The organism is Nocardioides sp. JQ2195 (genome assembly GCF_012272695.1).
GTDB lineage: Bacteria > Actinomycetota > Actinomycetes > Propionibacteriales > Nocardioidaceae > Nocardioides.
Genome location: NZ_CP050902.1, coordinates 742,658 through 854,985, shown reverse-complemented (window position 1 = coordinate 854,985; position 112,328 = coordinate 742,658). Strand labels below are relative to the sequence as shown.

The following is a 112,328-nucleotide window of genomic DNA, read 5'->3' as shown; positions in this document are numbered from 1 at the left end:
GGCACCGGTCAGGAGCGGCACGGCGAGAATCGCCTCACGGGTGCCGATTCCCAGCGCGACGCCACTGGCACCGGCACCGAGGGTGTAGCCCACGTTGCGCGCCGAGCGCTGGAACGCCATCGCCCGGACCCGGGTGGCGCGGGGGAACACCTCGATGCGATAGGCGTTGCGGGCGGAGCGTCCCGCCGTCTCGATCGATGCCAGCACCGACAGCATCACCACGAAGAGCGCAAAACCGCCCACGAAGGGCCACGAGAAGTAGAGCAGCGCCTCCAGCAGTGCGGCGATCACCCAGAGTCGCTTGGCGCCGACCGTGTCACTGAGTCGACCCAACGGGACGGACAGGGCGAGCGTGACCAGGGCGGCGACGCTCATCCCGAGGCCGACCTGGGCACCGGTCAGTCCGACGATCTGGGTGAAGAAGACCGCGGTTCCGGTCAGGAACGCTCCGGTGGCGAATGCTGACAGCACGCACTGGAGGGCGAGGTCGCGCTCCAGCTTCGTCGGCGGGATGATCCGTTGCCACCAGTGCTGCGCCATGCCCGAGCTCCCGTCGTACGCTTTGTCTTGACGTCAAGATAGTGACCTGCAGGCGACCCCCGCCACTCCTTTTCCGCAGGGCCTGGGTGGCAGGGGTCGTGCATCAAGAATTGACGGCTCGGACGTCAAGAACTGCGGGTTCGCGCAGCAACGATTGCTTGTTGGCGCAGCAAGAACTGCCCGTTCGCGTCAGTGGGCGAAGTGACGGGTGCCGGTGAAGTACATCGTCACGCCGGCCTTCTGCGCGGCCGCGATGACCTCCTCGTCCCGGATGGAGCCACCGGGGGCGACCACGGCGCGCACGCCGGCCTCGAGCAGCACCTCCAGGCCGTCGGCGAAGGGGAAGAACGCGTCGGAGGCGGCCACGGAGCCTGCCGCCCGCTCCCCTGCCCGGGTCACCGCGAGGTTGCAGGAGTCCACCCGGTTGACCTGACCCATGCCGACACCCACCGAGGCACCGCCGTCGGCCAGCAGGATCGCGTTGGACTTCACCGCACGGATCGAGCGCCAGGCGAACTGCAGGTCGGCGAGCGTCTCCTCCGAGGCCGCGTCGCCGGCCACCAGGCGCCATCGGGACGCGTCGTCACCGATCTGCCACGTGGTGCCGTCCTCCTTGACGATCTCATCAGCCGCGTCGATCGCGTCGCGCTGCTGCACCAGCAGCCCGCCCGAGATCGGGCGGTACTCGATGCCACCGCCGAGCGGCGGGTTGGCCACCAGCAGGCGCAGGTTCTTCTTCGCGGTGAGGATGTCGAGCGCAGGACCGTCGAACCCGGGCGCCACGACGACCTCGGTGAAGATGTCCTTGACCGTCTCGGCCATCTCGGCCGTCACGTTGCGGTTGGTGGCGATGATGCCGCCGTACGCCGAAACCGGGTCGCAGGCGTGTGCCTTGCGGTGCGCGTCGGCGATGTCCGCTCCCACCGCGATGCCGCACGGGTTGGCGTGCTTGATGATCGCGACAGTGGGCTGGTCACCGTGGTCGTAGGCGGCCCGGTAGGCAGCGTCGGCGTCGACGAAGTTGTTGTAGGACATCTCCTTGCCGTGCAGCTGCACGCCTTGGGCGACCCCACCCTCCGGCTGGCGCCCACTCGTGTAGAGCGCGGCCCTCTGGTGCGGGTTCTCCCCGTAGCGCAGGACGTCGGACTGGGTCCAGGTCGCGCCCATCCAGGCCGGGAAGCCCGAACCGTCGGAGGTGTCGGTCAGCACCGAGCCCATCCAGGAGGCCACGTGCACGTCGTAGGTCGCGGTGTGGACGAAGGCCTCGGCGGCCAGGCGCTTGCGCTGGGCGAGCGTGAAGCCACCCAACTGCGCGGCGGCCAGCACGGCGTCATAGGAGTCGGGCGAGGTCACGATCGCCACCGACGGGTGGTTCTTGGCGGCCGCTCGCACCATCGAGGGCCCCCCGATGTCGATCTGCTCGACACACTCGTCAGGGGTGGCACCCGAGGCCACCGTCTGGGTGAACGGGTAGAGGTTGGAGACCACGAGGTCGAAGGCCTCGATCCCGAGGTCGGCCAGCTGCTGCACGTGCGTGTCGAGGCGACGGTCGGCCAGGATGCCGGCGTGCACGCGCGGGTGCAGGGTCTTGACCCGACCGTCGAGGCACTCCGGGAACCCGGTGAGGTCCTCGACCTTGGTGACCGGGACCCCGAGGTCGGCGATCAGGGCCGCCGATCCCCCGGTGGAGACGAGGGCGACCCCGGCAGCGTGGAGGCCACGGACCAGCTCCTCGAGGCCTGACTTGTCATAGACCGAGACCAGTGCCCGCTTGATGGCGATCTTGCCGTCTGTCATGCGCCGAACCGCACTTTCCTGTCGGTGATGGTGATTCCTTCTCGGGCCAGGCGGCCCACGTTCTCGACGAGCATGTCGCGCTCGGCGACCTTGATCCGCTCGTGCAAGGTCTCGACGTCGTCGTCGTCCTCGACGGGCACGACGGCCTGCGCGACGATCGGGCCGGTGTCGACCCCACCGTCCACCACGAAGAGCGTGGCTCCGGTGACCTTCACGCCGTAGGCGAGGGCGTCCGCGGGCCCGTTGGTGCCCGGGAACGACGGGCACAGGGCGGGGTGCGTGTTGACCGTTCGCCCCGCGAACCGGTCGAGGAAGTCCTCGCCCACCAGCTTCATGAACCCGGCCAGCACGACGAGGTCGGGCTCGAAGGCGGCCACCGTGTCGGCCAGTGCACGGTCCCAGTGCTCGCGCGAGGTGAACTGCTTCACCGTGCGCACGAACGTCGGGATGCCGGCACGCTCGGCACGGGCCAGGCCCTCGATGTCGTCCCGATCGGCACCCACTGCGACCACGACGGCGCCGTACGCCGGGTCCTGGGCCGCGTCGATCAGGGACTGGAGGTTGGTTCCCGAGCCGGACACGAGCACGACGAGGCGCTGGGGCTTTCGGGAGGAGGGCACGGCCGGAGTTTATCGACCGTGCCGGGCCGGGCGCGCATCGGCCTCAGCGATGGACGGGCAAGGTCAGTCGTCGTCCTCGACCAGCATCGAGCGGCGGATCCACCACGTCGCGATGAGACCGCCGACCAGGCCGCCCATGCCGAAGGACACGATGCCGTGCCAGAGCACCTCACCTGCCTGGGGGCCGACCTCACGCATGCGCCCCGGACCCACGGCGCCGCCCGAGACGGCGGCCAGCAGGCCGAACCCGATCCCGGCCAGCGCACCGCCGACCAACCCCCGCAGCGCACCCTCGTCCCATGCCACGGTGGGGTTGCGGCGTTGGCTGAGGAAGGCGCCGACCACTCCGCAGAGCACCGGGAGCGCGAGCAGTGCCGGCACCCACGCGGGGGTCGGTCCCGAGTCAGGCAGGGCGGCGAGCAGCGGGAACATGGGGACGGCACCGATGGCCACCACTGACGGAGAGACCAGGGTGTGGGTGCCGACCATGAAGCCGGGTCCGAGCAGGTAGCAGCCGGAGAAGATCACCGCGTTCGGCACGACGACCAGGGTGAGCAGCACGAACATGATGCCGTCACCGGTGTCGAGGTGCAGCTGCGACATGACGTTCATCGCGGCTCCGAGGTCGAGGGCCAGCGCCACCAGGAAGGTGACCGTCGAGATCGCCACGAAGGCGGCCAGGATCGTCCCTGCCGCGTGCAGGCTGCCGCGCACGGCCTGCGGCGCCAGCGACAACCACACCGCGGCGCGACCGGAGCCGATGGCCACGCCCGTCCCGCCGATGAGCACCGTGAGCGCCAACGACCAGAGCACCACGGCGTTCGTCGACGGGGCGGTCTGGGAGGTGCCGCTGAGCACGACCGTGACGACCGCGACGATGACGTAGGAGGCGGAGAAGATCCCGACCGCGGCGGGCACGGTCCAGTCCCGGTCGCCGTCGGAGAGCGCTTCGGCATCGGGCCCGTGACCGGCGACCTGCTCGCCCAGTCGCAGGCCGAAGCGCCAGACCACCACCGCGCAGACCAGGGTCAGTCCCAGCGGGAGCGCGGTGATGGGCACCCCGTGCACGTGCAGCCCGGAGCCGTGGCCGGTCAGCCAGGCCAAGCCGCCCGTGCGCAGCGCCTCGCGTGGGGCGCCGTGGATGCCGCCATCGGCCAGGAACCAGCCGACCAGCGCGATCGCGAGGCAGCCGGCCAACGTGGTCACGGCCGCCGAGAAGCCAGCCAGGCCGGCCAACAACGTCAGCGGTCGGCGGGAGGCACTGGTGGAGGAGAGGCCGGGAGGGGTCAGTGTCGCGGTCATGGCGGTGCCATCTTCACCCGGAGTCGGCCGTGGCGAACGCTGCACACGCCGCACGAGGCGGTTTCGCCGGTTGCCCGCCGACCCCGTACCTTTGACTGGTCATGCACGATCCTGCCGAGTTCGACGCGTTCTACGCCGCCGCCCGGGATCGCCTGTTGCTGCAGACCTATGCACTGACCGGCGACCTCCCCGCTGCTCGCGGTGCCGTCCGTGACGCCTTCGTCGCCGCGTGGCACCACTGGCGCAAGGTCTCACGCCTCGAGGATCCCGAGACCTGGGTGCGACCGCACGCGTGGACGCACGCCCAGCGTCGGCACACCACCCGCATCTGGCACCGCGACAAGCAGCTCGACGACGAGACCCGCGCCACCCTGGACGCCCTGTCCAAGCTGACGCTGCCGCAGCGCCGGGCCCTGTTGCTCAACCACCTCTGCACGGCCAGCATGGAGCAGATGGCCCGTGAGCTCGGACTCACCGACGAGGCCGCCGCTCGCGAGCTGCAGACCGCCACCGCCCAGTTCGCGCTGCACCGTGACGTGCCCTCCACCGCCGTGCGCTTCCGGCTCGAAGCGCTGGTGCGCCGCATCGCCGACGTCCGCTTTCCCCGCGCCACCATCATCCGGCGCACCGGCGCGACCCGGCGCCGGGCGCACACCGCCGGGGGCGTCCTGGTCGCGATCGCGGCCGTGCTCGGCTCCGGGGCCGTGGTGCACCAGGCCGGCGGCGCCTCACCGGCCCTCGGCGGGGTCAGCGCCCATGGCGACCCGTCGGTGTCCGACGAGGTGGATCCCGCCACTCGGCTCCAGCAGGAGGACCTGCTGACCCAGGAGCAGGTCGGCACGCTCTCCCCGGGCCGGTCGCTCCGGGTCCGGGCGACCACCGACAACACCGGCGGCAACGGCATCCACTCCGTGTGCCAGGCCGAGCGTTTCGCCGACCCCAAGGGTCAGGCCGCACTGGTGCGGAAGTTCCGCTTCGGCGGGGACCCCAAGCTCTCCGCCGTGCAGAGCGTGGAGCTGTCCGACAGCCCCGAGGCCGCCCTCCGAGCCTTCCGGATCACGATCGGCTGGTACTCCGAGTGCACCCAGTCCCGGCCGCAACTGCTGGCCACCCACGCCCTCAGGGGCGTCGGTGACAACGCCGTCGTGATGGTGCTGCGGACCTGGGACAAGCCGGTGCACACCTACACCGTCGCGGTGGCCCGGACCGGCTCGCTGGTCACCTCCGTCGTACGCCGCTTCGAGTCGGACCGCGCTCCCCGTCTGGCCCCCGTCACCAGCCTGGCGGCCACCGCCGTCAACAGCCTCTGCGACCACGAGTCCGCCGGTGCCTGCGCGACCGAGCCGTCCCTGCGCCAGGTTCCGCCCCCGGTCGCCGCCCGAGCCCCGGGCCTGCTGCAGGAGGTCGACCTCCCCCCGGTCAACGGGGTCGAGGACCCGTGGGTCGGCACGGAGCCGGCCGACCCGTCCGGTGACAACAACGCCGCCACCCGGTGCGACCGGGCCACTTTCGACGGCAAGGTGGTCCGTGCTGCCACGAGCCGCACCTTCGTCATCCCGGAGGCCAAGCTCCCGACGGCCTTCGGCCTCACCGAGACCGTGGGGCGCTTCCGCAAGCCGGACGCCGCCCGCGCCTTCGTCGCGGGGATCCGCACGAAGATGGAGGGCTGTGAGGACAAGGACCTCTCCACCGAGGTGCTCCGCACAGCCACCCGGTCCTCCAAGGACTCCGACCTGACCATCTGGCACCTCACCACCGAGATCTCCGACGACCGGACCGTGCAGTTCCTGATGGCGGTGATGCGACGGGGCAAGGTCGTCGTCCAGCTCGGGTTCGTGCCGGACTCCGGCCACTCGATCGGGCACGGCGCCTTCCACCAGCTCTCCCTGCGGGCCCTGGACCGCGTCGCCAACCTGCCGAGGAACTGACCGCGCGACTCGTGCAACCGAGTCGCCCTTCCGTGCGTATCCCCCTCGACAATGAAGGCAACACCGATCGGGACGGGGGACGTCGATGGACCAGCAGGAGTTCGACGACTTCTACACTGCCTCGTTCGCCCGGATCACCGGTCAGGTCTACGCCATGATCGGGAACCGCGACGAGGCGCAGGAGTGCGTGCAGGAGGCGTTCGTCAAGGCCTGGGCCCACCGGCGCAAGCTGGAACGGGCCGACCACCCGGAGGCGTGGGTGCGGGTGACCGCACACCGCCTGGCGGTGAGCCGCTGGCGCCGCACCAGGCTGGCCGGGCGTGCCCTGGACCGGTCCGTGGCGGCACCGTCGGTGACCCAGCCGGTCGACGAGAAGTACGTCGCCCTGGTCGCCGCGCTCAAGCAGCTGCCGGAGGCCCAACGCCGGGCCCTGGTGCTGCACCACATGTGTGACCTGCCGGTCGCCGCCGTGGCCGTGGAGGTCGGCGCACCCGAAGGAACGATCAAGGCTCGCCTCTCACGGGGCCGGGAGGCCCTGGCCGCGCTGCTCTCGGAGAACGAACCGAACGGGTTCCAGGAAGGAGCCAGCCATGTCTGATCCGATCAAGGACCTCGAGAACTTCGACCCCCGAGGACTGTCCGTGAACCCGCTGACGCCGGCCGAGGTACGCCGCCGCGGAGATCGCGTGCGGCGCCGCAACAACGGCGTGATGGCACTCGGCGCAGCGGCGGCGATCGCCGTGGTCGCCACCTCGGGTGTGTTCGTCAGCAATGCCGTCGACCGGGGCGAGGAACCGTCACCGGCGACTCCCTCGCGGACCGAGCAGACGGAGCAGCCCGTGCTGTCCGCGATCCCGGACGACTTCCCGATCGACGTCGGCATGGGGTCGGCCGAGGTCACCGAGACGGGCCGGATGGACGAGCTCGACTTCTGCGGGACCCTGCCCCTGGCTGACCGGTCCCCTGTCGACGTGCGCAGCGCGGAGGTCGCCGGTGGCGAGACGCTCGTCACCCGGACGGTGTACCTGCTCGGCGACCAGCAGACCGCGCGAGCCACCCAGGTGGGCATCCTCGACGCAGCACGTGACTGTGCCGCGGAAGGGTCGGCCGACGGGACCGTGGAGATCCAGCGTGCCGACGACGCCTGGCCGGGGAACACCATCACCACCGACCTGGGTCCCGGCGCCGAGACCGAGCCCACCGTCCAGGTCGTGAACGTGATGACCAACGGGGCTGCGGTGCTGGTGACCCAGGTCTGGGGTGGGTGGAGCGGCGACGTGCAGGCAGGCGTCGACGCCTCGCGTGCGGAGCTGGCGGAGCTCGTGCCCGAGCTCGAGGTCTTCGGGGAGTCGCCAGGGCCACTCGAGCCCTCGAGCGCCGACCCTGACCAAGACACCGGTTCGTCGGGCGACGTCCCCACCACCATCCCCGCCGGCTTCCCCCTGGCCGACGGCTGGCCCGACGACTCCGCGGCCGAGCCCGGCCGGGACAACGGGCTGAAGGGCCCGAGCCGCACGCTGGGGTCCCTGGACTTCATGGCCTGCGAGCAGGCCTGGTCGGAGCCGGAGCACACCGACCGGCTGCGCGCCGACTGGAACGACGTCGAGGACTACCGCTCGCGCCAGCTCACGACGTACGCCGACGCCGACGCGGCCGTGGCAGCCGTCGAGGGCCTGGTCGCGCAGCAGCAGGCCTGCACCGAGGACCCGGTTCGCGACGACGGCTACGTCACCACCCGCGAGGTGCGCGAGGTGCCGGTCGGCGGGGAGGCCTGGGCGTTCCTCGAACGCGACACGCTGAACGGCTCGGAGTCGCCCTTCGGGGAGAGCACGGTGGTCGTCCGAGTCGGCAGCGCCGTGCTGGTGATCCGCGACGGCGGGCACGCCGGCTACCCGAGCGGAGACGGCCAGGCGCAGATCGACGAGATGACCTCGCAGGCCGCCACCGTGGTCGACGAGCTGTGCTCGTTCACCGTGGCAGGCTGCGGGGGCTCAGGAACCACGTCGAGCACGGTGCTCGGGCCGGCCGGCTGGGGCGAGCTGAGGATCGGGATGACGGCGGAGGAGCTCGATGCCACCGGGCTGGTCACGATCGCCGAGGACGACCGCTCGATGCCGTGCCGTGCGGTGACCATCGACGGCTGGGCCGACACCGTGCACCCGAACGTGAGTGGCCAGGTGCACGGCTTCCTCAGCACGGCGCACGGCCTGGCGGTCATCTTCGCCCAGCCCGGGATGCGCACCCCCGAGGGCATCGGGGTCGTCGGTTCCACGGTCGCCGAGGTCCGGGCGGCGTACGGCGACCTGTCCGGCAGCGACGCCTACAGCACCGCTCCGGTCGATGGTGTGAGCTACTTCTTCCTCACCGACGGCAGCAAGGTGACCGCCTTCCAGATCGAGCAGGAGGACCAGAACTGCCTCTAGACGGTGCATCCCCCCGGCCGGGCTCCCCGGCCGAAATGCGAACTCCCCGGCCGAGACCTCGGCCGGGGAGTTCCCGTCTCACCGGTAGCCGGTGAAACTGGGGTCGATCAGAGAGCCTTCAGGATCTCCCGCATCAGCTCGGCGGTCTCGGACGGCGTCTTGCCGACCTTCACGCCAACAGCCTCGAGGGCTTCCTTCTTGGCCTGCGCGGTGCCGGACGAGCCCGACACGATCGCGCCCGCGTGGCCCATCGTCTTGCCCTCGGGGGCGGTGAAGCCCGCGACGTAGCCGACGACCGGCTTGGTGACGTTGTCCTTGATGTAGGCCGCGGCCCGCTCCTCGGCGTCTCCACCGATCTCGCCGATCATCACGATCGCCTTGGTGTCGGGGTCGTTCTCGAACGCCTCGAGGGCGTCGATGTGGGTGGTCCCGATGACCGGGTCCCCACCGATGCCGATGGCGGTCGAGAAGCCGAAGTCCTTCAGCTCGAACATCATCTGGTAGGTCAGCGTGCCGGACTTGGAGACCAGGCCGACCGGGCCCTTGCCCGCGATGGTGTGCGGGGTGATGCCGGCGAGGGACTCCTCCGGCGTGATGATGCCGGGGCAGTTCGGGCCGATCATCCGGGTGGACTTGCCCTCGAGGTAGGCCACCACTTCGGCGCTGTCCTGGACCGGCACACCCTCCGTGATCACCACGAGCAGCGGGATCTCGGCGTCGATGGCCTCGATGCAGGCGTCCTTGGTGAACTTCGGCGGCACGAAGGCCACCGACACGTCAGCGCCGGTCTCCTTCATCGCCTCGGCGACGGAACCGAAGACGGGAAGGTCCTTGCCACCGAGCTCGACCGAGGTGCCGGCCTTGCGCGCGTTGACACCGCCGACGATGTTGGCGCCGGACTCGACCATCAGCGTGGTGTGCTTGGCACCCATGCCGCCGGTCATGCCCTGGACGATGATCTTGGAGTCCTTGTTCAGGTAGATAGACATAAGTTCAAAGCCCTCTCAGACTGCGCTCTGGTGCGCCAGCTCGGCGGCCTTGTCGGCCGCACCGTCCATGGTGTCCACCTGCGTCACGAGCGGGTGGTTCAGCTCGTTGAGGATCGCCCGGCCCTGGTCGACGTTGTTGCCGTCGAGACGAACCACGAGCGGCTTGGTCGCCATGTCACCGAGGAGCTCGAGGGCACCCTTGATGCCGTTGGCCACCTCGTCGCACGCGGTGATGCCACCGAACACGTTCACGAACACGCTCTTGACCTGCTCGTCGTTGAGGATGACGTCCAGCCCGTTGGCCATCACCTGGGCGTTGGCGCCACCGCCGATGTCGAGGAAGTTGGCGGGCTTCACGCCACCGTGGTCCTCGCCGGCGTAGGCGACCACGTCGAGGGTGGACATGACCAGGCCCGCGCCGTTGCCGATGATGCCGACCTGGCCGTCGAGCTTCACGTAGTTGAGGCCGAGGTCCTTGGCCTTGGACTCGAGCGGGTCGGCCTCTTCACGGATCTCGAAGGCCTCGTGCTCGGGGTGGCGCACCTCGGAGGCGTTGTCGTCGAGCGACACCTTGCCGTCGAGGGCCTCGAGCTTGTCGCCCTCGAGGCGGGCCAGCGGGTTGACCTCGACCAGGGTGGCGTCTTCCTCGACGAAGACCTTCCACAGGTCCTGCACCATCTTGATGGCCTGGTCACGCAGCTCGGCCGGGAAGGCGGCCTCGTCGACGATCGCGGTGGCCTTGGCCTCGTCGACACCGGTGAGGGCGTCGACCGGGATCTTCTTCACCGCGTCGGGGTTGGTCTTGGCGACCTCTTCGATCTCCACACCGCCCTCGACACTGGCGATGCACAGGTAGGTCCGGTTCGACCGGTCGAGCAGGAACGAGAAGTAGTACTCCTCGACCGGCGGGGTCGCCGGGGTCACCAGGACCCGGTTCACGGTCAGGCCCTTGATCTCCATGCCGAGGATGTTGGAGGCGTGCTCGAACGCCTCGTCCGCGGTCTTGGCGAGCTTGACGCCGCCAGCCTTCCCGCGGCCTCCGGCCTTCACCTGAGCCTTGATGACGGTGACGCCACCCAGCTCCTCAGCGGCGGCACGAGCCTCGTCGGCGGTCGTGACGACCTTGCCGAGGGTCGTGGTGACGCCGTGCTTGGCGAAGAGTTCCTTCGCCTGGTACTCCATCAGGTCTGACATCCACCCAGTCCTTTTTCTTTTCGTTATAGTCCGGGGATTCCACTGGGCACCTTAGACCCGTTCGAGGGATCGACACCACGGAGGGTCTCGCCCGAGACACGTGTGACTCGTCACTTCGCCGAGAATTCTGAGTGAATTTCCAGCAGACTTGCACGTCGTTGTCCACAATGGACTGCGCCATGGATTTACAACGGGCTGGGGGCGTCCGTTAAAGTCTGAGGCTGCTCATCCCCCGAGGTTCAGGAACTGATGCATGGGTAACCACCGAGCTCCCCGTCGAGGAGCATCGTCTGCGACCTCGGGGAACTCGGTCAGTGGCTCGTCGGGCGGCAAGCGCAAGGCGGTCAAGCACGCCGGATCGCGTGGTCCGCTGTTCCGCAAGCTGCCGTCCGCGCCGGTGCTCCTCGGGGTGGCTGCACTGACCATCTCGGCCACCGGTGCGGTGACGATCAACCAGTCCGGGATCACCTCCGCTGCGGCCGACGACGTGCTCACCACGCGCGCCGCCAGCGCCCTGACCGGCTCCAGCAGCGTCACCTCCACGAGCGCCCGTGACCAGCGCAAGGAGGCGGTCTCCCGCGACTCGCGGCGTGACGCTCTGCAGGATGCCAGCGACCAGGATCTGCAGGCTGCCGCCGAAGCGACCGCCGAGCAGCGCAACGTCGAGCTCGCGAAGCTGGCCCAGTCCGCTGAGAAGCAGGCCAAGAAGATCGCCCTCAACCTGTGGCAGCTGCCGCTCTCGAGCTACCGCCTGACCGCCACCTTCGGCCAGTCGAGCGGGTTGTGGGCGAGCACCCACACCGGTCTCGACTTCGCGGCCCCGACCGGCACCCCGGTCATGTCGGTCACCAACGGCACCGTCACCTCCGCGGAGTACGCCGGCTCCTACGGCAACCAGATCATCGTCACCACCGAGGACGGCGAGGAGCTGTGGTACTGCCACCTCAACGAGTACGCCGCCTCCGTGGGTGACACGGTTCGCGCCGGTGAGGTCATCGGCTACGTCGGCACGACCGGGAACTCCACCGGTCCGCACATGCACCTCGAGGTCCGTCCCGGCGCGGGTGACCCGGTCGACCCGTTCGCGGCCCTGGTCGCCCACGGCATCACTCCCTGAGCGGAGACGCGTCAGCGGATTCGGTGATGGTGGTCGAGCGACCGGAGATGCGTCAGCGGATTCGTGATGCTGGTCGAGCGACCGGAGACGCGTCAGCGGATTCGTGATGCTGGTCGAGCGAGCAGCGCGACTGAGGAACGAAGTCGCGACCAGTGTGTCGAGACCTCGGTGACGAAGGCAGGACCTGCGCCACGGCCCGTCGTACGCGCCTTTCGGCCCGTTCGACATGCAGTTGGGCGTACGACGCCCGCTGTTGAGCGTGAATCCTCGCCCACGATCACTCACTGCATGTCGAACGGGCCGATGGCCGATCTACCTGGCGAAATGAGCACGACGCCGCAGGGTGCGTGCCGGAACTGTGGTCACAGTTTCTCGACGGGGGCGTAGCGGAGCAGCAGCCTCTTGATGCCTTCGGAGCCGAAGTCGATCGAGGCGACCGCCTTGTCCGCGGCGCCCTCGACGGAGACCACGGTGCCGAGCCCGAAGGAGTCGTGCACGACCCGGTCACCAGGGTCCAGGGACGGGATGTCGCGAGCCGGCTTCGCCTTCTTCGACGCGTCGAGCCGCGCGGCGGCGCTGCCGAAGTTGCGGCGTCCGGCTGCCGTGGGCGCGCCGAAGTCGATCCCGGGCGACGACCCGAAGTTGGGTCGGTTCCACGACGTCTGTGCACCGGCAGTTCGCTTCCAGTCGACCAAGGTGGCCGGGATCTCGTCGAGGAACCGGGAGGCGGGGTTGTGCGAGGGGGCACCCCAGGCCGAACGCATCACTGCTCGGGAGAGGTAGAGCCGTTCCCGGGCCCGGGTGACGCCGACGTAGGCGAGGCGACGCTCCTCCTCGAGCTCCGGCTTGTCGCCCAGCGAGCGCATGTGCGGGAAGACGCCGTCCTCCATGCCGGTCAGGAACACCACCGGGAACTCGAGTCCCTTGGCGGTGTGGAGGGTCATCATCGTGACCACGCCCTGGGTGTCGGCCTCATCGGCTTGGTCGCCCTCCTCGGGCGGCGGCGGGATCTGGTCGGCGTCGGCGACCAGCGCCACCCGCTCCAGGAAGTCACCCAGCCCGGGCTTCTCGGTGCCGGCGACGGTGTCGTCCGGATCGGCCGGGTCGGCCGAGGGGCCGGCGATCGGGTCGTCGGAGAACTCACGGGCCACCGCAACGAGCTCGGCGAGGTTCTCCACACGGGTCTCGTCCTGCGGGTCGTCGGACGCCTCGAGCTCAGCGAGGTATCCGGAGCGTTCGAGCACCGACTCGAGGATCACGTCGGGCCGCTCCCCGGCGTCGACCATCGACTGCAGCTCCTCGACCATGCCCACGAACCCACGGATCGCGTTGAGTGAGCGGGTCGCGATCCCGGGCGCCTCGTCGGCCCGGCGCAGCGCCTCCCAGAAAAGGATGCGCTCGCGTTCGGCGTACGCCGAGACGCAGGCCTCGGCCCGGTCGCCGATGCCCCGCTTGGGGGTGTTCAGCACCCGGCGCAGGGAGATCTCGTCGGCCGGGTTGGCGAGCAGGCGCAGGTAGGCCAGCGCGTCGCGGACCTCCTTGCGCTCGTAGAACCGGACGCCGCCGACCACCTTGTAGGGCTGGCCGGTGCGGATGAAGACCTCTTCGAACACCCGCGACTGGGCGTTGGTGCGGTAGAACACCGCCACGTCTCCCGGCCGTGCGTCACCGGTGTCGGTGAGCTTGTCGATCTGCTCGGAGACGAACCTGGCCTCGTCACGCTCGTCGTCGGCGACGTAGCCGATGATCTTCGCGCCGTCCCCGGCCTGGGACCACAACCGCTTGGGCTTGCGACCGGCATTGTTGCCGATCACCGAGTTGGCGGCCTCGAGGATCGTCTGCGTGGACCGGTAGTTCTGCTCGAGCAGGATGGACGTGGCGTCGGGGAAGTCCTCCTCGAAGTCGAGGATGTTGCGGATGTTGGCACCGCGGAACGCATAGATCGACTGGTCGGCGTCACCGACCACCATCAGCTCGGCCGGCTCCACCCGCTCGCCACCGGACTCGAACCCGTGGACGTCACCTTCGGGGTCGTCGGCACAGAACTGGCCGATCAGTGCGTACTGCGCATGGTTGGTGTCCTGGTACTCGTCGACGAGCACGTGGCGGAAGCGACGGCGATAGACCTCGCGCACCTCGGGGAACGCCTGGAAGATGTGCACCGTGAGCATGATGATGTCGTCGAAGTCGACGGCGTTCGCGTCGCGCAGCCGCCGTTGATAGAGGGCGTACGCCGCGGCGTACGACTCCTCGAAGCTGTTCTTCGTGTCCTTCGCGGCGTCGTCGGGGTCCTTGAGCTCGTTCTTCTGGTTGGAGACCCAGTTGAGGACGGCGCGCGGCTGGTAGCGCTTGGGGTCGAGATCGAGGTCCTGGCAGACCAGGGTCATCAGTCGCTTGGAGTCCGCCGCGTCATAGATGGAGAAGCTCGACTTGTAGCCCCGGCCGTCGACGTTGAGCTTGTCGATCTCCTTGCGCAGGATCCGCACGCAGGCGGAGTGGAACGTCGAGACCCACATGATGCGGGCGCGCTTGCCGACCAGGTCCTCGACGCGCTCCTTCATCTCCGCCGCAGCCTTGTTGGTGAAGGTGATCGCCAGGATCGAGCCCGGGTGGGCCTTGCGCTCGCGGATCAGCCAGGCGATGCGGCGGGTCAGCACCCGGGTCTTGCCGGACCCGGCACCGGCGACCACGAGGAGTGGTCTCCCGGCGTGGATCACCGCCGCTCGTTGCGGCTCGTTGAGGCCGTCGAGCAGGGCCTCGTTGGACGGCGTCCGGGCAGGCTCGACGGACTCGAGGCCGGGAATCGGGAATGAAGAACTCATGCTGCGGCAACCCTATGCCGAGGCTCTGACACGCGGACTCGGTGGTCGAGGAGCGCCCCGGTGACGGTGGTTGAGGAGCGCCCCGGTGACGGTGGTTGAGGAGCGAGCGCCAGCGAGCGTCTCGAAACCTCCGACGGATCAGCCGGCGTGCGCAGAGGACCAGAAGATCGCGACGCCGACGTTGATCAACGTCAGCGCGAAGATGCCGTAGAAGATCCCGTCAGCGATCTTGGGCTTGCGCAGGTTGGCCATCACCAGGCCGAGGATGACCAGGCCGACGACCAGCTTCACGCCGATCTTGGCGTGGTCGACGTCGTCGTCACCTGCCTCAAGGACACCGGTCAGGGCCAACCCGGCCAGGAACGCCGTGCCGGCACCGTCACGCATCAGCGCGTTGACCGACTTGTCGGCGCTCCGGGCCTGGATCAGCAGCCCGCCGAAGAGGGCAGCGAAGCCGAGGAGGTGAACGAGGAGAAGAACCTGTCGCAGGATGTCCATGCGCGGATGCTAGCCCGCTCGTCACGCACCCCGACGACGTGGCCCCGGCAAGTCACTTCTTCGCGGATGCCTTCTTGGCGGCCGTCTTCTTGGTGGTGGCCTTCTTGGTGGTCGACTTCCTCGTGCCAGACGTGCTCGAGGCGGCCTTGGGGACCACCTTCTTGGCTGCCTTCTTGGCGACGTCCTTGGTCCCGGCACGTGGCTTCTTCGCCGGGCGGACGACGAGCACCGGGCACGGGGCGTAGTGCTGGACGCGCTGCGCGGTGCTGCCCATCAGCACGGTGTCGCTGAGGCCCCGCCCGCCGGCCGCGATGACGACGAGCTCGGCGCCGTACTGGCTGGCGGCCTTGATGATCTCGTTGGCGGGCGAGCCGCTCCGGATGCGCTTGTGAAGCTTGCCGTCCCACCCGCTGAACACGTCGGCGATCGCGTCGACCGCGTCGGTGGCCGCTTGACGGGAGGTGGTGTCCTCACCGACCTGGGCCTTCGTCGTGGGTGAGAGGTCGTTGGCGAAGGCCACCGCGGCGAGCGGGCGGATCACCGCGACGACGGAGATCTCGGTGACCTTCTGCGGATCGGCGAAGGACTTGAACTTCTTGGCTGCGGTCAGGGACTGACGCGAACCATCGGTGGCGATGACGACGTGCATGACTCACTCTCCCAAGGTGCTGGTGCTGGACCGGTCGGTGCGTGTCTCGAGGTCGCCGTGTCGGGCGTCGGTGCCCTCGTGCCGCGCCCAGAGCCATTCGGCGAGGAACAGGACGAGCCCGACACCCAGCAGGGCCGCGCAATAGATCAAGGACGACGGGTCGTCGTAGACGACGTAGCCCAGCAGGATCGCGTTGCCGAGCACTCCGATGCCCAACAGGGCGGTGTTCGCACGGAACGTGTTCTCGGACTCGTCCTGTCCTCGCAGCTTGAGGCAGGCCACGATCACCAGCGCATAGATGAACAGGGTGAACACGACGGTGACCGCTGCCAGCTTCTCCAGGTCGGCCGGCGAGAGCAGCAACCCTGAGATCACGACGGCTGCGAAGATCAACGCGACCCACGGGCTGCGGCGACTCGCGTGCACCTTGGAGAAGACACCCGGCACGACGTCCTCGCGGGCCATGCCGTAGAGGATGCGCGACTCGGTGACGACGGCCACCAACGTGGTGTTGGTGATCGCGACCATCGCGATGATCGCGAACATGATGCCCATGAAGCCGACGTCCACCGGCAGCACTCCGGACTTGACCACCTCGATGAGGGCCACCTTCCCCTCGTCCTGGAGCACCGTCATCGGCAGCACCAGCGCGGCGGTCATCGCGACCGCAACGTAGAGGACGCCGGCGGTGACCATTCCACCGATCAACGCCCGCGGGAAGTCCTTGGCCGGGTTGACCGTCTCCTCGGCGACGTTGGCCGCGTTCTCGAAGCCGGTCATGGCGAAGAACGCCAGTGCGACACCGGAGATGACACCCAGGATGGCGCTGTCCTGGGTCTCGAAGTCGGTGATCACGCCGAAGTCGGCACTGCCCTCCACGACGTACCAGATGCCGATGACCAGGATGATCAGCAGGCCGCCGAGCTCGACGAAGGTCATCAGCATGTTGGCAACCACGGATTCCGTGATGCCGATGAAGTTGACGACCGTCAGCGCCAGCACGAACAGCAACGTGATCAGCAGCGCCGGCGGCAGCGCCCACACCTCGTTGAAGTACGTCGCGAAGCCCAACGAGAGCGAGCCTGCCGCAGCAAAGCTGGCCGAGAGCATGCACACGGTGATCAGGAAGCTCAGCGGCTTGCTCTTGAACGCCTTGTTCACGTAGAGCGCCGCGCCCGCGGCCTGGGGGTACTTGGTGACCAGCTCGGCATAGGCGAGCCCGGTGATCGTGGCGAGGGTGACGCCGACCGCGAAGGCGATCCAGAACGCTCCGCCGACGGCGATCGCGACGGCACCGATGAGCACGTAGATGCCCGAGCCGAGCACGTCACCCAGGACGTAGAAGTAGAGAAGCCTTCCGGTGATCGAGCGCTTGAGCTCGCTGTCCTCGAAGGGCGATTCCTCAATCGCTGTTGCTGATTCGGCCATCGTGTGGCCCCGCTTCCCGATTGGCGAGCACGTGCGATCCTGTGGTCCGGCCCCCTCATCGGACAATGAACCGGACGCCTTGTCAATCACCCGCGCCCATGGCGCGCCCGGGCAACCGGCGGGAAACGACCTAGAGCAACCTGCGGTCGCTCGCCCACCGGGTCAGCTCGTGGCGCGAGGAGAGCTGCAGCTTGCGCAGCACCGACGACATGTGGGTCTCGACCGTCTTCACCGAGATGAACAGCTCCTTGGCGACCTCCTTGTAGGCGTAGCCGCGGGCGATCAGCCGCATCACCTCCCGCTCCCGCTCGGTCAACCGGTCGAGGTCCTCGTCGACCGCGGCCACCTCGATGGACCCGGCGAAGGCGTCCAGCACGAAGCCGGCCAGGCGCGGTGAGAACACGGCGTCGCCCTCGCTGACCCGCTTGATGGCGGCGACCAGCTCGGGTCCGGTGATGGTCTTGGTGACGTAGCCGCGGGCGCCGCCACGGATGGTGCCGATGACGTCCTCGGCCGCATCACTGACGCTGAGCGCGAGGAACTTGGTGTCCCCGTGGCCGAGCTGGCGCATCACCTCCACCCCGCCACCGCCGGGCAGGTGCACGTCGAGGAGTACGACGTCGGGCCGGTGTTCACGAATCGCGGCAACCGCCGTGGGCACGTCCTCGGCATCCGCGACGATGTCGAGGACGCCTGGCGCCGCTGCGTTCTGCAGCTCGGCGCGCACCCCCGCACGGAACATGGCGTGATCGTCGACGATGACAACCTTGGTCACGACTTCTCCTCCTGCAATGGCATGCGCAGCACCACTTCGGTGCCCACGTCGGGCGTGCTCCGGATCTGTGCGGAGCCACCGTGTCGTTCCATCCGGGCCACGATGCTGCCACGGACTCCTTGCCGGTCCTCGGCCACCGACTCCGGGTCGAAGCCACGGCCACGGTCCTTGACGAAGATCTCGACCGCTGACGGCGACACCTCGGCGTACACGTCGATCTTGCCGGTGCCGGCGTGCTTGGCGGCATTCGTCATCGCCTCGCGGGTGGCGTGCACGATCGGCCAGACCGCCTCGGTGACGGGGGTGTCGCCGACGGTGACCGTCTCGACGGTCACCGACCAGGCGTCCTCGACCTCGGCGGTCAGCGCGCGCAGCGACGCGGCGATCGACTCGCCCTCCTCCTTGTGCTCGGCGAAGAGCCAGGTGCGCAGGTCGCGCTCCTGGGCGCGCGCCAACCGAGCGACAGTGGCAGGGTCGGAAGCGTTGTTCTGGATCAGCGCCAGGGTCTGCAGCACCGAGTCGTGCAGGTGCGCGGCCACGTCGGCGCGCTCCTGGCTGCGGACCCGCTCGGCCCGCTCCTCCCCCAGGTCGGCGGCCAGGCGGAACACCCACGGCCCCAGCACCAGCGCCAGGCCGAGGACGCCGAGCAGGCTGGCGACCACGATCTCGCGGGCCAGGTGGACGCCACCGCTGGTCAGCGCGAAGACGCCGAGCCCGCCGAGGATCAGGGCGCCGCCGGCGAGGATCCGGGCGTACGACGCCCAGGTGCCGCTGCCGAACAGGGCCCGGACCGGGTCGACCTTCTCCGAGGAGTTGAGCCAGCGCTCGCGTTGCGCCTCGTCGGCCTGGCGCCAGATCAGCGCGACGCCGACGATGCCGAGCACGATCGGCCAGAAGAGCGCCCCGCGCCCGAAGACCGACTCGACCATGATCACGATGCCGAAGGCCAGGGCCCCCAACGCGATGGTGGGGCCCATGTCGGCCATCCGGCGGGTCCGTCCGGGTCGTTTCCCCGTACGTCGAGCCGAGGCCAGGCCGGGCGCCTCGTCGCTGAACCGTTCGTCGGTCGGCAACACCATCCACAGGCCGGCGTAGAGCGCGATGCCCATGCCGCCGAGGGCAGCGGTGAGGACGAACCCGACCCGGATCCAGATCACGGGCAGGTCGAGGTGCCGGGCCAGTCCCGCGGCAACCCCACCGAGGTAGTTGTCGGTGGAGTCGCGGGTGGCCCGTCGTACCTCGAAGGGGGCAGGGTTCGTCATCGTGCCCCAATCGTCACACAGCGCGCGCACGCGAACCATGAGGCAGACCCCTGACCCATCCCTGAGGCGACAGGGCCGAACGGCCTGCAGAATCAGGGTTGTTCCCGATGGTGCGCGAGCTGGGCAGCCGTCAGGCTTGGTGACATGAACGAGAACCCCACCACCGAGGGCTCCGAGCCCCACGGCCCACAGCCGCAACCCGGCGCCGGACCGACTTCCTCCACCGGGTACGCCGACCCGGGTGCCCAGCACGGCCCTCGGGTCAGCGGCGAGCAGATGCGTGACCTGGCCAGCCTGCGCCGCAGCTCCTACGACCGCCACGTCGCCGGTGTCGCCGGCGGGCTGGGCCGTCACCTCGACATCGACCCCGTGATCCTGCGGGTCGCCTTCGTGGTGCTCACGTTCTTCGGTGGTGCCGGGTTGATCATCTACATCGCCAGCTGGCTGATCGTCCCGGACGACGCCGGCAACCGGGCCACCATCAGCCTCGACGACCGCTCCCGCAACGTGGCGTTGATCGGAGTCGGCATCCTGGCCGGCCTCGCCCTGATCGGCGATGCCTGGGGCCCGGGCTGGTTCCCCTGGCCGCTGTTCCTGGTCGGGCTGATTGCCTGGGTCTTCCTCTCCCGCAAGGACCGCCGAGCGGGAGCGAACCAGGGCGGCAACTGGGCGCCGTACGCCGCCCCGGGGCAGGGCCCCGGATGGGTGGCAGGAGCGCGCGCCGGCTCAGCACCCACCGATCCCGCGACAGCCACGCCGTACGCCACCACGTCGGTTGAGGAGGTTGCGCAGCAACCGTCTCGGAACCAGGGCTCCGGCACGTTCACCGCGCCGATGATGACGCCCTCACCGCTGCGGCCGCCACCGCCGCGGCCCCTGCCGCCGCTTCCCCCGCGCAATCCTCGCAAGCGTGGACCGATCCTGTTCTGGTTCACCCTGGCCCTGATCGCCCTGTCGTTGGGAACGCTCGGCATCTTCGACCTGGCCGGCGCCGGCATCACCGACTCGGCCTACCCGGCGCTCGCGCTCGGTGTGATCGCGGTGATGTTGCTGGTGGGTGCGTTCTACGGACGGGCCGGCGGCCTGATCTTCCTGGGACTCGTGACCAGCGTCGTGTTGGCCGGCAGCACCATCGCCTCGCAGTGGGAGGGCAGCAACATCGACGCGACCCCGACGTCCGCGAGCCAGCTGAAGTCGTCCTACGAGATGGAGGCCGGGGAGATGGACATCGACCTCACCCGGATCCGCGACCTGGACGCCCTCGACGGCCGCACCCTCGACATCGATGCCGAGGTCGGCACCGTCAGGGTGATCGTGCCCCGTGGCCTGCACGTCTCGGTGGACAGCACCGTCGAGATCGGCCAGATCACCCTCTTCGGTGACGGAACCGGCGGCCTCGACCTCGACCTGAGCCGCTCCAACAGTGGCGCGGCCCAACGACCGCACCTGCAGATCAACACCGACCTCGAGGTCGGCGAAGTGAAGGTGATCACCCAATGAGCACGTACACGACACACCCACACGGTTCCAGTGTGAACGGCACCGACGACCCGGGCTTCGACCCCGGACGAGGTCGCCACCCGGTCAACACCGGACACCTGGTGATGGGGCTGGTCTTCGCCGGTCTCGTCGGGATCTGGGCGCTGGTGATCGGCGATGTCGTCACCGGCGACGACATCCGATGGTTGTTGCCGATTCCGTGGGTGGCGGGCGGTGCGATCGGCCTGGCCGCCGCGACCTACGCCAACGTGCGCTCACGGCGTACGACGTCACCGGCCGATCACCCAGCCCCGGCAACCGAAACCACCTGGATGTCCGAGACCGACGACACCGACCCCACCCAGTCGTCGACCGACGACACCGAGACCACCCAGTCGTCGACCGACGACACCGACCCCACCGAGGAGATCCGATGAACGACTACACAGCTTCCGCACCGAAGCGCCTGACCCGCAGCCGCGACAACCAGATGGTCGGCGGCGTGTGCGCCGGCCTGGCCGACTACTTCAACCTCGACGTCACCCTGGTCCGGGTGTTGGTCGTGGTCGGCACCGTGCTCGGCCTCGGCTCGCTGATCATCGCCTACATCGCCGGTTGGGTCCTGATCCCCAAGGCCTGAGCCCGCCCCCGATAGTCCCTAACGTCTCGCATGTCTGAACGCAATTTCGGCTGCGAGTCGTTAGGGACTATCCCGATTTTGTTGAGGAGGGGGTCGAGCTCAGTTCCAGATGGCGTCGGCCCACTCGGGGTGGTCGATGAACGGGTTCCGGTTGTGCTGGAACTGCTCATGGATCACGTCGTTGCGGTGCTTCTCGAACGCACTCGGCGGGTCCTGGGCGTTCCACTCGAGCAGCACCGACAGCTTGCCGATGTAAGGAGCGGAGCCATTGCTGACCTGGTCGTTCGGCTCCAGGTTGGGCCACCCGTCGTCACCCTCGTAGCGGATCGCCATGTAGAGGATCATCCGGGCGACGTCGCCCTTGACCGCGTCCGGCGGCTCGAAGGAATCGGCGTCGGTCGCGCACCCGGAACACTCGCTGACCGTTCCCCCGCCGTTGTCGAAGTCCTTATTGCCACGCGTCGAGTTCACCGACACGTCCGTGGGTCGCAGGTGGTGGATGTCGGTGCCGGGCCCGGTCGCCGTGCCGAAGTCGCCGTGCGACTTGGCCCAGACGTGTTCCCGGTTCCAGTCGTCGGGGTCGCCACCGTTGGTCGACTTGGCCCGCGAGCGGGCCGAGTAGAGAAGGATGACGTTGTTGGTGTTGTTCGGGTCCTCGTCGGTCGCCTTCAACGCGTCCCAGACCTGGCTGTAGGACAGCTTCGTCTGCACCGAGATGATCGTGTGCAGGCTGTTGCGCAACTGGGTTCCGGTCTTGCCGAGCGCGTCGGCGTAGTAGTCGTCGTTCTCCCCGTCACCGGGCGGCGGGTCCGTCGGGTCCGGGTCCTCCGGATCCGGGTCGGGCTCGGATCCGGCCAGGCTGAACGCCGTCGGCGACTTCAGGCCCGGGTGCGAGAAGTACGCCGCCAGGGCACCGGTCACGTCGACCTGCTTGCCCTCCAGCGACGGGTTGGTCCTCAACCCCCACTGCGCGCGGAACTCGGACGACACCTGCACGTAGAGCATCTTCGAGGTGTCGGTCTCCCCCGCAGTGTCCGCGATCGCGATGGCGTAGTCGCTGGGGTAGTTGGAGGTGACCACCGTTTCGGTGGCCGTGGGTTGCCCGACCACATAGCCGCGGACCGTGCCGGAGCCCGACTGCAGAGCGATCGCCTGCGCAACCGTCAGCGGCGAGTCGAGCGACGTGGCTTGTGCCGTCGCCTGCGTCGGCACCTGCGCGGTGACCGCTTGCGCGTTCGGTTGGAGCCAGGCAGCCATGAAGGCGATGACGATGAGGACTGCTGTCCTGCGTATCCCGAGAGTGAGTGTCATCCCGACACCTTGCACCTTTTCGGCGCGCGCGTCACGCATCACTGCTCGGCCAACCACTCGTCGCGGGCCTCGACCATGGTGTCTCCCTGGTCGCTGAAGACGCCGTCGACGCCGGCGTCGAAGAACGCCTTGGCCTCGGCGATCGAGTCGCCCTTGGCGTTCGGGTCCGTGCCGATGCGGAAGTTGGTGGCCATGAACTGGTTCTCGTCGCGCACCGTCCACACGTGCACCGTCAGCCCGGCCTCATGAGCATCGTCGACCAGGCTCGAGGGCTCGGTCGCCGCCCCGGGAGCGTCGCGCGGCAGCACCAGGTCCTTGTGCCCGCCCAGCCCGTCGGCGTACGTCGCGATCTCGGCGAGACCTTCAGGGGAGGTCAGATCGGCGTAGGTGCGCGGGTCACCGGCAGCGACCAGGTCGTACGGCGCCCCCGAGGCGTCGACCAGCTGGGCCAGTGGCAGCTTCGTGTGCTCGTCGAGGTCACGCAGGTTCTCGGTCTCGAAGGACTGGATGATCACCCTCGCCTTCGGCCGGTCGAGGTGGTGCTTCTTCAGCGTGCGCAGCAACGGCTCCTCGAGCGAGAGGCCGATCGAGTCGAAGTAGGTGGGGTGCTTGGTCTCGGGATAGACACCGATCGTGCGGTGGGTGCGCTTCGACTCCTCACGCACCATGCTCAGCACCTCGTCGAGGGTCGGGATCTCGAACCGGCCGTCGTACCTGGTGTTGTCGGGACGCACCTTCGGCAGCCTCTCCTTGGCGCGCAGGGTCTTCAGCTCGGCGAGGGTGAAGTCCTCGGTGAACCAGCCGGTGATCGGCTTGCCGTCGATGGTCTTGGTGGTCTTGCGATCGGCGAATTCGGGGTGGTCGGCGACATCGGTGGTGCCGCCGATCTCGTTCTCGTGGCGGGCGACGAGCACGCCGTCCTTGGTGGAGACGAGGTCGGGCTCGACGTAGTCGACACCGAGCCGGATCGCCAGGCGGTACGACGCCAACGTGTGCTCGGGCCGATAGCCGGAGGCTCCGCGGTGTCCGACGATGAGCGGCTCAGTGGTGCGGTGGCCGGCCGCATGGCCGTTGTCGCGGTCATCACCGTGGCCGGCATTCGGATCAGCGCCGGCCGGGCCGCCCGGAGCCAGCAGGATCATGGCTGCGAGGGATGAGGACAGGGGCTCCGAGGGTTCTCTTCATGACGTCGACCCTTGCGGTCACAGATGACGCGAGGTGCGCGCGAGGATGAACAGCGCACTACATGGCGCACAGCGTCATGCGAACTGGCTGTTCCGATGACCAGTTCGTATGACGTCGTCGGACTCGCGCACCACGTCGAGGACGATGTCGGGGTGATCGGTGATCAGTCCGTCCACACCCGCATCGAGGAATGCCTGCGCCTCCGCGGCCAGGTCTCCGGCAGCGCCCGCACCACCGGCCGATCGCAGGTTGCGCGGCAGGAAACGGTTCTCCCGACGAAGCGTCCACACGTGCACGGTCATCCACAGCCGGTGCGCGTCACGCACCAACGACGACGGCCCGCTGATGTTGCCGGCGTCATCACGCGGAAGCACCAACGACTTGTGGGCACCGATGCCGTCGGCGTACTCGTCGATCCACTCCAGGCCGTCGCGGCTGCACAGGTCGGCGTACGTCCGTGGGTCACCCGCGACAACCAGGTCGGCGGGCCGCTTGTCGGCCGCCTCGAGCAGCTGCACGATCTCGACCTTCGTCTCGTGCGCCAGCCGCCGCAGAACGGTCGGCTCGAAGCTCATCACCGTCACCCGTGAACGGGGGTGGTCGAGACCGTGCCGGCGCAGGTCGAAGAGCAGCATCGGGTCGAGGGCGAGGCCGATGGATTCGAAGTACGCCGCGTGCTTGAGCTCGGCCATCACGCCGATGCTGCGTCCGCCGAGCACCGTCTCGGCGCCGACCATGGCCAGCACCTCGTTGAAGGACGGGATGCCGCAGACCCCGTCGTACGACGCACTGCCGGGACGCATCGTGCCCAGGCGTTCGCGGGCGGTGAGCGTCTTGAGCTCGGCGAGCGTGAAGTCCTCCACGAACCACCCGGTGACACTGAGCCCGTCGATGGTCTTCGTGGTCTCCCGGTCGGCGAACTCGGGATGGTCGGCGACATCCGTGGTCGAGCTGATCTCGCTCTCGTGGCGGGCGACCAGCACGCCGTCGAGGGTGGCGACCAGGTCGAGCTCGATCGCATCGGCGCCCATCCGGATCGCCATCCGATAGGCCTCGATCGTGTGCTCCGGGCGGTAGCTACTGGCCCCGCGGTGCGCGACCACAGCGGGGGTCACCACGAGGCTCTGGGTCACCCTGCGCGACACTGCGAGATCGGTCACGGGACCAGTGAGGCAGATCTGGGCCACGAAGTGGTGAAGGCGCGGTGAACAGGTTTCGACGCTTTGGCACCATGGCATGCATGAGTCTGGAGTTCCTGCCCGTCCTGGACCGCCTCGACCTCGTTGCCGACCCGGTGGCGAAGGCATTGCGTGACTGGCCGCACGCTGGCGACGTACGCGTGACCGAGATCGACCCGGAGCTCGCCGACACCGCCGCCATGACCGAGGCCTACGGCACCGACCTGGAGCAGTCCGCCAACTGCGTGGTGATCAGCGGCAAGCGCGCGGGCGAGGAGCGGTTGGCCGCGTGCGTGGTGCGCGCCGACACCCGGGCCGACGTGAACAAGCGGGTCAAGCAGCTGCTCGACGTACGCAAGTGCTCCTTCCACCCGATGGAGCGCGCCGTCGAGGAGACCGGCATGGAGTACGGCGGGATCACGCCGATCGGTCTTCCCGAGGGATGGCGGCTGTTGGTCGACGCCCGGATCGTCGAGATCGGCGACGCGATCATCGGCAGTGGCATCCGAGGCTCGAAGTTGTTCCTGCCCGGACGACTCCTGGGTGAGCTGCCCGGCGCCGAGGTGGTCGAGGAGCTCGCTCAGTAGGCGTGCTTGCCGGGTGGTTTCGAGACGCCTCGTTCCTCGGCTCCTCAACCACCGTCAGCTCTCGGTGGCCGAGCAGCTCGCGCAGCAGCCGTCAGCTCTCGGTGGTTGAGGAGGTTGCGCAGCAACCATCTCGAAACCACGACGCGACGACCTCGGTCGAGCAGGTTGCGCAGCAACCGTCAGCTCTCGGTGGTTGAGGAGGTTGCGCAGCAACCATCTCGAAACCACGACGCGACGACCTCGGTCGAGCAGGTTGCGCAGCAACCGTCAGCTCGCCGGGTGGTTTCGAGACGCCTCGTCCCTCGGCTCCTCAACCACCGTCCGCTCTCGGTGGCCGAGCAGGTCGCGCAGCAGGCGTGCTTGCCGGGTGGTTTCGAGACGCCTCGTGCCTCGGCTCCTCAACCACCGTCCGCTCTCGGTGGTCGAGCAGGTCGCGCAGCAGGCGTGCTTGCCGGGTGGTTTCGAGACGCCTCGTGCCTCGGCTCCTCAACCACCGTCCGCTCTCGGTGGTCGAGCAGGTCGCGCAGCGACCGTGTCGAGACCCGGTGACCGAAAAACCGTTGGCGAGCCGGGGCCGCCCAAACGTAGCGTTGAACGGTGCGCACGCTTCCCCTCGACGACCCGGGCGTCGCCGACCATCGCTCCCCCGGACGATTCCTGTGGTGGCTGGCCAAGGGACAGTGGCACACCCTGCTCCTCGGCATGCTCTTCGGCATCATCTGGATGAGCACCCAGGCCGTGCTCCCGGCGGTCATCGGCAAGGCGATCGACGAGGGAGTGGCCGCCCGCGACCGCGACCAGCTCTTGTTCTGGGCCGCGGTGATGTTCGGCATCGGCCTGGTGCAGGCGGCGTCCGGCATCATCCGGCACCGCTTCGCCGTCACCAACTGGCTGACCGCGGCCTACCGCACCGTGCAGCTGGTCGGGCGCCAGGTGGCACGACTCGGTGGCACGTTGCCACGCAAGGTCTCCACCGGCGAGGTGGTCGCGATCGGCAACAGCGACATCTCCAACCTCGGCCAGGTGATGGACGTGACCGCCCGGTTCGCCGGCGCCATCGTGTCCTTCTTCCTGGTCTCGGTGATCCTGCTGCAGACCAGCGTCACCCTCGGCCTGGTCGTGCTGATCGGGGTGCCCGCACTGATGCTGCTGATCGGCCCCCTGCTCTCGCCGCTCCAACGGCGCAGCGCCGCCCAGCGCGAGCTGATGGGCGAGCTGTCCAACACGGCCAGCGACATCGTCGGTGGGCTGCGCGTCCTGCGCGGAGTCGGCGGGGAGTCCGTCTTCCTCGACCGCTATCGACGCGAGTCCCAGAAGACCCGGCAGGCCGGCGTACAGGTCGCTCGCCTGCAGTCAGTCCTCGACGCGCTGCAGGTGCTGCTGCCCGGCACGTTCGTGGTGCTCGTGGTCTGGCTCGGCGCGCGCTACGCCGTTCGTGGGCAGATCAGCCCCGGCGAGCTCGTCGCGTTCTACGGCTACGCCGCGTTCCTGATGATCCCGCTGCGCACCGCCACCGAATATGCCAACAAGTTCATCCGCGGAAGGGTCTCGGCCAAGCGCGTGTGCCACGTGCTCGCCCTCGAGCCCGACATCGAGGCGGTGCCCGACCCGGTGCCGTCGCCGCCCACCGGCGGGGAGATGTACGACGTCCGCACCGGCCTGGCGATCACACCCGGGCGGATCACCGCGATCGTCTCCGAGCAGCCCGACGAGTCGGCCCACCTTGCCGATCGTCTGGGCTTGCAGGCGCCCGAACCCGATGACGACGTACGTCTCGGAGAGGTGCCGCTGACGCGGCTCGAGCCGGACGAGGTGCGCCGGCGCATCGTCGTCTCCGACACCGGCAGCGCCCTCTTCTCCGGGCGGCTCGCCGACCGGCTGAACGTGCTCGGGCGCCCCGACGACGAGGTCCTCCGTGCCCTGCACACCGCGAGCGCCGAGGACGTCCTCGACGCGTTGGAGGGCGGACTCGACGGGCAGGTCGCCGAGCGCGGCCGGTCTTTCTCCGGAGGACAACGACAACGACTCGTGCTGGCCCGGGCACTTCTGGTCGACCCCGAGATCCTGGTCCTGGTGGAGCCGACCAGCGCCGTCGATGCCCACACCGAGTCGCGCATCGCCGCACGGCTGCGCGGTCACCGGGAAGGGCGCACCACCGTGTTCACCACCTCGAGCCCGTTGATGCTCGACGCCGTCGACGAGGTCGCCTTCCTCGACGGCGGTCGAGTCGTCGCCACCGGGACGCACCGCGAGCTGCTCGAGACCTCAGCCCGCTATCGCAGCACGGTGACCCGTGAGAGCGAAGCCGACAACGAAGGGGCGGTGGCCCGATGAAGCAGGTGCTTCCTGTCGCCGGCAGCCGCGAGGTCCGCGCCTACGCGGTGTCGATCGCGCGCAACCACCCGCGCCAGCTGTGGCTCGCGATCGGCCTGCACGCCTTGGCCGCGATCGCCGCACTCGCCGCACCTCGCCTGCTCGGCCAGCTGGTGGAGTCCGTCGAGCAGGGCACCACGGTCGGTCACGTCAACACCGTGGCCCTGTTGCTCGCCGGCTTCCTCGTGGTGCAGACGATCCTGACCCGGCAGGCCCGCTACGTCTCGCAGTCGTTGGGCGAGGAGGTGCTCGCCGAGCTGCGGGAGGACTTCGTCGAGAACACGCTGGCCCTGCCCGTGGGCGTCGTGGAGTCGGCCGGCTCCGGCGACCTGCTGACCCGCACCTCTCGTGACGTCGATCAGCTCGGCTGGTCGGTTCGCTGGGCGATGCCGGAGTGGACGATCGCCGTGGTCACGGCAGTGCTCACCTTCGTCGCCGCGCTGTCCGTCGGCCTGTGGGTCGCGCTGCCCTGCCTGCTCGGCGTACCGATCCTGGTGGTCGGCCTGAGGTGGTACCTCGCCCGCGCCAAGGACGGCTACCTGCGCGAGAACGCGTCGTACTCCCAGATATCCGCGACCCTGACCGAGAACACCGAGGGCGCCCGCACCATGGAGGCGCTCGGGCTCGGCGATGAACGCATCGCGGCGCTCGATGCCGACTGCGCGGCCTCCTTCGAGGCCGAGAAGTACACCCTGCGCCTGCGCACCGTGTTCTTCCCCAGCGTCGAGCTCTCCTACCTGCTGCCAACCGTTGCGACGTTGCTGTTCGGCGGCTGGCTCTACACCGAGGGGCACGCCTCACTCGGCGAAGTCACCGCGGCCACCCTCTATGTGCAGATGCTGATCGATCCGGTCGACCGGATCGTCTCCATCCTCGACGAGCTCCAGGTCGGCGGCGCCTCGTTGGCCCGGTTGCTCGGCGTTGCGCAGGTGCCCGACGACCGGGTCGCGACCGGCGCCCAGCCGACCAACGAGAAGCTCGATGCCGAAGACGTGCACTTCTCGTACGTCGAGGGGCGTGACGTGCTGCACGGCATCGACCTGTCCGTCGGTGTCGGTGAGCGGATCGCGATGGTGGGTCCGTCGGGTGCCGGCAAGTCGACCCTGGGCCGGCTGCTGGCCGGGATCCACCCGCCCCGTGCCGGATCGGTGACAGTGGGTGGGGTCGGGCTGACCGAGCTGCCCCTGGACGACCTGCGCGGCCACGTCGCCCTGGTCACCCAGGAGCACCACGTGTTCGTCGGCACCGTCCGTGAGAACCTGGCGCTGGCCGCTCCGCACGAAGCGAGCGACGAGGAGATCTGGTCGGCACTGGCCGCCGTCGATGCAGACGCCTGGGTGCGCGCCTTCCCGAACGGGCTGCAGGAGCTGGTCGGCTCCGGCGGACGCGCGCTGACCGCGGCTCAGGCCCAGCAGGTGGCGCTGGCGCGACTCGTGCTGGCCGACCCACACACGTTGGTGCTCGACGAGGCGACCTCGCTGATCGACCCGCGCGCTGCGCGCCACCTCGAGCGGTCACTGGCAGCTGTGCTGCACGGACGCACGGTGATCGCCATCGCGCACCGCCTGTTCTCGGCGCACGATGCCGACCGGGTCGCTGTGGTCGAGGACGGCACGATCGCGGAGTTCGGCTCGCACGACGAGCTGGTCGAGGCCGGTGGCTCCTACGCCGCGCTCTGGGACTCCTGGAACGGCCGCTGACTCATCGCCGAGCCGGCACGTGTTGACGCCGTACGACGCCGAGGCGGCACGAGTTGACGCCGTACGACGTCGAGGCGGCACGTGTTGACGCGGTACGACGTCGAGGCGGCACGAGTTGACCGATCACGTGTCAACACGTGCCGACTCGGTGCCTCAGACCGTCAACACGTGCCGACTCGGCGTCTCTGAGTGTCAACACGTGCCGACTCGGCGTCTCTGAGTGTCAACACGTGCCGACTCGACGCAGAGATCAGAGGCCGGAGATCGAGATCCCCGAGCGCACCTTGTACTTCTTGTTGATCGAGATCAGCACGGCGGTCAGCGGCTCCAGCTGACGGGCCAGGCGGAGCTTGCCGGCGTCGATGCCGATGCGCGAGGTGACCGCACGGGCCAGCTCCTGGGCGGTCTCCTTGGCCTCGGTCGAGTCACCGCAGACCAGCACGTCCTCGTGGTCGAGGTAGTCGTCCTGGGACCACAGCGAGGCGGCGGCGACGTGGTGGAACGCGCCGACGACCGAGGCGGTGGGCACGATCGCGGCAGCGGCCTCGGCGGCCGAGCGCTCCACGTCGAGTCCGTAGGGGCCTCCCTTGTCGAAACCGAGCGGGTTCACGCACGAGATGATGGTCTTGCCGGCCAGCTGCTCGGCCAGCGACTCGACGAGCTCGTCGTGGCCGTTGAACGGCACCGCGAGGAGCACCACGTCGGCGGCGGCCGCGGCGTCAGCGTTGGCTGAGCCGGAGACCACCGGCGAGCCGCCCTCTGAGGTGATCCGCTCGGCGATCTCGGTCGCGATCGGCTCGGCCTTCTCGGCGGCCCGTGAGCCGACGATGACCTCATGGCCGTGCTTGGCGAAGCGATAGGCAAGGCCCTTGCCCTGCGGACCGGTGCCACCGATCACGGCGATGCGGAACGTCGTCATTGAGAGTCTCCTGAAGGCTCGAGAAGTCAGCTGTGGCGCACACCCACTTGCACCGTGACAGTCTTACTGTCACAGTTGTGCAGCGCAGTGTCAGGCTATCCGCCTCCTCGTCCCGACGAAGGATCGTGTCTCAATGAAGCTCTCCATGCCCCTGATGTACGCCGGCAACCCCCGCGAGGCGGCCGACCAGGTCGTCGGCCTCGAGAAGGCCGGGCTCGACACCGTGTGGATCGCCGAGGCCTATGGTTTCGACTCCCCCACACTGATGGGCTATCTCGCCGCGAAGACCGAGACGATCGAGATCGGCGCGGCGATCCTCAACATCTACTCGCGCACGCCCGGCACCCTGATCCAGACCGCGGCCGGCCTCGACAACGTCTCGGGTGGTCGCGCGATCATCGGCCTGGGCGCCTCCGGCCCACAGGTGATCGAGGGCTGGCACGGCGTCCCCTACGCCAAGCCGCTCGGCCGCACCCGCGAGGTGATCGACCTGATGCGCGCCGGGCTGCGCCGCGAGAAGCTGTCCGCCGACGGCATCTTCCACATTCCGCTCGACAAGGAGCACGGTGCGGTCACCGGGCTCGGCAAGTCACTGAAGATCCTCACCCACCCCGAGCGCGACTCGGTGCCGATCTACATCGCCGGCCTCGGCCAGAAGAGCGTCACCCAGGCCGCCGAGATCGCCGACGGCTGGCTGCCCTTCCTCTACATCCCGGAGAAGGCACCGTCGGTGTGGGGCGACGCCCTGGCCGCCGGGAAGGCCAACCGCGCAGACGACCTGGCTCCCCTCGAGATCGCGGCCGGGGGCATGGCCGCCATCGGCGACGACGTCAAGGCACTGCTCGACTTCGCTCGTCCGATCACTGCCCTCTACATCGGAGGCATGGGCGCGCGCGGCAAGAACTTCTACAACGACCTGGCCGTGCAGTACGGCTACGAGGCCGAGGCCAAGCAGATCCAGGACCTCTACCTCGACGGGAAGAAGAAGGAGGCCGAGGCGGCCATTCCGCTCGAGCTGCTCGAGCTGACCAACCTCGTCGGCCCGTCGTCGTACGTCAAGGAGCGCATCGACGCGTTCCGCGAGTCCGGCGTCACCAACCTGCAGATCACGCCGGCCGCCGAGGACCCGGCCGCCCTTGTTGCCGAGATGAAGGAACTGATCGGATGACCCGCGACATCTTCGAGGCCGAGCACGAGGACTTCCGCCAGTCCGTGCGCACCTTCTTCGAGAAGGAGGTGGTCCCCCACCACGACCAGTGGGAGAAGGACGGCATCGTCCCCCGCGACCTGTGGCTCAAGGCCGGCGAGGCGGGCCTGCTGTGCTTCGACGTCGACGAGGAGTACGGCGGCGCCGGGGTCAAGGACTTCCGCTACAACGTGGTGCTCTCCGAGGAGCAGAGCCGGGCCGGCACCAGCGGTCCCGGGTTCTCGGTGCACACCGACATCATCGTCCCCTACATCAGCAGCCTCGCCACCGACGAGCAGAGGCAGCGCTGGCTGCCCGGCTGCGTGTCCGGCGAGATCATCTCCGCGATCGCGATGACCGAGCCCGGGGCCGGCAGCGACCTGCAGGGCATCCGCACCACTGCTGTCGACAAGGGCGACCACTACGTCCTGAACGGGTCGAAGACGTTCATCTCCAACGGCATCAACGCCGACATCGTGATCGTGGTCGCCCGCACCAACCCCGACGCGGGCCACCAGGGCATCAGCCTGCTCGTCGTCGAGCGTGGCATGGAGGGCTTCGAGCGCGGCCGCAACCTCGACAAGGTCGGTCTGCACGCCCAGGACACCGCGGAGCTCTCGTTCACCGACGTCGAGGTGCCCAAGGCGAACCTGCTCGGTGAGGAGGGCAGCGGTTTCATCTCGCTGATGATGAATCTGCAGCAGGAGCGGCTGATCATCGGTGCCCAGGCCGCTGCGGTCTGCGACCTGATGGTCGAGATGTGCCTCGACTACGCGAAGACCCGCGAGGCCTTCGGCAAGCCGATCGGCAAGTTCCAGAACACCCGCTTCACGATCGCGGAGATGGCCACCGAGGCCAAGATCACCCGCGTCTTCATCGACGACTGCATCACCAAGCACAACGCCGGCGCGCTCGACGCGACCGGCGCCTCGATGGCGAAGTACTGGGCCACCGAGCTGCAGAACAAGCTGGTCAACCAGGCGCTCCAGCTCCACGGTGGCTACGGCTACATGATGGAGTACCCGGTCGCCAAGGCCTACCTCGACAGCCGCATCTCCACCATCTACGGCGGCACCACCGAGATCCAGAAGGAGATCATCGGCCGATCGCTCGGCCTCTGATCCGAAACGGCAATCAGTCACACACGAAGGCGTCCTCCACCGTGGGGACGCCTTCGTGCAGCACGAAGCTCAGGAGTGGGTGGCCCGGCGTTCATAGGCGGCGCGCTCGGGCCGCTCGAGCGCATCGAGGAAGACGCGGTCCGCACCGATGCGCCGGGAGATCCACTCCCCCATGCGACGGGGCATCAGCCGAGCCGAGTTGATCAACGGGCCCGCGTGGGCCGGGACGTAGACCTCGGCCCGCGGCCTGACCAGCGCCTCGACGATGCCGTCGGCGACGGCCTCGGGCGTGACCGCGCTCATCCCTCGCAGGTCGGGCACGCCCACCGCCAGCTCGGTGCGCACGATCCCGGGCAGCACCGCGGTGACGTCGATGCCGGTGCCACGGAGCTCCAGGCGGACCGCCTCGCAGAAGGTGACCATCGCGGCCTTCGTGGCGCCGTACGTCGACGCGCCCGGCAGGCCCGCCTTGCCCGCGGTCGAGGCGATGTTGACCACGTGGCCGGAGCCGCGCGGCTGCATCCGGCGCACTGCCTCACGCGTGCCGCGGATCATCGCGCGCACGTTGATCTCGAGCATCCGTCCGGTGACCTCGTCGTCCTCGTCGAGGAGACGCGCGAGCGGCATGATGCCGGCGTTGTTGACCAGCACGTCGAGGGGCCCGAGCCTGTTCTCCACCTCGTCGAGGAAGGCGACGAAGCCGGTCTGGTCGGTGACGTCGAGCGGCAGCGCGATCACGCCCTGCTCCGACCCGCCCAGCGAGGCTGCGGTGGCCTCAGCGCTCGCCGTGTCGACGTCGCCGATCGCCACCTTGGCCCCGGACCGGGCCGCCGCCGCTGCGGTGGCAGCACCGATGCCGCGTCCGGCACCCGTCACCGCGACGACCTTGCCCTGCAGTGGACCGACCATCGAGCTCTCCTCCGGGGACGGGAACGGCGCCCTCCGAGGGGCACTGGACAACTGTGCGACGAGCCCGAACCTAGGGCACGCAGCAGCACCTGGCCAGAGGTTCGCGGCGACAGCCCACCTGATGACCCTCCATCCACTCACCGACACACCCGACCCGCCCTTCGGCGCCCGCGGATACGCTGGCCGGACCATGACTGAGCACGTGACTCCGCAGCAGGTGCGTCGGGCGCTGGCCCGGGCCGAGCGCGGAGCAGCCCTTGACCAGGCCGAGGCGACGGCACTGCTGGCCGCCTCCGGCGAACAGCTCGACGCCTTGTGTGCGGTCGCCGCCCGGGTGCGTGACGCCGGCCTGGTGGCCGCCGGCCGCGAAGGCGTGGTCACCTACTCACCGAAGGTGTTCATCCCGGTCACGCGACTGTGTCGCGATCGCTGCCACTACTGCACGTTCGTCGAGACACCCGGCCAGGCGGCCCGTGAGGGACGCGCGCCCTTCCTGTCGCCCGACGAGATCCTCGAGATCGCCAGTCAGGGCGCGGAGCTGGGATGCCTCGAGGCACTCTTCACCTTGGGTGACCGGCCCGAGGACCGGTGGCCCGAGGCGCGTGAGTGGCTCGACTCGCGTGGCTACGACTCGACGATCGCCTACATCCGGGCGATGGCGGTGCGGGTGCTGGAGGAGACCGGCCTGCTGCCGCACCTGAACCCCGGCGTCATGTCGTGGGAGGAGCTCAACCGGCTCAAGGCCGTCTCCCCGTCGATGGGGATGATGCTCGAGACCACCTCGCGTCGCCTCTTCGAGACCAAGGGCGAGGCCCACTTCGGCTCGCCCGACAAGGACCCCGAGGTCCGGCTCCGGGTGCTCGAGGACGCCGGGCGGCTGTCGATCCCGTTCACCTCCGGGTTGCTGGTCGGCATCGGCGAGACCCTCGAGGAGCGTGCCGACACGATCTTCGCACTGCGCGCCAACGCGCGCCGCTACGGCTCGCTGCAGGAAGTCATCGTGCAGAACTTCCGGGCCAAGCCCGACACCGCGATGCGCCACAGCGACGACCTCGACCTCGACGAGTACCGCGCCGCGATCGCGGTCACCCGCATCGTGCTGGGGCCGAAGATACGCATCCAGGCGCCGCCGAACCTGGTGTCGCTCGAGGAGTGCACCGCCCTGCTCGGCGCCGGTGTCGACGACTGGGGTGGCGTCTCCCCGCTGACCCCCGACCACGTGAACCCCGAGCGCCCCTGGCCCTCGCTCGAGCGACTGCGCGAGATGACCGCCGCATCCGGGCTCGACCTGCAGCCACGCCTGACCGTCCATCCTGAGTACGTCGTGGGCTCGCTGCAGCGCGGCGAGGCCTGGATCGACCCCCGCGTCCACTCCCACGTCGCTGCGTTGGCCGACCTGTCGGGCGACCGCGCGGGCCTCGCGCGCGCCGGCGTACGACCGGCGGGGCTGCCGTGGCAGGAGCCGGACGGTGGCTTCGCGGTCGTCGGTGAGGGCAGAGGACGAACCGACCTGCACACCGCCATCGACAGCGAGGGGCGCAGCGAGGACCGGCGCTCCGACTTCGGCTCGGTCTACGGCGACTGGGACGAGGTCAAGGACGCCGCCGAGCACACAGGTGATCTCACCACCAGCGCGCACGACGCCACCACACCGGGTCGCTGGACCAGCGAGGAGAAGGCTGCGCTCGCGGCGGCCGAGGCCGACCCCGGGAACCTCTCCGACGAGCACGCCCTGACGCTGATGACCGCCGAGGGCGACCTGCTCGAGAAGGTCTGCGAGCTGGCCGACCACCTGCGCCGCGAGGCCGTCGGCGACGACGTCACCTACGTGGTGAACCGCAACATCAACTTCACCAACGTCTGCTACGTCGGCTGCCGGTTCTGCGCGTTCGCCCAGCGACGCACCGATGCAGACGCCTACTCACTCTCCCTCGACCAGGTCGCCGACCGGGCGGAGGAGGCGTGGGCCCTCGGTGCGTCCGAGGTCTGCATGCAGGGCGGCATCGACCCCGAGCTCCCCGGCACGGCCTACTTCGACCTCGCCGGCGCGGTGAAGCAGCGGGTCCCCGGCATGCACGTGCACGCGTTCAGCCCGATGGAGATCGTCAACGGCTCCTCGCGCACCGGGCTGTCCTTCGAGGACTTCCTGATCAAGGCCCGCGAGTCCGGGCTCGACACCATCCCCGGGACCGCCGCGGAGATCCTCGACGACGAGGTCCGCTGGATCCTCACCAAGGGAAAGCTCCCCACCGCGACCTGGATCGACATCGTCTCGACCGCCCACCGCGTCGGCGTGCGGTCGAGCTCGACGATGATGTACGGCCACGTCGACAACCCCCGGCACTGGGTCAGCCACCTGCGCGTGCTCTCCCGCATCCAGGACAAGAACCTGGAGGAGGGCTTCGCCGGCTTCACGGAGTTCGTGCCGCTGCCGTTCGTGCACACCTCCTCACCGATCTACCTGGCCGGCGTGGCCCGTCCCGGACCTTCGCTGCGCGACAACCTCGCCGTCCACGCGATGGCCCGGATCATGCTGCACGGGCGCATCGACAACATCCAGACCTCCTGGGTGAAGCTCGGCGTCGAAGGCACCCGGGCCATGCTCAATGCGGGCGCCAACGACCTCGGCGGCACCTTGATGGAGGAGACCATCTCCCGGATGGCCGGCTCCGAGCACGGCTCCGCCAAGACGGTCGAGGAACTCGTCGAGATCGGCTCCGGCATCGACCGTCCGGTCCACGAGCGCACCACGTTGTACGGCGTACCCGCAGCGCGCTGAGCCCGGCCCCCCGGCTCCTCGCCGGTGACCGCTCAGACGGCCAAGGTGTGCGACGTGCCGAGCACCCGACCGTCGGCCGCCAGCGCCTGCATCGCGACGTGCTCGGCACGGGCGACCGTCGTGGCGGTCTCGAACCCGGTACGTCGCACCGTTGCCGCAGGTGTGAGGTCGCCCGGCCGGCGACCGGTCAGCACCCGCCAGCGGACCACCTCGGTGGCGCCGTTCCAGCTCGCGTGGACCTCGATCTTCCCGGCCCCGGAGTCGACCACCCCGACGTCGGGATCCGAGGTGGGACGGCCGGTCCACTCCGCGCGGTAGGCGCGGTAGGTGCCTGCGCCGATCCCGTCGACCCCGAAGACCGGGGTTCCTTCGGCGTCGAACTCCGTGAGCGACGGGTCGGTCCCCCAGCCGACCAGACGGTGGCCTCCTTCGAGCAGCTCGAAGCTGCCCATCGCATAGCCGTAGTGGTCGTCGTTGCGGAAGGCGCGGCGCAACGTCACGGTGCGCTTCTTCTCGTCGAGGTCGAGGACCAGGCCGGCCGACACCGCTCCGGCCGGGTCCTCGCTCTGCCCGTGGTTGTCGAAGAGCGTCAGCGTCCCGTCGGGGTGGACGCGCGCGTCGTGCTGGGAGGCGAACTCCGCATCCTCGGCGATCTCGAAGTCGCTGTTCTTGCCGCCCATGCGCCAGCGGATCTCGCCGGTGCGTCGATCGAGCGAGTAGAGGGCGGACGTGTGCCGTGCGCTGAGCACCAGGGTGTCCTCGTGTGCCTCCACCGAGTTGATGTGGAACGGGTCGTAGGGCGCATCGATGCCGCCCGTGTCACCGAGCTCCTCGTGACTCTCGGCCAGGTCGAGGTGGGACAGGCTGCGCCAGTCGAGCAGGACTTCCCCAGTGGCGACATCCACTTCCTGCACCCGGCAGTCGTAGAGGTAGCCGTCCTCGGGGCCGCCGATCTCGCTCAGGTCGCGGTGGACGACGGGGTAGCCGATCAGCAGTGCCGTGCCCCGCTCGGTGAGCTTGAACTCGTGCAGGTCGGCGGCAGAGCCCTGGCCGCCGCGCACGGTCGCCACGCGTTGGTAGCTCTCGTCGAGCAGGTGGCCGGCGCCGATCCCGGTGCCGACGGCGACCTCGCCGGACCAGTAGGTGAGGACCGGCTTGCCGCGGTAGGTCTGCACTCGCAGGTCGGTGATGGTCTGCCCCTCCGGCTCGATCCACACCGGCTCGCCGTCGTTGTCGAGCACCAGCCCGTGGAAGACGCTGGTGCGGGGCGTGGTGAACAACAGGCCGGGCGCCGGCTCGGCCCCGTCAGCGGTCCACGTCTCCACGGCGACCGTGGACAGGTAGGTGCTCACGAACCGACGAATCCTCGGTGGCTTCTCCTCGGTCCCGGGGTCGGTGCCCTTGCCCCCGGAACCCGCAGCTGCCTTCTTCGTGCCGCCGCCCCAGCGGTCCGCACCGGCCACGGCTCCGGCACCGACGACCAGCCCGGCACCGAGCGCCAGCACGTCACGCCGGCCGACGCGCGCCCGGGAAGCCGTCGACTGCTCACTGTTGTCGTTCATGCCCTCTCCCAGACCACTTCGACCTCGAATCCTTCGGAGTTCTCCAGATAGAGCGCCACGTGCTCGTCACCGCCAGCGTGCGGGTAGCGGTCGGCGTACAGCTCGTGCCAGCCGTGGGCGCTGGACTCGGCACGCATCCGGTCCAGCAGCCCGCGCTCGTCGGTGCGCAGGGCCAGGTGGTTCAGACCGGGACGCATCCGGTCGTGCGCCTCGCCGTGCCGGTCCGGTGGGCACTGCAGGAACAGCTGGGTGCCGTCGGGATGTGCCCACGACCGTCCTGCATCCCCGGCGCTGCCGGTCTCCCACGCCAGCTCACCCAGGAGCCACCCCCACTCGCCGTCGGCGAGGGCCAGGTCGACGACCCACAGGTCAAGATGGTGCACAGCACGTGACATGCGGTCCAACCTAGCGAGTTCTCATCCAGGCGCGGAACATGAAACACTGCCTGAGTTCAGGAGGGGAGTATTCCTTCGTGGCAGTGTCGTCATCACGGTCGGTTCCTCGGAGCCACCCGGCACTGTCGGTCGGTCCAGCACCACGGTCCGGCGGAAGAGACCTTCGGAGTCCATGTCCGGTCGTCGCGCTCCCATGGGGCTCGATGGCGCAACGAAACTCCGGAGGAGAATTTCCTTGAGTGCAATTATCGGTGACTCGGTCGCCAGTCCCCTGGTCTGGGGCCTCACCATCGCCCTGGCCGTCATCGTGTTCACGGTCGACCTGGCCATCATCGGCCGTCGCCCGCACGAGCCCTCCATGAAGGAGGTCAGCACGCACCTGGCCATCTTCGTGAGCATGGCGGTCGTCTTCGGGGTCTGTCTCTTCATCTTCGCCGAGCCGCACGAGCTCTCCCCGAACCCGGGCCTCGAGTTCTTCTCGGGCTGGATGCTGGAGTACTCACTCTCCATCGACAACCTGTTCATCTTCATCCTGATCATGGCCAACTTCAACGTGCCCAAGGAGTACCAGCAGAAGGTGCTGATGATCGGCATCGTGCTGGCGCTCGTCATGCGCGCGATCTTCATCGTGCTCGGCGCGGCCGCGATCAACCAGTACAGCTGGGTCTTCTACATCTTCGGCCTGTTCCTCGTCTGGACCGCGATCAAGCTCGCCAAGGAGGGTGCGGAGGACGACGAGGACGACTTCGAGGAGAACGCGGTGGTCCGCTTCGCCGAGAAGCACCTCAACGCCACCAAGGAGTGGCACGGCACCCAGTTCTTCACCATGGAGAACGGCAAGCGCCTGATCACCCCGATGTTCCTCGTGGTGCTCACGCTCGGCACGACGGACCTGCTGTTCGCGCTCGACTCGATCCCCGCGATCTACGGCGTGACGAAGGACCCCTACCTCGTCTTCACCGCGAACCTCTTCGCGCTGATGGGCCTGCGTCAGCTCTACTTCCTCATCGGTGGCCTGCTGCAGCGCCTGATCTACCTGCCCTTCGGGCTGGCCTTCCTGCTGCTGTTCATCGGTGTGAAGCTGGTGCTGCACGCCATGCACGAGAACGAGCTGCCCTTCATCAACGGGGGCGAGCACATCGCTTGGGCACCCGACGTGCCGACCGAGCTGTCCCTCGTCGTCATCGTGCTGACCCTGGCGATCACCGCCGTGGCCAGCCTGATGGCCTCGAGGAACATGACCCAGGAAGAGATCGACGCGAAGACCAGCACCATGCGCACGCCCAGTGACAAGGACGAGCCGCAGAGCTGATCCGACGCGAGCTGATCTGACCCGACCACCGGGCCGGACCGCCGGGCCGGGACGAGCCGACTCCGCACCTGTCGACTCGTGCCGGACCGCCGGGCCGGGACGAGCTGACCCTGCATCAGGGGGTGGTCCCGGTGCGCGACGCCGGTCGGTGAGCGCTCAGGAGGTCAGAGCAGGTCCTGGTAGTCGGGGTGCTTCTCGATCCACCCCTTGATGAACGGGCACCGGGGCACGACGACCAGCCCGCCCTCCGCACGCACCGCGTCGAGGGCCTGCCGGGCGAGCGCAGACCCCACCCCCTGGCCCTCGACCGAGACCTCCGTGTGGGTGAACGTGATCCGGTCCCCCTCGCGCACGTATTCGGCGAAGCCGGCCACCTGGCCGTCGATCCGGGCCTCGAAGCGGTTCTGGTCCTTGTTGTCCTGCACGTCAACGCTCATGCGCCCATCCTGACAGCAGGATGCAGCCGGATTGCGTTGCCCTGTGCGTTCGGAGTCGTTCGGAGTGGGTGCACGGCCGGCTGCGAGCGGGTTAGGAAGGGGGTACTCGTTCTGGCGGTCGTGCCTGCGGGGGCCGCGGGGGTGTCACCTCAGGCATCGACCGCCGACGGGGTGTCGGAGCGCGGTGCTGCGCGGCTCCGGATCCGCCCGTGGATCGTCTCCGCGGCAGCGAGCGCGACGAACCCACTGATCAGCTTGTCCACCAGCGAGGCGATCGCGTTGCCGGTGAAGACCGCGATGCCCAGGTGATGGCTGATCCTGCGCAGACTCTCGATCACGTCGTCGGAACCGTGTCCGGTGTGGCCCTCGAACACGAAGACCAGGATCGGGACGGCGACCAGCGTGCACGCGAGCGCCACGATCGCGTTGAGCACGAAGAAGCGCGGAATGCTCCGCCCGAAGCCGAACCGGCGTACGCCGTACCCCCAGACCAGCGCGCCCACCACGTTCACGAGGGCGAACGGCGCCGAGATGGTCCACCTGCCCGGTCCGCCACCCGCGAGGTTGGTGACGACTCCGACCAGGGCGCCCCACCACGGCCCGAGGACCACCGCCGCGGTCGCCGTGCCGACCATGTCGAGGAAGATCGAGAGGCCGAGCGTGTCGACGACGACGCGCCCGGTCAGGTTCAGCGCCAGGCAGATCACCAGGATCGCCGCCCGTGACCGGTGAGCGATTCGGAGCGAGGCCATCGCGGCGAGCGGCGTGGGGTGCCCGCCGTCCGGGTGGCCCGCCCCGGGCGACAACGCCGTCGTCTCGTCGGCCCCCGTCGTCTCGTCGGCCCCCGTCGTCTCGTCGGCCGCCGTGCCGGAGACGGTCGCCACGGTCTCCCCCGCCGGTTCGATGACAGGCCCGCTCCACCGGTCCTCACCGGTGACCGCACCCGGGCTCCCCGCCGCGGCCACGCGTGCCACCCGGCAGGCTCGCGCCCACTCCGCAGCCTCGTCCTCGGTGCAGCCCAGCGCGCGGACGATCTCGACCACCAGGTCCCCATCGATGCGCCGCCGTCCACTGCGGAAGGCGTCGTAGACCGTGGTGCGTCCGGGGCGTGCCTCCTCGGCGGGGACGCCGCGAGCGCGTCGCTGGCGGGCGATGCGCACGGTGATCTCGGAGTACGACGGCAGACCGGCTGCGGCGCGGAGCTCCTGCAGCCGAGCGGCGAGGGCATCCAGCGTGTCGGCCACGTCCTGCGGGGCGATCCGGGGGTCGTGCTGTGCCACGGATGCACCTCCGATCCGTTCGGAAAGGTCCGGATCGGGGCCCGAACGCCCGTGAAGTCTACAAAGCCGATGGGTTCCACGGAGCGCTTTCGCAACCGCCGGACGCGCGACCGCCCGGGGCTGCTGCCTCGAGGTCGGCCGTGCCCCCGCCCGTCGGGAGGCTGCGACGGACGGGCGCAGGTCGAGGATCAGCCCCGGCCGCTGGAGACCCTGGCCCGCCGCGACCTCTGTCGAGGCCCGGGTCCTCGGGGAGCGGGCATCCCTGGTGGGGGCCGTCCTGCTCGCCTCCGACCGCACCGAGCTCCTCGACTGACGAACGGTCAATCGTTGCGTCGCGAACGGTCAATCGTTGCGTCGCGAACGGGCAATCCTTGCCCTTCGAACAGGCAACTCTTGTCGCGACGAAGCAACACCTGTCCGTTCGCGCAGCAACAACTGCCCGTTCGTACAGCAAGAGTTGCCCGTTCGCGCATCAGGGGTGGGGTGGAGTCACTCCCACTCGATGGTGCCGGGGGGCTTCGAGGTGACGTCGAGGGTGACCCGGTTGACCTCGGCCACCTCGTTGGTGATGCGGGTCGAGATCGTCTCCAGCACCTCGTAGGGCAGCCGCGACCAGTCGGCGGTCATCGCGTCCTCGGAGCTGACCGGACGCAGCACGATCGGGTGGCCGTAGGTGCGGCCGTCGCCCTGGACGCCCACGGAGCGTACGTCGGCGAGCAGCACCACCGGCATCTGCCACACGTCACGGTCGAGGCCGGCGCGGGTGAGCTCCTCGCGGGCGATCGCGTCGGCCTCGCGCAGGATGTCGAGACGCTCCTGGTTGACCGCACCGATGATCCGGATGCCGAGGCCGGGGCCCGGGAAGGGCTGGCGCCACACGATCTCGGAGGGCAGGCCGAGCTGCTCCCCGACCAGCCGGACCTCGTCCTTGAAGAGCGTGCGCAACGGCTCGACCAGCTCGAACTCGAGGTCCTCGGGCAGGCCGCCGACGTTGTGGTGGGACTTGATGTTGGAGGTACCGGCGCCCCCGCCGGACTCGACCACGTCGGGATAGAGCGTGCCCTGCACGAGGAAGGCCACCTTGGCGCCGTCGGCCGCCGCCTCCCCGAGGACCTCGGCCTCGGCGGCCTCGAAGACCCGGATGAACTCGCGCCCGATGATCTTGCGCTTCTCCTCCGGGTCGCTGACGCCCTCGAGGGCGTCCAGGAAGCGCTGCTGGGCGTCGACGACGTGCAGCTTGACCCCGGTCGCGGCGACGAAGTCGCGCTCGACCTGCTCGGCCTCACCCTTGCGCAACAGTCCGTGATCGACGAAGACGCAGTCGAGCCGGTCGCCGATGGCGCGTTGCACGACGGCCGCGGCGACAGCGGAGTCGACGCCGCCGGAGAGACCACAGATGGCCCGCCCGTCGGGACCGATCTGCTCCTCGATGCGTGCGATCTGCTCCTCGACGATGTTGACCATCGTCCAGGTCTGGCGGCAGCCCGCGATGTCGTGCAGGAAGTGCTCGAGGGTGGCCTGGCCGTGCTCGGAGTGCATGACCTCGGGGTGCCACTGCACGCCGGCCAGCTTCTTCTCGAGGTTCTCGAAGGCGGCCACCGGGGTGACCTCGGTCGAGGCGAGCACGTCGAACCCGGGCGGCGCGGCGGTCACCGAGTCACCGTGCGACATCCAGACCTTGTGCGCAGCGGGGATGTCGGAAAGGAGGGTGCCGGCGGCGCCCACCGTGACCGGCGTACGGCCGTATTCACGAGCGCCCGTGTGGGAGACCTCGCCCCCGAGGCCCTTGGCCATCAGCTGGAACCCGTAGCACATCCCGAAGACCGGGACCCCGGCGGTGAACACCTCGTCGGAGATGCCCGGTGCGCCGTCGGCGTAGACCGAGGAGGGGCCGCCGGAGAGGATGATCGCCTTGGGGTTGCGCGCCAGCATCTCCTCGACGGGCATGGTGTGCGGCACCAGCTCGGAGTAGACCCTGGCCTCACGGACCCGGCGAGCGATGAGCTGGGCATATTGCGCCCCGAAGTCGACGACGAGGACCAGGTCGTGCTCGGTCACGGGGTGGGTCACGGAGGGGCCTTTCCGGTGGATGTCCGACAAACCGGAAGTCTAGTGCCGCCCGGCCCCACGGCGTACGTCGAGGGGCGCGGCCGGACCGCGAACCGGTCCTGCGGTTCGATCCGCGGGAGGCCCCCGGAAACGCATCAGGGCCCGACCGGGGAGGGAGGGTGGTCGGGCCCTGATCGTCCATGCATCTGCAGGACAGAGCTTGGACATGGGGCCCGACGTGGGAGGGAGCATGACTGTCGGACCCACTCACCTCAACGAGACGGCTCGGGGCGGGTTACGCCCCGAGCCACCACATTCTTGAATTCTTTTCGAATGCCTCAGGACACGCCGACAATGGGGAGGCGGAGTGCAGCCGAGGCGGACTCGGGAACCACCGGGGCAACCGGAGGAACCGGGGCCAACCGCTGATAGGCCTCGCCTGCGGTCGGTCGCGGGTCAGCCTCACCCTTGTTCGGCCAGAAGGACATCGCCCGCTCGGCCTGGGCGGTGATCGTCAGCGAGGGGTTGACCCCCAGGTTGGCCGAGATCGTCGAGCCGTCGACGACGTGCAGGCCCGGGTAGTTGTGCATCCGCTGGTAGGGGTCGACCACACCGGTCTCCGGCGAGTCGCCGATGGTGCAGCCACCGATGAAGTGGGCGGTCAGCGGCATGTTGAAGGGTTCGCCGATGTTGCCCCCGGGAATGCCGCCCATGCGCTCGGCCATCTTGCGCACGGCCTCGTAGGCGACGGGGATGTAGGTCGGGTTGGGCTCCCCGTGGCCCTGCTTCGAGCTCATCACCCAGCCGAAGGGAGTCTTCTTGCCGACCGTGGTGATCGAGTTGTCGAGGCTCTGCATGACCAGTGCGATGACGGTGCGCTCCGACCAGTGCTTCATGTCGTAGAGGTCCAGCGCGTTCTTGCGCTGGCTCCACAGCTCCTTGAGCCAGGTGCGCCAGCGGGGCTCGGTGCCGGTGTCATCGGCCAGCACGGTCTGCATCAGGGCCATGAAGTTGCTGCCCTTGCCGTAGCGGACCGGCTCGATGTGGGTGTCGGCGTCGGGGTGCCAGGACGAGGTGATGGCCACGCCGTGGGTGTAGTCCTCGCCGGACGTCTTGGGCGCGAGGGCACCGAGGATGGCCTCGGAGTTGGTGCGGGTGAGCACGCCGAGCCGGTCGGAGATCCTCGGCAGGTGCCCCTCACCCTTCAGCTTGTGCAGCAGCTTCTGGGTGCCGAGTGCCGCGGCGGAGAAGATCACCTGGTCGGCGGTGAAGGTCTTGGTGGCGGTGTTGCGCGACAGCTTTGCCTTGGTCCACCGGGCGGTGATCTCGTAGCCACCCTCGGCCCTGGGCACCACCTTGGTGACGGTGGTCAAGGGGTGCACCTCGGCCCCGTTCTGCTCCGCGAGGTAGAGGTAGTTCTTGACCAAGGTGTTCTTGGCGTTGTGGCGGCAGCCCGTCATGCACTCGCCGCAGTTCCGGCACGGGTTCCGGTCGGGGCCGGCGCCACCGAAGTAGGGGTCCTCGACGGTCTGGTCGCTGGTCTGACCAGGGCCGCCGAAGAACACGCCGACGGGCGTGGGGTGGTAGGTGTCGCCCACGCCCATCTCGTCGGCGACCTCCTTCATCACGCGGTCGGACGCGGTGGTGAGCGGGTTCTCGACCACGCCGAGCATGCGCTTGGCCTGGTCGTAGTACGGCGCCAGCTCGGCCTTCCAGTCCGTGATGTGGGCCCACGACTTGTCCCGGTAGAACGCGTCGAGCGGCTCGTAGAGCGTGTTGGCGTAGACCAGCGATCCGCCGCCGACACCGGCGCCGGCCACGATCAGGCAGTCCTTGACCATGTCGATGCGCTGGATGCCGTACATCCCCGCGGCGGGCGCGTAGATGTAGTTCTTCACGTCGAAGGACGTCTTCGGCAGGTCGTCGTCCTCGAATCGGGCGCCGGCCTCCAGGACGGCGACCTTGTAGCCCTTCTCGGTCAGCCGCAGTGCGGAGACCGAGCCGCCGAAGCCGGAGCCGATGATGAGCACGTCGTAGTGCCCGGCGTTGTTCTTGCTCATGCTCGTCCCAACTTCTTCATCACTCGTGCACTGGCGGTGAGTGTCTTGGCAAACCGTTCGTTGGAGATGCCCTTCGGCGGCCGGAAGCCCCAGACCCGTTGGGTGCCGACCGATTGCGGCTCGGTGTAGCGGTGGATGCCCTCGGCACCCTGGCGGCGGCCCATCCCCGACTCGCGCATGCCACCCATCGGGGCAGCCACGCTGGCGAAGGTGGCGCCGTACGCCTCGTTGATGTTGACCGTGCCGCACCGGATCTCGCGTGCGATCGCGCGGGCGCGCCTGCCGTCCTGGCTGAAGATCGCCGCATTCAGGCCGTAGGTTCCCTCGTTGGCCTTCGCGATCGCCTCGTTCTCGTCGTGGAAGCGATAGATCGAGATGACCGGTCCGAAGGTCTCGTTGCCGAAGCAGGTCATGTCGGGCGTCACGCCCTCGAGGATGGTCGGCTCGTAGAAGTAGGGACCGAGGTCGGGGCGAGCCCTGCCGCCCGCCAGCACCGTGGCGCCCTTGGCCACCGCGTCATCGACGTGCGCGGTGACGGTGTCGAGCTGGTCCCGGGAGATCAGCGATCCCATGTCGGTGGACCACTCGTGGCCGGGGCCGAGCACCATCGCCTCGGTGCGGGCCACGAAGCGCTCCACGAACCTGTCGTAGACCTGATCGGCGACCAGGAGCCGCTCGGTGGACACGCAGAGCTGGCCGGCGTTGGAGAACGTCGCCCGCACGGCACCCTCGGCGGCCCTCTCGATCGCGGCGTCACGCAGGATCAGGATGGGGTTCTTGCCGCCCAGCTCGAGCGAGCAGCCGATCAGCCGCTCGGCACAGCCGGCGGCGACCTTCTTGCCGGTGGTGGTCGAGCCGGTGAAGCACACGTAGTCGGACTTGTCGATCAGCGAGGTGCCGACCCGGGAGCCGGGACCGGCGACCACCGTCCACAGGTCCTTCGGGAAGCCGGCCTCCTCGAGCAGCTGGGCGCCGAGCAGGGCGGTCAGCATGGTCTGGCTGTCGGGCTTGGTGACCACCGCGTTTCCCGCAGCGAGAGCCGGCAGGCCGTCGCACAGCGCCATCGTGAAGGGGTAGTTCCACGGCGAGATGATGCCGACGACACCCTTCGGCACCCAGTTCACGTCGATGCGCGTCACACCGGGGACCACGCCCGGACGGCGCTGGGTGTCGAGGTGGGCGTGGATCGTGCGCGCGTAGTAACGCGCCGTCAACGCCACGTGGTAGACCTCGAGATAGGCGTCCTTGCGCGCCTTGCCCGACTCCCACACGGCCAGGTCGATGATCTCTTCCTCCCGGTCGAGCACGAGGTCGTGCAGGCGCAGCAGCACCTCGGCGCGGTGGTCGAGCGACGTGCGCGCCCAAGCCGCCTGCGCCCTGCGCGCGCGTGCGAACGCCTCGACCACGTCGTCCTCGCTGGACTGCGGCACGTGCGCCAGCGGCTGGCCGTTGACCGGCGAGACCGAGAGGACCGACTCGTCCGAGGTGGAGACGATCCGTCGGGTCAGCGCTGCGGCGTGGTGCGGCTCGAGCGCGTAGGAGGCGCTCGGGTCGTGCTCGGGGTCGTTGGGCCCGCCGACGAGGGGCTCGGGCTGCGGAGTCTGGGCACTCATGGGACCGAGCGTATGTGACAGCGGTCTCGCCCACTACCCTTCGGTAACCAATGAGATGTTTTACACGTTGCGCGTCTTTGTAAACGTCCGGATTCCGAGATTTTCGGCGGCCCGAGCACTGCCGGTCGACGTCGCCGCGACGCAGGCCAGTCGCGAACCCGTAGCGTGACGGGGGTGACCGCCCTTCTCCTCACTCCCGTCGCCCGCCTCCAGCGCCGCGTGGTCAGGCCCGTCGCCCGCCGGCTGGCCCCACGCTCCTCCCGGGCGAGGAGCCCCTTGGCCGGTCGCACCGTCCTCGTCACCGGGGCCTCCTCCGGCATCGGTGAGGCCACGGCGTACGCCGTCGCGCGGCGCGGCGCCCACGTCGTGCTGGTGGCCCGACGGGGCGAGGAGCTGGAGCGCGTCGCGGCGCGGGTCCGCGCCGACGGTGGCACCGCATCGGCGTACGCCGTCGACCTGAGCGACCTCGACGCCGTGGGCGACCTGGTGGAGCGGGTGCTGGCCGAGCAGGGCCCGGTGCACTACCTGGTCAACAACGCCGGCCGCTCGATACGGCGGTCGCTGGAGCTCTCCTACGACCGCCTGCACGACTTCGAGCGGACGATGGCCCTCAACTACTTCGCGCCGGTGCGCCTGGTCCTGGGACTGCTGCCGGCGATGCGGGCCCAGGGCTTCGGCCACGTGGTGAACGTCGGCACCTGGGGCACCCAGGTGAAGGCACCGAAGTACGCCGCCTACATCGCGTCGAAGACCGCGCTCGACATCTTCTCCCGCATCGCCGGGCGGGAGACGTGGGACGACGACGTGACGTTCACCAACATGCGCTTCTCGTTGGTGCGCACCGCGATGGTGGCGCCCACGGACGCCTACGCGAAGCTTCCGGCGCTGACGCCCGAGCGGGCCGCCCGCAGGGTGGTCCACGCGTTGGAGGACCGACCGCTCACCGTGAACACGCTCCCGGGTGCCGTGGCCGAGATCGTCAACCTGGTCGCTCCGAGGCTCTCGGACCTCCTGTTCGCCGCGTCCGACCGCAGGTTCCCGGACTCGGCTGCGGCCCGCGGCACCACGTCCTGAGCCGCCCCGGCTCGATCGGGTGCCGAGCGGGTCCAGTCGCTGGGCTCAGACGATGTCGGCGACCTTGACCCGCGCCTCGTCGGCCTCCTGGTCGGTGAGCTTGGCCTGGCTCTGCCGCTCGGCCTCGACCCGGCGCAGGTAGTGGTCGACCTCCTCGTGGCGCCGGCCGTCGTCCCACCCCAGCTCGGCCCCCATCAGGTCGGCCACCTGCGGGGCCGCAGCCACTCCGCGGTCGAACATCTCGATCGAGATGCGCGTACGCCGGGTCAGGACGTCGTCGAGGTGCTGCGCGCCCTCGTGGGTCACCGCGTGCACCACCTCGGCAGCCAGGTAGTCCTCGGCGCCCTCGAGCGGTTGAGCCAGCTCGGGACGCTCCGCGACCAGGGCCAGCAGGTCGTCGACCAACCCGCCGTACCGGCCGAGGAGGTGGTCGATGCGCGCCACGTGCAACCCACTGCGCCGAGCCAGCAGGACCCGCTGGTTGGACCGGGTCTCGAAGCCGTCGGCGCCCACCAGCGGCACCCGGTCGGTGATCGAGTCGCGCACGGTCAGGTTCACCGTGGTCTTCAGCGAGTGCGCGGCGGCGTCGATCGCGTCCCTGGCCATCACGCGGTAGGTCGTGAGCTTGCCGCCGGCGATCATCACCAGGCCGGGCACCGGCGTGACGACCGTGTGCTCACGGGAGATCCGTGACGTCGGCTCCGACTCGCCCCGCAGCAGCGGTCGCAACCCTGCGTAGACGCCCTCGACGTCGTCGTGGTCGAGTGGTTCGCGCAGGATGGTGTTCACGTGGGCGAGCAGGTAGTCGATGTCGGCCTTCGACGCCGCGGGGTGGGCCTTGTCGAGGTCCCAGGCGGTGTCGGTGGTGCCGATGATCCAGTGCCGCCCCCACGGGATCACGAACAGCACCGACTTCTCGGTCTTGGTGATGAATCCCGCCTCGGAACGGATCCGGTCCCGGGGGACGACGAGGTGGATCCCCTTGCTGGCTTGGACGTTGAGCGATCCTCGCCCACCGACCATCTCCTGGATCTCGTCGGTCCAGACCCCGGCAGCGTTGACCACCACCCGGGCGCGGACCTCGATCTCACGCCCGGTCTCGAGGTCCTTCGCCCTCACTCCGACCACGCGCTCGCCCTCGCGGACGAAGCCGACCACCTTGGTGCGGGTGGCCACGTGGGCGCCGTGCGTGGCCGCTGTGCGCGCGATCGTCATCACCAACCGCGCATCGTCGACCTGGCAGTCGTAGTAGCGGATCGCCCCGGTCATCGACTCGGTCCTCAGGTCTGGCGCGATGCGGGCGACCTGGCGGCGGAAGAGGTGCTTGTGCTTCGGCACGCCCATGTCGTACTTGCCGGCCATCGCCATCGCGTCGTAGAGCACCAGCCCGGCGCCGACGTAGGGCCGCTCGATGCTCTTGTGCAACGGGTAGAGGAAGGGCACCGGGCGGACCAGGTGGGGAGCCAGCCGGGTCAGGAGCAGGCCGCGCTCCTCGAGCGCCTCACGCACGAGGCCGAAGTCGAGCATCTCCAGGTAGCGCAGGCCACCGTGGATCAGCTTGCTGCTGCGACTCGACGTGCCGGAGGCGAAGTCACGTTGCTCGATCAGGCCCGTGGACAGGCCGCGGGTGACGGAGTCCAAGGCGGTGCCGGCGCCCACCACTCCCCCGCCGACCACGAGCACGTCGAGCTCGGCGCCGTGGTCGGCCGAGGCCGCCAAGGCTTCGAGGGCGTCGGTGCGGGACTGCGGGCTGATGGCCCCGGGCTGGGTCATGCGGCCAGTGTGACAGGCCCCTGGCCGCGTTGGGTTCGTCGCGGGAGCGAGTGCCACCGGTCGCGCATCGGGACGTTGCCTTCAGGCGCGCACGCGTGGGCCCAGGGTGTCCCGGTGCTCGACCAGCATGGGGTGCTGGCTGCGGGTCTCGTGCACCAGCTCCGGGTCGATCTCGGCGAACGCGATGCCCGGGTCGGCACCGAGACGGGAGAGCGGCCTGCCCTCGGGGTCATAGACCGCTGAACCACCGATGAACTCACTCGGGCCGCACCGCCCGGTCAGGCCGGAGAACACGACGTACATGCCGTTCTCGACAGCTCGGGCCGGGTAGTAGACGTCGCGGCGGTGCTCACCGCCCGGGAAGTACGCCGCGGAGTTGAGGTAGCCGATCGCGCCGTCCTCGGCGGCCGCTCGCGCATGCTCGGGGAAGCAGCCGTCGTAGCAGATGCTCAGGCCGAGCTCGATCCCGTCGACGGTGATCGAGGCACCGTGGTCGCCGGGCAGGAAGTGGTCGCGCTCGTAGCCGGAGAGGTGTTGCTTGTCGTAGGGCGCGCTCACCTCGCCGGAGGGCCGGATCACCAACAGGGACAGGGTCTTGACGGTGGCCCGCTGCAGGGGCGTGCTCACCACGACGACGCAGTCCCCATCGGCCGCCGCCTGTCGCAGGGGTGCCGACCAGGGTTCCCCGAGCGAGTCCTCGTGGGGTAGATCGGCAGCGAACGAGGCCTCGGAGTAGCCGGTCAGGAACGCCTCCGGGAGCACGACGAGACGCGCGCCCTGCGACGCCGCCAGCTCGACGAGCTCGGCGGCCCTGGCGACATTTCCGGGCAGGTCTCCATCGAGCGATGCGGCCTGGGCGGCGGCGACCAGCAAGGTCACCCGACGACGACCTCGACCCGCTGGAACTCCTTGAGCTCGGTGTAGCCCGTGGTGGCCATCGACCGCTTCAGGGCGCCGATCAGGTTCATCGTGCCGTCGGCCACCCGTGAGGGCCCGAAGAGGATCTCCTCGAGGGAGCCGATCGTGCCGAACTCGACGCGCTCACCACGCGGAAGCTTGCCGTGCCAGGCCTCGGCACCCCAGTGGAAGCCGTGGCCCGGAGCCTCGTCGGCGCGCGCGAAGGGCGACCCCACCATGACCGCATCCGCACCGCAGGCGACCGCCTTGGCGATGTCGCCGGAGCGACCGATCGAGCCGTCGGCGATCACGTGCACGTAGCGGCCCCCGGACTCGTCGAGGTAGTCGCGGCGGGCTGCCGCCACGTCGGCGACGGCGGAGGCCATCGGCACCGCGACGCCGAGAACGGTGCGGGTGGTGTGGGCGGCGCCGCCGCCGAAGCCGACGAGCACCCCGGCCGCACCGGTGCGCATGAGGTGCAGCGCCGCCTGGTAGGTGGCACAGCCGCCGACGATGACGGGAACGTCGAGCTCGTAGATGAACTCCTTGAGGTTCAACGGCTCGGCCTGGCTGGACACGTGCTCGGCCGAGACCGTCGTACCGCGGATCACGAACATGTCGACCCCGGCGTCGACCACGGTCTTGGCGAACTCCTTGGTGCGTTGCGGCGAGAGGGACCCGGCGACGGTCACCCCGGAGTCACGCATCTGCTTGAGCCGGGCGGTGATCAGCTCAGCCTTGACCGGCTCGGCGTAGATCTCCTGCAGCCGCTGGGTGGCCTGGACCCCACGGAGCCCGGCGACCTCCTCCAGCAACGGCGACGGGTCGTCGTACCGGGTCCAGAGGCCTTCGAGGTCGAGCACGCCCAGCCCGCCGTGCTTGCCGAAGGCGATCGCGGTCTCCGGGGACATCACCGAGTCCATCGGCGCGGCCAGGACGGGAAGCTCGAAGCGATAGGCGTCGATCTGCCACGCCACGCTGACCTCTTCGGGATCGCGCGTGCGCCGCGAGGGCACGATGGCGATGTCGTCGAAGGAGTACGCGCGCCGGGCACGCTTGGCCTTGCCGATCTCGATCTCAGTCACGGGTCCAGCCTATCCGCTGCGCGGACCGACAAGAATTGCCGGCTCGGACGACAAGAATCCACCGTTCGCGCAGCAAGAATCCACCGTTCGCGGGGTCAGCGGTTGTAGTTGGGGGCCTCGACCGTCATCTGGATGTCGTGGGGGTGGCTCTCCTTGAGCGAGGCGGAGGTGATCCGCACGAACTTCCCCTTCTCCTGCAGCTCCGGGATCGTGCGCGCACCGATGTAGAACATCGACTGGTTCAGGCCGCCGACGAGCTGGTGGGCCACGGCGGCGAGCGGTCCGCGGTAGGCGACCTGGCCCTCGACACCCTCGGGCACGATCTTGTCGTCGCTGGTGACCTCGGCCTGGAAGTAGCGGTCCTTGGAGTAGGACTTCTTGCCGCGGCTGCTCATCGCACCCAGCGACCCCATGCCGCGGTAGGCCTTGAACTGCTTGCCGTTGACGAAGACCAGCTCTCCGGGCGACTCCTCACAACCAGCCAGCAGGGAGCCGAGCATGACGGTCTCGGCGCCGGCGACCAGCGCCTTGGCGATGTCACCCGACTGCTGCAGGCCACCATCGGCGATGACGGGCACGCCGGCCGGCTGGCAGGCCAGCGAGGCCTCGTGGACGGCGGTGATCTGCGGGACACCGCAGCCGGTGACCACGCGCGTCGTGCAGATGGAGCCGGGGCCGAAGCCGACCTTGACCGCATCGGCACCGGCGTCGACGAACGCCTGGGCGCCGGCCCGGGTCGCGACGTTGCCGCCGATCACCTGGACGTGCTTGGTGGCCGGATCGGTCTTGAGCCGGCGCACCATGTCGAGCAGCAGCGACACGTGGCCGTGGGCGGTGTCGGCGACGAGCACGTCGACACCGGCCTCGATCAACAGGGAGGCCCGCTCCCACGCGTCACCGAAGTAGCCGATCGCGGCACCGACCATGAGCCGGCCGTCAGCATCCTTGGAGGCGTGGGGGAACTGCTCGGACTTCACGAAGTCCTTGACCGTGATCAGGCCGCCGAGCCGCCCCGTCTCGTCGACCAGGGGAAGCCGCTCGCGCTTGTGCTGGCGCAGCAGCGCGGTCGCGTCCTCACGGGAGATGCCGACCGGGCCGGTGAACAGCGGGTGGGTGGTCATCACCTCGTTGACCTTGGTGGTGGCCCACTCCGCAACGGGCGTGAAGCGCAGGTCGCGGTTGGTGATGATGCCGAGGAGCTTGTTGTCGGGATCGACGACGGGGAGGCCGGAGACGCGGTACTCGCCGCAGATCCGGTCGAGCTCCTCCAGCGTCGCGTCGGGACCGATGGTGATCGGGTTGGAGATGATCCCGGTCTGGGTCCGCTTGACCAGGTCGACCTGGTAGGCCTGGTCGTCGAGGGACAGGTTGCGGTGCAGCACGCCGAGGCCGCCCTCACGAGCCATCGCGATCGCCATCCGCGACTCGGTGACGGTGTCCATGGCCGCGGAGACGAGCGGCACCTTCAGCGAGATCTCCCGCGTCAGGCGCGACGTGGTGTCGATGTCGGCGGGAGCCATGTCGGACTCCCCCGGCAGCAGCAGCACGTCGTCGTAGGTCAGTCCAAGGGCGGCAAACTTGTCTGGGAGCTCCACTCGCCCATCGTATCGACCCACCCGAGGAACGCGCGCAGCGGGAACCACACCGCCGGACACGGCCTGCCTCCCCCCGGTCGCCGGACCGGCAATGGCAGGCTTGCCCCCATGACGCGCACGTCCCGGTTCACCCTGCCCGAAATCGGGACCAGAAGACTCGTCGGGCTGACGGCCCTGCTGGCCATGCTGCTGCGATTCCCCGGGCTGATGTGGCCGATCCGCCCGGACGAGGCGGGTTTCACCCTGGTCGCCCGGGCCTGGCATCCCGAACCTGACTCGCTCTACGGCACGTACTGGGTGGACCGCCCTCCGCCGCTGATCGCGCTGATCAAGCTCTCCGACATGATCGGCGGCGCCCTGTTCATCCGGGTCGTGGCCGCGGTCGGGTGCGCCCTGCTCGTCATTGCCGCCGCGCGTACGGCGTACCTCGTCGCCGGCGACCGGGCGGCACGGTGGACCGCCGTCGCGACCGCCGCGGTGACCACCAACACCATGATCGACTCGGTGGCCGCGAAGGGCGAGATCCTCGGCATCCCGATCGTCGTGGGCAGCTTCTGGCTCGCCCTCGAGGCCCTGCGGGTCCTCGACCTCACGCCGCGCCGGGCGATGGTGTTCGCCGCCGGATCCGGTCTCCTGGGCATGCTCGCGATCGGTCTCAAGCAGAACATGGCCACGGGCCTGGCCTTCGGTGGCTTCGTCCTGCTGGTCTCCGCCCTGCGCAGGACGATCAGCTGGAGCGCGTTCTGGAAGCTGGCCGGGGCGGCACTGCTGGGCGCGGCGATCCCGCTCGGCCTCACCATCGGCTGGTGCCTCGTGGCCGGTGTCCACCTGGAGACCCTCTGGTACACCGTCTACGGGTTCCGTTCCCACGCACTCGACGTGATCGCCAGCGACGAGGCGGGCGCCCCGTTGGGCCGGGCCCGACAGCTCGCGATCATCTTCGTGGCCACCGGGATGGCCCTCATCATCGGTTGGTTCCTGGTCAACATCCGGCACGCGTGGCGCACCCAGCCGGCGGCGACCGTGGCAGCCCTCGCCGTGCTGGCCGTCGACGGCGCTGGCGTGGTGCTGGGCGGCAGCTACTGGCGGCCCTACCTCCTGGGCCTGGTGCCGACGGTCGTGCTGTGCGCCGCGCTGGTCGCGGGAGCCCCCGGCGTGCGCGGACGGGTCATGCGCGTCATCGCCGGGCTGGCTGCGTTCTCCTGCCTCGTCTCCGCCGTCGGCTGGGTGGCCAACAACCTGACCGGCGCCGAGCCGCCCACCGAGATCTACACCGGGCGGGCGATCAAGGACGTGGCCGAGCCGGACGACACGATCACGGTCTACGGCGGGCGGGCCGACATCGTGTTCGCGTCGGGGCTCTCCTCGCCCTACGAGCACCTGTGGAGCCTGCCGATGCGCGGCAACGACCCGGGTCTCGAGGACCTGGTCGCCCTGCTGCGCAGCGACGAGGCGCCCACGTGGTTCGTCGGCCAGGTCGACTTCACCTCGTGGAACGGCACCGGCCAGCCCGCTCTCGAGGCGGCCCTGGCTGATCGCTACGAACGCCATGGCACGGGGTGCGGGGAGCACCCGATCTGGCTGCTCAAGGGCGTCGACCGTGGCGTCCCGACCCCGGACTGCGACCACCCCTGGCTCTGGTGAGCCGGGCCCTGGCCCTGGCTCCGGCCCTGACTCCGGCTCCGGCTCCGGCTCCGACAAATGCAGCCGAGCCGGCACGGGTTGACCCAGGTTCAGGTCAACGCGCGCCGGCTCGGCGTCGTGAGGCTCCACCCGCACCGACTCGGCGCAGGTGGGTCAATCAGTGGCCGTGGCCGTGACCGTGACCGGCCGCCGACTCATCCTCGTCCTCGGGCTTGTCGACGACCAGGGTCTCGGTCGTCAGCAGCATCGCGGCGATCGAGGTGGCGTTGACCAGCGCGGAGCGGGTCACCTTCACCGGGTCGAGGACGCCCTGGGCGACCAGGTCGCCGTACTCGCCGGTGGCGGCGTTGTAGCCGTTGCCCACGCCGAGGTCACGGACCTTGGTGGTGATGACGTAGCCGTTGTCGCCACCGTTCTCGGCGATCCAGCGCAGCGGCTCGTCGGCGGCCTTGCGCACGACGCGCACGCCCACCGCCTCGTCACCGGTCAGGCCGAGGTTGTCCTCGAGCACGGAGACCGCGTGGATGAGCGCGGACCCACCACCGGCGACGATGCCCTCCTCGATCGCGGCTCGCGTCGCGGAGACGGCGTCCTCGATACGGTGCTTCTTCTCCTTCAGCTCCACCTCGGTGGCGGCGCCGACCTTGATCACGCACACGCCACCGGCCAGCTTCGCGAGACGCTCCTGGAGCTTCTCGGTGTCCCAGTCGGAGTCGGAGGCCTCGATCTCGGCCTTGATCTGGTTGACCCGGCCCTCGACCGCGGCCGAGTCACCGGCGCCGTCGACGATCGTGGTGTTGTCCTTGGTCACCACGATGCGGCGAGCCTGACCGAGCACCTCGAGTCCGACCTGGTCGAGCTTGAGGCCGATCTCGGGAGCGACGACCTGGCCACCGGTGAGGACGGCGATGTCCTCCATCATGGCCTTGCGGCGGTCACCGAACGCGGGGGCCTTGACGGCCACGGCGTTGAAGGTGCCCTTGATCTTGTTGACGACCAGGGTCGAGAGCGCCTCACCGTCGACGTCCTCGGCGAGGATGAAGAGCGGCTTGCCGGCTGCGATGACCTTCTCCAGCAGCGGCAGCATGTCCGCGATCGCGGAGATCTTGCCCTGGTGCAGGAGGATGTAGGGGTCCTCGAGGACGGCTTCCATGCGCTCGGCATCGGTCACGAAGTACTGCGAGATGTAGCCCTTGTCGAACTGCATCCCCTCGGTGAACTCGAGCTCGGTGCCCATGGTGTTGGACTCGTCGACGGTGATGACGCCGTCCTTGCCGACCTTGTCGAACGCCTCGGCGAGCAGCTCACCGATGTGCGAGTCGCGCGAGGAGATGGTGGCCACGGAGGCCATGTCCTCCTTCGACTCGACCTCGCGAGCGGCGTCGCGCAGCGCCTGGCCGACGGCCTCGGCGGCGGCGTCCATGCCGCGCTTGAGGCCCATCGGGTTGGCGCCGGCGGCCACCGCACGCAGGCCCTCGTGGACCATCGCCTGGGCGAGGACCGTGGCGGTCGTCGTGCCGTCACCGGCGACGTCGTTGGTCTTGGTGGCAACTTCCTTGGTCAGCTGCGCGCCAAGGTTTTCGAACGGGTCGTCCAGCTCCACCTCACGGGCGACGGTGACACCGTCGTTGGTGATGGTCGGGGCGCCCCACTTCTTGTCGAGGACGACGTAGCGGCCCTTGGGGCCGAGCGTCACCTTGACGGCGTTGGCCAGGGCGTCGACGCCCCGCTCCAGCGCGCGACGAGCGTTCTCGTCGAACTCAAGAATCTTCGGCATGGCTTCTCCTCACAAAAGGGAGATAGTCCCTAACGAGTCGCAGCCGAAATCGCGTTTCAGACCTGCGAGCCGTTAGGGACTATCGGGAAATCAGGAAACGATCGCGAGGACGTCGCGGGCGGAGAGGATCAGGAACTCCTCGCCGCCGTACTTGACCTCGGTGCCGCCGTACTTGCTGTAGATGACCTTGTCGCCGACCGCGATGTCCAGCGGGATGCGCTCGTCGCCGTCCTCGTTGAAGCGGCCGGGGCCCACTGCCACGACCTCGCCCTCCTGGGGCTTCTCCTTCGCGGTGTCGGGGATGACCAGGCCCGAGGCCGTGGTCTGCTCCGCCTCGAGCTGCTTGACGATGATGCGGTCCTCGAGAGGCTTGATGTTGACCGACACGATGTCGACCTCCACTTTCTCCACTTGAATGATCAGTTGGTGACGGACTCCGGGAACGGGGCCAGCCAAGAAGTTCGAGCCTGCAGTGGAGCACGCCGTCGCGGGGGTCGTGCTCGTTGCAAGCGCTGGCACCCTCATGGTGAGAGTGCCAGAACAAACGCTAGCACTCTCGCCAATGGAGTGCCAGAGACGGGGTCGCCACAATCGGCTGACAGACTGCGGGCATGGATCTCGACGCGTTCCGCTGGCTGCTGACCGACGACGGGCAACGGCTTCTGGAGACGGCCGGGAATGCGTACGCCGACCACGACGGCGATCCGGTCCGCTCCGCCGCCGCCGTGCGCAAGGTCGAGCAGGACGCCGACCGCGCCGCCGCGGCGCTCACACAGGTCGGGCTGCGGGTGAAGGCAGTGGCCAAGTTCGGCACCGACGCGATGCAGATGTTCTTCACCCCGGATGCCCTCGAGCAGGCCACCCACGCCCGGGTCGCCGCCCATCGCGCGGCCCGGCTGGCCGCCGCCCAGCCGGCGAGCGTGATCGACCTCGGCTGCGGCATCGGCGGCGACCTGATCGCCTTCGCCCGGGCCGGCCTCACCGTGGCCGGCGTCGACCTCGACCCGGTCCGGGTCGAGGTCGCCCGAGCCAACCTGGCCGCGCTGGACCTGGCCGGCGCCGTGCAGGTCGCCGACGGCACCACGCTCGACCTCTCGGGCTTCGGCGCGGTCTTCGCCGATCCTGCGCGCCGCGGCGCCCGGGGTCGGGTCTTCGACGTGGAGGGGTGGACTCCCCCGTGGTCGTTCGTCACCTCCCTCCTCGAGCGCGCCTCGGTGGTCAAGGTCGCCCCCGGCATCCCCCACGAGCTGGTTCCCGCCTCCGTCGAGGCCGAGTGGGTCAGCGAGGGCGGCGAGGTGAAGGAGGCTGCCCTCTGGTCGTCGTACCTCGCCACGGCCCGGCGCCGCGCCACCGTGATCGGCGACGGTGGGTTGGCCAGCATCACCGAGGAGGACGACCCCTACGACGGTCGTGAGCGGCCGGTGCGGGCCCTGGGCGAGTTCCTCTACGAACCGGACGGTGCCGTCATCCGTGCCGGACTGGTGACCGCTGTCGCCGGCGGCGTCGACGGCGGCCTGCTCGACGAGCACATCGCCTACGTCACCTCCGACGCGTCCTTCCGCTCACCCTTCGCCCGCGGCTACCGGGTCATCGAGACGCTCCCCTACCGCGAGAAGCCGCTCAAGGCAGCGCTGCGGGCACGCGGCATCGGAAGGCTCACGATCAAGAAGCGCGGGGTCGACATCGTGCCCGAGGTCCTGCGCAAGCGACTCTCCCTCCACGGGGAGCAGGAGGCCACGTTGGTGATGACCCGCGTGGCTGGCGAGGGAACGGCGCTGCTGGTGCAGCCGTTCGGTCGGGGCACGGAGTCCCCGGGCGTGCCACTGATCAGGTGAGGCGCAGGTCGAACACGTGTTTCCAGCGGTGGGTGACCACCGTCGCGTCGTCGGCTGGGTCCCTGGGGGTCCCGGTGTAGGTGAGCCCGAGCCGCAGGGTTGCGTCGGTGGTGTCCTCGGCGACCTCGAAGAGCAGCCACCTCGCGTCGTGGACGTCCATGTCGTCGGGTCGTGAGGAGATCTCCACGAGCTCGCTGTCATACATCGCCACCGGCCGGGCGCCGTCCAACCTGTAGGTCGGCTCGCCGTACGCGGTGTCCCGCGAGACGTACTCGCCGGCCACCTCCTGGCCGAAGTAGGTGTTGATGTCGATGGTTGCCTTCACCAGCACCCACGACCTGCCCGGTGCCGCCCAGCCGGCCGGACCGAACCAGGGCACCGGGTCCAGCGCACGGACCTGGCAGTCCGTGCCGTTGAAGGTGACGCCGTCGGCAAGCTCCACCCGACGCTGCGGCGGGCACTGGTGGTCACGCAACCGCGGCAGGTGCCCGGGCGCGTAGGCGCTGCCCGTGTCGTGCGTGGGCACGGGGTCATAGGGGTCCACCGCGAGCTCCCGGCCGTCGTAGTCCACCACCAGCCGGACTTCATCAGGGTCCTCGGGGACGGTGACCACCCAGTCGTTCTGCGCCTCGCGATCCAGCGGGAACCTGCGCCCGTCGACGTCGAGCCAGAGGTTCCACTCCACGTTCTCCCGAGCCAGCATCCAGGTGTCCCCGGCCACCGCGGACGGCGTCAGCTCGTCGATCTCGATGAACGCGGTGCCGTCGCCTGCTTCGGGAGACACGTCGCCGCCCTCGCCCATGGGCAGGCTGCTGGTCGCCACGGACCGCGGTTTGCTGACCAGGAACTCGTAGCCCGCCGTGGGGAGGGTGAACGTGACCGGGAGGCCCTCGATCTGCGCCTGCGCGGGGAACACCTCGCCCACGTCGGCCCTGCGTTCGTCGTCACCGAGCGGGCCGCCGGAACAGCCGGAGACGAGCAGGGTGGACGCCAGCAGGGCCCCGCCGAGTGTTCGCATGACCGCCTTCTGCCCCGTGCCCGGCCACTTCAACCGCACCAGCCTCGCCCCCGTGAAACGCGAAGGCCTCGACAGGTGCGGCTCAGGCAGCGGGAAGCTCCATCGTGCGACCGCCACGGGAGATGATGCGTCTCTCGGTGGCCGAGACCAGCTGGAAGAGCCCGGTGTTGCGGCCGATCCTCACCTGGTCGGGAACCACCCGCTGCGAGGCCCGCACACCGGCGGTGATCGCGGCGTACGCCGCAGCGTGGGCCGGGCTCCAGGCCAGGCCGAACGCCCTGCGCACCCGCGGCGGCAGCATCCCCCGCACCACGAGGTTGGTGCCGCTGATGCCGATCCGCAGCTGGAGGGGCACCGGCATGTCGAGGGCGATCGCCCGGCCGACGACACGGGCCTCCTCGGTGACGTGGAAGTCGGGCCCGGCGACCTGGGCGCGCATCCACTCCTCGAGCTCGCTGGCCGTCGCCGGAGCCACCGAGCGCGGCATCCCGAAGAGCTCGCCGAACCGGACCCAGTCGGCCCACAGCTGCTCCTTCTCGTCGGCCTCGAGCGGCCGGACCAGGGTCTCGAAGGCCACCCTCGACGAGTCGGCGAGCATCGCCATCGTCCAGAGCATCAGCTCAGGGTCGAACGCGTCGTACGCCGTGCCCGCCGGGAAGTTGCCCTCGTCGCGGTCGAGGGACCCCTTCACCCTGGTGTGCATCTGGTGCACCATCGCCAGCACGCGGTCGGCCTCCTCGCGGTCGCCGAAGAAGATCGACTCGAACGCCTCGGCCGTGGCGGAGAGGCGCATGAACGGCCGCTCCTTGGCGTTGGTCGACGCGCTGGTCCCGACGTAGGGAACCGGGTGCGTGGCCCCGATGATCAGCGCACGTTGACCGTAGGTCTGTCCGACGGCTCGGTGCTCCTGGACGTGGCGGAGCACCGAGCCGGGTGGAAAGTAGCCGTCCGTCATGGATCGAGACTAGCGTCGATCGAGCACCCGGGTCAGGGCTCAGGCCGGCTGCGCGCCCTGCGAGATCCAGTAGTCGTTCAGCGCGCCGTTCGTCTTGACGAACCAGATGAACGGGCCGACCAGGATGAGCATGCCGGGGACGTACCAGAGCCCGGTCAGTCCGCTGACCCTCGGCTCCTGCCCTCGCCACCTCCGCAGGTTGCCGACCTCGGCGGAGAGGAGGAACGGGTTCACGATGCCGACGAAGATCGCCAGCAACAGCGCCACCAGGCCACCGACACCTTGGTTGGAGTGTTGCTTCATCTCCTCGTGGGTCACGTAGAAGTAGTAGATCGAGTAGATCCCACAGGTGACGAAGAAGAGCAGGATGCACATCCCGGTGCTGCGCACCTTGCCGATCCGGCCGGACCCGCCGTGGAGCTGCTGGCCGGGGTTCACCGGCGGGGCAGCGCCGTAGCCCTGCTGGGGCTGGCCCCAACCCGGAGGAGGCGGCGGAGGCGGAGGCGGATGACCCTTGTGGGGCTGCTCGGGCGGATGGTTGTCGGACATGTCTCTCCTTCGTGGGACGGGGACTTCGGGTTCAGTCTGACGCCGGCGCGTACCACGGGTCTCATCCGGCAGCACGGGCCGCTCACCCCGGCATCGGTGCGTCCAGGTCGGCCGCCCACGAGCGAATCGCCGTGCGCTCGGCCTGACCGCACACGTAGCCGTAGCCGTAGGTCGTGCTGCCCTGCGACAGGGTCCACCTGCCGTAGTAGGTCAGCGCGTAGCAGTCGGCCATCTTCTCGCGGCTTCCCTGGAACAGCCCCCGCCCCACCAACCGGTCCGCGCGACCGCGATAGTTCTTGAACCTCGCGCGATCGGCCCGCTGGTAGACGTGGGCGAGCTCGTGGGCCACCAGCATCCGCATCTCCCACTCGCCGTCGAGCTCGCTCTCGGGCAGGAGGTGCACGACCAGGGCCCGGCCCTTGACGCATCCCGTCGTGATCCGGCCCTTCTCCTTGGCGCCCGGGCAGGCCGAGGCGGCATCCCACCGGGTGTCGATGAAGCCGTCCGTCGCCCGGTCGACCAGCTCCTCGGTCAGCGAGCCCGAGCGGTTGACCCGCCGCTTCTCCGCGGCGGCGACAGCCCGCTGCAGCTCCCGACGCATCCTCCGCGCCTGCTGCACCAGTGAGCGGACCGCGTAGTCGCTCAGGCCGGGGCGCTCGGCCTGCTCCTCGAGCCGGGAGAAGGCAACGGGGTGGGTGATCAGCGGGGCGACGGGATTGCCGTCGAGAACGGCCGCGAGCCGGTGGTACTTCTTCCGCTCGGCGTCGAAGCCAGCGCGCAGGGCGTCCGCGGCCCGCCCGTCCCGGTTACCGGTCGACGGGCTCCGATCGGATGGACGGTCCTCGTCGGAGGAGAGCGTCGCACCGACGGCGCCGAGCAGCAGGACGCCGATGACGACGACGGCGAGCGCCAGGCACCCGCACCCGGCCAGCCACCCTGCGCTGCCGCTGCGTCGCGGCGTGGTCCACCCCGCCGGGTACGCCGGACCCGAGGGCAGGCTCCCCGACCCCACGGGTCCGTACGCCGGCCCGTACGCCGGCCCGTGCGCCGGCACTCGACTCGGCCCCGGTGGGCCGTACGCCGGCCCGTACGCCGGCCCGTACTGCGGCCCGTGCGGTGCCACTCGACTCTGCCCCGGGCGCGGGTTGACCTGCGCGATCCACTGCCGCAGCCCCGGATGGGCGTGCGGGTGGGCGTGGATGACGGGGTGCAGGTCCCAGCGCCGCACGGCGATCTCGGCCAGCTGCGCAGGGGACGTGCCGGGATGCCGGGCAGCGAGTGCGTCGGGATCACCCGGGCTCGTCATCGGTGGTTCACTCATGGCGCTCGGTCATCGATCAGGCGTTGAGCACCAGGGCGGTGATGACCAGCAGCGCGAGGACGACCACGAAGGTGATGCCGAAGCCGATCGCGACCAGCGCGCCGTACCCGATTCGTGAGACACGAGCACCCGAGGCCCGCATCGCCGCGAGGAACTGCGCACCGCCGTTGGCGGAGAACGCCCGCGCGGCCATCGCCTGGTTCACGCCACGACCGAGATGACTCGCCGCGGCAACGCCGGGAACGCCCCTGGCCTGTCCCATGATGCCCGCGCCCGTGAGGCCGAGGGCGCGGTTCACCGCGCCGGGGTCGGCGAGGATCGGATGACCACGGCCGTTCACGACCAAGGTGATCCGCTGGGCCGCCGACTTCACGACGACCCGGCCGGCCGGGACGGTGAAGTGCGGCGCCCAGCCGGCTGGGGAGGCAACCCAGAGCGTGACCGTGCCACCACTCAGCACGACTTGTGCCGGCGACCAGCCACCGGTCACGGTGTCGCCCCAGGCACCGGAGAACACGGCCTGCGGCCCAGCCTGGGGTGGGGGTTGGCGCCACGGCTGGGGCTGCCCGAGCGGGGGCGGTGGCGGTCCGCTCATCTCACCGACTACCCATCGAGGTTGGCCTTCTCGGCGGCGATGGTCGTGTCGTCGCCGTGACCGGTGTGCACGACCGTCTCGTCCGGCAGGACGAAGAGCCTCTCGCGGATCGACGCCTCGATGGTCGGCCGGTCGCTGAACGACCGGCCGGTGGCGCCGGGCCCGCCGTTGAAGAGGGTGTCGCCGGTGAAGACGCAGCCCAGCTCCTCGGCGTGGACGCAGACCGCGCCGGGAGCATGGCCCGGGGTGTGGATGATGCGCAGGGTGGTGCCACCGACGACGAGCTGCTGGCCGTCGCTCAGGTCGACGTCCCAGAGCTCGTCGGTGTGGGTTAGCTCCCACAACGGCTTGTCGTCGGGGTGCAGCAGGATCGGCGCCGGTACGGCGGCACGCAGCGCCGGCGCCACGCGGACGTGGTCGTCGTGCGCGTGGGTGCACAGGATCGCCTTGAGGGTGCGATCGCCGATCACCGCCCGGATCGCGTCGACGTCGTGCGGTGCATCGATGACGATGCACTCCTCGTCGTCGCCGATCACCCAGATGTTGTTGTCGACGTCGAAGGTCTCACCGTCGAGCGAGAACGTGCCGGACACGACGGCATGGTCGATGCGCGCGGTCATGGGAACAACACCACCGAACGCAGCACCTCACCCGTGTGCATCTTGTCGAAGGCGGCCTCGATGTCATCGATGCCGATCTCCTCGGAGACGAACGCGTCGAGGTCGAGACGACCCTGCTGGTAGAGGTCCACCAGCATCGGGAAGTCGCGCGAGGGCAGGCAGTCGCCGTACCAGCTCGACTTGAGCGCGCCCCCGCGACCGAAGACGTCGATCAGCGGGATCTCGGGGATCTTCATGTCCGGGGTGGGCACGCCGACCAGGACCACGGTGCCGGCCAGGTCGCGGGCGTAGAACGCCTGCTTCCACGTCTCGGGACGGCCCACTGCCTCGATCACGACGTCGGCGCCGTCGGCGCCCTCGTAGGTCTCGGCTGCAATGCGCTTGATCTCCTCGACCGGGTCACCCTGCGACGAGTCGACGACATGAGTGGCCCCCATGGTCTTGGCCTTCTCGAGCTTCTTCGGGTCGATGTCGACGGCGATGATCGGCGAGGCCCCGGCCAGCGCGGAGCCGGCGATCGCTGCCATGCCCACCCCGCCGCAACCGATCACGGCCACGGACGTGCCGCGACTGACTGCGCCGGTGTTGATCGCGGCACCGAGCCCGGCCATCACGCCACAGCCCAGCAGGCCGACGGCGGCGGGCCGCGCCGAGGCGTCGACCTTGGTGCACTGTCCGGCCGCGACCAGGGTCTTCTCGGCGAAGGCACCGATCCCCAGTGCCGGCGACAGCTCGGTGCCGTCCTCCAGCGTCATCTTCTGGGTCGCGTTGTGGGTGTTGAAGCAGTAGTGCAGGTCACCGCGCTTGCAGGCGCGGCACTCACCGCACACCGCACGCCAGTTGAGCACCACGAAGTCCCCGGGCGCCACCTCCGTCACGTCGTCACCGACGGACTCGACCACTCCCGCGGCCTCGTGGCCGAGCAGGAACGGGAACTCGTCGTTGATGCCACCCTCGCGGTAGTGCAGGTCGGTGTGACAGACCCCGCAGGCCTGGATCTTCACCACGGCCTCGCCCGGCCCGGGGTCGGGGACGTTGATGATCTCCACCGAGACCGGCTGGCCCTTGCCCTTGGCCACCACTGCGCGCACTTGTTGCACGGAAATCCTCCTCGCTTCGATGTCGGGGCCAATCTAGTGTGTGGGGCATGAGCCTGGGCAGCTACAAGGATCTCTGCATCGATGCCGGTGACGCCGCCGCGCTCGGCACCTTCTGGGCTGCGGCGCTGGGACTCGACCTCCGGTTGCTGGACGACGGAGACGCGGTGCTCACCGGAGCCACGGAGCAGCACACGATCTGGGTCAACACGGTGCCGGAGCCGAAGACGGTCAAGCACCGACTGCACCTCGACGTACGCACCGGCTCGGTGGCCGGACTCGTCGCGCTCGGCGCCACGGTCCTCGACGACACGTCGTTCCGCTGGACGGTGATGGCCGACCCCGAGGGCGGCGAGTTCTGCGCGTTCGTGCGCGACGACGTGGCCGCCACCCACCTCCACGAGCTGGTCCTCGACTGCGCGGACCCGGAGCGGCAGGCGGTGTGGTGGGCGGAGGTCCTCGGTGGCCGGATCGGTGACGACGCCGAGGTCCCGTACGTCGACGAGATCGCCGACGCACCGTTCGAGAACCTCGTCCTCGTGCCGGTGCCCGAGTCGAAGACCGCCAAGAACCGGGTGCACCTCGACCTCAGCGTGCCCGAGATCGCGCCCCTGCTCGAGGTGGGGGCGACGCTGCTCGCCGAGCACGACGACTGGAGCGTCCTGGCGGACCCGGAGGGCAACGAGTTCTGCGCATTCCTTCGCACCTGAGATGCAACCTTCTCGCTCCCGGTCCCGTCTGGGGTGGGAAGGGATGGTGGTGACGGTGGATGTCGCAACACAACGGGGAGGTGTGATGGCCCAGGACCGCGATTCGGCAAGGGATGCCGAGTTCAGCGTCTGGATGACCGCACGCCAACCAGCTCTCCTGCGCACGGCGTACCTGCTGACCGGGGATCACCACGGCGCCGAGGACCTCGTCCAGAACACGTTGGCCAAGGTCTACCTGAGCTGGCACAAGGTTCGCGACCAACAGGCGATCGACGGCTACGCACGCCGGATCCTCGTCAACGAGAACAACTCGATGTGGCGCCGGGCCTGGAAGAAGAGGGAGACCGTCAGCAGCGTCGTGCCCGACTGGCTCCCGTCGCACGACAGGTACGACGAGGGGCGCGGCTCGGCGCTCTGGACGCTGGTGCAGACGCTTCCCAAGAAGCAGCGCGCGGCCGTCGTGCTCCGCTACTACGAGCAGCTCAGCGAGGCGGAGACCGCCGACGTGCTCGGTTGCTCCGTCGGCACCGTGAAGTCACAGACCAGCAGGGCCCTGGCGACGTTGCGCAGCCAGGCCGACGACCACGGCCTGACCAGGGCCGACCATCTCGGGGAGGAGGAACGATGAACACCGAGAAGCACCTCACTGCCGAGCTCCACCACCGGGCGGACGGCATCGACGGCTCGCCGATCAGCTTCGAGGACGTGGTCGGCCGGGCCGGCCGGATCAAGCGCCGGCAGCGGATCACCACCGGAGTCGCGGCCCTGGCCGCGGCTGCCGTGATCGTGCCGACCGCGATGTTGGGCGGAAGCCTGTTCGACGACGACGCGGCACCCGACCCGGCGCGCCCGGGGATCCAGCAGGTCCACGACGTGACGCTCGACCCCTCGCTGTCCGAAGCGGACACGCCTCCGAAGCTGGCCTACACCGACGCCGACAAGCTGGTCGAGCCGGACGGCACGACCACCACCCTGGAGCAGGTCTACGGTGCGCCGGCTCGGGTCGGTGACGAATACCTCGCCTCCTACGGTTTCGAGGGTGGTGAGCCGACGATCGACATCCTCGACAGCAACTTCGGGGTGACCGACACCCTCGAGACCAACAGCGGTGCGGTGGCTTCGGCCGACCACACGGTGGCGGCCTGGATCGCTCGTGACAACACGATCATGACCCGCTTCGAGGGCCATGACGTCGACCTCGGCAAGGTCGACGGCGACTACCCCCAGCCGGTGGCGATCCTGGGCTCCGAGTCCTGCATGGAGGCAGAAGGCGGCTGCCGGGTGTTCTACAACGTCCAGGGAAGCGCACCGATGGTCATCCACTCCCACGGCAACGTCGAAACGGTGCCTGGCGACTTCACGAGGATCGGCGCAGTCTCTCCCGACAACCTGATCGCCGGGCTGGTCACGCCGCAGAATGCCGCGCCGACGGACCCGCTGTGCAGCGCGGTCTATGACGAGCGGGCCAGCCAGCGACTCTTCGAGACCTGCGGGTGGACCTTCGACAACAGCGCAGGCTTCTCGCCGGACAACTCACTGCTCGTCGGGCAGTCGGTCGAATCCGACGGCTCCGGCCCTCGCTCGCTCACTGTGGTGGACGCCCGCACCGGCGAGAAGGTGCTGGGTGTGAGCCTGCCCCGCCAGCCGAGGACGACGTACATCGCCGCCAGCACGTGGGAGGACGACGAGCACCTGCTGGTCAGCACCTCCCGGACGACGATGAACAGCCCTGGCCTGGGGAATCTCTATCGGGTCGGGCTCGACGGAAGCGTCGAGCGACTGCTCGAGCGCGACCACGACAACGGCACGATGACCCAACCGTGGGCGATGATCCGCTGACCGCCGAGTCGGCACGAGTTGACACCCCACACCGCCGAGACGGCACGAGTTGACACATCTCGCGTCAACTCGTGCCGACTCGGCGCTGGTTTCGGTGAACAGGTGCCGGGTCGCCGTTGGAGGGTCAGACGACCACGGTGCCGACGGGCTGGGACGAGTCGGCCGGGAAGTCCAGCGACGAGGCCGGGCGACCGCGGGCCACCACCTCGGACCCGAGGGCCGCGATCATCGCGCCGTTGTCGGTGCACAGGTTGCGCTTCGGCACCCGGAGTCGTACGCCGGCAGCGGCCGCCCGCTCCTCGGCCAGGGCACGCAGCCGCGAGTTCGCCGCCACCCCACCCGAGATCACCAGGTCGTGGATGCCGTGGAACCTCGCGGCGTCGATCGCCTTGCGGGTCAGCACGTCGACCACGGCCTCCTGGAACGACGCGCACACGTCGGCCACCGGCACCGGCTCACCGGCCCGATGACGTGCCTCCACCCAACGTGCAACGGCCGTCTTGAGGCCGGAGAAGGAGAAGTCGAAGCGGTGCCGCTCGAGGTCCTTGCGGGAGGTGAGCCCCCGCGGGAAGTCGATCGCCACGGAGGAACCCGACGCCGCCTCACGGTCGATGTGCGGTCCACCCGGATAGGGCAGGCCCAGCAGGCGGGCGACCTTGTCGTAGGCCTCTCCCGCCGCGTCGTCGATGGTGTTGCCCAACGAGACGATGTCGCCACTGATGTCGTTGACCTGCAACAGGTTCGAGTGGCCGCCGGAGACCAGCAGGGCCAGGCACGGCTCGGGCAGTGCACCGTGCTCGAGCTGGTCGACGGCGACGTGACCGGCCAGGTGGTTCACGCCATAGATCGGCTTGCCGAGCCCGAGCGCCAGTGCCTTCGCGGCACCCACGCCGACCATCAGCGCGCCCGCCAGCCCGGGGCCGGCGGTGACCGCGATCGCGTCCACGTCGGCCAGTCTCACCGACGCCGACGAGCAGGCCAACTCGATCATCGGCACGATCGCCTCGAGGTGTGCACGCGAGGCGATCTCGGGGACCACGCCGCCGAACGGCGCGTGCTGGTCCATGCTGCTGGCCACGGCGTCGGCGAGCAGGGTGTGGCCGCGGACCAGGCCGACACCGGTCTCGTCGCACGACGACTCGATGCCCAGGACGAGCGGCTGGTTCATGGGGCACTCCAGTCGGAGGACGGCCCGAGCGAGCGACGCATGACGATCGCGTCGGATCCGTCCTTGTAGTAGCGGGGGCGGGTGTCGATCTGCTCGAAGTCACCTGCGTCGTAGAAGGCCAGCGCCTCGGGGTTCATCGCGGACACCTCGAGCAGCATCCGGTCGGCACCGTCCTCGCGGGCCGCATCGACGACGTGGTCGAGCAACGCGGCCGCGATGCCCTCCCGCTGCCGCGAGGGGTGCACGCCGATGCGCGCGAGGTCGGCGATGTCGCCGGCGAACATCGTGATCGCATAGCCGATGACCTCGAGGTCGTCCTCGAAGACCACGAACCGGCGGCCCGCGCGCTCGAGGTCGTCGAGCAGGGTGTCGGCGTCCCAGGCCTCGGCGCCGAACAGCTCGTCCTCGAGCTCGACCACGGCGTCCACGTCAGCAGCCAGCGCGTTGCGGATCATGACACGGCCTTGGGCTTGCCCGGGGCCACCGCGTCGGGGCGGCGCAGGTAGAGCGGCTCGGGATCGAGCAGCTCGGCCAGCTCGCCGGCGACCGCGCGCCCCAGCCAACCGGCCGATGGTCGCTGCGGCTCGACCGCGTGCGGGAACTGCTCCGGGTAGAGGCCCGCGCCCTCACCCACGACCGGCAGCCCGCTGGCGACGTCGGCCGGGCGGTCCACGGCAGGCTCGGAGGTTCGCCGGCCGTCCGCGTCGTACGCCGCCCAGTAGACCTCCTTGCGCCGGGCGTCGGTGGCCACCAGGAACGGACCCGAGACCGCGCCGGTCTCCACGGCCTCGACCGCGAGCGCGTCGAGGGAGCACACGCCGTAGACCGGGATCTCACGGACCATCGCGAGCGTTCGTGCGGTGGCCAGGCCGACTCTCAGGCCGGTGAACGGCCCCGGCCCGACGCCGACGGCGACGGCGGTCACGTCGATCTGCTCGGCACCCGCGTCGGCGAGGACACCGGCGATCAGTGGCGCGAGCTGCTCGGCGTGCTTCATGAGGTGGTCGGATCGTCGCTCCGCGACCACGGCGCCACTGTCGTCGAGGAGGGCGACGGTGACCTGGGGCGAAGCGGTGTCGAAGGCGAGCAGCACGCCCCAGAGACTATCGGCGAGCCGCAAGACGGGTCACCAGCAGGCTCAGCCCTGCGTCTCGAGCGCCGCCCAGTCGATCGCCGCCCAGCGCAACCCGATGGGCTGCACCACCGCTTGGCGGGTGTCGTGGTCCTCGATCACCTCGGTGTCACCGAGGGTGCGGACCAGGGTGATCTCGAGCCGGTCGTCGGCCAGCCCCTCGGCCAGCCCGGCACCCCACTCGACCACCGTGACCGACTCGGCGAGCGTGGCCTCCAGGTCGAGGTCGTCGATGTCGTCGATCGACTCCAGGCGGTAGGCGTCGACGTGCACCAGGGCCGGTCCGTCGACCAGCGAGGGGTGCACGCGAGCGATCACGAACGTGGGCGAGCTGATGTTCCCGCGCACCTGCAGGCCGGTCCCGATGCCGCGGGTGAAGGTGGTCTTGCCGGCCCCGAGCTCACCGGTCAGGATGAGCAGGTCGCCGGCGCGGAGCATCCCGGAGAGTCGTTCACCGAACGTCGTCGCGTCGTCGGCGGTGGTGAGCTCGAACGTGCGCGGGAAGACCTTGACCAGGTGCACCAGGTGCCCCTCGCGGCCAGCACGAACGAAGCCCTCGTGCTCCCAGAAGGCGATGGAGGCGGGCAGCTCCACGCGGGCAACCACGCGCAACGCCGTGCAACCCTGCGCGCGGGCGTGCTCCTCCGCCGCCCGCACGAGCTCGCCGGCCACGCCGGTGCGCTGGACGTCGGGCACCACCCCGAAGCGGCGCAGGGCCATGGTGCTGCCCGTCCGCGCGAAGAGCATCGCCCCGACCGGCCGGCCGTCAGCGGTGGCCAGCAGTCCGCCGTCGGCGCCGAGCGCCCGGGCGAGCGAGACGACCGTCTCACTGAGCGCAGGGGCGGGAGGATCGAGCGGCGGGCGCGCCCCGAAGGCGGCGCGGACGACGGAGTGGACGTCCGCGGCCGCCGCCTCGTCGACGACGCGGACCTGCCGTGGGTTCACGGCTCCCCGTTCCGTTCGTGCTCTGCCGCCTCGGCGAGCAGCTCGTCGAGTGCCGCGTTGACCTGCACGTGTCGTTCCATGATCACCATGTGCCCGGCGTCCTCGAGCTCCACCAGGCGAGAGTTCGGCAGCAGCGTGTGCATCTTGCGGCTGTGGCCGACGGAGGTCAGCTTGTCGGCGGTGCCGCAGATGATCGACAGCGGGATCCGCTCGAAGGCGGCCATCACGGCGAACTTGTCGAGCGCGTCGAAGCTCGGGAAGAACTCCGCGAGCACCTCGAACGGCGTCGCCGAGAGCATCTCGTCGACGAACGTCACGTAGTCCCCCGGGACGTCGCTGCCGAAGGCGAACCTGTCCGTGGCGACCACGGCGAAGTCCTTGCCGAGTCGGCGTACGCCGTCGACCACGCGCGCGCCGCGGGCCAGTGCGGCGATCAGCCGGGTGGTGGCCTGTCCGCCGAGCCCGCCGAGGGCTCGCGGCATGAGCGGCAGCAGGATGCGGTGCGGCTTGAGGCCCCCGGCGGTGGTGGAGATCAGCGCGACGCCGGCGATCCGGTCGCCGAAGAGCTCGGGGTGGGCCTCGGCCAGTGCCACGATCGACATGCCACCCATCGAGTGCCCGACCAGCACGACCCGACCCTCGGGGACCACCTGGTCCATGACCTGGAGCAGGTCCTCACCCAGCTGCTCGATGGTCGCGTTCTTCGCCGAGGAACGGCCCGACCGGCCGTGCGAGCGCTGGTCGTAGTAGACCGCACGGACCAGCTCGCGATAGCCGGCGCGTTGGAAGTGCCAGCAGTCGAGGCTGAGGGCATACCCGTGGACGAACACCAGGGTGAGCTGCTCGGCGTCGGACTCCATGTCGCGGTGGGTGCCCGTGGGTGCGGCGTACTCGTCGATCTCGACGTGCAGCGGCACCCCGTCGTCTGCCACCACCGTGACCGGGTCCGAGTGCAGCGAGCCGAGAGCGATCGCGTCGCCTGCCCCGCGCCTGGCGATGATGCGGCGCCGACGGACCGCCTGGACGGCAGTGCCGGCCACGGCGGCTCCGGCCAGCAGGCCGGCCGCTCCGGCGGAGACCCGGAAGATGCGTCGCCCCACGCTCACCCGCGACCCCTCTCGCTGTCGACGTGCACCCGGTGCAGGCGCCCACCGATCCGGGTGACGACCTCGTAGTTGATGGTGCCGGCCGCCCGGGCCCAGTCCAGCGCCGTCGGAGCACCGTCGTGGCCGGTGCCGAAGATCTCGACGAGGTCACCCTCGTGGGCCTCGTCGTCACCCAGGTCGATCATGAACTGGTCCATGCAGATGATCCCGCGCTCGGGACGTCGCTTCCCGTTCAGCCAGACCTCGACCTTGTTGGCGGCCACCCGCGGCAGGCCCTCCGCGTAGCCGACCGGCACCAGGCCGAGCCGGGTGTCCACGTCGGCCGTCCACGTGTGGCCGTAGGAGACGGAGGTGCCAGCCGGAGCCGACTTCACCATCGCCAACGGCGCCCGGACCGTCATCGCCGGCACCAGGCCGAGATCGCGAGTGACGCCGGGGGCGGGGTCGAGCCCGTAGGTGGCGATCCCGCAGCGCACCATGTCGAAGCGGACGCTCGGTCGCAGCACGGTCGCGGCACTGTTGGCCAGGTGGCGCACCTCGGGCCGCAGGCCGGCCTGCCGGGCCACGTCCAGTGCCTCCAGGAAGACCTTCTCCTGGCTGTCGTTGGCCGGGTGGTCGGGCTCGTCGGCGCAGGCCAGGTGCGACCAGATGCCGGTGATCCGGAGGGTGCCGCGCAGTTCGGCAGCCCGGCACTCGGCGACCAGCGCCGGCCACAGCTCGGCCGGACATCCACCACGGGTCAGGCCGGTGTCGACCTTGAGCTGCACGCGTGCCGCGACGGACAACCGCTCGGCGGCGGCCTCGATCTCGGCCAGCTCGACCAACGAGTACGCCGTCACGTCGATGTCGCGTTCGATGGCCGCACCCCAGTGGTCACCGGGCACGGTGAGCCAGCACAGGAGCGGGCCGGTGTCGCCGCCGTCGCGCACGGCCAGGGCCTCCTCGAGGGTGGCCGCGCCGAGCCAGTCGGCGCCACCTTCACGTGCCGCCCGGGAGACCTCGGTGACGCCGTGGCCGTAGCCGTCGGCCTTCACCACCGTCATCATCTTCGGCGGCTCGACGCCCGGGTCGAGGGAGTCGGCGGCGATCTCACGCAGGCGGCGTACGTTGTGACGGATCGCCGCGAGGTCGACCACGATCTCTGCACGCGCACCGGAAGTCATGGGCCTGATTCTGTCAGGCTCTGCGTCTGGCCTCCGGCCTGGCCTTCTGACGGCGTGCTCTCCGGTGGGGAGCCACCCGGGCGACACGCGACCTAGGGGGTCGGCGGGCGGTCGTTGTACTGCCCGGCGAGCTCCTGGCCGCTGAGGGCCGCGATCGAGGCCATGATCTCGTCGGTGGCGACTCGTCGGGCCCTGCCCGCGGCCACGCCCTCGAAGCGTCCGGAGAAGTCGATCGGCTCGCCGAAGGCGACCTTGACCTTGGCCAGCCGCGGGAACCGGGAGCCCACGGGCTGCAGGTCGGCAGTGCCGGAGAGCCCCACCGGAACGACCGGCACCCCCGCGGTCAGGGCCAGGTGGGCCACCCCGGTGCGGCCCCGGTAGAGCCGGCCGTCGCGGGAGCGGGTGCCCTCGGGGTAGATCCCGAACGCCTCCCCCTTGCCCAGCACCTCGAGTGCGGTGTCGAGCGAGTGGAGGGCGGCCTGGGCGTCGTCGCGGTCGATGGGCAGCATGCCGAGGCCCTCGAACCACGCCTTCGACATCGCGCCCTTCACCCCGCTGCCGGTGAAGTAGTCGGACTTCGCGAGGAAGGCGACCTTGCGGCGCGCCACGATCGGGATGACCAGGCTGTCGGCGAAGGAGAGGTGGTTGCTGGCGATCAGCACACCCCCCTCGGCCGGGATGTTGTCGAGCCCGGTGACCTCGGGCCTCCAGACCGTGCGAGCGACGGGTGGAACGACGGCGTGCAACACGGCGTAGAGCATGCCCAGACTCTATGCCCGGATCGACCGGCCACCGGCAAGGCAGCCGACCCGTCCAGTGGTCGGGCCGACCCGATGCGACGGAGTCAGGACCGGAGCGCGAGTCGGCGGACGACGTCGGGCACGGCCACGGCCACGTCACGTGCCACGATCGGCCCACCACGTGAGGCCAGGGTGGCCGCGGCGCCGTGCAACCACGACCCGACGGACGCCGCGTCGAAGGGCGTGAGCCCGACGGCCAGCACAGCACCGATCACGCCGCCCAGGACATCGCCGGCACCTGCTGTGGCCAGCCAGGGCGACCCGGTCGTCGTCACCCGGACCCGACCGTCCGGATCGGCGACCAACGTGTGGTGGCCCTTGAGCAGGCACACTGCGCCGGTGCGACGTGCGGCCTCGCGGACCCAGTGCAGCTGCCGGGCCTCGACGTCGTCACGCTCGACGTCGAGCATCCGCGCCAGCTCGCCGGCGTGCGGGGTGAGCACGGCGTCGGCCGGCAGGTCGTCGGGCAGCTCGAGCAGGGCATCGGCGTCGAGCACCACCGGAACGCCGTCGGCCAGGGCCGTCCTCCGCTCGTCGACAGCTCCTGGTCCGCCGCCCGAGCCGACCACCCAGGCCTGGACACGTCCCTCCCCGAGGACCACCTCGGGATGCGCCGAGAGCACCCGCTCACCGGCGGCGTCGCTCCCGACGTAGCGCACCATGCCGGCCACGCCACAGGACGCGCCCGCGACGCTGAGCAGCCCAGCCCCGGCGAAGGCTCCGCCGGTGCGCAGGCCGACCACGCCGCGGGTGTACTTGTGCGACGTCGGTGCGGGTGTCGACACCAGGCGAGCGACGTCATCGGGTTGCAGCGCCTCCACGTCGGCCGGTGGCAGGTCGAGGCCGATGTCGACCAGGGTGAGCGTGCCGCACGCCGACGCGGCCGGTTCGACGAGGTGGGCGACCTTGTGGGTGCCGAACGTGACGGTGACGTCCGCAGTCACGTGCGGGCCGTCGAGCTCCCCGGTGCCGACGTCGATGCCGCTCGGCACGTCGACCGCGACGAGGGGCACCCCGGCGTACGCCGCCACGGCGGCCACGGCGTCGGGCCGCAGCCCCGGTCGACCACCGATGCCGACGATCCCGTCAACGACCACGTCGGGCCTAGCCGTCGGGCCCGTTGCCGCCGACCGGACCGTTCCGCCAGCGCCTCGGAGCGCGGCCAGGCCGCCCCCGTGCACCCGATCGGACAGCGTGATCGCCTCGACGGCGCACCCGCGGCGGGCCAGCAGCGCCCCGGCGTACAACGCGTCGCCGCCGTTGTCGCCCGAGCCGACCAGCAGCACCACGCGCCGCCCGTAGGCGCCGCCGAGCAGGTCGATCACGGCAGTGGCCAGGCCCGACGCGGCTCGGGCCATCAACGACCCCTCGGGAAGCTCGGCCAGGAGCACGGCCTCAGCGGCCCGCACCTGCTCCACCGTGTGTGCGCTGCGCATGGCTCCAACCTAGGGCAGGAAGTCAGGACTCGAGAACGACGAAGGCGGAGGCGATGCCGCCGTCATGACTGAGCGACAGGTGCACGGTGGTGCCGCCCAGGGCGTCGGCGGCGGCCCTGACCGTGCCACGCAGCTCGAAGCGTGGCCGGCCGGTGGCCTCCGAGATCACCTCGGCGTCGTGCCAGGCCAGGCCTGCCGGCGCCCCCAAGGCCTTCGCCATCGCCTCCTTGGCCGCGAATCGGGCGGCCAGGGACTGCGGGTGGAGCTCCCGCTCGGCCGGGGTGAACAGCTTGTCGCGCAGCGCGGGAGTGCGCTCGATCGAGGTGATGAACCGCTCGATCTCCACCACGTCGATCCCGACGCCGACGATCATCCCCGCACCACCCGGGCCGGCTCGCGTGCGTCGATCATTCGACGGTGACGGACTTGGCCAGGTTGCGCGGCTGGTCGACGTCGTGGCCCTTCTGCGTGGCCAGCTCGCAGGCGAAGAGCTGCAGCGGCACGGCGGCAACCAGCGGCTGCAGCAGGCTCGGCACCTTGGGCAACCGGATCAGCACGTCGGCGTACGGCGTGATGGCGTCGTCGCCCTCCTCGGCCAGGCAGATCGTGCGGGCCCCCCGGGCGCGCACCTCCTGGATGCCGCTGATCATCTTCTCGTGCAGCTGGTCGCGCCCGCGGGGCGGAACGACGCACAGCACGGGGAGGTCCTGCTCGATCAGCGCGATGGGGCCGTGCTTGAGCTCGCCGGCAGCGAAGCCCTCTGCGTGGATGTAGGCCAGCTCCTTGAGCTTCAGAGCACCTTCGAGGGCGACGGGGAAGCCGGCGTGGCGACCGAGGAACAGCACCGACTTGGCGTCCACGTAGGAGGCAGCGAGCTCATAGATCGACTCCTCGGCGTCGAGGGCCTGCTGGATCTTGGCCGGGATCTGGTCGAGCTGGTCCATCACCTCGTTGATCTCGTCACCGAAGCGCGTGCCCTTGACCTGTGCGAGGTAGAGCGCCAGCAGGTAGCAGGCGACCAGCTGGGTCAGGAAGCCCTTCGTGGAGGCGACGCCGATCTCGGGGCCGGCGTGGGTGTAGATCACCGCGTCGGACTCGCGCGGAATCGTGGAGCCGTTGGTGTTGCAGATCGCCAGCACCTTCGAGCGCTGCACCCGGGCGTGTCGGATCGCCTGGAGCGTGTCGGCGGTCTCACCGGACTGGGAGATGGCCACGACCAGGGTCGACTGGGTCAGGATCGGGTCGCGGTAGCGGAACTCGGAGGCCAGCTCGACCTCACAGGGAATGCGGCACCAGTGCTCGATCGCATACTTGGCCACCATCCCGGCATAGAACGACGTGCCACAGGCGATGATGATGATCTTGTCGATGTCGCGCAGCTCGTCGTCGGACAGCCGGACCTCGTCGAGCTGCAGCAGTCCGTCAGCGCTGCGACGTCCGAGCAAGGAGTCGGCGACAGCACTCGGCTGCTCGTGGATCTCCTTGCGCATGAACCAATCGTGGCCGTCCTTCTCGGCGGCCGACAGGTCCCAGTCGACGTGGTAGCGGGTGCCCTCGGCGGGCGAGCCGTCGAAGCCGGTCACCTCGACGCCGTCGCCGGTGATCGTGACGACCTGGTCCTGACCGAGCTCCATCGCCTCGCGCGTGTGCTCGATGAAGGCAGCAACGTCGGAGCCGAGGAAGTTCTCGCCCTCACCCAGCCCCACGACGAGCGGGCTGTTGCGGCGGGCGGCGACCACACGGTCGGCGTCCAGTGCGTCGACCGCGACCAGCGTGAACGCGCCCTCGAGCTGCTGGCAGGCGCGCTGCATGGCCGTGGTGAGGTCGACGCCCGCGTCGAGCTCACGCTCGATCAGGTGGGCGGCGACCTCGGTGTCGGTCTCGGAGAGCAGGTTGTGGCCCTGGGCCTCCAGCTCGGCGCGCACCTCGGCGAAGTTCTCGATGATGCCGTTGTGCACCAGCGCCAACCGGGAGTTCTGCCCCAGGTGGGGGTGGGCGTTCTGGTCGTTGGGCGCGCCGTGGGTGGCCCACCGCGTGTGGCCGATGCCGGTCGTCGACTCGGGCAACGCCTTCTCGTCGATGGCCTTCTCGAGGTTCGCCAGCTTGCCGGCCCGCTTGTCGGAGGCGATCGTCCGGTCGTGGACCAGGGCGATGCCTGCCGAGTCGTAGCCGCGATACTCGAGGCGTCGCAGCCCGTCGATCACGACACCTTGCGCCTGCTTGCCACCGACGTAGCCCACGATTCCACACATGGCCGGAAGTCTATCCGGCCGCGTGCCACGGGTTCGATGCCTGCAACAATGTGCGCCATGTCCCAATCGGCCGGCTCGGAGAGCCGCGAGCAGGCGCGCGAGACCTCGCCCTACATCGAGTTGGCGCGTGACGCGTGGGCGGCGCTGGCCGAGCACACCGAGCAGCCCCTCTCCCCCGAGGAGATCGAGCGGGTGCGCGGTCTCGGTGACGAGCTCGACCTCGAGGAGGTGCAGCACGTCTACCTGCCGCTGTCACGCCTGCTCAGCAAGTACGTCGAGGCGGCCAGCAACCTCCACCACGCACAGGAGGAGTTCCTCGCCCGGCCGACACCCCCACGGACCCCGTTCGTGATCGGGCTGGCCGGCTCGGTGGCGGTCGGCAAGTCGACGACGGCACGCGTGCTGCAGCAGATGCTCGCGCACTGGCCCGAGCACCCCTCGGTCGCACTGGTCACCACCGACGGCTTCCTGATGCCCAACGCGGAGCTCCAGCGCCGCGGGCTGCTGCTGCGCAAGGGCTTCCCGGAGTCCTACGACCGCAAGGCCCTGCTCCGCTTCGTGGTCGACATCAAGTCCGGCAAGGACGAGGTCGAGGCCCCGATCTACTCGCACCTGACCTACGACGTGGTGCCCGACGAGAAGATCATCATCAAGAGGCCCGACATCGTCATCATCGAGGGCCTCAACGTGCTCCAGCCCGCTCGGGTGCGGGAGGACGGCCGCACCGGGCTGGCGGTCAGCGACTTCTTCGACTTCAGTGTGTACGTCGACGCGGCGACCAGCGACATCCGGCACTGGTACATCCAGCGCTTCCAGCGCCTGCGCGAGACCGCCTTCCGCGACCCGGCGTCGTACTTCACCCGCTACGCCAGCCTGACCGAGTACGAAGCGGTGGCCGAGGCAACCCGCATCTGGGACGCCGTCAACGGCCCCAACCTGGAGCAGAACGTGCTGCCGACCCGCTCGCGGGCCAACCTGGTCCTGCGCAAGGACAGCGACCACTCGGTGCGCTACGTGCGGCTGCGCAAGCTCTGACCCGACCACGCGGCTCGACCACGCGGCTCGACCACGCGGCCCGACCACCCGGCTCGGGCCCGCGTCACGGCTCCAGTGAGTCGCTGATCTGCTGCCACTCCTCGTCGGTGATGCCGGGACGCGTGAGGTAGCGCGCCTGGACCAGCGTCTTGGCGCCCTCAGGGGTGTTGATCGTGGTCGCCATGATCTCGGCGGAGTCGGGAAGACAGCTGCCCTCCGAGTCACTCATGTCGAGCGTGATCAGCGACCGCGCGGCGTCGGACCCGTTCGGCAGCGTCAACCGCTCGGTGCTCGGCTGCGACATCGGCGCCGCGGTCCCGGTGCCGTCCGACGCGTAGCCAGTGGCCCAACGGCGTACGGCGGCCTCCGCGAGGTCCACGAGGTCGCCCGACGGCTCGGTGTCGGCCAGCACGGTCCACCCGCCGGCCACCCTCGAGCCGTCCTGGGAGCACTGGTTGCCGTAGTAGTTGGCCGGAGCATGACCGCTGGCGGTCTTCTTCCCGGAGTCGTCACGGTAGGCGACGGCATAGTCGGGCTCGAAGGTCTTCCACGCGCGCCGGGGCACCTGGTAGGCCGCGGCGAAGCCGGAGTCGTCCGGCTTGCCGGTGACCCGCTCCCAGTCCGTGTAGTCGTGGTCGGGCCACTCGGTCGGTTGGCTGGTGGGGTCCGGGCCGGCGGAGTCCCCGTGGCCGCGGACGAGGGTGCCGGACCCGTCGGGACCGCCGTCGCGCGCCATCACCACCCCTGCGGTGACCCCCGCGCCGACGGTCATCAGCACGCTCAGCGCCGCCAGAAGGGTCGCCGCACGCGCTGCCGCGTGGGTCCCTCGGGTGCTCATGCCCCCATCATGGCGCAGTCAGCATCTTCTGAAACTCGCCGAGTCGGTCGACCGCGCGAAATCCCATCGCCCGGTTGACCCCGACCATGGGGGCGTTGGTCTCGGCATTCCAGGTGCGCACCACGTTGATGTCGGGCCGACGTGCTTGGAGGTGGAGGATGTTGGCGACCTTGACGGCCAGGCCGAGGCGGTGGCCCCGGTGCTCACGACGCACGAGGGTGCCCCACTGGTAGGCCCGCCCTGGATCGTGCTCGCTGGTCACGAGATCGGTGTAGCCGGCCAGGCTTCCGTCGGGGGCCACCGCCACCGTCGCGTGCCGGGTCCGACCCTGCCGGGCCTGCAGCTCCTCCACGGCTCGGAAGGCAGCGACGTCGGCTGTCTCCGGCTCGAGGTCCAGCCCACCGGTCGGTGCCTCCGTGCTCACGGCGGCGCAGAGCGCGGCATAGTCGGCGACGTGCTCCTCGGGCACCGGCCCAGCGAACGAGCGAAGGGCGTACGCCGTGTGGTGCGGCGCCGCGCTCGCTGCGAGGGAGGCCAGCAGGTCGCCCGGCACCGGCAGGTCGAGGACTCGTTGGACGTCACCGATGCCGAAGACGAAGCCGCGACGGGTGAGGAAGTCGGCGTCCGGGTGCCCAGCACCGTCGGCGGGTGCGTCCCAGGGGTAGGCGGTCTCGGTGACGAAGCGGGTGCGGCCGGCCCGTGCCGCCCGCTCCTCCAGGTGTGCGAGCAGGGCTCCTCCGTGTCCTCGTCGCCGATGCCGCGGGTGGGTGTGCACCTTCCCCCATGCCAGCTCCGGGTTGTCGAGGAGCGGGAGCTCGAGCTCGGCGACGGCCACTGCCTCTCCCGCCTCGACCAGGGCGAAGACGTGGACCTCGTGGCTCGGGAGGCGGGCCTGCTTGGCAGCCCGGCTCTCCTCGAGCAACCAGTCGGACGACCACTCGCCACGGCCGTGCTGCTCGGCGGCGGCGTAGGTCGCGTGCCAGGCGTCGAACGCCGCATCGTCGAACGGGTCGATCTCGGTGATCGTCATGACAGGTGCTTCTGCACGTCGAGGCAGCGCTCCACCACTCGATAGCCCATGCGTTCGTTGACCGCATTCATCGGCGCGTTGACACCCGCGTTGCCGGTCTCGATGTGGGCACACTCGGGGAACCGCTGCTGCACCATCCGGTGGGTGGCCAGCTTCATCGCCAGGCCGAGCCGGTGGCCGCGGTGCTCGGGCAGCACCAGCGTCCCGCCCACTCCGCCGTGCCGGGGGTCGGCCCGGTTCAGTCGCACGTCGGAGAAGCCGCAGACCACGCCGTCGGGAGCCAGCGCGAGAGCGGTGACGTTGACGCGCCCGGCCTGATCACGCTCCCGCTCACCGAGGCGGATCCGCTCGGGTGTCCACTGGGCGTCCTGCAGGTCGAGGTCGCCACTCGGGATCTCACCGATGAAGCGGGACAGCACGTCGGCGAAGCCCTGCACGTGCTCGTCGGGGCAGGCCGCGTCGAAGACGGTCACCGAGTAGTCGCCTCGCGCGGCGTCGGCCTCCTGCTCGAGCGTCGGCCAGGCCCGGGCCGCGGTCGCGACGTCGAGCAGCTTGGTCTCCTCGGCGCTGCCGACCGGGTAGCCCCTGGCCCCCGCGAACAGCGAGCCGGGGCTCTCCGCACCGACCGGCGCGAACACGCTCGAGACGACGGTGGTGCGTCCGTCGCGACGGGCCTGGTGCTCCGCCTGTGCGAGCAGCGACGTGGCGATGCCCCGGCGACGGTGCTCGGGTCGCACCCAGACCGTGATCTCGGCCAGGTGGGTGTTGTCGAGCAGAAACTCCGCCAGGAGTGCGGAGCCGACGGCGCGTGCCCCGTCGTACGCCGCCAGGGCGGTGATGGCGGAGTCGCTGCGAGGGAACGGCATCGCGATCCGCGACACCGCCCACGCCGGCCATGCCTCGAACGGGCGCTCCGCACTGGCGGCCTGCCCGACCTCCCACCACGCGCGGAGGGCGGTCTCGTCGTGGACGTCGACCGCGCGGACCTCAACGTTGCTCATGGTGCTCGACCCTATGCAGGTCGGCCCCCGTCGGCGACCCGTTTTCCCCGTCCCCAGCCCTCCCCCGAGCAACGCGGCGTCCGTGTCACTTCACCAGCGACCGGTCGGCTGCGGAGTGACACCAGCACCGCACAGGTGCAAGGGGTCGTGGGCGTTGACTCCCAGCGGTCAGAGGGAGAGTCGCTCCCGCACGACGGCTGCGAGGTCCTCGGCAACCGAGACAGCCTGCTCGTGGCTGGGCGCCTCGACCATCACCCGCACGAGCGACTCGGTGCCGGAGGGACGCAGCAGCACCCGCCCGGAGTCCCCCAGCTGTGCCTCGGCCTCGGCAACGGCGGCGGCCAGGCCGGCGTCGTCGTCGGCGCGCGCCTTGTCGACACCGCCGACGTTGATCAGCACCTGCGGGAGGCGCGTCATCACCCCGGCCAGCTCGGCCAGGGACGAGCCGGTCTGCGCCATCCGCTCGAGCACGTGCAGCGCGGTGAGGATGCCGTCACCGGTGGTGGCGAACTCGCTCATGATCACGTGGCCGGACTGCTCGCCGCCGAGACCGTAGCCACCCGCCTTCATCGCCTCCAGGACGTAGCGGTCGCCGACCTTGGTCTGGCGGACCTGCACGTCGTTGGCCCTGAGCGCCTGGACGAAGCCGAGGTTGCTCATCACGGTCGCGACGACGACGTCGTTCGGGAGCCGGCCGGCCTCGCGCATGGAGATGCCGAGGATGGCCAGGATCTGGTCGCCGTCGACGACCTCACCCGCCGCATCCACGGCCAGGCAGCGGTCGGAGTCACCGTCCAGGCCGAAGCCCGCGTCGGCGCCGTGCGCCAGGACGGCCGCCTGCAGGTTGTCCAGGTGGGTGGACCCGCAGTGGTCGTTGATGTTGAGCCCGTCGGGCTCGGCGTGGATCGCGATCACCTCGGCGCCTGCGTCGCGCAGGGCCTTCGGGCCGGCCGCGGAAGCGGCACCCTCGGCGCAGTCGAGGACGACCTTCAGCCCCGTGAGCGGGCGCGCGATGGTGCCGACCAGGTGGGCCGCGTAGTCCGCGACCGCGTGGTCGTACGTCGAGACGCGACCGACGTCGCCACCGGTGGGACGGTTCCACGGCTCGCGCAGGCGTTGCTCGATCGCGATCTCGATCGCATCGTCGAGCTTGACGCCGCCGCGGGCGAGGAACTTGATGCCGTTGTCGGGCATCGGGTTGTGCGAGGCACTCAGCATGACGCCGAGGTCGGCCTCCAGCGTGCCGGTGAGGTGGGCGACCCCGGGAGTCGGGAGGACGCCGAGCAGGAGGACGTCGACTCCGGCCGACGCCAGTCCGGCAACCACGGCGGCCTCGAGGAACTGTCCGGAGATGCGCGTGTCCCGACCGACCACGGCCAGCGGACGATGTCCGGTGAACTCGCCGCGGTCGGCCAGGACGTGGGCCGCGGCAACGGAAAGGTCCAGGGCCAGCTCAGCGGTCAGTTGACCGTTGGCCAGGCCCCGGACCCCGTCCGTGCCGAATAGCTTTGGTGCCAAAGCAGGTCTCCTAGTCGCGTTGCTTGTCGGGATGCCTGACACGCTACGCGCGGTCGCGTTGCTTGTCGGGATGCCTGGCAGGGCAGAGGAGGGAAGGCGGCCCGTGTTTGGCCGTCGTCCGACGACAACGCCGCCAGGCGCCCGACAAACGACGCGAGGTCAGCGCTTGGAGAACTGAGGAGCCTTGCGGGCCTTCTTGAGACCAGCCTTCTTGCGCTCGATGACGCGGGCGTCACGGGTGAGCAGGCCGGCCTTCTTGAGCGACGGGCGGTTGGCCTCGAGGTCGATCGCGTTCAGCGCACGGGCCACGCCGAGGCGCAGGGCGCCGGCCTGGCCGGTGATGCCACCACCGTGGATGCGGGCGATGACGTCGAAGCGGCCCTCGAGCTCGAGGTTCGCGAACGGCTCGTTGACAACCTGCTGGTGCAGCTTGTTCGGGAAGTACGAGTCGAGGTCGCGGCCGTTGACGGTCCACTGGCCGGTGCCGGGGACGAGGCGGACGCGAGCGACGGCCTCCTTGCGGCGACCGGTGGCGTTGCCGGGGGCGATCGTGGCCGGCTTGAGGGGGGCGTCCTCGGACGGAGCGGACTCCGAGCTGTAGGCAACGCCCTCTTCGTTGGTCTGGTAGGTCTCTTCGACCTCGGCGGTCTCAGCCTGGTTCTCAGTCACGTTGATGTCCTTGTCTGCAATCACTGGGAGATCTGCGTGATCTCGAACGGCTTGGCCTGCTGGGCCGCGTGGGGGTGCTCGGGGCCCGAGTAGACCTTGAGCTTCTTCAGCATCTGGCGGCCGAGACGGTTCTTGGGGAGCATGCCCCAGACCGCGTTCTCGATGGCCTTGCGGGCGTCCTTCTCGAGGAGCTCGCCGATGGGGGTGGTGGTGAGACCGCCCGGGAAGCCGGAGTGACGGTAGGTCATCTTCTTGGTCTTCTTGTCGCCGGACAGGGCGACCTTCTCCGCGTTCACGATGATCACGAAGTCGCCCATGTCCATGTGCGGAGCAAAGGTCGGCTTGTGCTTGCCGCGGAGGAGATTCGCGGCCTGGACCGCGAGGCGCCCGAGGACAACGTCCTGGGCGTCGATGACAAGCCATTCGCGCTGGATGTCAGCGGGCTTGGGGCTGTACGTACGCACGTAAGTAGCCTTCTCGTTCGTTGGGCCCGACCAGAGGTCCTGATCGGGTGGTTGAGCCGCGTCCTCTGACGAACACTGCCCGGCTCCACTTCGTCCGGGTCTGCACCCACGTTCTGGGCGCGGCAGGAGACGCGACTGTCAAGAATAGGCGGCGCCGACCGACGAGGTCAAAACGACCTCGTCGTCGTCGGGTCGGCCCGCACCCCCCCGACGATCGGGCATCGCGAGCACGGGGAGCCGCCAGCCCACACGCTTCGGTTACTCGCGAGTCACGTCCACGAGGGAGAACCCGCGTTAGCGTGATCGGGGAGAACGGAATAGGTTGGCCACTGACAAACATACGAGAGTCCACGACACTCTTTCACTGACAGGAGCCGACGTGACCGACGTACCGGCCGCCACTGCCAACGAGGCAGCATCGCTCACCGTTCGCGACAACCGCACGGGCAGCGAATACGAAGTCCCCATCACCGACGGCACCATCAAGGCCGGCGACCTGGGCAAGATCCGCGTCTCCGAGGACGAACCCGGCCTCGCGGTCTACGACCCCGGCTTCGTGAACACCGCGTCCTGCCGCAGCGCAGTGACGTTCATCGATGGCGAGAAGGGCATCCTCGAGTACCGCGGATATCCCATCGAGCAGCTCGCGGAGAAGTCCAACTTCCTCGAGGTCGCCTACCTGCTCATCCACGGCGAGCTGCCCACCAAGGAGCAGTACGACAACTGGGAGCACGAGATCACGTACCACACGTTCGTGCACGAGAACGTGAAGTCGTTCATGCACGGATTCCGGTACGACGCCCACCCGATGGGCATGCTGATGGCCTCGGTGGGAGCGCTGTCGACGTTCTACCCCGACGCCCGCAACATCTCGGACCCCGACAACCGGCACATGCAGATCGTCCGCATGATCGCGAAGATGCCGACGCTGGGTGCGTGGTCGTTCCGCCACGCCCAGGGCAAGCCGTTCATCTACCCGGACAACGACCTGAGCTACACCGAGAACTTCCTCTCGATGCTGTTCAAGATGAGCGAGCGCAAGTTCGAGGCCGACCCGCGCCTGGTCAAGGCCCTCGACGTGCTGTTCATCCTGCACGCCGACCACGAGCAGAACTGCTCGACCAACGCGGTCCGCTCCGTCGGTTCCTCGCAGGTCGACCCCTACTCCGCGGTCTCCGCCGGCGTCTCGGCCCTCTACGGCCCGCTCCACGGTGGTGCCAACGAGGCGGTGCTGCGGATGCTGCGCCGCATCGGGTCGAAGGAGAACATCCCCGCCTTCATCGAGGGCGTGAAGAACGGCAACGAGAAGCTGATGGGCTTCGGCCACCGGGTCTACAAGAACTTCGACCCGCGCGCCACGATCATCAAGAAGGCCTGCGACGACGTCTTCGAGGTCACCGGGGTCAACCCGCTCCTCGAGATCGCCAAGGAGCTCGAGAAGATCGCGCTCGAGGACGAGTACTTCGTCAAGCGCAAGCTCTACCCCAACGTCGACTTCTACTCCGGCCTGATCTACGAGGCCTTCCAGTTCCCGCCCGAGATGTTCACCGTGCTCTTCGCCATCGGCCGTACGCCGGGCTGGCTGGCACAGTGGCTCGAGCTGGTCCAGGACAAGGAGCAGAAGATCGCCCGTCCGAAGCAGATCTACACCGGTGACCGGCAGCTGGAGTTCGTCGCAGCCTCCGAGCGCTGGAAGTGAGCTGACCCGGCTCAGCGACACGGGCCCCGGACGCCGGCTTCATGCCGTGCGTCCGGGGCCCGTCGTCCGTGCCGGCGCGACAGCTGGCCCGCGCAGGGCTGAAGCCTTGGCGATCGGGTAAGAATGAGTGCATGACTCCCGTACGCCTGATCGCCCGTCCGCTGCTCGCCTCGACCTTCTTCGTCGGTGCCGTCAACGCGTTGAAGCACACCGACAAGCTGGCCCCGAAGGCGGCCAGGATGACCGACCGCGTCGCACCGCTGGTGCGCAAGGCCGCTCCCGGGGCGCCGCTGCCGACCGACGCGAGGACCTATGTCCGCGTCAACGCCGGTGTCCAGCTGCTCGCCGCGGCCGCGCTGGCCACCGGTCGGGCTCCGCGCCTGGCCTCACTGGTCCTCGCCGGCAGCATGGTCCCGACCACGCTCGCCGGACACGCCTTCTGGGAGGAGAGCGACCCGGCAGCCAAGAACCTGCAGCGGCTGCAGTTCTTCAAGAACACCTCCGTCGTCGGTGGCCTGCTGCTTGCCGGCGTCGACACCGAGGGCAAGCCGGGCCTGGCCTGGCGCGCCGGCAACGCCGCGTCGCTGGCCCGCAAGGACGCCAAGCGCCTGGCCAAGGACGTACGCCGCGAGGCCAGGCTCGCCAAGGCCCAGCTGAGCTGACCCCTGAGCGCAACGTCATACGCTCGGGCGGCTCCGGCAACCGGGACGTATGACGTTGCGGGGGGGCCGAGATGGCCCGAGGCCTCAACGGGCCCGCTCGACCCGCCCCTCGTCCCAGACCGGGCCGTCGGACTCGTAGACCGACCCGTCGGCGCCGTAGACCAGGAACCGGTCGAACCCGCGGGCGAACCAGCGGTCGTGGGTGACCGCCACGACGGTGCCCTCGAATGCCTCGAGCCCCTCCTCAAGGGCTTCGGCCGACTGCACGTCGAGGTTGTCGGTCGGCTCGTCGAGCAACAGCAGCGTCGCCCCGGAGAGCTCGAGCAGCAGGATCTGGAAGCGTGCCTGCTGCCCACCGGAGAGTGACTCGAAGCGTTGCTCCCCCGCATGCGCCAGCTCATAGCGGTCCAGGACCCGCGAGGCCTCCTCACGGCCCATCCCCTGCCGGCCACGACCATCGGCCCGGGCCTCGCCGCGGTGCAGGATCTCCAGCAGGGTTCGTCCGACCAGCTCCGGGTGCTCGTGGGTCTGCACGAACCAACCCGGGCGGACTCGAGCACCGAGCTTCGCGCGGCCACGGTGGTGGACCGTGGCGACCGGGACGTCACCAATCGGCTGGTGCTCGATGTCGGGGTCACTGCCGCCGGCGGCGAGCAGTCGCAGGAAGTGCGACTTGCCGGAGCCGTTGGAGCCCAGCACGGCCACGCGTTCGCCGTACCAGACCTCGAGGTCGAACGGCCGCATCATCTCGACCGACCGGTCGCTGCCTGCCTCGTCCGACGGTGGCAACAACAGCTCCAGCTGCTCGCAGACCACGGCTCGCTTGCCGGTGCGGCCGCCCATGAGCCGCATCGTCACCTGCTGCTCACGCGGCTGCTCCATCGGCGGGCCGGCCTCCTCGAACTTGCGCAACCGGGTCTGGGCCGCGCGGTACTGCGAGGACATGCCGTCGTTGTACTCCGACTTGATCTTGAGCCGCAGCACCAGCGCCTTCAGCTTCGCGTGCTCCTCGTCCCAGCGCCGGCGCAGCTCCTCGAAGCGCAGGAAGCGGTCCTTGCGGGCCTCGTGGTACGACGCGAAGCCGCCCGGGTGCGTCCAGACCCGGTTGCCGTTGGAGCCGAGCTCCACGGTGACCACCCGCGTCGCGGTGTTGTCCAGGAGCTCCCGGTCGTGGCTGATGAACAGGATCGTCTTCTCCGACTCCGTGATCCGCCGCTCGAGCCAGATCTTGCCGGGCACGTCGAGGAAGTTGTCGGGTTCGTCGAGCAGCAGCACCTGGTCGGGGCCGCGCAGGAGGTACTCCAGCACCAACCGCTTCTGCTCCCCGCCGCTGAGGGTGCCGAGGTCGCGATACTTGGCGCGGTCGAACGGTGTGCCGAGCGCCGCCGTGCAGCACACGTCCCACACCACCTCGATGTCGTAGCCTCCGGCATCGTTGAAGTCGCCGAGCGCAGTGGCGTAGCGCATCTGGGTCTGCTCGTCGTCGGAGTCCATCAGGGCCCGTTCGCAGGCGTCGACCGCGTCCGCCGCCTCGCGCACCCTCGGAGGGGCAACGGAGAGCAGCAGGTCGGCGACGGTGGGCGCCTCGGGCAGGCCCGCGTTCACCATCTGGCGCATCACACCGAGGCCACCCGTGCGCACCACCGCCCCGGCGTGGGGCTTCAACTCGCCGGTGATGATGCGCAGGAGCGTCGTCTTGCCGGCACCGTTCGAGCCGACCAGCGCGACCTTGGCGCCCTCACCCACCCGGAACGCGACGTCGTCGAGCAGCACCCGACCGTCCGGGAGCTCATACCTGACACCGGAGACGTCGACGTGGCCCATGGGGCCGAATTCTGCGCGCCGGACCACGGACTCGCAAACGGGTTTCCCGGAGCCCCGGACCGGCGCGGATCGACCAGTCGAATTGAAGTGTTCGCAGCGGGATGGTTGACGTACGATACCCGTCATGGGTTCGGGTACGGGGGGCAGCGCAGTGCGCTCTCCCCTTCCCACCAGGCAGGGCCTCACCCGCTCGAGGGTGCGCGCCGCGGCGTTCCTGGTGTTTGCCGGGATCCTGGGCGTCTGGATCTACCACTTCGGCGTGCCCAGCGACACCGTGCAGATCTTCCTCTGGCTGTGGCTGGCCACGATCTGCTGGAACGTCGAGGAGCCCTGGCGCTACCACCTGAGCTTCCTGAGGGACTGGTGGGTGCCGGTGGCGGCGCTGGTCGTCTACTTCTACAGCCGCGGGCTCGCCGACGAGCTGCTGAGGATGCCGGTGCACACGCAGATGCCGGTCACCGTCGACGAGTGGATGTTCGGCGGGGACCTCCCGTCGTACTGGCTCCAGGAACGCCTGTGCGGCTCCCCCTGCAACCCGGACAGCCCCGCCCGCTGGTACGACCTGCTCTTCGCACTGGTCTACACCAGCCACTTCGTGACCGGCCTGATCATCGCGATGGTCCTGTGGCTGCGCAACCGTGGTGAGTGGAAGAAGTGGATGCGGCGCTATGTCGGGGCGAACCTGGTCGCGTTGGTGATCTACATGCTGTACCCGATGGCTCCCCCGTGGATGGCCACCGAGGGCGGCTTCATCGAGCACCCCGTCTGGCGCATCACCCACCGTGGCTGGGACGCCGTCGGCCTGGGTCGCTACCACCTCGTCCTGACCGGTGTCGGCAACCCCGTCGCCGCGATGCCCTCACTCCACTTCGGCATCTCGTTCCTCATCGCGGTCTATGCGGTGCTGCGCCTGCGCTCCGCCTGGCGGTGGCTGCTGCTCGCCTACCCTGCGACCATGGCGGTGACCCTGGTCTACTTCGGTGAGCACTACGTCATCGACATCGTCGGTGGCGCCGTCCTGGTGGCCGGTGTGCTCGCCGCCTGCTCCTGGTGGGAGCGCTCCCGTGACACACCCACGCGATCCGAGCGCCTGCGCCAGGCCGCCAGCGAGGAAACCGTGGGGCTGGGCGAGCTCACTCGGTCCGACGAGTCTCCAAGACCCTGAAGCCCTTGGCGCTGGCCAGCCTCCGGGTGGGAAACCCCTGGTCCCCCAGCCAGCGCTGCAGTGAGTCGGCACCGAGGTGCTTGCCCACCACCATGACCGCTCGGCCGCCCGGTGCCAGGCGGGGAAGCCAGGTCAGCAACAGCTCGTGCAGTGCCTCCTTGCCGATGCGGATCGGTGGGTTCGACCAGATCTCGTCGAAGCGGTACGTCGTGGGCACCGCGTCCGGCGTGCACGCCACGAAGCGACCCTCCAGCCCGAGAGCCCTGGCGTTCTCGTTCGCCAGCAGCACGGCGCGCTCGTTGACGTCGACCGCGGTGACGTTGGCCAGCGGGACCGACCGGGCGATGGCCAGCCCGATCACCCCGTAGCCGCAGCCGAGGTCGAGCACCTGCCCCTGGGCCGGCGGCTCGGTCTCCCGGAAGAGGATCGCCGTCCCGTGGTCGAGGTGGCCGCGCGAGTACACCCCTGAGCCGCTGGTCAGCGCGAGCTCTTTGCCCCAGACCTCACAGGTGAAGTCCTCGCGGGTGAACGGCACCGACGGATCGGCAGAGAAGTAGTGGTCAGTCATCGGGGAGCTCCCTCTTGTTCCTCGCTCGCTCGGCCTGCCGGACCAGTTCCAGTCCGTCCGGGTAGCCGACCTCCTCTAGCGTCAGCCCCCGGGCGGGGGCCACGGTCACCGCGGGGCTCCGCTGCCCGGTGGCGAGCACCTGCTGGGGCCAGTCCGGCGTACGGCGCCCGTCGCCGACGGCGAGCAGCGCGCCGGTGAGTGCCCGCACCATGTTGTGGCAGAAGGCGTCGGCCCGCACGGTGAGCACGGCCAGTCCGGTCGCATCACGCTCCCAGTGCAGGTCGATGAGGGTGCGCACGGTGGTGGCGCCCTCGCGGCGCTTGCAGTAGGCCGCGAAGTCCCGCAGCCCGAGCAGGAGGTCGGCGGCCTCGTTCATCGAGTCGACGTCGAGATGGCGAGGCCAGGCCAGCACGTGGTGACGGGTCAGCGGGTCGACGTCGCGGTCCGTGACGCGATAGGCGTAGCGGCGCCAGATCGCTGAGTAGCGGGCATCGAAGCCGGGAGGAGCCGCGTCCACCCGGTGCACGCGGGCGTCCGGCGGCAGGATCCCGTTCAGCCGTCGGCGCAGGGCCTCCATCGGTGCGAGCCGGGACCGGCCGATCGAGGCGGTCAGCTCCTGCTCGTCGAGCTCGAGGTGCACCACCTGTCCCCGGGCATGCACCCCGGAGTCCGTGCGACCGGCGCAGGTGACCGACACCGAGGGCACCCGGAGCACGGTCGCCAGGGACTCCTCGAGGACCTCCTGGACGGTCCTCAGGCCGGGTTGGCGGGCCCAGCCCTTGAAGTCGGTGCCATCGTAGGCGAGGTCGATCCTGGTGCGCACGGTCGACAATCCTGCCACGCGGTCAGGTGCCGAGCTCCCGGCGGTACGGCGGATCGGCCCCCGGCCGTGACACGGTCACCGCAGCCGCACGCGAGGCATGGGCCAGGACCCGTTCCCACGCGTCGGTGCCGCTCCTCCCCCGGGGCCAACCCTTCGGTCCGACCGGCTCACCAGTTCCACCCGATTCGTCGGCCCCACGCCGCGGCTGCTCCACCATGGAGTCCCACAGCGCGTCGATCATGGCCGCGGAGAAGGTGTCACCGGCGCCGATGGTGTCGGCGACCGTCACCGGGACGACCTCGGCGTGCGCCGAGCTGCCTCCGGGCAGGAAGCACGTGGACCCTTCGCCACCGCGGGTGACCACGACAGCCTCCGGGCCGAGCTCCAGCAGCTCGCGTGCGACCTGATCCACGCGTGGGTTCCCGAACAGCTGGACCAGGTCCTCGTCGGAGGCCTTGACGACGTCAGCGGCACCGACCAGCTGCAGGACGCCCTCACGCACCTCCGGGCCGGTGCCGGTCACGGCGGGTCGCAGGTTGAGGTCGTAGCTGACGACCGATCGCCCGGCGAGCGCTGAGACGACGTCGCGCACGGTCGACGCCCCCGGCTCGAGCAGCGCGCCGATCGAGCACACGTGCAGCACCAGCGGCGCCGGCTCGACCGGCACCACGCCCAGGCGCCAGTCCAGGTCGAAGGCGTACGTCGCGGCACCGGCGGCGTCGATCGTGGCCGTCGCGGTCGACGTACGACGCGCGACGTGCGGGTCCGCGGTGAGGCAGACGCCGGACTGCTGCAGATGCTCGGCGACCAGCCGGCCGTGCCGATCGTCCGCGAGGCTGGTGGCAAGGTGCACGGGACGTCCGAGCCGGGCCAGTGCCACGGCGACGTTGGCGGCGCTGCCGCCGGGGTGCTCGGCCACGGTGCCGTCGGCGGCCCTCACGACGTCGACCAAGGACTCTCCGACCACCAGTGCGTGCGGGCTCATGCCCCATGCCTAGCGCATGGTGGGGCTCCGCGTCACCACCGGCAACCCGGCCCGTCACCCGGCCCTGTGGACAACGGGGTCGGCCTGTGGGTGGGGTGCCGCAGGGTGGGGTGACCCACAACGGAAGGATCCACCCCATGCCCGTCGACCACCCCATGCTCGCCAAGATCCGGAAGCTGCTGGCGAAGGCCGAGAACGACGCGACGACCCCGGAGGAGGCCGAGCTCTACACGGCCAGGGCTGCCCGGCTGATCGCCGACTACGGCATCGATCAGGCCCTGCTCGCCGTCGACCTGCCGAACACCGACGTGGTCGGGGACCGGGTCGTGCGACTCGATGCTCCGTATGCCCGCGACAAGGCCGAGCTGTTGAGCTCGGTCGCGATGCGACTGCGGTGCCGCGCCGTGCAGATGACCGATCGCACCCCGCAGGGCACCCGGTTCGCGGTGCACCTGTTCGGCCACCAGTCCGACCTTGCCCGCGCCGACCTGTTGTTCACCAGCCTGCTCATGCAGGCATCCACCTGGTTGTCCCGCACCCCCGTGCCCCGCCCGGAGAACAAGGCCGCCTTCCGTCGTTCCTGGTTGGCCGGCTTCCGCCTGGCCATCAGCCGGCGCCTCGAGGACGCCGAGCGTCGGGCCGAGGCCGACGCGGCGAGCCACGCCCAACGCGATGGGCGCTCGGTCGGCCTGGTCCTGGCCGACCGGTCCGCCGAGGTCGACCAGGCACTGCGTGACACCTATCCCCGCCTCGGGAAGGCTCGACCCCGCCAGCTCTCCGGCTCCGGCATGGCCGGTGGCTGGTCCGCGGGCCAACAGGCAGATCTCGGCGGCGGACGCCTGCACAGCAAGGAGCCGGAGGCCCTGCCCGGCGTCTGAGGGCAGGGTGTCGCTCGGTCGCGCACCGCAAACCCCTGGCGCTCGGGCCGGGCGAGCAGCGAGCCCGCCTGTTGAGACCACCCACCACGAGACGGCCACCACAGTGGTCAGAAATGGCACGAGGGCCCGCCACCCTGCGGTGACGAGCCCTCGTGACTGACCTGCTGAGGTTCAGCCAGGCCTGATGAGGCCAACGGCCTCGTGCAAGCCTCAGCCCTCGGTCTTGTCCTGCGCGACCTCAGTCTCCTCTGCAGGAGCCTCGGCGCCCTCGGTCTCCTCGGCGGCGACCTCGGTCTCCTCGGCCGGAGCCTCGGCGGTCTCGGTCTCCTCGACGGGGGCCTCTTCGACGGGAGCAGCAGCCGCTTCGACCTTCTTGGTCGACGGAGCCTTCGGGCTGTACGCCTCGGTCACCAGCTCGATGACCGCCATGGGGGCGTTGTCGCCCTTGCGGGGGTTCAGCTTGGTGATCCGGGTGTAGCCACCCGGACGCTCGGCGAACGTGGGCGCAATCTCGGTGAAGAGGGTGTGCACGACCGACTTGTCGCGGATGGTCTTGAGGACCTCGCGGCGGTTGTGCAGGTCGCCCTTCTTCGCCTTGGTGATCAGCTTCTCGGCGTGCGGACGCAACACCCGGGCCTTGGCCTCGGTGGTCGTGATCCGCCCGTGCTCGAAGAGCGCGGTGGCGAGGTTGCTGATGATCAGCCGCTGGTGCGCCGGGCTACCGCCGAAACGGGTGCCCTTCTTGGGGGTAGGCATTCTTCTTCTCGATTCTCCCCGGCCGTGTCAGGTACCGGAGTAGATGTAACAGGAGTGTGGTGCTGACCAAGCGCGAGACCGTGGGGCCCCACCCCGTCAGCCGCCCGCCGACCTCGAACCGAAGCGGACTTCGACTGCGAGGCCGGCAGCGAGTCAAGCGAAGCGCCGACTCGCTCGGCCAAATTCAATTAGTACTGCTCGTCCTCGACGAACGTGTCGTCGTCGTCGTCGCCGTAGGCAGCAAGGGCGGTGGCCGGGTCGAAGCCGGGAGCGCTGTCCTTGAGGGACAGGCCCATCTCGACCAGCTTGCCCTTGACCTCGTCGATCGACTTGGAACCGAAGTTCCGGATGTCGAGCAGGTCCTGCTCCGAGCGCGCAATCAGCTCACCCACGGTGTGGATGCCCTCACGCTTGAGGCAGTTGTAGGAACGCACGGTCAGCTGCAGGTCCTCGACCGGGAGGGCGAGGTCGGCAGCCAGCTGCTCGTCGACGGGCGAGGGGCCGATGTCGATGCCCTCGGCCTCGACGTTCAGCTCGCGAGCCAGGCCGAACAGCTCGACCAGGGTCTTTCCGGCCGACGCGATCGCGTCGCGGGGCCGGATCGACGGCTTGGTCTCGACGTCGATGACCAGCTTGTCGAAGTCGGTGCGCTGCTCGACACGGGTGGCCTCGACCTTGTAGGTCACCTTGAGCACGGGCGAGTAGATCGAGTCGACCGGCATGCGGCCGATCTCGTTGTCCGCACCCTTGTTCTGCACTGCGCTGACGTAGCCACGACCGCGCTCGACGACGAGCTCCATCTCCAGCTTGCCCTTCTCGGACAGGGTGGCGATCTTCAGGTCGGGGTTGTGCACCTCGACACCCGCCGGAGGCAGGATGTCGGCGGCCGTGACGTCACCGGAGCCCTGCTTGCGCAGGTACATGGTGACGGGCTCGTCGTGCTCGGAGGAGACGACGAGACCCTTCAGGTTGAGGATCACCTCGGTGACGTCTTCCTTCACACCCTCGATGGTCGAGAACTCGTGGAGGACGGTGTCAACCTTGATGCTGGTCACGGACGCACCCGGGATGGAGCTGAGGAGCGTACGACGCAGCGAGTTGCCGAGCGTGTAACCGAAGCCGGGCTCCAGGGGCTCGATCACGAACCTCGAGCGGAACTCGTCGACGGACTCTTCCGACAGGGTAGGGCGCTGAGCGATAAGCACTGATTCTTTCCTTTCCGGGACCAACCACCATTTGATGGGCCCGAACTGCAGTGGCGAAAGGGAGGGATTACTTCTTCGAGTAGAACTCGACGATCAGCTGCTCCTGGACCGGGATGTCGATCTGGGCCCTGACGGGGAGCTGGTGCACGAGGACGCGCATGCGGTTCGGCAGTGCCTCGAGCCATGCAGGGACGACGCGCTCGCCGTGGGTCTCGCGAGCCACGATGAACGGGGTCATCTCCAGCGACTTCTCACGAACGTCGATGACGTCGTGGGCGGTCACCTGGAACGACGGGATGTCGACCTTCTTGCCGTTCACCTTGAAGTGGCCGTGAACGACGAGCTGACGGGCGTGGCGACGGGTGCGGGCGAAGCCGGCACGGTAGACCACGTTGTCGAGGCGGCACTCGAGGAGCTGCAGCAGGTTGTCACCGGTCTTGCCGGGACGGCGCGAGGCCTCCACGTAGTAGTTGTGGAACTGCTTCTCGAGGATGCCGTAGGAGATGCGCGCCTTCTGCTTCTCGCGAAGCTGGAGGAGGTACTCGCTCTCCTTGATGCGGCCGCGGCCGTGCTGGCCGGGCGGGTAGGGGCGACGCTCGAAAGCCTGGTCGCCACCAACGAGGTCGACACCGAGACGGCGCGACTTCTTGGTCATGGGGCCGGTGTAGCGGGCCATATCTCAAAGTCTCCTTGAAAGTCTCGGGTCGATCAGACGCGACGGCGCTTGGGCGGCCGGCATCCGTTGTGCGGGGTGGGCGTGACGTCCTGGATGGTGCCGACCTCGAGGCCGATCGCACCCAGGGACCGGATCGCCGTCTCGCGACCCGAGCCCGGACCCTTGACGAAGACGTCGATCTTCTTCATGCCGTGGTCCATGGCCCGACGACCGGCAGCCTCGGCTGCCATCTGTGCCGCGAACGGCGTCGACTTGCGCGAGCCCTTGAAGCCGACGGTGCCGGCGGAGGCCCACGAGATCACGGCGCCCGTGGGGTCCGTGATCGTGACGATGGTGTTGTTGAACGTGCTCTTGATGTGGGCTTCGCCCTGAGCGATGTTCTTCTTCTCCTTGCGGCGCACCTTCTTGGCGCCGGCCGCGGTGCGGCTCTTGGGAGGCATTCAATATCTCCTGAAGTTTGCTGGAAGCTGTGGGAACGAGGAAGTAGGAGTCAGAGACCCCGGTGGTCGAGGAGGTCGCGCAGCGACCGTCTCGAGACCACTCGGATCACTTGGTCTTCTTCTTGCCGGCAACAGTGCGCTTGGGGCCCTTGCGGGTGCGCGCGTTGGTCTTGGTGCGCTGACCGCGGACCGGAAGGCCCATGCGGTGGCGGCGACCCTGGTAGCTGCCGATCTCGATCTTGCGGCGGATGTCTGCCTGGACCTCGCGACGGAGGTCACCCTCGATCTTGAAGTTGGCTTCGATCTCGTCACGGAGCTTGACCAGCTCTGCGTCGCCCAGTTCGTGGACGCGGAGGTTCGGGTTGACCCCGGTTGCTTCCAGCAGCTGCTGGGAGCGGGTTCGGCCGATGCCGAAGATGTAGGTGAGTGCGATCTCGATGCGCTTGTCACGCGGGAGGTCAACACCAACAAGGCGTGCCATGTGATGGCCCTTTCTGTGAAGAGCTTGCGCCCTTCGGTAGTTCACAGAGGTTTCGGTCGTGTCGCGCCCTGACGTCTGCCAGGCTCCGGCCTTCTGCTCCGGAGGTGGTTTCGGCTCTCCCGACGAGCGGGGCGGCCTAAGCGATCACGTTGTCGTTGTGTTCAGTTGTGACGGGCTCGTCTTCATCTCACTGGATTTCGACGCGTCCGTTCCGGTCTCGCAAGCTCGACCGGAGGACTTGCTCGATCTGCGACTGAGACGCCTCGCGCAACTTCGTTGCGCGTGGCTTCAGCCTTGACGCTGCTTGTGGCGCGGGTTCTCGCAGATGACCATGACGCGGCCGTGGCGACGAATCACCTTGCACTTGTCACACATCTTGCCGACGCTCGGCTTGACCTTCACGAGGACGGTCCTTTCGTGTATTCGGCTGTCACTTGTAGCGGTAGACGATCCGACCGCGAGTCAGGTCGTACGGCGAGAGCTCCACCACGACCCGGTCCTCAGGAAGGATGCGGATGTAGTGCTGGCGCATCTTGCCGCTGATGTGGGCGAGAACCTTGTGTCCGTTGCTGAGCTCAACACGGAACATGGCATTCGGAAGGGCCTCCGTGATGGTGCCCTCGAGTTCGATCACGCCTTCTTTCTTCGGCATGTCCTCCACAATCTGTTGAAACGGATACGTCTACCGTGGTGCACTGCGACCGGATGGCCGGCCCCAGCTGGCCCGGGAACCTCTCCCAACGAGTGGGAGTGGACCTCGTGAAGCCGTCTGCATGGCACCCGATTCCCCGGTCCGGATCCCCTCTCACGCGTGAAAGGGGCTCGGTGTCCGGGCAGCCGCGAGGCACCACGAAACAGACCCACGTTGGGCCGACGCACCAGTCTAGTGCGTGGCCGCGGCAAACCCTAATCAGGTCTGGATCGGGCCCATCGCCTGCGCCAACAGGCGCAAGGTGGTCTCCCTGGCCGGTGCGGCGTCGGGCGACTCCGCGGCGTACGCCCCGGCAACCGGGTGCACCATCACCTCGTCGACGTCGAACTGGGCGGCCAGCTCGGCGGTCTGCTTGGCCGCGACAGACGGGTCGCCGATCACCCAGCGCCGGCGCATCGCCTCCACCAGCGGCAGGTGCGCATCGGGGATCTCCGTCGCTTCCGCCTCCTCCACCAGGAGCTGCGGCTGCAGCCGACCGCCGGTGCGCAGGGCGACCATCGCCAGCAGCTGGGGCAGTGCGACCCGCTCAGCCTCCTCGGCCGTCTCTGCCACGGCCGCGTTCACGGTCAGGAACGTGCGCGGCTCGGGGTGCCCGGGCGAGGGCTGGTACGTCGACCGATAGAGCTCGAGCGCCTCCGCGGTGCCGTTGCCCGAGAAGTGGTGCGCGAAGACGTAGGGAAGCCCGAGGCGCGCAGCGAGACGGGCTGAGTAGTCGGAGGATCCCAGCAGCCAGACCGCCGCCTGCGACGTCGCCCTCGGGGTGGCCCGCAGCTCGTGCGTGCGCCCGGCCACGGAGATGCCGACCCCGGCCTCGTCCATCATCGCGACGATGTTCTCGACGTACTCCGGGAAGCGCTCGACCGCGTCATCGCCCACGCCCCCTGCGCCGTGGCGCAGCGCGTAGCCGGTGACCGGATCGGTGCCGGGTGCGCGGCCGATGCCCAGGTCGATGCGACCGGGGAAGGCCGCCTCCAGCAGGGCGAACTGCTCAGCCACGACGAGCGGCGCGTGGTTGGGCAGCATCACGCCGCCGGAGCCGACCCGGATCCGCTCGGTCGCGGCGGCCAGCAAGCTGATCATCACCGGCGGGTTGGTGGCGGCCACGGCCGGCATGTTGTGGTGCTCGGCCACCCAGTAGCGGCGGTACCCCTCGGTGTCGGCTGTCGTCGCCAACGATCGCGAGGCGTTCACGGCATCGGCCGTGGTCTGGTTCGTCCGCACCGGGACGAGGTCGAGCACGGACAGGGCAGGAACAGTTGGGGCAGGAACAGTTGGGGCGGGCACAGTTGGGGCGGCCACAGCGGAGGTCACGTCCGTGCCAACGGCTCGTGCCGCTCCCCTATTCCACAGCCGCCGGTCGACGGTGGTTGAGGAGGCGAGCACCCAGCCACCGATCGGCCGTGGCTGAGCAGGCCAGCACCCAGCCACCGATCGGCCGTGGGCGAGCAGGCCAGCACGCAGCCACCGGTCGGCCGTGGCTGAGCAGGCCAGCAACCAGCCACCGGTCGACGGTGGTTGAGGAGGCGAGGAACGAGCCGTCTCGAAACCACTCAGCCCAGGATCCCGCGGAACATGCCCGCGCCCTCCTTGCCGGCGTACTCCCTCCACTTCACCGGGCCGACCAGATAGGCACGTGCCTCGGAACCACCCCAAGGCTTCACCGTGCGGGGAATGACCGGTGAGGCAGCCAGCGACTCCGGATCACCCTGCGCGCGATAGTGCCACTGGATCTGCGCACACTCTCCCATCACCGCCGCGGTCCAAGCGGTCCTCCCGTCCTTGCCGTTGACGCCGACCGCCAGCCACTGCCCCTCCGGCTGCTCCGTGCAGAGCCGGATCGGGTCGTAGGTCGCTGATGAGAGCTCCACGGCGTCGCCGTACGCGGTGGCCGCGCGTGCGTCGCGACGGGTGGACCAGACCAACATGGTCTCGCCGCCGACGGTCTCGTAGGCACACACGGACAGCGACTCCGGGTCGACGTCGCGCAGGTCGCCGGCGGGTACGTCGGACCACGTGGCGTCTGCCCGGCACCCGTTGTCGTCCACGTCGACCGCTTCGGCCGTGGCCAAGATCCTCGCTCGAAGGGCGGGGTCGTCACTGGTGACGGTGACCGTGCCACGTCCGACTTCCACGGTCTCGCGGACGTAGCCGTCGCCGAGCTCCGTCGTGCCGACCTCGACGCCGGCGGCATCCAGCCACACCGAGTCCGCGGCCGGGGCCGGCGCCGCCGGCGCGTTCTCCAGCCCCACGATCGCGCACGCGTCGGTCATCATCACCGGACGGCCGACGTACGGGGTGTCCCGCGGGACGGTCTCGTAGTCGGAGCTGCCGGGCCTCACGAACGCCGCGGCTCCGCAGTCGAGGGGACGCTCATCCCCCGCGTCGAGGTTGGCCATCGGGGCGCCGCCCCAGCCCCAGGTCGGGGGGACGCGCACCTGCACCCCGCCGTAGGACTCGACCCGCCAGCTGGCAGGCTTCCCGGAGTCCGCCGCCACGCGGTCGTCGGGGGCAGGGCTGCGCTGGTCGGCTCCCGCGAAGTGCCACACGAGTGGCCCACCGACGACCACCGCGGCCGCCACGGCCGCCACGCCGAGCCAGCCCCGAGGTCGCGGGGGCCGTGTCCGCATCGGCTCCTCGAGCGCGTCCGCCGCGTGCGCGGCACGGTCGACGAGCCCTTGTCGCATGATCCGTTCCAGCTCCTGGTCGCTGTGCTGCTCAGTCATCGTCGGCCTCCTGACGTTCGAGCTCGGCCCGCAGGGCCGCGAGTGCGCGATGGATCTGGGAGCGGACGGTCACCTCGGAACACCCGAGAATGCCGGCGATCTCTCGGTGGTCGAGGTCTTCGTAGAACCGCAGCACGACCGCCGCACGTTGTCGCCTGGGCAGTGCCTGGCAGACCCGCCACACCGCATCGGCATTGCTGACCTGGTCGGACGGGTCGCTCACCCGGTGCCGGTCGACGATCTCCGGCACCGGCGTCTGCCGCTTGCCCCACCGCCGCCACGAGGAGACGTTCTCGTTGATGATCATCCGGCGCACGTAGGCGTCCGGATCGTGCGTACGCCGCACCGTGCTCCACCGCTCGAACGAGCGGGTCAGCACGCTCTGGAGCACGTCGTCGGCAGCCTCGCGACTTCCCGTGACGAGATAGGCGAAGCGCAGCAGCGCGGGGATCCGCGCACTCACCCATTCGTCGAACTCGAGGTCGGCCACCACCACATCCATGCACATCTCACGCCGGCGCGAGCGGATTTGTTGCACGCGGCCCCCTGCAAATCGGGACCACAGCGTCGCGGATCGCTCCCGGGACCCAGGAGTCCCGACCTGGACAGGGTCAGCGGCGTGACGTGGCGCTGCGTCGGACCAACCAGAAGGCGGTGGCCAGGATCACCGCGGCGAGGATCCACATCATGCTCATGTTCAGCACCCACTGCCCGGCCGACTGGTCGTAGAGCGAGTCGAGGTCGTCCTGCTTCGCCTTCGGCAGCGCATGCTTGGCCTTGTCGAGGTCGACGGTCGCCGAGCTGGCCGCGAACGCCCACCGAGCCGGGGACAACCAGGCCAGCTGCTCCAGCACCACGCGCCCGGCGACCGGGACCAGCGCGCCGCACAGCACGAGCTGCACCATCACCAGCCCGACCAGGGCCGGCATGGTCTGCTCGTTGGAGGTGACCAGCGCCGAGACCGCCAGCCCGAGCAGCGCCATCACGAAGCAGAGGCCGCCGATGGCGAGGGCGACCTCGAAGGTGCCCAACCCGAGCGCGCCGTCGCTGTCCGGACCGGGGAGGCCGACCGTGGCCAGCCAGGTGACGACCATGCCCTGCAGGAAGCAGGCCGTGCCGAGGACGGTGACCTTGCTGAGCAGGTACATCCCCGGCGAGAGCCCGACGGCGTACTCGCGCTGGAAGATCGGCCGCTCCCCGACGAGCTCACGAATGGTCACCGCCGTGCCCATCAGCGCGGCGGCCATGATGAGGATGGTGAGGCGGGTCAACGCCTCCTTGTGGTCCATGGGCTCCCCGGGCCCGGCCGTGCGGGCGATGCCGAGGCCCGCCTCGCCGGGAACCACCCGGCTCAGGCCGCCGAGCGCGAGGGGCAGCAGCACCAGCATCGCCAGCAGCAGCTTGTCGGAGACCGTGACCGCGAGGTTGCGCCGCACGAGCGTCCAGAACTGGCGGCTCATCGACTGCAGCGGCGGCTGGGTGACCGGGGCGTTCATCGACGGCAACCGGCCGGTGTCGACCGGTGCCGGTGGGGCCGGGATGCGCTGCCACAGGTCGGGCTCGTCGAGCAGGTCGAAGACCTGCGGGTAGTCACGGCAGCCGAAGTGCTCGAGCACCCCGCCGGGCGGACCGAAGTAGGCTCGTCGGCCACCGGGCGCGAGCACCAGCACGTTGTCGCACACGTCGAGGGCGAGCACGGAGTGGGTCACCACCATGACCACGCGACCTTCGTCGGCCAGGGTGCGCAGCTGGTGCATGACGTCGCGATCGAGCCCCGGGTCGAGCCCGGAGGTGGGCTCGTCGAGGAACAGCAGCGGCGGGGCGGTCAGCAGCTCGGTGGCGATGGAGACGCGCTTGCGCTGTCCGCCGGAGAGCTGGGTGCCGATGCGGTTGTCGATCTGCCGCTCGAGCTGCATCTGCGAGACGACGTGCTGGACTCGCTGGGAGCGCTCCTCCACCGTGGTGTCAGGAGGCAGCCGGAGCATGGAGGCGTAGGACAGTCCCTGGCGCACGGACAGCTGCGGGTGCTGGATGTCGGACTGGGGCACCAGCCCGATCTGGAATCGCAGCTGCTCGTAGTGCGAGTAGAGGTCCTGGCCCTGCCAGATCACCTGGCCGTGGGTGGCCGGGCTGGAGCCGGTGAGGGCGCCCAGCAGCGTCGACTTGCCGGCACCCGAAGGCCCGATGACTGCGGTCAGGCTCGACGGTCCCAGCTCGAAGGACATCCCCTCGAGGAGCCGCTTGCCGCCCTTGGCGACCGTGGTCAGGTTCTCGGCGAACAGCGTGAGGTCGGTGCGGGTGGCCCGCGAGGCCAGGTCGGTGCCGGTCCAGGAGAACGTCTGGTTGCCGAAGATGACCTCGTCACCCGGGTGCAGCGCGATGCTGCCGTTGAGGCGAGTGCCGTTGACGAAGGTGCCGTTGAAGCTGCCGAGGTCGTTGAGCACCGGAGCCGGGCCAGGGACCAGGGTCGCGTGCTGGCGGGAGACGAGCGGGTCGTCGATCACGACGTCGCAGGTGCGCGAACGACCGATGGTCAGCAGCCGGCCGTGCAGCTGGTTGCCGGGCAGGACTGTGTGGCCGTGGGCCAGGTGTCCCGGTGGCGGCTGCGGCATCGGGCTCTCGCCCGCGGGGTACCACGGCTGGGTCATCGCCCCGGGTGCGATCGGTACGTCGCGGGAGGGTGGCGCGGGCTGGAACGGCGCGGGCTGGAACGGCGCGGGCTGGAACGAGTCGGGCTGGGACGGCGCCGGCTGTGCGGGGCCGGCGGACCAGCCGTGCCCCGGGCGGGCGTCCGGGTGGGCACCCGGGTCGGACCTCGGACCGGCGTAGGGTGCGGGGCGCGGCTCGGCAGCGGGGTGGGACGCGGGACCGGTGCTGTGCCCGGGGTGCGCACTCGGGCTCGAGGCAGGCCCGGGCGGACCGCTGGTCACCTGTGCAGGGACGACCTCCACCTGCATCCGCACGCCTTCGCTGCCCCCGAGCAGGACGTGGACCGGTCGTCCGACCGGGAGCAACGCCTGGCCGAGCTGCTGCTCGCCGAGCCACGTGCCGTTCGTGGAGTCGAGGTCGACCAGCACCCATCCCTGTCGGGTACGCCGGAACTCGGCATGGCGCCGGGAGACGTCCGGGTGCTGCAGCGAGATCGGGGCCTGTCCATCGCGCCCCACGGTGACCACCGGGTCGGTGAACATCCGGGTCTCGGCGCCGACCGCCACACGCAGCGTCGACAGCATGGCGGGCTGGTGAGCCATGTTGCCCATGGGCTCCTACCTGGTCTGGGGCTGGATGGTCGGACCCACGCTAGTCGAACGGCTCAGTGGCCGCCGAAGGGGACACCGAGCTCCGCGAGCCGCGTCTCTCCCCCGTCGAGCGCCGTGAGGATCCAGGCGCCGTTCGGCGTGAGCGTGAACGTGTGCTCGTAGTGAGCGGCCAGGCTGCCGTCGACAGTGACCATCGTCCACCCGTCATCGAGCTCATCGGTGTGCTTCGAACCCGTCGTCACCATCGGCTCCACGGCCAGCGCGAGGCCACGCACGAGCTTGGGTCCCCGGCCGGCACGGCCGAAGTTGGGCACGTTCGGCGGCTGGTGCATCTCGGTGCCGATGCCGTGACCGGTGAAGTCCTCGAGGATGCCGAAGTCGCCCTGGCTGCGGACGTAGCTCTCGACCGCGTGGGAGATGTCCCCCACCTTGCCGCCGAGGCGTGCCGCAGCGAATCCACGCCACATCGACTCCTCGGTGACCCGCATCAGGTCGGCTGCCTCGGCCGAGACCTCTCCGACCGCGACGGTGATCGCCGCGTCACCGTGCCAACCGTCCACGATGGCACCACAGTCGATGGAGATGATGTCGCCGTCGGCCAGCACCCGGTCGCCGGGGACGCCGTGGACGACCTCGTCGTTGACCGACGCACAGATCGATGCCGGGAACGGCGGCTGGCTGTATCCCTTGAACGACGGGATCCCACCGCCCGAGCGAATGTTGTCCTCAGCGATCGCGTCGAGCTCCGCGGTCGATATCCCGGCACGCACCGAGGAACGCAGGACCTCCAGGGTCTGCCCCACGAGCAGGCCGGCGACCCGCATCTTGTCGATCTGCTCGGGCGACTTCAGCTGGATCCGCTCACCGAACATGGGTCGGCCTCACGGACACGCAGCAGACGACCGGTCGGTGGAGCACGGATCAGACCGCCTGTGCCTCGAGAGCGTCGAAGATCCGGTGCGTGACCGCGTCGATCTCGCCCATGCCGTCGATCTCGATGACCAGGCCGCGACCGGAGTAGACCTCGATCAGCGGCGCGGTCTGCTCGGTGTAGACCTCCTGACGGCGACGGATCACCTCTTCGGTGTCGTCGGCGCGACCCTCGACCTGCGCACGCTGCAGCAGGCGGCTGATCAGCTCCTCGTTGTCGCAGGTCAGGACCACGACGGCGTTGACCGGCTGCCCCGAGGCCAGCATCCCGTCGAGCTCCTCGACCTGTGCCAGGGTGCGCGGGTAGCCGTCGAGCAGGAACCCGGGCTCGGCGTCGGGCTTGGCGAGCCGGTCACGGACCATCGCGTTGGTGATCTCGTCGGGGACGTACTCACCGGCGTCCATGTAGCGCTGGGCTTCGAGGCCCAGCTCGGTCTTCCCGGCCACGTTGGCACGGAAGATGTCACCGGTGGAGATCGCAGGGATCCCGAAGTGGTTGGCGATCACCTTGGCCTGGGTGCCCTTGCCCGCTCCGGGCGGGCCCATCAGGATGATGCGATTTCCCTGTGGGTTGGAGGTCATCAGCGGAGGAATCCTTCATAGTTGCGCTGCTGGAGCTGGCTCTCGATCTGCTTCACCGTGTCGAGCGCAACACCGACCATGATCAGGATGGACGTGCCGCCGAACGGGAAGTTCTGGTCTGCCTTGATCAGTGCGAAGGCGATCAGTGGGACCAGCGAGATGAGACCGAGGTAAAGCGCGCCCGGGAAGGTGATCCGGGACAGGACGTAGGACAGGTAGTCCTCAGTCGGCTTGCCAGCCCGGATCCCGGGGATGAAGCCGCCGTACTTCTTCATGTTGTCCGCGACTTCCTTCGGGTCGAAGGTGATCGAGACGTAGAAGTAGGTGAAGAAGATGATGAGCGCGAAGTAGATCGCCATGTAGAGCGGGTGGCTGCCGTCGACGAGGTACTTGTTGACCCAACCGAGCCACTCGGGCTGCGGGTTGCGGTTCTGGTTGAACTGCACGGCCATCGCCGGGAGGTACATCAGCGACGAGGCGAAGATGACGGGGATGATGCCGGCCTGGTTGACCTTCAGGGGGATGTACGTCGAGCTGCCGCCGAACATCTTGCGCCCCACCATGCGCCGTGCGTACTGCACGGGGATGCGGCGCTGGGCCTGCTCGATGAAGATGACTGCGGCGACCAGGACGAGCCCGACCACCATCACGATCCCGAAGGTGAGCCAGCCCTGGCTCTTCTGCACGCCCCACAGCGAACCGGGGAACGTCGCGACCACCTGGGTGAAGATCAGGATCGACATGCCGTTGCCGATGCCACGCTCGGTGATCAGCTCACCGAGCCACATGATCACGGCGGTGCCGGCGGTCATCGTGATGACCATGACCATGAACGTGGACGTGCTGTTGCTGTGCAGCAGGTCGAGCTCGCAGCCCTGGAGCAGCTGGCCGGAGCGGGCCAGCGCGACGATGCCGGTGGCCTGGAGCAGCGCGAGCCCGAGCGTCAGGTAGCGCGTGTACTGGGTGATCTTGGTCTGGCCCGCCTGGCCTTCCTTCTTCAGCGCTTCGAGCCGTGGGATGACCACGACGAGCAGCTGCAGGATGATGGAGGCGGTGATGTAGGGCATGATCCCGAGCGCGAAGACCGCCAGCTTCAGCAGCGCGCCACCGGAGAACAGGTTGATCAGGTTGTAGACCGTGTTGCTCTCGACCAGGTTGATGCAGGTCTCGACGTTGGCGGTGTTGACCCCGGGGGTCGGGAAGGACGATCCGAGCCGGAAGATCACGATGATCCCCAGGACGAACAGCAACTTGCGTCGCAGATCCGGTGTCCGGAAAGCGTTGGCGAACGCGCCTAGCACGTGATCCTCTTTCTCAAGCTGGGGCCGCACGCCGGCCGGAGCGGCCGGGCGAGAACTCGGGGAAGCCTAACAGGGTCTCAAATGGAGTCGTCGGGTGAGACAGGGCGAGGGGCGCCGGACGAATCCGGGCCCCTCGCCATGTTCTACTGAAGTCCGATCAGAGCACCGTTACGGTGCCGCCGGCGGCTTCGATCTTCTGCTTGGCAGCGCCGGAGAACGCGTTCGCGCTCACCTGCACCGCCACGGAGATCTCGCCCTGTCCGAGGACCTTCACCGGGTGACCGTCGCGGGCGGCGCCCTTGGCGACGAGGTCCTCGACGGTGACGGTGCCACCCTCGGGGAACAGCGCGCCCAGACGGTCCAGGTTCACGACCTGGAACTCGACCTTGAACGGGTTCTTGAAGCCCTTGAGCTTCGGGAGGCGCATGTGCAGCGGCATCTGGCCACCCTCGAAGGCAACCGGAACCTGGTAGCGCGCCTTGGTGCCCTTGGTACCGCGACCGGCAGTCTTGCCCTTGGAACCCTCACCACGACCGACGCGGGTCTTGGCGGTCTTGGCACCGGGGGCCGGACGCAAGTGGTGCAGCTTGAGCGTCATGTCAGTTCACTTCCTCAACCGTCACGAGGTGACGGACGGTCTGGACCATCCCGCGGATCTCGGGACGGTCCTCCTTCACGACCACGTCGCCGATGCGCTTGAGGCCCAGCGAGCGCAGGGTGTTGCGCTGGTTGGCCTTGCAGCCGATCGTGGACTTCTTCTGCTCGACCTTGAGCTGTGACATCAGGAGGTCACCTCCGCACGTGCCTTGAGCAGGGCGGCCGGGGCCACCTGCTCCACGGTGAGCCCGCGACGCGAGGCCACTGCCTCGGGCTCTTCCAGCATCCGCAGCGCCTCGACGGTCGCGTGCACGATGTTGATCTGGTTCGAGGAACCGAGGGACTTGCTCAGGACGTCGTGGATGCCGGCGGCTTCGAGCACCGCACGCACCGGGCCACCGGCGATCACACCGGTACCGGGCGCGGCCGGACGAAGCATGACGACGCCAGCCGCCTTCTCGCCCTGGACCGGGTGCGGGATGGTGCCCTGGACGCGAGGAACCCGGAAGAAGTTCTTCTTGGCCTCCTCGACACCCTTGGCGATGGCCGCGGGAACTTCCTTGGCCTTGCCGTAACCGACACCAACCATGCCTTCGCCGTCACCGACGACCACGAGGGCGGTGAAGCTGAAGCGACGTCCACCCTTCACGACCTTGGCGACACGGTTGATCGCAACGACGCGCTCGATGTACGCGGTCTTGTCGGCCTGCTGGCCGCCACGACCGTCGCGACCACGGCCACCGCCCTGGCGCTCACCACCGGCGCGCTGTCCGCGCTGGGGTCCGCTCATGAGAATTACCTCTTCTCTTTCTTGCTTGTCTTTGCGATCAGAACGTCAGGCCGCCCTCGCGGGCGCCATCAGCAAGGGCCGCGATTCGGCCGTGGTAACGGTTGCCGGCGCGGTCGAAGACCACGCCCTCGACGCCAGCTGCCTTGGCGCGCTCGGCAACGAGCTCGCCGACCTTCTTCGCCTTGGCAGTCTTGTCGCCTTCGAAACCGCGCAGGTCGTTCTCCATGGTCGAGGCAGACACGAGGGTCCTCCCGACCAGGTCGTCGACGACCTGGGCGCTGATGTGCTTGGTGGAGCGCGTCACGACGAGGCGCGGACGCTCCGCGGTGCCGTTCAGCTTCTTGCGTCCACGGATCTGACGACGCAGGCGCGACGCAGTCCGGGCCGAGGTGTGCCTGTTGTGCTTCAGTGAGATCGCCATGATCACTTACCAGCCTTTCCGACCTTGCGGCGGATGTGCTCACCCGAGTAGCGAACGCCCTTGCCCTTGTAGGGCTCCGGCTTGCGCAACTTGCGGATGTTGGCTGCAACCTCGCCGACCAACTGCTTGTCGATGCCGACGACGCCGAGCTTCGTCGGGCCCTCGACGGTGAACGTGATGCCCTCGGGAGCGTTGAACGTGATCGAGTGGGAGTACCCGAGCTGGAACTCCAACTGGGTGGGGCCCTTCGACAGGACGCGGTAACCCACGCCGACGATCTCGAGCTTCTTCTCGTAGCCCTGGGTGACACCGGTGACCATGTTGTTGATCAGGGTGCGGGTGAGCCCGTGCAGCGAGCGGCTCTCACGCTCGTCGTCGGGGCGGTTCACCTGGAGTACGCCGTCCTCACCGCGCTCGACGGTGATCGGGGCGGCAACGTTGTGGCTCAGGGTGCCCTTGGGGCCCTTGACCGTAACGAGGCGCTGGTCGATCTGGACGTCGACACCCGAGGGGACCGTGATGGGGAGCTTGCCAATGCGCGACATGCTTGTTCCTCTACCTTTCCTTGGTCTCGGGTCCGACTACCAGACGTAGGCGAGGACTTCCCCACCCACGCCCTTCTGGTTCGCCTGACGGTCGGTCAGCAGGCCCTGGCTGGTCGAGATGATCGCGACGCCCAGGCCGCCGAGCACCTTCGGGAGACCCGTGTGCTTGGCGTAGACCCGGAGACCGGGCTTGCTGATGCGGCGAACGCCTGCAATGGAGCGCTCGCGGTTGCGGCCGAACTTGAGCGTGATGGTCAGCGTCTTGCCGACCTCCGGCTCGCCGGCGTCGTTCACGTTGTCCTTCACCTCGAAGGAGGTGATGTAGCCCTCCTGCTGGAGGATCTCGGCGACGCCCGCCTTGAGCTTGCTGTACGGCATCGCAACCGAGTCGTGGAACGCCTGGTTGGCGTTGCGCAGACGAGTCAACATGTCTGCGATCGGGTCAGTCATCGTCATGGCCGAATGGCCCTTTCTCCACCGTGGTTTCGTTCCCGCGTCTCGGGAGCGACCTTCAGCGATCGTTTTGTGTTCGGTGGCCGGCTGGACCCCGGTGTTCCGGAGCAGTCGACCGGGGGCATTACCAGGAGGACTTGGTGACGCCGGGCAGCTCGCCCCGGTGCGCCATCTCCCGCAGGCAGATCCGGCAGAGGCCGAACTTGCGGTAGACGGCCTTGGGCCGGCCACAGCGCTGGCAGCGGGTGTAGCCACGCACAGCGAACTTCGGCTTGCGAGCGGCCTTCACCTTGAGTGCGGTCTTCGCCATGTCAGTTGCCCTCCTTGAAGGGGAATCCGAGCTGCTTGAGCAGCGCACGACCCTCGTCGTCGTTGGTCGCGGTGGTCACCACGGTGATGTCCATGCCGCGCGACCGGTCGATCTTGTCCTGGTCGATCTCGTGGAACATGACCTGCTCGGTCAGACCGAAGGTGTAGTTGCCGCGTCCGTCGAACTGGTTGCCGTTGAGGCCACGGAAGTCGCGGATGCGGGGCAGCGCGATCGACAGCAGGCGGTCGAGGAACTCCCACATGCGGTCGCCACGCAGCGTGACGTGGGCACCGATCGGCATGCCCTCGCGCAGCTTGAACTGGGCGATGGACTTGCGGGCCTTGGTCACCTGGGGCTTCTGGCCGGTGATCGCGGTGAGGTCGCGGATCGCGCCCTCGATCAGCTTCGAGTCGCGAGCCGCCTCGCCGACACCCATGTTGACCACGATCTTGGTCAGGCCGGGCACCTGCATGACGTTCTTGATGTCGAACTCGGACTGCAGCGCGGGAAGGATCTCCTCGCGGTAGCGGGTCTTGAAGCGCGGAGCGGTGTTCTGGGTCTCAGTCATCTCAGATTTCCTTACCGGTCTTGCGCGAGACGCGAACGCTGCGCTGAGCGGTGTAGGTCGAGCCGTCGGAACGGCGCTTGCTGACCTCGTCACGGCGGAAGCCGACGCGGGTGACGCCGTCACCCTCGACCAGCATCACGTTGGACACGTGGATCGGGGCCTCGGTGGTCACGATGCCACCGGTGTTGCCACTGCCCTGGTTGACGACCTTCTCGTGCTTCTTGACGCGGTTGACGCCTTCGACGATGACACGGTCCTGGGTGCGGAGCACCTGGATGACCTTGCCCTCGGCGCCCTTGTCCTTGCCCGCGATCACCTTGACGGTGTCGCCCTTCTTGATGTTCAGCGACTTGCTCATCACAGCACCTCCGGCGCAAGCGAGATGATCTTCATGAACTTCTTCTCGCGCAGCTCGCGACCGACGGGGCCGAAGATGCGGGTTCCGCGCGGCTCACCGTCCGTCTTGAGGATCACTGCTGCGTTCTCGTCGAACTTGATGTAGGAACCGTCCTGACGACGGCGCTCCTTCACGGTGCGCACGATAACGGCCTTGACGACGTCGCCCTTCTTGACGTTGCCACCGGGGATCGCGTCCTTGACGGTGGCAACGATGACGTCGCCGATACCGGCGTAGCGCCGGCCAGATCCACCGAGAACACGGATGCAAAGGATCTCCTTCGCACCGGTGTTGTCGGCGACCTTGAGTCGCGACTCCTGCTGGATCATCGGGTTTTCTCCTGAATGTCGTGCCGGTTCTCATCGCCCATCCCGAGACCTACGGGGCGTGAGCCTTGCCGAACTGATATTTCGAAACGTGGTGGGGCCGGGCGCTGGACCCGGCCCGGGGTCACTTGGCCTTCTCGAGGATCTCGATCAGGCGCCAACGCTTGGTGGCCGACAGCGGACGGGTCTCCATGATGAGGACCCGGTCGCCGACGCCGCACTCGTTCTGCTCGTCGTGGACCTTCAGCTTGCTGCTGCGGCGCATGACCTTGCCGTAGAGGGCGTGCTTGACACGGTCCTCGACGCTGACCACAACGGTCTTGTCCATCTTGTCGCCGATCACAAGGCCCTCACGAACCTTGCGGCTCTTGCGCTCTGCGTCAACTGCGGTCTGGTCGCTCATGCGGCGCCACCATCCTTCTCGGCCTCATTGCTGGCACCCGGGACCTGGCGGATGCCGAGCTCGCGCTCACGCACCACGGTGTAGATCCGGGCAATGTCCTTCTTGACCAGGCGAAGCCGGCCGTGGCTGTCCAGCTGGCCGGTGGCCGCCTGGAACCGGAGGTTGAACAGCTCCTCCTTGGCCTCCCGAAGCTTGGCCTCGAGGTCGTCGACCGACAGGTCGTCGAGTTCAAATGCGGTGCTCATCAGAATTCACCAGCCTCACGCGAGATGAACCGGCACTTCATGGGGAGCTTGTGCATCGCCAGGCGCATGGCCTCGCGAGCGGTCACCTCATCCACGCCGGAGAGTTCGAACATGACGCGGCCGGCCTTCACGTTGGCGACCCACCACTCCGGGGAACCCTTACCGGAACCCATGCGGGTCTCGGCAGGCTTCTTGGTCAGGGGGCGGTCCGGGTAGATGTTGATCCAGACCTTTCCGCCACGCTTCATGTGACGAGTCATGGCAATACGTGCCGACTCGATCTGACGGTTGGTCACGTAGGAGCCTTCGACCGCCTGGAGACCGTAGTCACCGAAGTTGAGACGGGTGCCACCCTTGGCCGCACCGGTCCGCTTGGGGTGGTGCTGCTTGCGGTGCTTGACACGACGGGGCATCAACATGGCTCAGGCCTCCCCAGTGGTAGCAGTGGTCGTTTCGGCAGCGGGAGCTGCGGTCGCCTCGACAGCGGGCGCGTCGGCCTTGGCCGAACGGTCCGAGCGGTTGGGGCGGTCGCCTCGCGAGCCGCGGCCCGGACGCTCGCCACCGCGGCCGCCACGGCCACCACGGCCGGGGGCACCGGCACGGGCAGCAGCCTGGGCTTCGCGCTCGGCACGGGTGCCGGCGACCTCGCCCTTGTAGATCCACACCTTCACGCCGATGCGACCGAAGGTGGTGCGGGCCTCGTAGAAGCCGTAGTCGATGTCGGCACGCAGGGTGTGCAGCGGCACGCGACCCTCGCGGTAGAACTCGGTGCGAGACATCTCCGCGCCGTTCAGCCGGCCCGAGCACTGGATCCGGATGCCCTTGGCGCCGGAGCGCATGGAGGTCTGGATCGCCTTGCGCATGGCACGACGGAACTGGACACGACCGGAGAGCTGCTCGGCAACTCCCTGGGCGACGAGCTGAGCATCGATCTCGGGGTTCTTGACCTCGAGGATGTTCAGCTGGACCTGCTTGCCGGTGAGCTTCTCGAGCTCGCCGCGGATGCGGTCGGCCTCGGCGCCACGGCGACCGATCACGATGCCCGGACGGGCCGTGTGGATGTCCACACGGACGCGGTCACGGGTGCGCTCGATCTCGACCTTGGCGATGCCGGCCCGCTCCATGCCCTTGGAGAGCAGCTTGCGGATGGCGACATCCTCGCCGACGTACGACTTGTACAGCTTGTCGGCGTACCAACGGGACCTGTGGTCCGTCGAGATGCCGAGGCGGAAGCCGTTCGGGT

Annotated in this window: 110 protein-coding genes (2 of these 110 running past the window's edge); 25 read left to right on the top strand and 85 right to left on the bottom strand. The window is 69.2% G+C overall.

Going from position 1 to position 112,328, the window contains the following annotated elements:
- The 4 genes from ncot_RS04025 to ncot_RS04010 form a co-directional block, all read right to left on the bottom strand.
- Positions 1 to 540 carry the start of an MFS transporter gene (locus tag ncot_RS04025; protein ID WP_168616445.1) on the bottom strand. The gene continues 708 nt to the left of window position 1, outside the view, so 540 of the gene's 1,248 nt are visible here — the first part of the coding sequence; it begins with the start codon at positions 538 to 540; its stop codon lies off the left edge, out of view.
- A gap of 189 nt (positions 541 to 729) precedes the next feature.
- On the bottom strand, positions 730 to 2,337 hold the full coding sequence (gene purH, locus ncot_RS04020) for a bifunctional phosphoribosylaminoimidazolecarboxamide formyltransferase/IMP cyclohydrolase (RefSeq protein WP_168616444.1): 1,608 nt from the start codon (positions 2,335 to 2,337) through the stop codon (positions 730 to 732).
- Positions 2,334 to 2,957: a phosphoribosylglycinamide formyltransferase gene (gene purN / locus ncot_RS04015; protein WP_168616443.1), complete on the bottom strand. Its 624-nt coding sequence runs from the start codon at positions 2,955 to 2,957 to the stop codon at positions 2,334 to 2,336. The genes purH and purN overlap by 4 nt, the downstream gene beginning before the upstream one ends.
- A 63-nt stretch (positions 2,958 to 3,020) precedes the next feature.
- Positions 3,021 to 4,259: a DUF6350 family protein gene (locus ncot_RS04010; protein WP_168616442.1), complete on the bottom strand. Its 1,239-nt coding sequence runs from the start codon at positions 4,257 to 4,259 to the stop codon at positions 3,021 to 3,023.
- Between the two features lie 101 nt (positions 4,260 to 4,360).
- On the opposite strand from ncot_RS04010, the gene ncot_RS04005 reads away from it, so the two are divergent.
- From ncot_RS04005 to ncot_RS03995, 3 genes are all read left to right on the top strand, one after another.
- Positions 4,361 to 6,187: a hypothetical protein gene (locus tag ncot_RS04005; RefSeq protein WP_168616441.1), complete on the top strand. Its 1,827-nt coding sequence runs from the start codon at positions 4,361 to 4,363 to the stop codon at positions 6,185 to 6,187.
- A gap of 85 nt (positions 6,188 to 6,272) precedes the next feature.
- Positions 6,273 to 6,785, top strand: a complete 513-nt coding sequence (locus tag ncot_RS04000) for a sigma-70 family RNA polymerase sigma factor (protein ID WP_168616440.1) — start codon at positions 6,273 to 6,275, stop codon at positions 6,783 to 6,785.
- Positions 6,778 to 8,610, top strand: coding sequence for a hypothetical protein (locus ncot_RS03995; protein ID WP_168616439.1), 1,833 nt, complete (start codon positions 6,778 to 6,780; stop codon positions 8,608 to 8,610). The genes ncot_RS04000 and ncot_RS03995 overlap by 8 nt, the downstream gene beginning before the upstream one ends.
- Positions 8,611 to 8,717: 107 nt before the next feature.
- On the opposite strand, the gene sucD is transcribed toward ncot_RS03995, so the two are convergent.
- Positions 8,718 to 9,599: a succinate--CoA ligase subunit alpha gene (sucD, locus tag ncot_RS03990; RefSeq protein ID WP_168616438.1), complete on the bottom strand. Its 882-nt coding sequence runs from the start codon at positions 9,597 to 9,599 to the stop codon at positions 8,718 to 8,720.
- 15 nt (positions 9,600 to 9,614) lie between these two features.
- Positions 9,615 to 10,793: an ADP-forming succinate--CoA ligase subunit beta gene (gene sucC, locus ncot_RS03985; RefSeq protein ID WP_168616437.1), complete on the bottom strand. Its 1,179-nt coding sequence runs from the start codon at positions 10,791 to 10,793 to the stop codon at positions 9,615 to 9,617.
- A 253-nt stretch (positions 10,794 to 11,046) separates the two neighbouring features.
- Between sucC and ncot_RS03980 the strand changes: the two genes are divergently transcribed.
- Entirely contained in the window at positions 11,047 to 11,910 is an 864-nt protein-coding gene (locus tag ncot_RS03980; RefSeq protein WP_168616436.1) for a M23 family metallopeptidase, read from the top strand.
- A 362-nt stretch (positions 11,911 to 12,272) separates the two neighbouring features.
- Here the strand turns inward: ncot_RS03980 and pcrA are convergent, their stop codons facing one another.
- The 6 genes from pcrA to ncot_RS03950 form a co-directional block, all read right to left on the bottom strand.
- Positions 12,273 to 14,732 (bottom strand): DNA helicase PcrA, encoded by a 2,460-nt coding sequence (gene pcrA, locus ncot_RS03975; RefSeq protein WP_168616435.1) that lies wholly within the window; start codon positions 14,730 to 14,732, stop codon positions 12,273 to 12,275.
- A gap of 138 nt (positions 14,733 to 14,870) precedes the next feature.
- The gene (locus ncot_RS03970) at positions 14,871 to 15,230 is read right to left on the bottom strand and encodes a hypothetical protein (protein ID WP_168616434.1); all 360 of its coding nucleotides are present in this window, start codon (positions 15,228 to 15,230) and stop codon (positions 14,871 to 14,873) included.
- Between the two features lie 52 nt (positions 15,231 to 15,282).
- A complete protein-coding gene (locus ncot_RS03965; RefSeq protein WP_168616433.1) occupies positions 15,283 to 15,879 on the bottom strand; it encodes a universal stress protein in 597 nt (198 codons plus the stop codon).
- Positions 15,880 to 15,882: 3 nt separating this feature from the next.
- Positions 15,883 to 17,307 carry an APC family permease gene (locus tag ncot_RS03960; protein ID WP_168616432.1) on the bottom strand — a complete coding sequence of 475 codons (1,425 nt, stop codon included), beginning with the start codon at positions 17,305 to 17,307 and terminating at the stop codon, positions 15,883 to 15,885.
- Between the two features lie 130 nt (positions 17,308 to 17,437).
- Complete coding sequence (locus ncot_RS03955) at positions 17,438 to 18,082, bottom strand: response regulator transcription factor (protein ID WP_240938053.1); 645 nt, start codon at positions 18,080 to 18,082, stop codon at positions 17,438 to 17,440.
- Positions 18,079 to 19,344: an ATP-binding protein gene (locus ncot_RS03950; protein WP_168616431.1), complete on the bottom strand. Its 1,266-nt coding sequence runs from the start codon at positions 19,342 to 19,344 to the stop codon at positions 18,079 to 18,081. The genes ncot_RS03955 and ncot_RS03950 overlap by 4 nt, the downstream gene beginning before the upstream one ends.
- A gap of 144 nt (positions 19,345 to 19,488) precedes the next feature.
- On the opposite strand from ncot_RS03950, the gene ncot_RS03945 reads away from it, so the two are divergent.
- From ncot_RS03945 to ncot_RS03935, 3 genes are read left to right on the top strand one after another with little or no spacing between them, the layout of a single operon-like run.
- Positions 19,489 to 20,844 carry a PspC domain-containing protein gene (locus ncot_RS03945; RefSeq protein ID WP_168616430.1) on the top strand — a complete coding sequence of 452 codons (1,356 nt, stop codon included), beginning with the start codon at positions 19,489 to 19,491 and terminating at the stop codon, positions 20,842 to 20,844.
- Between the two features lie 32 nt (positions 20,845 to 20,876).
- Positions 20,877 to 21,260, top strand: coding sequence for a hypothetical protein (locus tag ncot_RS03940; protein ID WP_168616429.1), 384 nt, complete (start codon positions 20,877 to 20,879; stop codon positions 21,258 to 21,260).
- Positions 21,257 to 21,463 (top strand): PspC domain-containing protein, encoded by a 207-nt coding sequence (locus ncot_RS03935; RefSeq protein ID WP_168616428.1) that lies wholly within the window; start codon positions 21,257 to 21,259, stop codon positions 21,461 to 21,463. The genes ncot_RS03940 and ncot_RS03935 overlap by 4 nt, the downstream gene beginning before the upstream one ends.
- Before the next feature lie 99 nt (positions 21,464 to 21,562).
- Here the strand turns inward: ncot_RS03935 and ncot_RS03930 are convergent, their stop codons facing one another.
- The 3 genes from ncot_RS03930 to ncot_RS03920 all read right to left on the bottom strand — a co-directional run bounded on the left by ncot_RS03930 (position 21,563) and on the right by ncot_RS03920 (position 25,119).
- Positions 21,563 to 22,774, bottom strand: coding sequence for an endonuclease (locus ncot_RS03930; protein WP_240938052.1), 1,212 nt, complete (start codon positions 22,772 to 22,774; stop codon positions 21,563 to 21,565).
- 38 nt (positions 22,775 to 22,812) lie between these two features.
- Positions 22,813 to 23,916: a glycerophosphodiester phosphodiesterase gene (locus ncot_RS03925; RefSeq protein WP_168616427.1), complete on the bottom strand. Its 1,104-nt coding sequence runs from the start codon at positions 23,914 to 23,916 to the stop codon at positions 22,813 to 22,815.
- Between the two features lie 117 nt (positions 23,917 to 24,033).
- The gene (locus tag ncot_RS03920; RefSeq protein WP_240938051.1) at positions 24,034 to 25,119 is read right to left on the bottom strand and encodes a glycerophosphodiester phosphodiesterase family protein; all 1,086 of its coding nucleotides are present in this window, start codon (positions 25,117 to 25,119) and stop codon (positions 24,034 to 24,036) included.
- An 80-nt stretch (positions 25,120 to 25,199) separates the two neighbouring features.
- Between ncot_RS03920 and ncot_RS03915 the strand changes: the two genes are divergently transcribed.
- The 3 genes from ncot_RS03915 (at position 25,200) to ncot_RS03905 (ending at position 29,797) form a co-directional block, all read left to right on the top strand.
- Positions 25,200 to 25,724: a YbaK/EbsC family protein gene (locus ncot_RS03915; protein ID WP_168616425.1), complete on the top strand. Its 525-nt coding sequence runs from the start codon at positions 25,200 to 25,202 to the stop codon at positions 25,722 to 25,724.
- A gap of 597 nt (positions 25,725 to 26,321) precedes the next feature.
- Positions 26,322 to 28,058: an ABC transporter ATP-binding protein gene (locus ncot_RS03910; protein WP_206065136.1), complete on the top strand. Its 1,737-nt coding sequence runs from the start codon at positions 26,322 to 26,324 to the stop codon at positions 28,056 to 28,058.
- Positions 28,055 to 29,797: an ABC transporter ATP-binding protein gene (locus ncot_RS03905; RefSeq protein WP_168616424.1), complete on the top strand. Its 1,743-nt coding sequence runs from the start codon at positions 28,055 to 28,057 to the stop codon at positions 29,795 to 29,797. The genes ncot_RS03910 and ncot_RS03905 overlap by 4 nt, the downstream gene beginning before the upstream one ends.
- Before the next feature lie 250 nt (positions 29,798 to 30,047).
- Here ncot_RS03905 and npdG read toward each other — a convergent pair whose 3' ends face one another.
- On the bottom strand, positions 30,048 to 30,716 hold the full coding sequence (npdG, locus tag ncot_RS03900) for an NADPH-dependent F420 reductase (RefSeq protein ID WP_168616423.1): 669 nt from the start codon (positions 30,714 to 30,716) through the stop codon (positions 30,048 to 30,050).
- A gap of 133 nt (positions 30,717 to 30,849) precedes the next feature.
- Between npdG and ncot_RS03895 the strand changes: the two genes are divergently transcribed.
- Both ncot_RS03895 and ncot_RS03890 read left to right on the top strand, forming a co-directional pair.
- Positions 30,850 to 31,884, top strand: coding sequence for an LLM class F420-dependent oxidoreductase (locus tag ncot_RS03895; RefSeq protein WP_168616422.1), 1,035 nt, complete (start codon positions 30,850 to 30,852; stop codon positions 31,882 to 31,884).
- Positions 31,881 to 33,023 (top strand): acyl-CoA dehydrogenase family protein, encoded by a 1,143-nt coding sequence (locus ncot_RS03890; protein ID WP_168616421.1) that lies wholly within the window; start codon positions 31,881 to 31,883, stop codon positions 33,021 to 33,023. The genes ncot_RS03895 and ncot_RS03890 overlap by 4 nt, the downstream gene beginning before the upstream one ends.
- A gap of 69 nt (positions 33,024 to 33,092) precedes the next feature.
- On the opposite strand, the gene ncot_RS03885 is transcribed toward ncot_RS03890, so the two are convergent.
- Positions 33,093 to 33,932: an SDR family NAD(P)-dependent oxidoreductase gene (locus ncot_RS03885; protein ID WP_168616420.1), complete on the bottom strand. Its 840-nt coding sequence runs from the start codon at positions 33,930 to 33,932 to the stop codon at positions 33,093 to 33,095.
- A gap of 190 nt (positions 33,933 to 34,122) precedes the next feature.
- Here ncot_RS03885 and ncot_RS03880 point away from each other — a divergent pair, with 190 nt between their 5' ends.
- Entirely contained in the window at positions 34,123 to 36,711 is a 2,589-nt protein-coding gene (locus ncot_RS03880) for a bifunctional FO biosynthesis protein CofGH (protein ID WP_168616419.1), read from the top strand.
- A gap of 32 nt (positions 36,712 to 36,743) precedes the next feature.
- Here the strand turns inward: ncot_RS03880 and ncot_RS03875 are convergent, their stop codons facing one another.
- Positions 36,744 to 38,273 carry an arylsulfotransferase family protein gene (locus tag ncot_RS03875; RefSeq protein WP_168616418.1) on the bottom strand — a complete coding sequence of 510 codons (1,530 nt, stop codon included), beginning with the start codon at positions 38,271 to 38,273 and terminating at the stop codon, positions 36,744 to 36,746.
- The gene (locus ncot_RS03870) at positions 38,270 to 38,668 is read right to left on the bottom strand and encodes a VOC family protein (RefSeq protein ID WP_168616417.1); all 399 of its coding nucleotides are present in this window, start codon (positions 38,666 to 38,668) and stop codon (positions 38,270 to 38,272) included. Before ncot_RS03870 ends, ncot_RS03875 begins: the two co-directional genes overlap by 4 nt.
- A 235-nt stretch (positions 38,669 to 38,903) precedes the next feature.
- Here ncot_RS03870 and ncot_RS03865 point away from each other — a divergent pair, with 235 nt between their 5' ends.
- Positions 38,904 to 39,980 (top strand): TerC family protein, encoded by a 1,077-nt coding sequence (locus ncot_RS03865; protein ID WP_240938050.1) that lies wholly within the window; start codon positions 38,904 to 38,906, stop codon positions 39,978 to 39,980.
- Positions 39,981 to 40,144: 164 nt separating this feature from the next.
- On the opposite strand, the gene ncot_RS03860 is transcribed toward ncot_RS03865, so the two are convergent.
- The 5 genes from ncot_RS03860 to ncot_RS03840 all read right to left on the bottom strand — a co-directional run bounded on the left by ncot_RS03860 (position 40,145) and on the right by ncot_RS03840 (position 47,419).
- Positions 40,145 to 40,417: a GNAT family N-acetyltransferase gene (locus ncot_RS03860; RefSeq protein ID WP_168616416.1), complete on the bottom strand. Its 273-nt coding sequence runs from the start codon at positions 40,415 to 40,417 to the stop codon at positions 40,145 to 40,147.
- Between the two features lie 149 nt (positions 40,418 to 40,566).
- Positions 40,567 to 41,697, bottom strand: coding sequence for an ECF transporter S component (locus ncot_RS03855; RefSeq protein WP_168616415.1), 1,131 nt, complete (start codon positions 41,695 to 41,697; stop codon positions 40,567 to 40,569).
- A 489-nt stretch (positions 41,698 to 42,186) separates the two neighbouring features.
- Positions 42,187 to 43,767, bottom strand: coding sequence for a glutamine-hydrolyzing GMP synthase (gene guaA, locus ncot_RS03850; RefSeq protein ID WP_168616414.1), 1,581 nt, complete (start codon positions 43,765 to 43,767; stop codon positions 42,187 to 42,189).
- Between the two features lie 317 nt (positions 43,768 to 44,084).
- Positions 44,085 to 45,806, bottom strand: a complete 1,722-nt coding sequence (locus ncot_RS03845) for a GMC family oxidoreductase (protein WP_168616413.1) — start codon at positions 45,804 to 45,806, stop codon at positions 44,085 to 44,087.
- Positions 45,803 to 47,419: a succinic semialdehyde dehydrogenase gene (locus ncot_RS03840; RefSeq protein ID WP_168616412.1), complete on the bottom strand. Its 1,617-nt coding sequence runs from the start codon at positions 47,417 to 47,419 to the stop codon at positions 45,803 to 45,805. The genes ncot_RS03845 and ncot_RS03840 overlap by 4 nt, the downstream gene beginning before the upstream one ends.
- Before the next feature lie 174 nt (positions 47,420 to 47,593).
- Between ncot_RS03840 and ncot_RS03835 the strand changes: the two genes are divergently transcribed.
- A complete protein-coding gene (locus tag ncot_RS03835) occupies positions 47,594 to 48,493 on the top strand; it encodes an SDR family NAD(P)-dependent oxidoreductase (protein ID WP_240938049.1) in 900 nt (299 codons plus the stop codon).
- A 45-nt stretch (positions 48,494 to 48,538) separates the two neighbouring features.
- On the opposite strand, the gene ncot_RS03830 is transcribed toward ncot_RS03835, so the two are convergent.
- The 4 genes from ncot_RS03830 to guaB form a co-directional block, all read right to left on the bottom strand.
- A complete protein-coding gene (locus tag ncot_RS03830) occupies positions 48,539 to 50,266 on the bottom strand; it encodes a glycerol-3-phosphate dehydrogenase/oxidase (protein ID WP_168616410.1) in 1,728 nt (575 codons plus the stop codon).
- Positions 50,267 to 50,347: 81 nt separating this feature from the next.
- Positions 50,348 to 51,145, bottom strand: coding sequence for a carbon-nitrogen hydrolase family protein (locus tag ncot_RS03825; RefSeq protein ID WP_168616409.1), 798 nt, complete (start codon positions 51,143 to 51,145; stop codon positions 50,348 to 50,350).
- A complete protein-coding gene (locus ncot_RS03820; protein ID WP_168616408.1) occupies positions 51,142 to 52,248 on the bottom strand; it encodes a GuaB3 family IMP dehydrogenase-related protein in 1,107 nt (368 codons plus the stop codon). Before ncot_RS03820 ends, ncot_RS03825 begins: the two co-directional genes overlap by 4 nt.
- Before the next feature lie 95 nt (positions 52,249 to 52,343).
- The gene (gene guaB / locus ncot_RS03815) at positions 52,344 to 53,843 is read right to left on the bottom strand and encodes an IMP dehydrogenase (RefSeq protein ID WP_168616407.1); all 1,500 of its coding nucleotides are present in this window, start codon (positions 53,841 to 53,843) and stop codon (positions 52,344 to 52,346) included.
- Between the two features lie 108 nt (positions 53,844 to 53,951).
- Here guaB and ncot_RS03810 point away from each other — a divergent pair, with 108 nt between their 5' ends.
- Positions 53,952 to 55,487, top strand: a complete 1,536-nt coding sequence (locus ncot_RS03810; RefSeq protein ID WP_168616406.1) for a hypothetical protein — start codon at positions 53,952 to 53,954, stop codon at positions 55,485 to 55,487.
- 157 nt (positions 55,488 to 55,644) lie between these two features.
- On the opposite strand, the gene groL is transcribed toward ncot_RS03810, so the two are convergent.
- Both groL and groES read right to left on the bottom strand, forming a co-directional pair.
- Positions 55,645 to 57,264 (bottom strand): chaperonin GroEL, encoded by a 1,620-nt coding sequence (groL, locus tag ncot_RS03805; protein WP_168616405.1) that lies wholly within the window; start codon positions 57,262 to 57,264, stop codon positions 55,645 to 55,647.
- Positions 57,265 to 57,354: 90 nt separating this feature from the next.
- Positions 57,355 to 57,651: a co-chaperone GroES gene (gene groES / locus ncot_RS03800; RefSeq protein WP_168619151.1), complete on the bottom strand. Its 297-nt coding sequence runs from the start codon at positions 57,649 to 57,651 to the stop codon at positions 57,355 to 57,357.
- 224 nt (positions 57,652 to 57,875) lie between these two features.
- On the opposite strand from groES, the gene ncot_RS03795 reads away from it, so the two are divergent.
- Positions 57,876 to 59,099: a class I SAM-dependent methyltransferase gene (locus ncot_RS03795; protein WP_168616404.1), complete on the top strand. Its 1,224-nt coding sequence runs from the start codon at positions 57,876 to 57,878 to the stop codon at positions 59,097 to 59,099.
- On the opposite strand, the gene ncot_RS03790 is transcribed toward ncot_RS03795, so the two are convergent.
- From ncot_RS03790 to ncot_RS03760, 7 genes are all read right to left on the bottom strand, one after another.
- A complete protein-coding gene (locus ncot_RS03790) occupies positions 59,092 to 60,117 on the bottom strand; it encodes a hypothetical protein (protein WP_168616403.1) in 1,026 nt (341 codons plus the stop codon). The genes ncot_RS03795 and ncot_RS03790 overlap by 8 nt on opposite strands.
- Positions 60,118 to 60,199: 82 nt before the next feature.
- Positions 60,200 to 61,072: an oxygenase MpaB family protein gene (locus ncot_RS03785; RefSeq protein ID WP_168616402.1), complete on the bottom strand. Its 873-nt coding sequence runs from the start codon at positions 61,070 to 61,072 to the stop codon at positions 60,200 to 60,202.
- A gap of 39 nt (positions 61,073 to 61,111) precedes the next feature.
- Positions 61,112 to 61,621, bottom strand: a complete 510-nt coding sequence (locus tag ncot_RS03780; protein WP_206065134.1) for a DUF4234 domain-containing protein — start codon at positions 61,619 to 61,621, stop codon at positions 61,112 to 61,114.
- 82 nt (positions 61,622 to 61,703) lie between these two features.
- A complete protein-coding gene (locus ncot_RS03775; protein WP_168616401.1) occupies positions 61,704 to 62,942 on the bottom strand; it encodes a hypothetical protein in 1,239 nt (412 codons plus the stop codon).
- Positions 62,943 to 62,958: 16 nt separating this feature from the next.
- Entirely contained in the window at positions 62,959 to 63,537 is a 579-nt protein-coding gene (locus tag ncot_RS03770; protein WP_168616400.1) for a hypothetical protein, read from the bottom strand.
- Between the two features lie 8 nt (positions 63,538 to 63,545).
- A complete protein-coding gene (locus ncot_RS03765) occupies positions 63,546 to 64,157 on the bottom strand; it encodes an MBL fold metallo-hydrolase (RefSeq protein ID WP_168616399.1) in 612 nt (203 codons plus the stop codon).
- The gene (locus tag ncot_RS03760; protein WP_168616398.1) at positions 64,154 to 65,257 is read right to left on the bottom strand and encodes an S-(hydroxymethyl)mycothiol dehydrogenase; all 1,104 of its coding nucleotides are present in this window, start codon (positions 65,255 to 65,257) and stop codon (positions 64,154 to 64,156) included. Before ncot_RS03760 ends, ncot_RS03765 begins: the two co-directional genes overlap by 4 nt.
- Before the next feature lie 47 nt (positions 65,258 to 65,304).
- On the opposite strand from ncot_RS03760, the gene ncot_RS19585 reads away from it, so the two are divergent.
- Genes ncot_RS19585 through ncot_RS03745 form a run of 3 tightly spaced genes read left to right on the top strand, consistent with a single transcriptional unit; the run spans position 65,305 to position 67,803 of the window.
- Positions 65,305 to 65,964 (top strand): VOC family protein, encoded by a 660-nt coding sequence (locus ncot_RS19585; RefSeq protein WP_168616397.1) that lies wholly within the window; start codon positions 65,305 to 65,307, stop codon positions 65,962 to 65,964.
- Between the two features lie 43 nt (positions 65,965 to 66,007).
- On the top strand, positions 66,008 to 66,592 hold the full coding sequence (locus ncot_RS03750; RefSeq protein WP_346766631.1) for a SigE family RNA polymerase sigma factor: 585 nt from the start codon (positions 66,008 to 66,010) through the stop codon (positions 66,590 to 66,592).
- A complete protein-coding gene (locus ncot_RS03745; RefSeq protein ID WP_168616395.1) occupies positions 66,589 to 67,803 on the top strand; it encodes a hypothetical protein in 1,215 nt (404 codons plus the stop codon). Before ncot_RS03750 ends, ncot_RS03745 begins: the two co-directional genes overlap by 4 nt.
- Before the next feature lie 124 nt (positions 67,804 to 67,927).
- Here ncot_RS03745 and tsaD read toward each other — a convergent pair whose 3' ends face one another.
- The 10 genes from tsaD to glmS all read right to left on the bottom strand — a co-directional run bounded on the left by tsaD (position 67,928) and on the right by glmS (position 77,805).
- The gene (gene tsaD / locus ncot_RS03740; protein ID WP_168616394.1) at positions 67,928 to 68,971 is read right to left on the bottom strand and encodes a tRNA (adenosine(37)-N6)-threonylcarbamoyltransferase complex transferase subunit TsaD; all 1,044 of its coding nucleotides are present in this window, start codon (positions 68,969 to 68,971) and stop codon (positions 67,928 to 67,930) included.
- Positions 68,968 to 69,426: a ribosomal protein S18-alanine N-acetyltransferase gene (gene rimI, locus ncot_RS03735; protein WP_168616393.1), complete on the bottom strand. Its 459-nt coding sequence runs from the start codon at positions 69,424 to 69,426 to the stop codon at positions 68,968 to 68,970. Before rimI ends, tsaD begins: the two co-directional genes overlap by 4 nt.
- Entirely contained in the window at positions 69,423 to 70,064 is a 642-nt protein-coding gene (gene tsaB, locus ncot_RS03730; protein WP_168616392.1) for a tRNA (adenosine(37)-N6)-threonylcarbamoyltransferase complex dimerization subunit type 1 TsaB, read from the bottom strand. Before tsaB ends, rimI begins: the two co-directional genes overlap by 4 nt.
- A gap of 45 nt (positions 70,065 to 70,109) precedes the next feature.
- Positions 70,110 to 71,048 carry a tRNA (adenosine(37)-N6)-threonylcarbamoyltransferase complex ATPase subunit type 1 TsaE gene (gene tsaE, locus ncot_RS03725; protein ID WP_168616391.1) on the bottom strand — a complete coding sequence of 313 codons (939 nt, stop codon included), beginning with the start codon at positions 71,046 to 71,048 and terminating at the stop codon, positions 70,110 to 70,112.
- Complete coding sequence (locus ncot_RS03720) at positions 71,045 to 72,154, bottom strand: alpha/beta hydrolase (protein WP_168616390.1); 1,110 nt, start codon at positions 72,152 to 72,154, stop codon at positions 71,045 to 71,047. Before ncot_RS03720 ends, tsaE begins: the two co-directional genes overlap by 4 nt.
- Entirely contained in the window at positions 72,151 to 73,317 is a 1,167-nt protein-coding gene (gene alr / locus ncot_RS03715; RefSeq protein WP_168616389.1) for an alanine racemase, read from the bottom strand. Before alr ends, ncot_RS03720 begins: the two co-directional genes overlap by 4 nt.
- 92 nt (positions 73,318 to 73,409) lie before the next feature.
- On the bottom strand, positions 73,410 to 74,078 hold the full coding sequence (locus tag ncot_RS03710; protein ID WP_168616388.1) for a lysophospholipid acyltransferase family protein: 669 nt from the start codon (positions 74,076 to 74,078) through the stop codon (positions 73,410 to 73,412).
- An 83-nt stretch (positions 74,079 to 74,161) separates the two neighbouring features.
- A complete protein-coding gene (locus ncot_RS03705; RefSeq protein WP_168616387.1) occupies positions 74,162 to 75,553 on the bottom strand; it encodes a bifunctional ADP-dependent NAD(P)H-hydrate dehydratase/NAD(P)H-hydrate epimerase in 1,392 nt (463 codons plus the stop codon).
- Between the two features lie 22 nt (positions 75,554 to 75,575).
- A complete protein-coding gene (locus ncot_RS03700) occupies positions 75,576 to 75,926 on the bottom strand; it encodes a holo-ACP synthase (protein WP_168616386.1) in 351 nt (116 codons plus the stop codon).
- Between the two features lie 34 nt (positions 75,927 to 75,960).
- The gene (gene glmS / locus ncot_RS03695) at positions 75,961 to 77,805 is read right to left on the bottom strand and encodes a glutamine--fructose-6-phosphate transaminase (isomerizing) (RefSeq protein WP_168616385.1); all 1,845 of its coding nucleotides are present in this window, start codon (positions 77,803 to 77,805) and stop codon (positions 75,961 to 75,963) included.
- A gap of 57 nt (positions 77,806 to 77,862) precedes the next feature.
- On the opposite strand from glmS, the gene coaA reads away from it, so the two are divergent.
- Positions 77,863 to 78,840 carry a type I pantothenate kinase gene (gene coaA / locus ncot_RS03690; RefSeq protein ID WP_206065132.1) on the top strand — a complete coding sequence of 326 codons (978 nt, stop codon included), beginning with the start codon at positions 77,863 to 77,865 and terminating at the stop codon, positions 78,838 to 78,840.
- 64 nt (positions 78,841 to 78,904) lie between these two features.
- Here coaA and ncot_RS03685 read toward each other — a convergent pair whose 3' ends face one another.
- The 6 genes from ncot_RS03685 to rplM all read right to left on the bottom strand — a co-directional run bounded on the left by ncot_RS03685 (position 78,905) and on the right by rplM (position 84,360).
- A complete protein-coding gene (locus tag ncot_RS03685) occupies positions 78,905 to 79,678 on the bottom strand; it encodes a hypothetical protein (RefSeq protein WP_168616383.1) in 774 nt (257 codons plus the stop codon).
- A 7-nt stretch (positions 79,679 to 79,685) separates the two neighbouring features.
- A complete protein-coding gene (locus ncot_RS03680; RefSeq protein WP_168616382.1) occupies positions 79,686 to 80,708 on the bottom strand; it encodes a GNAT family N-acetyltransferase in 1,023 nt (340 codons plus the stop codon).
- The gene (locus ncot_RS03675; protein ID WP_168616381.1) at positions 80,705 to 81,709 is read right to left on the bottom strand and encodes a GNAT family N-acetyltransferase; all 1,005 of its coding nucleotides are present in this window, start codon (positions 81,707 to 81,709) and stop codon (positions 80,705 to 80,707) included. Before ncot_RS03675 ends, ncot_RS03680 begins: the two co-directional genes overlap by 4 nt.
- A gap of 168 nt (positions 81,710 to 81,877) precedes the next feature.
- Positions 81,878 to 83,227 carry a phosphoglucosamine mutase gene (glmM, locus tag ncot_RS03670; RefSeq protein ID WP_168616380.1) on the bottom strand — a complete coding sequence of 450 codons (1,350 nt, stop codon included), beginning with the start codon at positions 83,225 to 83,227 and terminating at the stop codon, positions 81,878 to 81,880.
- Positions 83,228 to 83,386: 159 nt separating this feature from the next.
- Positions 83,387 to 83,896, bottom strand: a complete 510-nt coding sequence (rpsI, locus tag ncot_RS03665; protein WP_240938047.1) for a 30S ribosomal protein S9 — start codon at positions 83,894 to 83,896, stop codon at positions 83,387 to 83,389.
- 20 nt (positions 83,897 to 83,916) lie between these two features.
- Positions 83,917 to 84,360: a 50S ribosomal protein L13 gene (gene rplM, locus ncot_RS03660; protein WP_057323033.1), complete on the bottom strand. Its 444-nt coding sequence runs from the start codon at positions 84,358 to 84,360 to the stop codon at positions 83,917 to 83,919.
- A gap of 379 nt (positions 84,361 to 84,739) precedes the next feature.
- Here rplM and ncot_RS03655 point away from each other — a divergent pair, with 379 nt between their 5' ends.
- Entirely contained in the window at positions 84,740 to 86,059 is a 1,320-nt protein-coding gene (locus ncot_RS03655; protein WP_168616379.1) for a citrate synthase, read from the top strand.
- A gap of 131 nt (positions 86,060 to 86,190) precedes the next feature.
- On the top strand, positions 86,191 to 86,721 hold the full coding sequence (locus ncot_RS03650; protein ID WP_168616378.1) for a DoxX family protein: 531 nt from the start codon (positions 86,191 to 86,193) through the stop codon (positions 86,719 to 86,721).
- An 84-nt stretch (positions 86,722 to 86,805) separates the two neighbouring features.
- On the opposite strand, the gene ncot_RS03645 is transcribed toward ncot_RS03650, so the two are convergent.
- Positions 86,806 to 88,545: an ATP-binding cassette domain-containing protein gene (locus ncot_RS03645; protein ID WP_168616377.1), complete on the bottom strand. Its 1,740-nt coding sequence runs from the start codon at positions 88,543 to 88,545 to the stop codon at positions 86,806 to 86,808.
- A gap of 124 nt (positions 88,546 to 88,669) precedes the next feature.
- On the opposite strand from ncot_RS03645, the gene ncot_RS03640 reads away from it, so the two are divergent.
- The gene (locus ncot_RS03640; RefSeq protein ID WP_168616376.1) at positions 88,670 to 89,710 is read left to right on the top strand and encodes a phosphatase PAP2 family protein; all 1,041 of its coding nucleotides are present in this window, start codon (positions 88,670 to 88,672) and stop codon (positions 89,708 to 89,710) included.
- On the opposite strand, the gene ncot_RS03635 is transcribed toward ncot_RS03640, so the two are convergent.
- Genes ncot_RS03635 through ncot_RS03625 form a run of 3 tightly spaced genes read right to left on the bottom strand, consistent with a single transcriptional unit; the run spans position 89,679 to position 92,086 of the window.
- Positions 89,679 to 90,278 carry a methyltransferase gene (locus ncot_RS03635; protein WP_168616375.1) on the bottom strand — a complete coding sequence of 200 codons (600 nt, stop codon included), beginning with the start codon at positions 90,276 to 90,278 and terminating at the stop codon, positions 89,679 to 89,681. The two genes, ncot_RS03640 and ncot_RS03635, sit on opposite strands and share 32 nt — an antisense overlap.
- Positions 90,271 to 91,101, bottom strand: a complete 831-nt coding sequence (truA, locus tag ncot_RS03630; RefSeq protein ID WP_168616374.1) for a tRNA pseudouridine(38-40) synthase TruA — start codon at positions 91,099 to 91,101, stop codon at positions 90,271 to 90,273. Before truA ends, ncot_RS03635 begins: the two co-directional genes overlap by 8 nt.
- A 22-nt stretch (positions 91,102 to 91,123) precedes the next feature.
- Positions 91,124 to 92,086: a carbohydrate kinase gene (locus tag ncot_RS03625; protein WP_168616373.1), complete on the bottom strand. Its 963-nt coding sequence runs from the start codon at positions 92,084 to 92,086 to the stop codon at positions 91,124 to 91,126.
- A gap of 137 nt (positions 92,087 to 92,223) precedes the next feature.
- Between ncot_RS03625 and ncot_RS03620 the strand changes: the two genes are divergently transcribed.
- Positions 92,224 to 92,964, top strand: coding sequence for a DUF2786 domain-containing protein (locus ncot_RS03620; protein WP_168616372.1), 741 nt, complete (start codon positions 92,224 to 92,226; stop codon positions 92,962 to 92,964).
- A 210-nt stretch (positions 92,965 to 93,174) separates the two neighbouring features.
- On the opposite strand, the gene rplQ is transcribed toward ncot_RS03620, so the two are convergent.
- The 28 genes from rplQ to rpsC form a co-directional block, all read right to left on the bottom strand.
- Complete coding sequence (rplQ, locus tag ncot_RS03615) at positions 93,175 to 93,720, bottom strand: 50S ribosomal protein L17 (RefSeq protein ID WP_168616371.1); 546 nt, start codon at positions 93,718 to 93,720, stop codon at positions 93,175 to 93,177.
- 188 nt (positions 93,721 to 93,908) lie between these two features.
- Entirely contained in the window at positions 93,909 to 94,925 is a 1,017-nt protein-coding gene (locus tag ncot_RS03610) for a DNA-directed RNA polymerase subunit alpha (RefSeq protein ID WP_168616370.1), read from the bottom strand.
- 67 nt (positions 94,926 to 94,992) lie between these two features.
- A complete protein-coding gene (rpsD, locus tag ncot_RS03605) occupies positions 94,993 to 95,601 on the bottom strand; it encodes a 30S ribosomal protein S4 (RefSeq protein WP_168616369.1) in 609 nt (202 codons plus the stop codon).
- A gap of 32 nt (positions 95,602 to 95,633) precedes the next feature.
- Entirely contained in the window at positions 95,634 to 96,041 is a 408-nt protein-coding gene (gene rpsK / locus ncot_RS03600; protein ID WP_056681707.1) for a 30S ribosomal protein S11, read from the bottom strand.
- Between the two features lie 106 nt (positions 96,042 to 96,147).
- Complete coding sequence (gene rpsM, locus ncot_RS03595) at positions 96,148 to 96,522, bottom strand: 30S ribosomal protein S13 (protein ID WP_057323048.1); 375 nt, start codon at positions 96,520 to 96,522, stop codon at positions 96,148 to 96,150.
- 288 nt (positions 96,523 to 96,810) lie between these two features.
- Positions 96,811 to 96,924: a 50S ribosomal protein L36 gene (rpmJ, locus tag ncot_RS03590; RefSeq protein ID WP_056681713.1), complete on the bottom strand. Its 114-nt coding sequence runs from the start codon at positions 96,922 to 96,924 to the stop codon at positions 96,811 to 96,813.
- A 28-nt stretch (positions 96,925 to 96,952) separates the two neighbouring features.
- Complete coding sequence (gene infA / locus ncot_RS03585; RefSeq protein WP_026145687.1) at positions 96,953 to 97,174, bottom strand: translation initiation factor IF-1; 222 nt, start codon at positions 97,172 to 97,174, stop codon at positions 96,953 to 96,955.
- A gap of 258 nt (positions 97,175 to 97,432) precedes the next feature.
- Positions 97,433 to 98,473 (bottom strand): LLM class flavin-dependent oxidoreductase, encoded by a 1,041-nt coding sequence (locus ncot_RS03580; protein WP_240938046.1) that lies wholly within the window; start codon positions 98,471 to 98,473, stop codon positions 97,433 to 97,435.
- A 311-nt stretch (positions 98,474 to 98,784) separates the two neighbouring features.
- On the bottom strand, positions 98,785 to 99,957 hold the full coding sequence (locus tag ncot_RS03575) for a hypothetical protein (RefSeq protein ID WP_168616368.1): 1,173 nt from the start codon (positions 99,955 to 99,957) through the stop codon (positions 98,785 to 98,787).
- A complete protein-coding gene (locus ncot_RS03570) occupies positions 99,950 to 100,447 on the bottom strand; it encodes a SigE family RNA polymerase sigma factor (RefSeq protein ID WP_240938045.1) in 498 nt (165 codons plus the stop codon). Before ncot_RS03570 ends, ncot_RS03575 begins: the two co-directional genes overlap by 8 nt.
- Positions 100,448 to 100,568: 121 nt before the next feature.
- The gene (locus ncot_RS03565; protein WP_168616366.1) at positions 100,569 to 103,217 is read right to left on the bottom strand and encodes an FHA domain-containing protein; all 2,649 of its coding nucleotides are present in this window, start codon (positions 103,215 to 103,217) and stop codon (positions 100,569 to 100,571) included.
- Positions 103,218 to 103,270: 53 nt separating this feature from the next.
- Complete coding sequence (gene map / locus ncot_RS03560) at positions 103,271 to 104,089, bottom strand: type I methionyl aminopeptidase (RefSeq protein ID WP_168616365.1); 819 nt, start codon at positions 104,087 to 104,089, stop codon at positions 103,271 to 103,273.
- Between the two features lie 49 nt (positions 104,090 to 104,138).
- Positions 104,139 to 104,729 carry an adenylate kinase gene (locus ncot_RS03555; protein WP_168616364.1) on the bottom strand — a complete coding sequence of 197 codons (591 nt, stop codon included), beginning with the start codon at positions 104,727 to 104,729 and terminating at the stop codon, positions 104,139 to 104,141.
- Positions 104,729 to 106,030, bottom strand: a complete 1,302-nt coding sequence (gene secY, locus ncot_RS03550) for a preprotein translocase subunit SecY (protein WP_168616363.1) — start codon at positions 106,028 to 106,030, stop codon at positions 104,729 to 104,731. Before secY ends, ncot_RS03555 begins: the two co-directional genes overlap by 1 nt.
- Before the next feature lie 157 nt (positions 106,031 to 106,187).
- Complete coding sequence (gene rplO / locus ncot_RS03545) at positions 106,188 to 106,628, bottom strand: 50S ribosomal protein L15 (protein WP_168616362.1); 441 nt, start codon at positions 106,626 to 106,628, stop codon at positions 106,188 to 106,190.
- Position 106,629: 1 nt separating this feature from the next.
- A complete protein-coding gene (gene rpmD / locus ncot_RS03540) occupies positions 106,630 to 106,812 on the bottom strand; it encodes a 50S ribosomal protein L30 (protein ID WP_168616361.1) in 183 nt (60 codons plus the stop codon).
- Complete coding sequence (gene rpsE / locus ncot_RS03535) at positions 106,812 to 107,417, bottom strand: 30S ribosomal protein S5 (protein WP_168616360.1); 606 nt, start codon at positions 107,415 to 107,417, stop codon at positions 106,812 to 106,814. Before rpsE ends, rpmD begins: the two co-directional genes overlap by 1 nt.
- A gap of 37 nt (positions 107,418 to 107,454) precedes the next feature.
- Entirely contained in the window at positions 107,455 to 107,838 is a 384-nt protein-coding gene (gene rplR, locus ncot_RS03530; RefSeq protein ID WP_168616359.1) for a 50S ribosomal protein L18, read from the bottom strand.
- Positions 107,839 to 107,840: 2 nt separating this feature from the next.
- Positions 107,841 to 108,383 carry a 50S ribosomal protein L6 gene (rplF, locus tag ncot_RS03525; RefSeq protein ID WP_168616358.1) on the bottom strand — a complete coding sequence of 181 codons (543 nt, stop codon included), beginning with the start codon at positions 108,381 to 108,383 and terminating at the stop codon, positions 107,841 to 107,843.
- 36 nt (positions 108,384 to 108,419) lie between these two features.
- Positions 108,420 to 108,839 (bottom strand): 30S ribosomal protein S8, encoded by a 420-nt coding sequence (gene rpsH, locus ncot_RS03520; RefSeq protein WP_057323059.1) that lies wholly within the window; start codon positions 108,837 to 108,839, stop codon positions 108,420 to 108,422.
- Positions 108,840 to 108,960: 121 nt separating this feature from the next.
- Complete coding sequence (locus tag ncot_RS03515) at positions 108,961 to 109,146, bottom strand: type Z 30S ribosomal protein S14 (protein ID WP_011757321.1); 186 nt, start codon at positions 109,144 to 109,146, stop codon at positions 108,961 to 108,963.
- Position 109,147: 1 nt separating this feature from the next.
- Entirely contained in the window at positions 109,148 to 109,714 is a 567-nt protein-coding gene (gene rplE / locus ncot_RS03510) for a 50S ribosomal protein L5 (protein WP_168616357.1), read from the bottom strand.
- Position 109,715: 1 nt separating this feature from the next.
- Complete coding sequence (gene rplX, locus ncot_RS03505; protein ID WP_240938044.1) at positions 109,716 to 110,072, bottom strand: 50S ribosomal protein L24; 357 nt, start codon at positions 110,070 to 110,072, stop codon at positions 109,716 to 109,718.
- On the bottom strand, positions 110,072 to 110,440 hold the full coding sequence (rplN, locus tag ncot_RS03500; protein WP_168616356.1) for a 50S ribosomal protein L14: 369 nt from the start codon (positions 110,438 to 110,440) through the stop codon (positions 110,072 to 110,074). Before rplN ends, rplX begins: the two co-directional genes overlap by 1 nt.
- Positions 110,441 to 110,561: 121 nt before the next feature.
- Entirely contained in the window at positions 110,562 to 110,840 is a 279-nt protein-coding gene (gene rpsQ, locus ncot_RS03495) for a 30S ribosomal protein S17 (protein WP_168616355.1), read from the bottom strand.
- Positions 110,837 to 111,085 (bottom strand): 50S ribosomal protein L29, encoded by a 249-nt coding sequence (gene rpmC, locus ncot_RS03490; protein WP_057323064.1) that lies wholly within the window; start codon positions 111,083 to 111,085, stop codon positions 110,837 to 110,839. Before rpmC ends, rpsQ begins: the two co-directional genes overlap by 4 nt.
- Positions 111,085 to 111,504, bottom strand: coding sequence for a 50S ribosomal protein L16 (gene rplP, locus ncot_RS03485; RefSeq protein ID WP_168616354.1), 420 nt, complete (start codon positions 111,502 to 111,504; stop codon positions 111,085 to 111,087). Before rplP ends, rpmC begins: the two co-directional genes overlap by 1 nt.
- Positions 111,505 to 111,507: 3 nt before the next feature.
- Positions 111,508 to 112,328, bottom strand: the 3' portion of a protein-coding gene (rpsC, locus tag ncot_RS03480) for a 30S ribosomal protein S3 (RefSeq protein WP_168616353.1). The gene runs 16 nt beyond the window's last position; the window shows 821 of its 837 coding nt (coding positions 17-837); its start codon lies beyond the right edge, outside the window — the gene reads right to left on this strand; it ends in the stop codon at positions 111,508 to 111,510.

What these genes read in the sequence shown, in the direction of transcription:
- purH (WP_168616444.1), bottom strand. Translation starts at nt 2,337, where the DNA reads ATGACAGACGGCAAGATCGCCATCAAGCGGGCACTGGTCTCGGTCTAT.
- ncot_RS04010 (WP_168616442.1), bottom strand. Translation starts at nt 4,259, where the DNA reads ATGACCGCGACACTGACCCCTCCCGGCCTCTCCTCCACCAGTGCCTCC.
- ncot_RS04005 (WP_168616441.1), top strand. Translation starts at nt 4,361, where the DNA reads ATGCACGATCCTGCCGAGTTCGACGCGTTCTACGCCGCCGCCCGGGAT.
- ncot_RS04000 (WP_168616440.1), top strand. Translation starts at nt 6,273, where the DNA reads ATGGACCAGCAGGAGTTCGACGACTTCTACACTGCCTCGTTCGCCCGG.
- ncot_RS03995 (WP_168616439.1), top strand. Translation starts at nt 6,778, where the DNA reads ATGTCTGATCCGATCAAGGACCTCGAGAACTTCGACCCCCGAGGACTG.
- sucD (WP_168616438.1), bottom strand. Translation starts at nt 9,599, where the DNA reads ATGTCTATCTACCTGAACAAGGACTCCAAGATCATCGTCCAGGGCATG.
- sucC (WP_168616437.1), bottom strand. Translation starts at nt 10,793, where the DNA reads ATGTCAGACCTGATGGAGTACCAGGCGAAGGAACTCTTCGCCAAGCAC.
- ncot_RS03980 (WP_168616436.1), top strand. Translation starts at nt 11,047, where the DNA reads ATGGGTAACCACCGAGCTCCCCGTCGAGGAGCATCGTCTGCGACCTCG.
- pcrA (WP_168616435.1), bottom strand. Translation starts at nt 14,732, where the DNA reads ATGAGTTCTTCATTCCCGATTCCCGGCCTCGAGTCCGTCGAGCCTGCC.
- ncot_RS03970 (WP_168616434.1), bottom strand. Translation starts at nt 15,230, where the DNA reads ATGGACATCCTGCGACAGGTTCTTCTCCTCGTTCACCTCCTCGGCTTC.
- ncot_RS03965 (WP_168616433.1), bottom strand. Translation starts at nt 15,879, where the DNA reads ATGCACGTCGTCATCGCCACCGATGGTTCGCGTCAGTCCCTGACCGCA.
- ncot_RS03960 (WP_168616432.1), bottom strand. Translation starts at nt 17,307, where the DNA reads ATGGCCGAATCAGCAACAGCGATTGAGGAATCGCCCTTCGAGGACAGC.
- ncot_RS03950 (WP_168616431.1), bottom strand. Translation starts at nt 19,344, where the DNA reads ATGACGAACCCTGCCCCCTTCGAGGTACGACGGGCCACCCGCGACTCC.
- ncot_RS03945 (WP_168616430.1), top strand. Translation starts at nt 19,489, where the DNA reads ATGAACGAGAACCCCACCACCGAGGGCTCCGAGCCCCACGGCCCACAG.
- ncot_RS03935 (WP_168616428.1), top strand. Translation starts at nt 21,257, where the DNA reads ATGAACGACTACACAGCTTCCGCACCGAAGCGCCTGACCCGCAGCCGC.
- ncot_RS03930 (WP_240938052.1), bottom strand. Translation starts at nt 22,774, where the DNA reads ATGACACTCACTCTCGGGATACGCAGGACAGCAGTCCTCATCGTCATC.
- ncot_RS03925 (WP_168616427.1), bottom strand. Translation starts at nt 23,916, where the DNA reads ATGATCCTGCTGGCTCCGGGCGGCCCGGCCGGCGCTGATCCGAATGCC.
- ncot_RS03915 (WP_168616425.1), top strand. Translation starts at nt 25,200, where the DNA reads ATGAGTCTGGAGTTCCTGCCCGTCCTGGACCGCCTCGACCTCGTTGCC.
- ncot_RS03905 (WP_168616424.1), top strand. Translation starts at nt 28,055, where the DNA reads ATGAAGCAGGTGCTTCCTGTCGCCGGCAGCCGCGAGGTCCGCGCCTAC.
- npdG (WP_168616423.1), bottom strand. Translation starts at nt 30,716, where the DNA reads ATGACGACGTTCCGCATCGCCGTGATCGGTGGCACCGGTCCGCAGGGC.
- ncot_RS03895 (WP_168616422.1), top strand. Translation starts at nt 30,850, where the DNA reads ATGAAGCTCTCCATGCCCCTGATGTACGCCGGCAACCCCCGCGAGGCG.
- ncot_RS03890 (WP_168616421.1), top strand. Translation starts at nt 31,881, where the DNA reads ATGACCCGCGACATCTTCGAGGCCGAGCACGAGGACTTCCGCCAGTCC.
- ncot_RS03885 (WP_168616420.1), bottom strand. Translation starts at nt 33,932, where the DNA reads ATGGTCGGTCCACTGCAGGGCAAGGTCGTCGCGGTGACGGGTGCCGGA.
- ncot_RS03880 (WP_168616419.1), top strand. Translation starts at nt 34,123, where the DNA reads ATGACTGAGCACGTGACTCCGCAGCAGGTGCGTCGGGCGCTGGCCCGG.
- ncot_RS03875 (WP_168616418.1), bottom strand. Translation starts at nt 38,273, where the DNA reads ATGAACGACAACAGTGAGCAGTCGACGGCTTCCCGGGCGCGCGTCGGC.
- ncot_RS03870 (WP_168616417.1), bottom strand. Translation starts at nt 38,668, where the DNA reads ATGTCACGTGCTGTGCACCATCTTGACCTGTGGGTCGTCGACCTGGCC.
- ncot_RS03860 (WP_168616416.1), bottom strand. Translation starts at nt 40,417, where the DNA reads ATGAGCGTTGACGTGCAGGACAACAAGGACCAGAACCGCTTCGAGGCC.
- ncot_RS03845 (WP_168616413.1), bottom strand. Translation starts at nt 45,806, where the DNA reads ATGAGCAAGAACAACGCCGGGCACTACGACGTGCTCATCATCGGCTCC.
- ncot_RS03840 (WP_168616412.1), bottom strand. Translation starts at nt 47,419, where the DNA reads ATGAGTGCCCAGACTCCGCAGCCCGAGCCCCTCGTCGGCGGGCCCAAC.
- ncot_RS03830 (WP_168616410.1), bottom strand. Translation starts at nt 50,266, where the DNA reads ATGACCCAGCCCGGGGCCATCAGCCCGCAGTCCCGCACCGACGCCCTC.
- ncot_RS03810 (WP_168616406.1), top strand. Translation starts at nt 53,952, where the DNA reads ATGACGCGCACGTCCCGGTTCACCCTGCCCGAAATCGGGACCAGAAGA.
- groL (WP_168616405.1), bottom strand. Translation starts at nt 57,264, where the DNA reads ATGCCGAAGATTCTTGAGTTCGACGAGAACGCTCGTCGCGCGCTGGAG.
- ncot_RS03795 (WP_168616404.1), top strand. Translation starts at nt 57,876, where the DNA reads ATGGATCTCGACGCGTTCCGCTGGCTGCTGACCGACGACGGGCAACGG.
- ncot_RS03790 (WP_168616403.1), bottom strand. Translation starts at nt 60,117, where the DNA reads ATGCGAACACTCGGCGGGGCCCTGCTGGCGTCCACCCTGCTCGTCTCC.
- ncot_RS03785 (WP_168616402.1), bottom strand. Translation starts at nt 61,072, where the DNA reads ATGACGGACGGCTACTTTCCACCCGGCTCGGTGCTCCGCCACGTCCAG.
- ncot_RS03780 (WP_206065134.1), bottom strand. Translation starts at nt 61,621, where the DNA reads ATGTCCGACAACCATCCGCCCGAGCAGCCCCACAAGGGTCATCCGCCT.
- ncot_RS03775 (WP_168616401.1), bottom strand. Translation starts at nt 62,942, where the DNA reads ATGAGTGAACCACCGATGACGAGCCCGGGTGATCCCGACGCACTCGCT.
- ncot_RS03770 (WP_168616400.1), bottom strand. Translation starts at nt 63,537, where the DNA reads ATGAGCGGACCGCCACCGCCCCCGCTCGGGCAGCCCCAGCCGTGGCGC.
- ncot_RS03765 (WP_168616399.1), bottom strand. Translation starts at nt 64,157, where the DNA reads ATGACCGCGCGCATCGACCATGCCGTCGTGTCCGGCACGTTCTCGCTC.
- ncot_RS19585 (WP_168616397.1), top strand. Translation starts at nt 65,305, where the DNA reads ATGAGCCTGGGCAGCTACAAGGATCTCTGCATCGATGCCGGTGACGCC.
- ncot_RS03750 (WP_346766631.1), top strand. Translation starts at nt 66,008, where the DNA reads ATGGTGGTGACGGTGGATGTCGCAACACAACGGGGAGGTGTGATGGCC.
- ncot_RS03745 (WP_168616395.1), top strand. Translation starts at nt 66,589, where the DNA reads ATGAACACCGAGAAGCACCTCACTGCCGAGCTCCACCACCGGGCGGAC.
- tsaD (WP_168616394.1), bottom strand. Translation starts at nt 68,971, where the DNA reads ATGAACCAGCCGCTCGTCCTGGGCATCGAGTCGTCGTGCGACGAGACC.
- rimI (WP_168616393.1), bottom strand. Translation starts at nt 69,426, where the DNA reads ATGATCCGCAACGCGCTGGCTGCTGACGTGGACGCCGTGGTCGAGCTC.
- alr (WP_168616389.1), bottom strand. Translation starts at nt 73,317, where the DNA reads ATGACTTCCGGTGCGCGTGCAGAGATCGTGGTCGACCTCGCGGCGATC.
- ncot_RS03710 (WP_168616388.1), bottom strand. Translation starts at nt 74,078, where the DNA reads ATGCTCTACGCCGTGTTGCACGCCGTCGTTCCACCCGTCGCTCGCACG.
- ncot_RS03705 (WP_168616387.1), bottom strand. Translation starts at nt 75,553, where the DNA reads ATGCGCAGCGCACACACGGTGGAGCAGGTGCGGGCCGCTGAGGCCGTG.
- ncot_RS03700 (WP_168616386.1), bottom strand. Translation starts at nt 75,926, where the DNA reads ATGATCGTCGGCGTCGGGATCGACGTGGTGGAGATCGAGCGGTTCATC.
- glmS (WP_168616385.1), bottom strand. Translation starts at nt 77,805, where the DNA reads ATGTGTGGAATCGTGGGCTACGTCGGTGGCAAGCAGGCGCAAGGTGTC.
- coaA (WP_206065132.1), top strand. Translation starts at nt 77,863, where the DNA reads ATGTCCCAATCGGCCGGCTCGGAGAGCCGCGAGCAGGCGCGCGAGACC.
- ncot_RS03685 (WP_168616383.1), bottom strand. Translation starts at nt 79,678, where the DNA reads ATGAGCACCCGAGGGACCCACGCGGCAGCGCGTGCGGCGACCCTTCTG.
- ncot_RS03680 (WP_168616382.1), bottom strand. Translation starts at nt 80,708, where the DNA reads ATGACGATCACCGAGATCGACCCGTTCGACGATGCGGCGTTCGACGCC.
- ncot_RS03675 (WP_168616381.1), bottom strand. Translation starts at nt 81,709, where the DNA reads ATGAGCAACGTTGAGGTCCGCGCGGTCGACGTCCACGACGAGACCGCC.
- ncot_RS03650 (WP_168616378.1), top strand. Translation starts at nt 86,191, where the DNA reads ATGACTCCCGTACGCCTGATCGCCCGTCCGCTGCTCGCCTCGACCTTC.
- ncot_RS03645 (WP_168616377.1), bottom strand. Translation starts at nt 88,545, where the DNA reads ATGGGCCACGTCGACGTCTCCGGTGTCAGGTATGAGCTCCCGGACGGT.
- ncot_RS03640 (WP_168616376.1), top strand. Translation starts at nt 88,670, where the DNA reads ATGGGTTCGGGTACGGGGGGCAGCGCAGTGCGCTCTCCCCTTCCCACC.
- ncot_RS03635 (WP_168616375.1), bottom strand. Translation starts at nt 90,278, where the DNA reads ATGACTGACCACTACTTCTCTGCCGATCCGTCGGTGCCGTTCACCCGC.
- ncot_RS03625 (WP_168616373.1), bottom strand. Translation starts at nt 92,086, where the DNA reads ATGAGCCCGCACGCACTGGTGGTCGGAGAGTCCTTGGTCGACGTCGTG.
- ncot_RS03620 (WP_168616372.1), top strand. Translation starts at nt 92,224, where the DNA reads ATGCCCGTCGACCACCCCATGCTCGCCAAGATCCGGAAGCTGCTGGCG.
- rplQ (WP_168616371.1), bottom strand. Translation starts at nt 93,720, where the DNA reads ATGCCTACCCCCAAGAAGGGCACCCGTTTCGGCGGTAGCCCGGCGCAC.
- rpsD (WP_168616369.1), bottom strand. Translation starts at nt 95,601, where the DNA reads ATGGCCCGCTACACCGGCCCCATGACCAAGAAGTCGCGCCGTCTCGGT.
- rpsK (WP_056681707.1), bottom strand. Translation starts at nt 96,041, where the DNA reads ATGCCTCCCAAGAGCCGCACCGCGGCCGGCGCCAAGAAGGTGCGCCGC.
- rpsM (WP_057323048.1), bottom strand. Translation starts at nt 96,522, where the DNA reads ATGGCACGCCTTGTTGGTGTTGACCTCCCGCGTGACAAGCGCATCGAG.
- infA (WP_026145687.1), bottom strand. Translation starts at nt 97,174, where the DNA reads ATGCCGAAGAAAGAAGGCGTGATCGAACTCGAGGGCACCATCACGGAG.
- ncot_RS03575 (WP_168616368.1), bottom strand. Translation starts at nt 99,957, where the DNA reads ATGACTGAGCAGCACAGCGACCAGGAGCTGGAACGGATCATGCGACAA.
- ncot_RS03565 (WP_168616366.1), bottom strand. Translation starts at nt 103,217, where the DNA reads ATGGGCAACATGGCTCACCAGCCCGCCATGCTGTCGACGCTGCGTGTG.
- map (WP_168616365.1), bottom strand. Translation starts at nt 104,089, where the DNA reads ATGTTCGGTGAGCGGATCCAGCTGAAGTCGCCCGAGCAGATCGACAAG.
- ncot_RS03555 (WP_168616364.1), bottom strand. Translation starts at nt 104,729, where the DNA reads ATGACCTCCAACCCACAGGGAAATCGCATCATCCTGATGGGCCCGCCC.
- rplO (WP_168616362.1), bottom strand. Translation starts at nt 106,628, where the DNA reads ATGACGCTCAAGCTGCACCACTTGCGTCCGGCCCCCGGTGCCAAGACC.
- rpmD (WP_168616361.1), bottom strand. Translation starts at nt 106,812, where the DNA reads ATGTCACAGCTCAAGGTCGAGCAGAAGAAGTCCACGATCGGCTGCAAG.
- rpsE (WP_168616360.1), bottom strand. Translation starts at nt 107,417, where the DNA reads ATGAGCGGACCCCAGCGCGGACAGCGCGCCGGTGGTGAGCGCCAGGGC.
- rplR (WP_168616359.1), bottom strand. Translation starts at nt 107,838, where the DNA reads ATGGCGATCTCACTGAAGCACAACAGGCACACCTCGGCCCGGACTGCG.
- rplF (WP_168616358.1), bottom strand. Translation starts at nt 108,383, where the DNA reads ATGTCGCGCATTGGCAAGCTCCCCATCACGGTCCCCTCGGGTGTCGAC.
- rpsH (WP_057323059.1), bottom strand. Translation starts at nt 108,839, where the DNA reads ATGACGATGACTGACCCGATCGCAGACATGTTGACTCGTCTGCGCAAC.
- ncot_RS03515 (WP_011757321.1), bottom strand. Translation starts at nt 109,146, where the DNA reads ATGGCGAAGACCGCACTCAAGGTGAAGGCCGCTCGCAAGCCGAAGTTC.
- rplE (WP_168616357.1), bottom strand. Translation starts at nt 109,714, where the DNA reads ATGACTGAGACCCAGAACACCGCTCCGCGCTTCAAGACCCGCTACCGC.
- rplX (WP_240938044.1), bottom strand. Translation starts at nt 110,072, where the DNA reads ATGAGCAAGTCGCTGAACATCAAGAAGGGCGACACCGTCAAGGTGATC.
- rplN (WP_168616356.1), bottom strand. Translation starts at nt 110,440, where the DNA reads ATGATCCAGCAGGAGTCGCGACTCAAGGTCGCCGACAACACCGGTGCG.
- rpsQ (WP_168616355.1), bottom strand. Translation starts at nt 110,840, where the DNA reads ATGAGCGACCAGACCGCAGTTGACGCAGAGCGCAAGAGCCGCAAGGTT.
- rpmC (WP_057323064.1), bottom strand. Translation starts at nt 111,085, where the DNA reads ATGAGCACCGCATTTGAACTCGACGACCTGTCGGTCGACGACCTCGAG.
- rplP (WP_168616354.1), bottom strand. Translation starts at nt 111,504, where the DNA reads ATGTTGATGCCCCGTCGTGTCAAGCACCGCAAGCAGCACCACCCCAAG.